The organism is Erwinia aeris (assembly GCF_041224955.1).
Lineage (GTDB): Bacteria > Pseudomonadota > Gammaproteobacteria > Enterobacterales > Enterobacteriaceae > Erwinia > Erwinia aeris.
Window position 1 is genome coordinate 1 of record NZ_JBGFFX010000005.1, and the last position, 115,343, is coordinate 115,343.

General features: G+C 57.2%; 108 protein-coding genes and 1 tRNA gene (1 of these 109 running past the window's edge). 49 read left to right on the top strand and 60 right to left on the bottom strand.

The features are described from left to right. Positions 1–237: flagellin N-terminal helical domain-containing protein (locus tag AB6T85_RS09855; RefSeq protein WP_440135766.1), on the bottom strand; the 237-nt coding region annotated here is incomplete at its 3' end. Positions 238–595: 358 nt separating this feature from the next. Here AB6T85_RS09855 and paoA point away from each other — a divergent pair. From paoA to AB6T85_RS09875, 4 genes are read left to right on the top strand one after another with little or no spacing between them, the layout of a single operon-like run. Next, the gene (gene paoA / locus AB6T85_RS09860; RefSeq protein WP_301251312.1) at positions 596–1,309 is read left to right on the top strand and encodes an aldehyde dehydrogenase iron-sulfur subunit PaoA; all 714 of its coding nucleotides are present in this window, start codon (positions 596–598) and stop codon (positions 1,307–1,309) included. Then, a complete protein-coding gene (locus tag AB6T85_RS09865; RefSeq protein ID WP_301251313.1) occupies positions 1,306–2,256 on the top strand; it encodes an FAD binding domain-containing protein in 951 nt (316 codons plus the stop codon). Before paoA ends, AB6T85_RS09865 begins: the two co-directional genes overlap by 4 nt. A 3-nt stretch (positions 2,257–2,259) precedes the next feature. After that, on the top strand, positions 2,260–4,458 hold the full coding sequence (paoC, locus tag AB6T85_RS09870; RefSeq protein WP_301730650.1) for an aldehyde oxidoreductase molybdenum-binding subunit PaoC: 2,199 nt from the start codon (positions 2,260–2,262) through the stop codon (positions 4,456–4,458). A 9-nt stretch (positions 4,459–4,467) separates the two neighbouring features. Beyond that, positions 4,468–5,415: an XdhC family protein gene (locus AB6T85_RS09875; protein WP_369895436.1), complete on the top strand. Its 948-nt coding sequence runs from the start codon at positions 4,468–4,470 to the stop codon at positions 5,413–5,415. 108 nt (positions 5,416–5,523) lie between these two features. Here the strand turns inward: AB6T85_RS09875 and AB6T85_RS09880 are convergent, their stop codons facing one another. Then, positions 5,524–5,877, bottom strand: coding sequence for a LysR substrate-binding domain-containing protein (locus AB6T85_RS09880; protein WP_369895592.1), 354 nt, complete (start codon positions 5,875–5,877; stop codon positions 5,524–5,526). Between the two features lie 31 nt (positions 5,878–5,908). Beyond that, positions 5,909–6,403 (bottom strand): LysR family transcriptional regulator, encoded by a 495-nt coding sequence (locus AB6T85_RS09885; protein ID WP_369895438.1) that lies wholly within the window; start codon positions 6,401–6,403, stop codon positions 5,909–5,911. Between the two features lie 138 nt (positions 6,404–6,541). On the opposite strand from AB6T85_RS09885, the gene AB6T85_RS09890 reads away from it, so the two are divergent. The 4 genes from AB6T85_RS09890 to AB6T85_RS09905 all read left to right on the top strand — a co-directional run bounded on the left by AB6T85_RS09890 (position 6,542) and on the right by AB6T85_RS09905 (position 10,213). Further along, positions 6,542–7,267 (top strand): SDR family oxidoreductase, encoded by a 726-nt coding sequence (locus AB6T85_RS09890; protein ID WP_369895440.1) that lies wholly within the window; start codon positions 6,542–6,544, stop codon positions 7,265–7,267. Positions 7,268–7,507: 240 nt separating this feature from the next. Then, positions 7,508–8,686 (top strand): alpha/beta hydrolase-fold protein, encoded by a 1,179-nt coding sequence (locus tag AB6T85_RS09895; RefSeq protein ID WP_369895442.1) that lies wholly within the window; start codon positions 7,508–7,510, stop codon positions 8,684–8,686. Positions 8,687–9,034: 348 nt separating this feature from the next. Continuing rightward, positions 9,035–9,583 (top strand): GNAT family N-acetyltransferase, encoded by a 549-nt coding sequence (locus AB6T85_RS09900; protein WP_369895444.1) that lies wholly within the window; start codon positions 9,035–9,037, stop codon positions 9,581–9,583. 426 nt (positions 9,584–10,009) lie between these two features. Then, positions 10,010–10,213, top strand: coding sequence for a hypothetical protein (locus tag AB6T85_RS09905; RefSeq protein WP_301251319.1), 204 nt, complete (start codon positions 10,010–10,012; stop codon positions 10,211–10,213). Positions 10,214–10,537: 324 nt separating this feature from the next. Here AB6T85_RS09905 and AB6T85_RS09910 read toward each other — a convergent pair whose 3' ends face one another. The 5 genes from AB6T85_RS09910 to proB all read right to left on the bottom strand — a co-directional run bounded on the left by AB6T85_RS09910 (position 10,538) and on the right by proB (position 14,263). Beyond that, complete coding sequence (locus tag AB6T85_RS09910; RefSeq protein WP_369895446.1) at positions 10,538–10,840, bottom strand: contact-dependent growth inhibition system immunity protein; 303 nt, start codon at positions 10,838–10,840, stop codon at positions 10,538–10,540. Between the two features lie 98 nt (positions 10,841–10,938). Then, positions 10,939–11,014, bottom strand: a tRNA-Thr gene (locus tag AB6T85_RS09915). 179 nt (positions 11,015–11,193) lie between these two features. After that, positions 11,194–11,823 carry a LysE family translocator gene (locus AB6T85_RS09920; RefSeq protein WP_253455156.1) on the bottom strand — a complete coding sequence of 210 codons (630 nt, stop codon included), beginning with the start codon at positions 11,821–11,823 and terminating at the stop codon, positions 11,194–11,196. 72 nt (positions 11,824–11,895) lie between these two features. Continuing rightward, entirely contained in the window at positions 11,896–13,149 is a 1,254-nt protein-coding gene (gene proA / locus AB6T85_RS09925; RefSeq protein ID WP_369895448.1) for a glutamate-5-semialdehyde dehydrogenase, read from the bottom strand. Between the two features lie 10 nt (positions 13,150–13,159). Next, positions 13,160–14,263 (bottom strand): glutamate 5-kinase, encoded by a 1,104-nt coding sequence (gene proB / locus AB6T85_RS09930; protein ID WP_253455158.1) that lies wholly within the window; start codon positions 14,261–14,263, stop codon positions 13,160–13,162. 243 nt (positions 14,264–14,506) lie between these two features. Between proB and AB6T85_RS09935 the strand changes: the two genes are divergently transcribed. Next, positions 14,507–15,607 carry a porin gene (locus AB6T85_RS09935; RefSeq protein WP_253455160.1) on the top strand — a complete coding sequence of 367 codons (1,101 nt, stop codon included), beginning with the start codon at positions 14,507–14,509 and terminating at the stop codon, positions 15,605–15,607. Between the two features lie 138 nt (positions 15,608–15,745). Here AB6T85_RS09935 and crl read toward each other — a convergent pair whose 3' ends face one another. The 3 genes from crl to gpt form a co-directional block, all read right to left on the bottom strand. Beyond that, on the bottom strand, positions 15,746–16,147 hold the full coding sequence (crl, locus tag AB6T85_RS09940; RefSeq protein WP_301730666.1) for a sigma factor-binding protein Crl: 402 nt from the start codon (positions 16,145–16,147) through the stop codon (positions 15,746–15,748). 57 nt (positions 16,148–16,204) lie between these two features. Continuing rightward, on the bottom strand, positions 16,205–17,455 hold the full coding sequence (frsA, locus tag AB6T85_RS09945) for an esterase FrsA (protein WP_253455162.1): 1,251 nt from the start codon (positions 17,453–17,455) through the stop codon (positions 16,205–16,207). A 113-nt stretch (positions 17,456–17,568) separates the two neighbouring features. Beyond that, positions 17,569–18,027 (bottom strand): xanthine phosphoribosyltransferase, encoded by a 459-nt coding sequence (gene gpt, locus AB6T85_RS09950; protein WP_125289117.1) that lies wholly within the window; start codon positions 18,025–18,027, stop codon positions 17,569–17,571. A gap of 250 nt (positions 18,028–18,277) precedes the next feature. Here gpt and pepD point away from each other — a divergent pair, with 250 nt between their 5' ends. Continuing rightward, positions 18,278–19,735, top strand: coding sequence for a beta-Ala-His dipeptidase (gene pepD, locus AB6T85_RS09955; protein ID WP_253455163.1), 1,458 nt, complete (start codon positions 18,278–18,280; stop codon positions 19,733–19,735). Positions 19,736–19,812: 77 nt separating this feature from the next. Here the strand turns inward: pepD and dinB are convergent, their stop codons facing one another. Beyond that, a complete protein-coding gene (dinB, locus tag AB6T85_RS09960; RefSeq protein WP_301251345.1) occupies positions 19,813–20,868 on the bottom strand; it encodes a DNA polymerase IV in 1,056 nt (351 codons plus the stop codon). Positions 20,869–21,107: 239 nt separating this feature from the next. Here dinB and dpaA point away from each other — a divergent pair, with 239 nt between their 5' ends. Next, the gene (dpaA, locus tag AB6T85_RS09965) at positions 21,108–21,842 is read left to right on the top strand and encodes a peptidoglycan meso-diaminopimelic acid protein amidase (protein WP_253455166.1); all 735 of its coding nucleotides are present in this window, start codon (positions 21,108–21,110) and stop codon (positions 21,840–21,842) included. Here the strand turns inward: dpaA and AB6T85_RS09970 are convergent. Together AB6T85_RS09970 and lpcA are read right to left on the bottom strand one after the other, a co-directional pair. Beyond that, a complete protein-coding gene (locus tag AB6T85_RS09970) occupies positions 21,813–22,580 on the bottom strand; it encodes a class II glutamine amidotransferase (RefSeq protein WP_253455167.1) in 768 nt (255 codons plus the stop codon). The two genes, dpaA and AB6T85_RS09970, sit on opposite strands and share 30 nt — an antisense overlap. Before the next feature lie 18 nt (positions 22,581–22,598). Next, the gene (gene lpcA, locus AB6T85_RS09975) at positions 22,599–23,177 is read right to left on the bottom strand and encodes a D-sedoheptulose 7-phosphate isomerase (protein WP_253455168.1); all 579 of its coding nucleotides are present in this window, start codon (positions 23,175–23,177) and stop codon (positions 22,599–22,601) included. 214 nt (positions 23,178–23,391) lie between these two features. Here lpcA and fadE point away from each other — a divergent pair, with 214 nt between their 5' ends. From fadE to AB6T85_RS09990, 3 genes are all read left to right on the top strand, one after another. Further along, entirely contained in the window at positions 23,392–25,884 is a 2,493-nt protein-coding gene (fadE, locus tag AB6T85_RS09980) for an acyl-CoA dehydrogenase FadE (RefSeq protein WP_301251347.1), read from the top strand. Between the two features lie 106 nt (positions 25,885–25,990). Continuing rightward, entirely contained in the window at positions 25,991–26,284 is a 294-nt protein-coding gene (locus AB6T85_RS09985; protein WP_369895452.1) for a serine hydrolase domain-containing protein, read from the top strand. 148 nt (positions 26,285–26,432) lie between these two features. Beyond that, on the top strand, positions 26,433–26,972 hold the full coding sequence (locus AB6T85_RS09990) for a DUF2058 domain-containing protein (protein ID WP_301251351.1): 540 nt from the start codon (positions 26,433–26,435) through the stop codon (positions 26,970–26,972). 71 nt (positions 26,973–27,043) lie between these two features. Here AB6T85_RS09990 and AB6T85_RS09995 read toward each other — a convergent pair whose 3' ends face one another. After that, positions 27,044–27,742: an RluA family pseudouridine synthase gene (locus AB6T85_RS09995; protein WP_369895454.1), complete on the bottom strand. Its 699-nt coding sequence runs from the start codon at positions 27,740–27,742 to the stop codon at positions 27,044–27,046. Positions 27,743–27,991: 249 nt separating this feature from the next. Between AB6T85_RS09995 and AB6T85_RS10000 the strand changes: the two genes are divergently transcribed. Beyond that, positions 27,992–28,474: a cold-shock protein gene (locus tag AB6T85_RS10000; protein ID WP_125289108.1), complete on the top strand. Its 483-nt coding sequence runs from the start codon at positions 27,992–27,994 to the stop codon at positions 28,472–28,474. Positions 28,475–28,599: 125 nt separating this feature from the next. Here the strand turns inward: AB6T85_RS10000 and mtnK are convergent, their stop codons facing one another. Then, a complete protein-coding gene (gene mtnK, locus AB6T85_RS10005; protein WP_369895455.1) occupies positions 28,600–29,799 on the bottom strand; it encodes an S-methyl-5-thioribose kinase in 1,200 nt (399 codons plus the stop codon). Positions 29,800–29,923: 124 nt separating this feature from the next. Here mtnK and mtnA point away from each other — a divergent pair, with 124 nt between their 5' ends. Then, positions 29,924–30,949, top strand: coding sequence for an S-methyl-5-thioribose-1-phosphate isomerase (gene mtnA, locus AB6T85_RS10010; RefSeq protein ID WP_253455178.1), 1,026 nt, complete (start codon positions 29,924–29,926; stop codon positions 30,947–30,949). A gap of 255 nt (positions 30,950–31,204) precedes the next feature. Here the strand turns inward: mtnA and AB6T85_RS10015 are convergent, their stop codons facing one another. From AB6T85_RS10015 to rpsB, 19 genes are all read right to left on the bottom strand, one after another. Then, positions 31,205–31,645, bottom strand: coding sequence for a hypothetical protein (locus AB6T85_RS10015; protein ID WP_253455179.1), 441 nt, complete (start codon positions 31,643–31,645; stop codon positions 31,205–31,207). Between the two features lie 31 nt (positions 31,646–31,676). Next, positions 31,677–31,853, bottom strand: coding sequence for a hypothetical protein (locus tag AB6T85_RS10020; protein ID WP_253455180.1), 177 nt, complete (start codon positions 31,851–31,853; stop codon positions 31,677–31,679). Positions 31,854–32,216: 363 nt separating this feature from the next. Further along, positions 32,217–33,176 carry an acetyl-CoA carboxylase carboxyl transferase subunit alpha gene (gene accA / locus AB6T85_RS10025; protein WP_369895457.1) on the bottom strand — a complete coding sequence of 320 codons (960 nt, stop codon included), beginning with the start codon at positions 33,174–33,176 and terminating at the stop codon, positions 32,217–32,219. Between the two features lie 12 nt (positions 33,177–33,188). Continuing rightward, entirely contained in the window at positions 33,189–36,671 is a 3,483-nt protein-coding gene (gene dnaE / locus AB6T85_RS10030) for a DNA polymerase III subunit alpha (RefSeq protein ID WP_369895458.1), read from the bottom strand. Positions 36,672–36,693: 22 nt separating this feature from the next. Then, positions 36,694–37,305, bottom strand: coding sequence for a ribonuclease HII (gene rnhB / locus AB6T85_RS10035; RefSeq protein ID WP_369895460.1), 612 nt, complete (start codon positions 37,303–37,305; stop codon positions 36,694–36,696). Further along, the gene (gene lpxB / locus AB6T85_RS10040) at positions 37,305–38,444 is read right to left on the bottom strand and encodes a lipid-A-disaccharide synthase (protein WP_253455183.1); all 1,140 of its coding nucleotides are present in this window, start codon (positions 38,442–38,444) and stop codon (positions 37,305–37,307) included. The genes rnhB and lpxB overlap by 1 nt, the downstream gene beginning before the upstream one ends. Positions 38,445–38,447: 3 nt before the next feature. After that, a complete protein-coding gene (gene lpxA, locus AB6T85_RS10045; RefSeq protein WP_253455184.1) occupies positions 38,448–39,236 on the bottom strand; it encodes an acyl-ACP--UDP-N-acetylglucosamine O-acyltransferase in 789 nt (262 codons plus the stop codon). 3 nt (positions 39,237–39,239) lie between these two features. Then, a complete protein-coding gene (fabZ, locus tag AB6T85_RS10050; RefSeq protein ID WP_024965665.1) occupies positions 39,240–39,695 on the bottom strand; it encodes a 3-hydroxyacyl-ACP dehydratase FabZ in 456 nt (151 codons plus the stop codon). A 171-nt stretch (positions 39,696–39,866) separates the two neighbouring features. Further along, positions 39,867–40,889 (bottom strand): UDP-3-O-(3-hydroxymyristoyl)glucosamine N-acyltransferase, encoded by a 1,023-nt coding sequence (gene lpxD / locus AB6T85_RS10055; protein WP_301251359.1) that lies wholly within the window; start codon positions 40,887–40,889, stop codon positions 39,867–39,869. Between the two features lie 3 nt (positions 40,890–40,892). After that, positions 40,893–41,390: a molecular chaperone Skp gene (skp, locus tag AB6T85_RS10060; protein ID WP_125289099.1), complete on the bottom strand. Its 498-nt coding sequence runs from the start codon at positions 41,388–41,390 to the stop codon at positions 40,893–40,895. A gap of 160 nt (positions 41,391–41,550) precedes the next feature. Then, on the bottom strand, positions 41,551–43,953 hold the full coding sequence (gene bamA, locus AB6T85_RS10065; protein ID WP_253455186.1) for an outer membrane protein assembly factor BamA: 2,403 nt from the start codon (positions 43,951–43,953) through the stop codon (positions 41,551–41,553). Positions 43,954–44,006: 53 nt separating this feature from the next. Then, entirely contained in the window at positions 44,007–45,356 is a 1,350-nt protein-coding gene (rseP, locus tag AB6T85_RS10070; protein ID WP_301251361.1) for a sigma E protease regulator RseP, read from the bottom strand. A gap of 8 nt (positions 45,357–45,364) precedes the next feature. Beyond that, a complete protein-coding gene (gene cdsA / locus AB6T85_RS10075; protein WP_253455188.1) occupies positions 45,365–46,219 on the bottom strand; it encodes a phosphatidate cytidylyltransferase in 855 nt (284 codons plus the stop codon). Positions 46,220–46,237: 18 nt separating this feature from the next. After that, positions 46,238–46,990 carry a (2E,6E)-farnesyl-diphosphate-specific ditrans,polycis-undecaprenyl-diphosphate synthase gene (gene ispU, locus AB6T85_RS10080; protein ID WP_253455189.1) on the bottom strand — a complete coding sequence of 251 codons (753 nt, stop codon included), beginning with the start codon at positions 46,988–46,990 and terminating at the stop codon, positions 46,238–46,240. Positions 46,991–47,160: 170 nt separating this feature from the next. Continuing rightward, the gene (ispC, locus tag AB6T85_RS10085) at positions 47,161–48,363 is read right to left on the bottom strand and encodes a 1-deoxy-D-xylulose-5-phosphate reductoisomerase (RefSeq protein ID WP_253455190.1); all 1,203 of its coding nucleotides are present in this window, start codon (positions 48,361–48,363) and stop codon (positions 47,161–47,163) included. 124 nt (positions 48,364–48,487) lie between these two features. Further along, positions 48,488–49,045 (bottom strand): ribosome recycling factor, encoded by a 558-nt coding sequence (gene frr, locus AB6T85_RS10090; protein WP_125289093.1) that lies wholly within the window; start codon positions 49,043–49,045, stop codon positions 48,488–48,490. A gap of 118 nt (positions 49,046–49,163) precedes the next feature. Continuing rightward, positions 49,164–49,889 carry a UMP kinase gene (gene pyrH, locus AB6T85_RS10095; protein ID WP_253455191.1) on the bottom strand — a complete coding sequence of 242 codons (726 nt, stop codon included), beginning with the start codon at positions 49,887–49,889 and terminating at the stop codon, positions 49,164–49,166. Positions 49,890–50,034: 145 nt separating this feature from the next. Continuing rightward, a complete protein-coding gene (gene tsf / locus AB6T85_RS10100; RefSeq protein ID WP_253455192.1) occupies positions 50,035–50,886 on the bottom strand; it encodes a translation elongation factor Ts in 852 nt (283 codons plus the stop codon). Positions 50,887–51,092: 206 nt separating this feature from the next. Then, on the bottom strand, positions 51,093–51,818 hold the full coding sequence (gene rpsB / locus AB6T85_RS10105) for a 30S ribosomal protein S2 (protein ID WP_253455193.1): 726 nt from the start codon (positions 51,816–51,818) through the stop codon (positions 51,093–51,095). Positions 51,819–52,148: 330 nt separating this feature from the next. Here rpsB and map point away from each other — a divergent pair, with 330 nt between their 5' ends. The 5 genes from map (at position 52,149) to AB6T85_RS10130 (ending at position 58,515) form a co-directional block, all read left to right on the top strand. After that, a complete protein-coding gene (gene map / locus AB6T85_RS10110; protein WP_253455194.1) occupies positions 52,149–52,943 on the top strand; it encodes a type I methionyl aminopeptidase in 795 nt (264 codons plus the stop codon). Between the two features lie 491 nt (positions 52,944–53,434). Further along, on the top strand, positions 53,435–54,049 hold the full coding sequence (locus AB6T85_RS10115; RefSeq protein WP_369895464.1) for a hypothetical protein: 615 nt from the start codon (positions 53,435–53,437) through the stop codon (positions 54,047–54,049). Between the two features lie 200 nt (positions 54,050–54,249). Continuing rightward, complete coding sequence (gene glnD / locus AB6T85_RS10120; RefSeq protein ID WP_253455196.1) at positions 54,250–56,895, top strand: bifunctional uridylyltransferase/uridylyl-removing protein GlnD; 2,646 nt, start codon at positions 54,250–54,252, stop codon at positions 56,893–56,895. Between the two features lie 91 nt (positions 56,896–56,986). After that, positions 56,987–57,811, top strand: coding sequence for a 2,3,4,5-tetrahydropyridine-2,6-dicarboxylate N-succinyltransferase (gene dapD / locus AB6T85_RS10125; RefSeq protein ID WP_369895465.1), 825 nt, complete (start codon positions 56,987–56,989; stop codon positions 57,809–57,811). A 311-nt stretch (positions 57,812–58,122) separates the two neighbouring features. Continuing rightward, positions 58,123–58,515 carry a DUF3461 family protein gene (locus tag AB6T85_RS10130; protein ID WP_253455197.1) on the top strand — a complete coding sequence of 131 codons (393 nt, stop codon included), beginning with the start codon at positions 58,123–58,125 and terminating at the stop codon, positions 58,513–58,515. A gap of 92 nt (positions 58,516–58,607) precedes the next feature. Here AB6T85_RS10130 and AB6T85_RS10135 read toward each other — a convergent pair whose 3' ends face one another. From AB6T85_RS10135 to dgt, 3 genes are all read right to left on the bottom strand, one after another. Then, on the bottom strand, positions 58,608–59,765 hold the full coding sequence (locus tag AB6T85_RS10135) for a CdaR family transcriptional regulator (protein WP_125289084.1): 1,158 nt from the start codon (positions 59,763–59,765) through the stop codon (positions 58,608–58,610). Positions 59,766–59,928: 163 nt separating this feature from the next. Next, positions 59,929–61,356, bottom strand: a complete 1,428-nt coding sequence (degP, locus tag AB6T85_RS10140) for a serine endoprotease DegP (RefSeq protein ID WP_253455198.1) — start codon at positions 61,354–61,356, stop codon at positions 59,929–59,931. Positions 61,357–61,501: 145 nt separating this feature from the next. Then, complete coding sequence (gene dgt, locus AB6T85_RS10145; protein ID WP_369895467.1) at positions 61,502–63,016, bottom strand: dGTPase; 1,515 nt, start codon at positions 63,014–63,016, stop codon at positions 61,502–61,504. A gap of 88 nt (positions 63,017–63,104) precedes the next feature. Here dgt and mtnN point away from each other — a divergent pair, with 88 nt between their 5' ends. The 3 genes from mtnN (at position 63,105) to AB6T85_RS10160 (ending at position 64,958) form a co-directional block, all read left to right on the top strand. Then, complete coding sequence (gene mtnN / locus AB6T85_RS10150) at positions 63,105–63,800, top strand: 5'-methylthioadenosine/S-adenosylhomocysteine nucleosidase (RefSeq protein ID WP_253455199.1); 696 nt, start codon at positions 63,105–63,107, stop codon at positions 63,798–63,800. Continuing rightward, entirely contained in the window at positions 63,793–64,566 is a 774-nt protein-coding gene (gene btuF / locus AB6T85_RS10155; RefSeq protein ID WP_369895469.1) for a vitamin B12 ABC transporter substrate-binding protein BtuF, read from the top strand. Before mtnN ends, btuF begins: the two co-directional genes overlap by 8 nt. A 137-nt stretch (positions 64,567–64,703) precedes the next feature. After that, positions 64,704–64,958 carry a hypothetical protein gene (locus AB6T85_RS10160; RefSeq protein WP_253455201.1) on the top strand — a complete coding sequence of 85 codons (255 nt, stop codon included), beginning with the start codon at positions 64,704–64,706 and terminating at the stop codon, positions 64,956–64,958. A 35-nt stretch (positions 64,959–64,993) separates the two neighbouring features. On the opposite strand, the gene erpA is transcribed toward AB6T85_RS10160, so the two are convergent. After that, positions 64,994–65,338, bottom strand: a complete 345-nt coding sequence (gene erpA / locus AB6T85_RS10165; protein ID WP_125289078.1) for an iron-sulfur cluster insertion protein ErpA — start codon at positions 65,336–65,338, stop codon at positions 64,994–64,996. A gap of 78 nt (positions 65,339–65,416) precedes the next feature. After that, the gene (gene clcA / locus AB6T85_RS10170; protein WP_301251374.1) at positions 65,417–66,850 is read right to left on the bottom strand and encodes a H(+)/Cl(-) exchange transporter ClcA; all 1,434 of its coding nucleotides are present in this window, start codon (positions 66,848–66,850) and stop codon (positions 65,417–65,419) included. 169 nt (positions 66,851–67,019) lie between these two features. Here clcA and hemL point away from each other — a divergent pair, with 169 nt between their 5' ends. Beyond that, positions 67,020–68,303 carry a glutamate-1-semialdehyde 2,1-aminomutase gene (gene hemL, locus AB6T85_RS10175; RefSeq protein ID WP_253455203.1) on the top strand — a complete coding sequence of 428 codons (1,284 nt, stop codon included), beginning with the start codon at positions 67,020–67,022 and terminating at the stop codon, positions 68,301–68,303. Positions 68,304–68,340: 37 nt separating this feature from the next. Here hemL and fhuB read toward each other — a convergent pair whose 3' ends face one another. The 7 genes from fhuB to hrpB form a co-directional block, all read right to left on the bottom strand. Continuing rightward, positions 68,341–70,314: a Fe(3+)-hydroxamate ABC transporter permease FhuB gene (gene fhuB, locus AB6T85_RS10180; RefSeq protein WP_369895472.1), complete on the bottom strand. Its 1,974-nt coding sequence runs from the start codon at positions 70,312–70,314 to the stop codon at positions 68,341–68,343. Then, positions 70,311–71,192 carry a Fe(3+)-hydroxamate ABC transporter substrate-binding protein FhuD gene (gene fhuD, locus AB6T85_RS10185; RefSeq protein ID WP_253455205.1) on the bottom strand — a complete coding sequence of 294 codons (882 nt, stop codon included), beginning with the start codon at positions 71,190–71,192 and terminating at the stop codon, positions 70,311–70,313. The genes fhuB and fhuD overlap by 4 nt, the downstream gene beginning before the upstream one ends. Positions 71,193–71,202: 10 nt before the next feature. Continuing rightward, positions 71,203–71,997 carry a Fe3+-hydroxamate ABC transporter ATP-binding protein FhuC gene (gene fhuC / locus AB6T85_RS10190; protein ID WP_301251378.1) on the bottom strand — a complete coding sequence of 265 codons (795 nt, stop codon included), beginning with the start codon at positions 71,995–71,997 and terminating at the stop codon, positions 71,203–71,205. A 45-nt stretch (positions 71,998–72,042) separates the two neighbouring features. Beyond that, positions 72,043–74,226, bottom strand: coding sequence for a ferrichrome porin FhuA (gene fhuA / locus AB6T85_RS10195; RefSeq protein WP_301730682.1), 2,184 nt, complete (start codon positions 74,224–74,226; stop codon positions 72,043–72,045). 69 nt (positions 74,227–74,295) lie between these two features. Then, complete coding sequence (locus AB6T85_RS10200) at positions 74,296–74,490, bottom strand: hypothetical protein (protein WP_369895475.1); 195 nt, start codon at positions 74,488–74,490, stop codon at positions 74,296–74,298. 10 nt (positions 74,491–74,500) lie between these two features. Beyond that, on the bottom strand, positions 74,501–77,008 hold the full coding sequence (mrcB, locus tag AB6T85_RS10205; protein WP_369895476.1) for a bifunctional glycosyl transferase/transpeptidase: 2,508 nt from the start codon (positions 77,006–77,008) through the stop codon (positions 74,501–74,503). An 86-nt stretch (positions 77,009–77,094) separates the two neighbouring features. Beyond that, positions 77,095–79,530 (bottom strand): ATP-dependent helicase HrpB, encoded by a 2,436-nt coding sequence (gene hrpB / locus AB6T85_RS10210; protein ID WP_369895478.1) that lies wholly within the window; start codon positions 79,528–79,530, stop codon positions 77,095–77,097. 68 nt (positions 79,531–79,598) lie between these two features. Here hrpB and thpR point away from each other — a divergent pair, with 68 nt between their 5' ends. The 9 genes from thpR to panD all read left to right on the top strand — a co-directional run bounded on the left by thpR (position 79,599) and on the right by panD (position 86,571). Then, entirely contained in the window at positions 79,599–80,138 is a 540-nt protein-coding gene (gene thpR / locus AB6T85_RS10215; RefSeq protein WP_253455210.1) for an RNA 2',3'-cyclic phosphodiesterase, read from the top strand. Further along, complete coding sequence (gene sfsA, locus AB6T85_RS10220) at positions 80,135–80,839, top strand: DNA/RNA nuclease SfsA (RefSeq protein ID WP_253455211.1); 705 nt, start codon at positions 80,135–80,137, stop codon at positions 80,837–80,839. Before thpR ends, sfsA begins: the two co-directional genes overlap by 4 nt. 179 nt (positions 80,840–81,018) lie before the next feature. Continuing rightward, positions 81,019–81,474 carry an RNA polymerase-binding protein DksA gene (gene dksA / locus AB6T85_RS10225; RefSeq protein ID WP_125289067.1) on the top strand — a complete coding sequence of 152 codons (456 nt, stop codon included), beginning with the start codon at positions 81,019–81,021 and terminating at the stop codon, positions 81,472–81,474. A gap of 53 nt (positions 81,475–81,527) precedes the next feature. Then, positions 81,528–82,403: a tRNA glutamyl-Q(34) synthetase GluQRS gene (gene gluQRS / locus AB6T85_RS10230; protein ID WP_369895594.1), complete on the top strand. Its 876-nt coding sequence runs from the start codon at positions 81,528–81,530 to the stop codon at positions 82,401–82,403. 138 nt (positions 82,404–82,541) lie between these two features. After that, positions 82,542–83,960: a polynucleotide adenylyltransferase PcnB gene (gene pcnB / locus AB6T85_RS10235; RefSeq protein WP_253461107.1), complete on the top strand. Its 1,419-nt coding sequence runs from the start codon at positions 82,542–82,544 to the stop codon at positions 83,958–83,960. Then, positions 83,957–84,433: a 2-amino-4-hydroxy-6-hydroxymethyldihydropteridine diphosphokinase gene (gene folK / locus AB6T85_RS10240; RefSeq protein ID WP_301730684.1), complete on the top strand. Its 477-nt coding sequence runs from the start codon at positions 83,957–83,959 to the stop codon at positions 84,431–84,433. Before pcnB ends, folK begins: the two co-directional genes overlap by 4 nt. A 58-nt stretch (positions 84,434–84,491) precedes the next feature. Beyond that, positions 84,492–85,286 (top strand): 3-methyl-2-oxobutanoate hydroxymethyltransferase, encoded by a 795-nt coding sequence (gene panB / locus AB6T85_RS10245; protein ID WP_369895480.1) that lies wholly within the window; start codon positions 84,492–84,494, stop codon positions 85,284–85,286. A gap of 14 nt (positions 85,287–85,300) precedes the next feature. Further along, positions 85,301–86,155 (top strand): pantoate--beta-alanine ligase, encoded by an 855-nt coding sequence (panC, locus tag AB6T85_RS10250; protein ID WP_301251383.1) that lies wholly within the window; start codon positions 85,301–85,303, stop codon positions 86,153–86,155. Positions 86,156–86,190: 35 nt separating this feature from the next. Next, positions 86,191–86,571 (top strand): aspartate 1-decarboxylase, encoded by a 381-nt coding sequence (panD, locus tag AB6T85_RS10255; RefSeq protein WP_253461109.1) that lies wholly within the window; start codon positions 86,191–86,193, stop codon positions 86,569–86,571. A gap of 220 nt (positions 86,572–86,791) precedes the next feature. On the opposite strand, the gene AB6T85_RS10260 is transcribed toward panD, so the two are convergent. The 3 genes from AB6T85_RS10260 to AB6T85_RS10270 form a co-directional block, all read right to left on the bottom strand. Beyond that, positions 86,792–88,639 (bottom strand): hypothetical protein, encoded by a 1,848-nt coding sequence (locus AB6T85_RS10260; RefSeq protein ID WP_369895481.1) that lies wholly within the window; start codon positions 88,637–88,639, stop codon positions 86,792–86,794. Positions 88,640–88,937: 298 nt separating this feature from the next. Next, on the bottom strand, positions 88,938–89,708 hold the full coding sequence (locus AB6T85_RS10265) for an ABC transporter permease (RefSeq protein WP_125289061.1): 771 nt from the start codon (positions 89,706–89,708) through the stop codon (positions 88,938–88,940). After that, positions 89,705–90,631: an ABC transporter ATP-binding protein gene (locus tag AB6T85_RS10270; protein WP_253455216.1), complete on the bottom strand. Its 927-nt coding sequence runs from the start codon at positions 90,629–90,631 to the stop codon at positions 89,705–89,707. Before AB6T85_RS10270 ends, AB6T85_RS10265 begins: the two co-directional genes overlap by 4 nt. Positions 90,632–90,737: 106 nt before the next feature. Here AB6T85_RS10270 and can point away from each other — a divergent pair, with 106 nt between their 5' ends. Then, a complete protein-coding gene (gene can / locus AB6T85_RS10275) occupies positions 90,738–91,403 on the top strand; it encodes a carbonate dehydratase (RefSeq protein ID WP_253455217.1) in 666 nt (221 codons plus the stop codon). A 61-nt stretch (positions 91,404–91,464) separates the two neighbouring features. Here can and hpt read toward each other — a convergent pair whose 3' ends face one another. From hpt to AB6T85_RS10290, 3 genes are all read right to left on the bottom strand, one after another. Further along, positions 91,465–92,001: a hypoxanthine phosphoribosyltransferase gene (hpt, locus tag AB6T85_RS10280; RefSeq protein ID WP_301251385.1), complete on the bottom strand. Its 537-nt coding sequence runs from the start codon at positions 91,999–92,001 to the stop codon at positions 91,465–91,467. A gap of 410 nt (positions 92,002–92,411) precedes the next feature. Further along, positions 92,412–92,876 carry a DUF943 family protein gene (locus tag AB6T85_RS10285; protein WP_253455218.1) on the bottom strand — a complete coding sequence of 155 codons (465 nt, stop codon included), beginning with the start codon at positions 92,874–92,876 and terminating at the stop codon, positions 92,412–92,414. Beyond that, positions 92,866–93,708 carry a YPO3983 family protein gene (locus tag AB6T85_RS10290; protein ID WP_369895482.1) on the bottom strand — a complete coding sequence of 281 codons (843 nt, stop codon included), beginning with the start codon at positions 93,706–93,708 and terminating at the stop codon, positions 92,866–92,868. The genes AB6T85_RS10285 and AB6T85_RS10290 overlap by 11 nt, the downstream gene beginning before the upstream one ends. A gap of 564 nt (positions 93,709–94,272) precedes the next feature. Between AB6T85_RS10290 and AB6T85_RS10295 the strand changes: the two genes are divergently transcribed. Then, on the top strand, positions 94,273–95,556 hold the full coding sequence (locus AB6T85_RS10295) for a cystathionine gamma-synthase family protein (protein ID WP_369895483.1): 1,284 nt from the start codon (positions 94,273–94,275) through the stop codon (positions 95,554–95,556). A gap of 70 nt (positions 95,557–95,626) precedes the next feature. Here the strand turns inward: AB6T85_RS10295 and AB6T85_RS10300 are convergent, their stop codons facing one another. Next, complete coding sequence (locus tag AB6T85_RS10300) at positions 95,627–95,968, bottom strand: hypothetical protein (protein ID WP_253455220.1); 342 nt, start codon at positions 95,966–95,968, stop codon at positions 95,627–95,629. 223 nt (positions 95,969–96,191) lie between these two features. Between AB6T85_RS10300 and AB6T85_RS10305 the strand changes: the two genes are divergently transcribed. Beyond that, entirely contained in the window at positions 96,192–97,040 is an 849-nt protein-coding gene (locus tag AB6T85_RS10305) for an MBL fold metallo-hydrolase (RefSeq protein WP_369895484.1), read from the top strand. Between the two features lie 70 nt (positions 97,041–97,110). Here AB6T85_RS10305 and flhA read toward each other — a convergent pair whose 3' ends face one another. From flhA to hypA, 6 genes are all read right to left on the bottom strand, one after another. After that, entirely contained in the window at positions 97,111–99,201 is a 2,091-nt protein-coding gene (flhA, locus tag AB6T85_RS10310; RefSeq protein ID WP_369895485.1) for a formate hydrogenlyase transcriptional activator FlhA, read from the bottom strand. A 76-nt stretch (positions 99,202–99,277) separates the two neighbouring features. Next, entirely contained in the window at positions 99,278–100,294 is a 1,017-nt protein-coding gene (gene hypE, locus AB6T85_RS10315; protein WP_369895486.1) for a hydrogenase expression/formation protein HypE, read from the bottom strand. Next, the gene (hypD, locus tag AB6T85_RS10320; protein WP_301251395.1) at positions 100,291–101,448 is read right to left on the bottom strand and encodes a hydrogenase formation protein HypD; all 1,158 of its coding nucleotides are present in this window, start codon (positions 101,446–101,448) and stop codon (positions 100,291–100,293) included. The genes hypE and hypD overlap by 4 nt, the downstream gene beginning before the upstream one ends. 3 nt (positions 101,449–101,451) lie before the next feature. Continuing rightward, entirely contained in the window at positions 101,452–101,724 is a 273-nt protein-coding gene (gene hypC, locus AB6T85_RS10325) for a HypC/HybG/HupF family hydrogenase formation chaperone (protein ID WP_369895487.1), read from the bottom strand. Then, positions 101,715–102,521: a hydrogenase nickel incorporation protein HypB gene (gene hypB / locus AB6T85_RS10330; protein WP_369895489.1), complete on the bottom strand. Its 807-nt coding sequence runs from the start codon at positions 102,519–102,521 to the stop codon at positions 101,715–101,717. The genes hypC and hypB overlap by 10 nt, the downstream gene beginning before the upstream one ends. A 25-nt stretch (positions 102,522–102,546) precedes the next feature. Continuing rightward, positions 102,547–102,891, bottom strand: a complete 345-nt coding sequence (gene hypA, locus AB6T85_RS10335; RefSeq protein ID WP_253455227.1) for a hydrogenase maturation nickel metallochaperone HypA — start codon at positions 102,889–102,891, stop codon at positions 102,547–102,549. Positions 102,892–103,232: 341 nt separating this feature from the next. Here hypA and AB6T85_RS10340 point away from each other — a divergent pair, with 341 nt between their 5' ends. From AB6T85_RS10340 to hypF, 12 genes are all read left to right on the top strand, one after another. Next, positions 103,233–103,700 carry a formate hydrogenlyase regulator HycA gene (locus AB6T85_RS10340; RefSeq protein WP_369895491.1) on the top strand — a complete coding sequence of 156 codons (468 nt, stop codon included), beginning with the start codon at positions 103,233–103,235 and terminating at the stop codon, positions 103,698–103,700. Positions 103,701–103,845: 145 nt separating this feature from the next. Beyond that, on the top strand, positions 103,846–104,448 hold the full coding sequence (locus AB6T85_RS10345; RefSeq protein ID WP_253461111.1) for a 4Fe-4S dicluster domain-containing protein: 603 nt from the start codon (positions 103,846–103,848) through the stop codon (positions 104,446–104,448). After that, entirely contained in the window at positions 104,445–106,337 is a 1,893-nt protein-coding gene (locus AB6T85_RS10350) for a proton-conducting transporter transmembrane domain-containing protein (protein WP_369895492.1), read from the top strand. Before AB6T85_RS10345 ends, AB6T85_RS10350 begins: the two co-directional genes overlap by 4 nt. A 10-nt stretch (positions 106,338–106,347) precedes the next feature. Further along, positions 106,348–107,301 carry a respiratory chain complex I subunit 1 family protein gene (locus AB6T85_RS10355; protein ID WP_369895494.1) on the top strand — a complete coding sequence of 318 codons (954 nt, stop codon included), beginning with the start codon at positions 106,348–106,350 and terminating at the stop codon, positions 107,299–107,301. A 39-nt stretch (positions 107,302–107,340) separates the two neighbouring features. Further along, positions 107,341–109,065 carry a hydrogenase large subunit gene (locus AB6T85_RS10360; protein WP_369895495.1) on the top strand — a complete coding sequence of 575 codons (1,725 nt, stop codon included), beginning with the start codon at positions 107,341–107,343 and terminating at the stop codon, positions 109,063–109,065. 11 nt (positions 109,066–109,076) lie between these two features. Beyond that, positions 109,077–109,634, top strand: coding sequence for a formate hydrogenlyase complex iron-sulfur subunit (locus AB6T85_RS10365; protein ID WP_253455232.1), 558 nt, complete (start codon positions 109,077–109,079; stop codon positions 109,632–109,634). Continuing rightward, positions 109,631–110,425: an NADH-quinone oxidoreductase subunit B family protein gene (locus tag AB6T85_RS10370; protein ID WP_369895496.1), complete on the top strand. Its 795-nt coding sequence runs from the start codon at positions 109,631–109,633 to the stop codon at positions 110,423–110,425. Before AB6T85_RS10365 ends, AB6T85_RS10370 begins: the two co-directional genes overlap by 4 nt. A 53-nt stretch (positions 110,426–110,478) precedes the next feature. Further along, positions 110,479–110,898: a formate hydrogenlyase maturation HycH family protein gene (locus AB6T85_RS10375; protein WP_253461112.1), complete on the top strand. Its 420-nt coding sequence runs from the start codon at positions 110,479–110,481 to the stop codon at positions 110,896–110,898. Then, positions 110,891–111,376 carry a hydrogenase maturation peptidase HycI gene (gene hycI / locus AB6T85_RS10380; RefSeq protein WP_253455234.1) on the top strand — a complete coding sequence of 162 codons (486 nt, stop codon included), beginning with the start codon at positions 110,891–110,893 and terminating at the stop codon, positions 111,374–111,376. Before AB6T85_RS10375 ends, hycI begins: the two co-directional genes overlap by 8 nt. Before the next feature lie 181 nt (positions 111,377–111,557). Continuing rightward, positions 111,558–112,103 (top strand): electron transport protein HydN, encoded by a 546-nt coding sequence (gene hydN, locus AB6T85_RS10385; protein ID WP_369895497.1) that lies wholly within the window; start codon positions 111,558–111,560, stop codon positions 112,101–112,103. A gap of 22 nt (positions 112,104–112,125) precedes the next feature. Next, positions 112,126–114,300, top strand: a complete 2,175-nt coding sequence (fdhF, locus tag AB6T85_RS10390) for a formate dehydrogenase subunit alpha (protein WP_253455236.1) — start codon at positions 112,126–112,128, stop codon at positions 114,298–114,300. A gap of 115 nt (positions 114,301–114,415) precedes the next feature. Next, positions 114,416–115,343: the 5' portion of a carbamoyltransferase HypF gene (hypF, locus tag AB6T85_RS10395; RefSeq protein ID WP_369895499.1), read on the top strand. The gene runs 1,376 nt beyond the window's last position; the window shows 928 of its 2,304 coding nt (coding positions 1–928); the start codon lies at positions 114,416–114,418; its stop codon lies beyond the right edge, outside the window.

Below are 115,343 nucleotides of genomic sequence, written 5' to 3' on the forward strand. Positions count from 1 at the left end.
ACCTTCAGCCGTCTGAGTCAGAGAGATACCGTCGTTGGCGTTACGTGCCGCCTGAGTCAGACCTTTGATCTGAGAGTTCATGCGGTTAGCAATCGCTTCGCCTGCTGCGTCGTCTTTTGCGCTGTTGATACGCAGACCAGAAGAAAGACGCTCGATAGCGGTGCTCAGAGAAGCCTGTGATTTGTTCAGGTTGTTCTGAGTGGTCAGGGACATAATGTTAGTATTGATAACGGACATAGTCGTTTCCTTAAAATTTTTACCAGAGTTCGGATACGGCGCCAGGATGCCCGTCACCGTCTGTATTCTTTATCGTCACGCCCTGGCAAAACTTTAAAGCGACTTGCATAAAAATCTGCAAAAACTGCCGTTTAGGATAAGTCTTAACTTGTGCGAACCAACAAAAGAACCAGCCCTGAAATAGTCGACCGCCGCCGCTAAAACTTTATCCTTTTTCATTAATTAATTTCCCTCACAACAGCATTGCGGAATCAAAGGCTATCCCCCGGCCAGTAGCGTCTATGCTTAATGCTCTAAAAACAGAAATAGTCCCTACCTACTTTGTCGTTCCTTTCTCTTTGCATACCGGAGGCCTGGCATGAGCAACCAAGGCAATAACAGTAAGAACCAGCCGTTTCGCCGCACCACGGGCGAAGCCAGTAACCAATATGAAAATATCCCTTTTCACCTGACGCGCCGCACGCTGCTGAAAGTAAGCGCGGCAACAGCGGCTACGGCGGCAGTTGCGCCCGGCGCGGCGCTGGGCGACAGCGAACGTCCAACCGCCCGCGCGCCGGAAATGCTGCCCCTGACGCTAAAAGTGAATGGTGAGAGCAAACAGCTTAACGTTGACACTCGTACCACGCTGCTGGATGCGCTGCGCGAGCACCTGCACCTTACCGGCACGAAAAAAGGCTGCGATCACGGTCAGTGCGGCGCCTGTACCGTGCTTGTGGATGGCCGCAGGCTGAACGCCTGCCTGACGCTGGCCGTGATGCATCAGGACGCCGAGGTCACCACGATCGAAGGTCTGGGCACGCCCGACAACCTGCATCCGATGCAGGCCGCCTTTGTGAAACATGACGGCTACCAGTGCGGCTACTGCACGCCAGGCCAGATTTGCTCGTCCGTGGCGGTGCTGAAAGAGATCGAAGCGGGCATTCCCAGCCACGTCACGCTCGATCTGGTGTCATCCCCGGAAGCGACGGCGGATGAGCTGCGGGAGCGAATGAGCGGCAATATCTGCCGCTGCGGCGCTTACTCCAATATTCTTGCCGCGATCGAAGATGTCGCCGGGAGCCAGAAAGCATGAAGGCCTTTACCTATGAGCGTGTGAAAACGCCCGCCGAGGCGGCAGCCAGCGCGCAGCGCACCCCCGGCGCTAAATTTATTGCGGGCGGCACCAACCTGCTCGACCTGATGAAACTGGAAATTGAAACGCCTTCCCATCTGATAGATGTCAATCATCTGGCGCTGGATAAAATTGAACCCACGACCGACGGCGGTTTGCGTATCGGCGCGCTGGTGCGCAATACCGATTTGGCCGCCGACGAGCGCGTCCGCCGCGATTACGCCGTGCTTTCCAGGGCGCTACTTGCCGGCGCGTCGGGCCAGCTGCGTAATCAGGCCACCACGGCCGGCAATCTTCTTCAGCGCACGCGCTGCCCCTATTTTTACGACACCAACCAGCCCTGCAATAAGCGTCTGCCCGGCAGCGGCTGCGCCGCACTGGAAGGCTTCAGCCGTCAACACGCGGTGATTGGCGCCAGCAAAGCCTGTATCGCCACCCATCCCAGCGATATGGCCGTTGCCATGCGGCTGCTGGATGCGGTGGTGGAAACGGTCAGCCCGGACGGTAGCGAACGCCGTATTCCCCTCAGCGATTTCTATCTGGCGCCGGGCGACACGCCTCACCGTGAAACCGCGCTGAAGCCGGGCGAGCTGATTGTCGCCGTTACCCTGCCCCGCCCGCTCGGCGGCACGCATATCTATCGCAAGGTGCGCGATCGCGCTTCTTACGCTTTTGCGCTGGTGTCGATTGCTGCTGTCGTGCAGCCTGATGGCACGGGGCGCGTTGCGGCTGGCGGTGTGGCGCATAAGCCCTGGCGGCAGGAAGAGGCGGATGCACAGCTGCCGCATGGCGTGCAGGCGGTTTACGATCGGCTGTTCGCCGACGCGCACCCCACCCATGAAAATGAATACAAGCTGCTCCTGGCGAAGCGCACGCTCGCCTCGGTACTGACGGAAGCGAGGGCATAAAATATGAAATTCGATAAGCCCGCAGGCGATAACCCTATCGATCAGCTGAAAGTTGTAGGGCGTCCTCACGATCGTATCGACGGCCCGATGAAAACCACGGGAACCGCGACTTACGCCTATGAATGGCACGATAAAGCGTCCAACGTGGCCTATGGCTATGTTGTCGGTGCCGCCATCGCTAAGGGGCGTATCACCTCGATGGACCTTCAGGCCGCGCAGAGCGCGCCGGGCGTGCTGGCCGTGGTCACGGCGAAAAACGCCGGCAGCCTCGGCAAGGGCGAAAAAAATACCGCCACGCTGCTGGGCGGGCCGGAGGTTGAGCACTATCACCAGGCCGTGGCGCTGGTAGTGGCGGAAACCTTTGAGCAGGCACGCGCGGCCGCCCAGTTGGTTGACGTGCAGTATCGCCGTGAACGAGGTAGCTGGGATCTCGCTGCGGAAAAACCTGGCGTCACCGAAGCGCCGGAAGACCAGCCGGATACCCACGTCGGTGATTTCAACCAGGCCTTTTCCTCGGCGGCGCTGAAGCTTGACGCTTCCTACACCACGCCGGATCAAAGCCATATGGCGATGGAGCCGCACGCTTCTATGGCGGTCTGGGAGGGCGAAAAGCTGACCGTCTGGACCTCTAACCAGATGATTAACTGGTGCCGAACAGACTTAGCGAAAACGCTGAAGCTGCCGGAAGAGAACGTGCGCGTGATCTCGCCCTATATCGGCGGCGGCTTCGGCGGCAAACTGTTCTTACGCAGCGATGCGGTGCTGGCCGCGCTGGGCGCTCGCGCCGCAAAAAGGCCGGTAAAGGTGATGCTGCCGAGGCCGGTTATCCCTAATAACACCACGCACCGCCCGGCCACCATCCAGCATATTCGTATTGGCACCGACCAGTCTGGTCATATCACCGCTATCGCCCATGAAAGCTGGTCGGGCAACCTGCCCGGCGGCACGCCGGAGACAGCGGTGCAGCAGACCGAACTGCTTTATGCCGGCGCGAACCGTTTCACCGGCCTGCGGCTGGCGAAGCTCGATCTGCCCGAAGGCAACGCCATGCGCGCGCCGGGCGAAGCGCCAGGTCTGATGGCGCTGGAGATCGCCATTGATGAGATGGCGGAGAAAGCGGGTATCGATCCGGTGGCCTTCCGCATCCTTAACGATACCCAGGTCGATCCTGCCAATCCTGACCGCCCTTTCTCGCGTCGTCAGCTGGTTGAATGCTTGCGCACCGGCGCGGAGCGCTTCGGCTGGGACCGCCGCAACGCTACGCCCGCACAGGTAAAAGAAGGTCGCTGGCTGGTTGGAATGGGCATGGCGGCAGGCTTTCGTAATAACATGGTGATGACGTCCGGCGCGCGAGTGCATCTGGATGCCAACGGCATTGTTACCGTGGAAACGGATATGACCGATATCGGCACCGGCAGCTATACCATTATTGCCCAGACGGCGGCCGAGATGGCGGGCGTGCCGCTGGAAAAAGTGGTGGTGCGGCTGGGCGACTCCAGCTTCCCGGTTTCCGCCGGTTCCGGCGGCCAGTGGGGCGCAAACAGTTCTACCGCGGGTGTTTATGCCGCCTGCGTCAAGCTGCGCGAGGCGATAGCCAACAAGCTTGGCTTCGATCCGAACACAGCGACCTTTGCCGATGAACAGGTACGCGACGGAGAGCGCAGCGCTCGTCTTGCCGATGCGGCAGCGGACGGTACGCTAACGGCGGAAGACAGCATCGAGTTTGGCGATCTGGAAAAGCAGTATCAGCAATCCACCTTCGCCGGCCACTTTGTCGAAGTGGGCGTGGACAGGGCGACCGGTGAAGTCCGGGTGCGTCGAATGCTGGCCGTGTGTGCTGCGGGCCGTATCCTTAACCCTAAAACCGCCCGTAGCCAGGTAATTGGCGCGATGACGATGGGCCTGGGCGGCGCGCTGATGGAAGAGCTGGCAGTCGATAAGCGGCTGGGCTACTTCGTCAATCACGATCTGGCGGGCTACGAAGTGCCGGTTCACGCCGACGTGCCGGAACAGGAAGTCATTTTCCTGGATGACACCGACCCCGTTTCCTCACCGATGAAGGCGAAAGGCGTGGGCGAGCTGGGCCTGTGCGGCGTCAGCGCGGCTATCGTCAACGCGGTGTATAACGCGACCGGCGTGCGGGTGCGGGATTATCCCGTTACGCTCGATAAGCTGCTCGCTTCGCTGCCGGATGTCGTTTAAGGAGGCGCTATGCTGCAACAGGCTTTCCTTAGCGACCAGGCTGCGCCAGCGAACCCGGTGCCGCAGCAGGCGCTGCTGACCGACGACAGCGCCGCTATCCTGCGCTTCGCGGTAGAAGCGTTAAAAGCGGGCGTCTCGGCGGCGCTGGTCACGCTGGTGGCGATCCGCGGCGGCGCGGCGCGGGCGCTGGGCGCGCAGATGGTGGTGCGCGAAGACGGTTTGTACTGCGGTTTTGTCTCCGGCGGCTGCGTGGAGGCCGCCGTCGCTCACGAAGCGATGGCGGTTATCGCCTGCGGCCGCGACCGTCAGGTGATGTATGGCGAAGGCTCGCCCTGGTTCGATATTGTGCTTCCCTGCGGCGGCGGTATTACGCTCAGCATCCATAAACTGCGCGGCGCGCGGCCCCTGCTGGACGTGCTGAACCTGCTGGCGCAGCGCCAGCCTGCGGGGCTGCGCTACTTTCCGCAAAGCCAGCGGTTACAGAGCGACGCCTCGCTTATCCGGACGGGCTGGCACAACGATTTTTTCGCCACCGGCTATCACCCCTGTACGCGGACCATTGTGTTTGGCCGTTCGATAGAGGCGCAGGTCACGGCCAGCCTCGCTCAGGCGGCGGGCTATGATGTGCACCTCTGCGAAGCGCTCGATCCCCAGGCTGCCGGACAGATAGATGCGCATACCGCCGTGCTGCTGCTCTGGCACGATCTGAACCGCGAGCTGCCGGTATTGCAGGCCGCCCTGACGGCCAGACCGTTTTACATTGGCGCGCTGGGCAGCCAGCGCACCCATGCCAGACGCGTGCAAAAACTCAGCGAGCTGGGCTGGCGCGATACGGATATCGCCCGCATCAAAGCGCCCATTGGGCTGTTCCCCAAAGCTCGCGATGCCAGCTCGCTGGCGCTTTCCGTTCTGGCTGATGTCGCGGCGGCCCGCCTTAGCCTGGCGGAGGATGGCTAGCCGGATTGGGCGGCTTTAAGGTACCGACAGGGCAGCCCTGTTCGGCTGCCTTAAAGTTGTTGCCAGGGTAATCCTGCCCGGCTGCCTTAAAGTGCCGATACAGTTGTTTCACCGATCCTGAAGCCCCTCGCGTTCCCCGGCGAGAAAGTCCACAAACGCGCGTAGCGGCGCGGACATAAAGCGGCTGGGGAAGTAAAGCCAGGGGCCTTCAAACGCGGTCCACCATGCCGGGAGCACCGGCAGCAGCTCGCCCGTAGCGAAATGGGGTTGCAGCCAGTTTTCAAAAGTAGCGATCACGCCTTTGCCGCTGCGTGCCAGATCGATAGCCGCGGCAGCGCCGTTAACGCCGATAGTCAAACGCCCGGCGGGATTGACGCTGACGGTTTCTCCCTCGCGTTCAAATTCCCATGGGATCAGGGCGCCGCTTGAATATTTCAGGCGAATGCAGTCATGGTCAACCAGCTCTCCAGGATGCGAAGGAGCGCTTTGTGAATCAAGGTAAGAAGGTGCGCGTTCGCGGCCCTATGGGGACAGCGATAATATCTTTTGCCAGATGCTCGCCATAACGGATACCGGCATCGCAGCCTTCAGCCGTTGCTTCAATAAGACGGTCATCCACCATGATTTCTACGTGTAAGCCCGGATGACGACTAAGAAAACGGTCCAGCAAGGGCGGTAAGATATCAACCATGACCGCGCCGGTAACGTTCAATTTAAGCGTGCCGCGCACCTCTTGCTGAGAGCTGGCAACGTCGTTAAGCACCAATCGCATTTCATCAAGCAGCGGCGTCATTCGTTCAGCCAGCGTCCGGCCTGCTTCGGTTGGCATAACGCTACGCGTGGTACGAATAAAAAGCGGCACGCCAAGCCTCACCTCCAGCGCCGTGATCCTTTCACTGACCGTGGAAGGCGACAGGCCCAGCTTTTTTGCCGCTACCCGAAAGCCCTTATCTTTAAAAACAGCGAGAAAAACCGCTAACTCATCCATTGCCCTTTCCCGTGATTGTTCGCTGTTGCGATCACCTTATTCGTATTGCACCCGATTATCAAACAGCGCCGCACAGGTTATAAATCAGACAACGCACTGCTTTCCGTAACGGAAAATCAAACTGACTGGAGCCCGCATATGAAAAACAAAAGTGTTCTTATTACCGGCGCGAACAAAAGCATCGGATTCGAAACGGCCAGACAGCTGGGCCTGCTGGGTTACAAAATTTGGCTGGGCAGCCGCGACAAAGAGCGTGGGCAAGCTGCCGTAGACAAACTTACCGGATGGGGCATCAACGCCCATTTGGTTATTATTGACGTCACCAAAACAGAAAGTATTGAGGAAGCTGTTCAGCAGGTGCTAAAGGAAGACGGGAAGCTGGATATTCTTATCAACAATGCCGGCATTTCGGGCGCGCAGCCGGTAGCCCCGAGCGCGCAAAGCATCAGCGATATTATGGCGGTATACGACACCAATGTTTTTGGCGTTATCAGGGTCACGCAGGCTTTTATTCCGCTACTTAAAGCCGCGCAGGAGGCCAGGGTTATTATGATCGGTAGCGGGCTGGGCTCGCTGACATGGGTCGCCGATCCCAGTCATCCTTATTCCCAAGTACAGGCAATGGGCTACACCAGTTCAAAAACGGCCGTTAATGCGATAACGGTCGCCTTCGCTAAAGAGCTTACCGCTTACGGTATCAGCGTGAACGCGGTCGATCCGGGCTATACCGCCACGGATTTCAACGGCCATTCCGGCCCCAGAACGGTTACCGAGGCTGCCGCCGGTATTGTCTGGCTGGCGGATCAGGCGCCTGGAGAGACCACCGCTGGCTTCTATTTCGATCAAAATCGCGCGCCGTGGTAATGCTTTAAAGCGTGTAATTATCTGAGCAGAGGTGATGCCCTCGCCTTTGCGATCGTGCCCCGCCTGACAGTATCAGCACCCCTTTCCCCGATAACAGATGCAAACCCGCCTGGACAAAAAGCGTTCTGTTGATACGCTGGATAACGACCAGGCCAACCGCCTCGTTTACAGCAGGCGCTCTGATTGACCTGCCAGTCGTACCCGTTCAAAGGTTGTGTATAAAAAAATAAGGGACTTAAAATGAAAAACAACATCGCCTGCCTGACCCTGGCCGCCACCGCCCTGCTGGGCTGTGCGGCTATGCCTGCCGCCGCCGCGCCTTTTCCGGCCACGCCTGATTTATCGGTGCCGGTTAGCCGTTACGTGACGCAGGTAAACGCAGATAAAAGCGTGACCTTCCGTCTTTTCGCGCCGGATGCAAAGCGGGTATCAGTCATTACCGGCTCCTCCCCGGATAGCTTTGTCTCTCACGATATGAGCAAGGATAAAAGCGGCGTGTGGTCGTGGAAAAGCGGCTCGCTGACCCCGGATTTGTACGAATACTACTTTGATGTAGACGGCTTTCGTTCTGTCGATACCGGCAGCCGTTTTCAGAAGCCGCAGCGCCAGGTCAATACCAGCCTGATCCTGGTGCCGGGTAGTATTCTGGACGATCGCTCCGTGCCGCATGGCGATCTGCTAACGGTGACTTACCACTCAAAAGAGCTGCATTCAGAGCGCAGGATGTTTGTCTGGACGCCGCCGGGCTATAGCGGCAAAAGCGAACCGCTGCCGGTGCTCTATTTCTATCATGGCTTTGGCGATACCGGACTTTCCGCTATTGACCAGGGACGCCTGCCGCAAATCATGGATAACCTGCTGGCCGAAGGCAAAATCAAACCGATGCTGGTCGTTGTCCCGGATACAGAAACGGATATCGCTCAGGCGATCCCGGAAAATTTCCCGCCGAAAGATCGCCGCAAAACCTTTTACCTTCTTAATGCCAAAGCCGCAGACCGCGAACTCATGCACGATATTATTCCGCTGGTCGACGCCCGATTTAACGTACGCCAGGATGCGAACGGCCGCGCGCTGGCCGGCTTATCGCAAGGCGGTTTTCAGGCTCTCTTTTCCGGCATGAACCATCTGGACAGCTTTGGCTGGCTGGCGACGCTGAGCGGCGTAACCAGCGCAACGGTGCCGGATACAGGCATTGCTCGTCAGCTCGACAGGCCCGAGGAGATTAACAGGCAGCTGCATAACTTTACCGTGGTGGTGGGCGAAAAAGATTCCGTTACCGGCCAGGATATTGCCGGGCTGAAAAACGAGCTGGAGAAAAAGCACATCAGGTTCGACTATAAAATGTATCCTGGCTTAAACCATGAGATGGATGTCTGGCGTCCGGCCTATGCCGAGTTCGTGCAGAAACTGTTTAAATAATGCTTTGCGCCTCCTTCAGGACTGGAGGGGGCGTTGGAATGATTTTGCGCCCGGTCTGTCGGCTAACGGCACCTTCATCATGTCGGGATGCAGCACTGCGCTGAGAATTTCTTTTCGTTTTCGGACAGGAATGACCGCAGATGGAAGACATTAAGAATAAGTTCACCCAGCTGTACTGACGTGGGTAGCGTCGTAGCGTTAGCGACAGTAGAAGACCCGGCATGTGACGAACCTTCAGTTTGTAAACCGGACTTCTGGTGTGACCGGGAGCCATTCTTAATGATAAGAACCCGCAGCCGCTGACGTCACTGTTCGAAAACGTCGAAATACACAAAAGGAAATTGACTGATGCAGATACCTACGCTCATAACGGAACGTCTGTGGCTTAAACCGCTGGTTGCAGAAGATGCGCCTCAGATTCAAAAGCTCTACCCGCATTGGGAGATTGTCCGCTATATGGTCGCCTCAGTACCATGGCCTTATCCTGATAACGGCGCTGAGAATTACGTTAATAACGTTGCACTGCCCGATATGGCAAAAGGAATCGCCTGGTTCTGGACTATCAGACGTCGTGAGGCACCTGATGACCTTATGGGTTTAATTTGTCTTTATGACGTTGAGGATAATAATCGTGGATTTTGGCTGGCGCCGGAGTATCAGAGGCAGGGCTATATGCGTGAGGCCAGTACTGTGGTTACAGATTATTGGTTTAATACATTAAATAAGCCGCTACTGCGAGCTCCGAAGGCTGCACTCAATAGCCGATCACAGCTTATTTCAGCCAGTAGCGGTATGCGGCTTATCAGGACGGGGAAGCAAGAATATGTCAGCGGCCTGCTTGATTCCGAACTCTGGGAAATTACCCGCAACGAGTGGAATGCCCGTCAGGTTAACTGATATTTTTTATAAATACCCGCTTTCCGCTCTAAGACGAAGAGCGCCTTTTTATCCTTGCCGGGCTGCTAAACGCCAGAAGCGGATATCGGCTGTACAGCGAGATACAATCGGGCAGCATGTCCCTCAACCGCGTGTTGCAGGGATCTGTCCTTTTTGTTTTCTGCCGATGGTTCTTCCCTGAGTGACGAGACAGCTTTGCTGGCCAAATTTGACCCTCTACGAAAATTTCCCATAGCGCTTCTACGGCCCGGGGCATCTTGCTGCAGCCCGGAAAAGCCTCATCTCAACGAAGATCCAGAGGGCGCGGTCTTTACCTGCAATCCGCTGAGCTCAGGGGAGCTTTTCAGGATAGGCTAAAATTCTATAAGGAAGGGTCAGTAAAACACCCCAGAGTTACCACGCGGTTTATCAGAAAGAGGACGGGAAATGAAAATTACTGTGATTTTTGAGGATACAGGCATTGAAGAGGAGCATGATTTTGACACTAAACCTCGCGCCGGAGAGTTAGTAACTTTAGTACGCGATGGTAAGGATGCAGATTATATCGTTATAATTGAGCCTGATCCCGACCATACTCATGATAATGGGCGTGACGGATATCCTACAAAGGCCAGGGTCCGGCCGGCTTAATAAGCAATGATTTAACCGACCGCCCACCAAGGCGGTTTTTTGCATGGCCGGGAGCTAACCATCCTGACTGGCTTCGTACTGCTCACCTTAACCCTCCACGCAATGCCGGTATCAGACAGCATTTATCCTGCTAAAGCCGTCAAGGAGTAGATAATAGTATGGTCACTGAAGTGCCAGCTATTTGTTCAACTTAAGTATGGGTAAGTAAGTAATAAACTTCCTGCTGACGATTTAAAGAAAGTAATATTTGTACGAGCGAGGAAGTAATGTGAGCGATATGGTATAGCCGTAAAGTTCAATCATTAACTACGCGTAAGACGCCAGTCAAGAAAGTTGTAGTTTGCTATCAAAATGGCTTTTAACTTTCTCTAAGAAAGATCGTATCGTTTCCCCCCAAGGTCCGGGGCAGAACTCTCCCTGACTGATAGCGCCAAATGCCTCTGTAAGCGCACCATCGTTTAACGACAGTAAATCATCAGTTTCCTGATAAACTTTCATAGCTGTTTTGGGGTTTTCGGTTTCTAAGTAGCTGTCCAGTATTTCTTCTATCGTTTCGCCAAACAGATCGTAATCCTGACCAAAAAAAACCCGTACAAGCGTCCCGACATTTTTATAATTTTTAGCCATTGCCAGCCTCAAAAAGAAGGATATGAAGTAATAAACATGCGAAAAAGCACGCTGCCATTTAGCAAGACGCTGAAGAAACGCTGATTTTATTAAGAAAGTGGTGCCGATAATAGGAGTCGAACCTACGACCTTCGCATTACGAATGCGCTGCTCTACCAACTGAGCTATATCGGCTTTCAGGAGGGATACTGCGGTCACTACGTTAAAAAAAACCTGACGCGGAGTCAAGCGCCTGCGGACTAAATGATGACTTTATAATCAACAGGTAACGCTCGCCCCGTTTTTTGCCTGCTCTGCTTTTCTTACTCTCTTCTGGCCTGTCTGGCGGTTCGCGGTCTGCTCGTCCTTCCGCGTTACTTCCGCCCTTCCAACAGCATGCGCATCGCCAGGCCGGTTAACACCGTGCCCATCAGCCAGCGCTGAAGCTTTTGCCACGTTGGGCGCCGTGCCAGAAAGCCAGCAATACTGCCAGCGGCAAAGATAAGTGAGCCATTAACCAGCATACTGATTGCGATTTGGGTAAAGCCAAGCTGCAAAGACTGGGACAATACGTCGCCCTGCTCCGGCCGGATAAACTGCGGCAACAGCGTGAGGTAAATAACTGCCGCTTTAGGATTTAACAGGTTGGTCAGCAAGCCCATAGTAAACAGCTTACGGGTGCTGTCGGGCGGCAGGTCGCGCAGCGCAAAAGGTGATTTACCGCCGAAAACAGCCTGCCAGGCCATATAAAGCAGATAGCAGGCGCCCGCAATGCGCAGCGCCTCATAAGCCAGCGGCACCGCCATAACCAGCGCGGTGATCCCCAGCGCGGCGCAAACCATATAGAAAATAAAACCGAGCGCCACGCCGCTCAGCGAGACAAAGCCCGCGCGGCGGCCCTGGCACAGGGAACGGGAAAGCAGATAGATCATATTCGGGCCTGGCGTCAGCACCAGCCCAAAAGCGATAGCCGCGAAGGGAAGCAGTTGGGAAAACGTAATCATCAGAACCTTCCTTTTCAGTTCAGTTACTTATCTCCCTGTGGAATGTAAGCCACTTCCCTGTGGCCCACGCAATCAGCTGCGCACGGTGTCGTTGCCGAAAACTACCCATTTGTAGGTGGTCAGCGCCTCCAGCCCCATCGGGCCGCGCGCGTGCAGCTTCTGGGTGCTGACCGCCACTTCCGCGCCCAGGCCAAACTGCCCGCCATCGGTAAAGCGCGTGCTGGCGTTAACGTATACCGCTGAAGAATCAACCTCGTTAACAAAACGCTCTGCGTTCACAATGCTGCGCGTGAGGATCGCGTCGGAGTGCTGCGTGCCATATTCACGAATATGCGCGACAGCCTCGTCCAGTCCGTCCACCAGCTTCACGTTGAGATCCAATGCCAGCCATTCATCGCGATACTGTTCTTCCGTCACCGCGCTGACCACCGCCGGGCCTTGTTGCAGCAGCGGCAGCGAGCGCGGATCGGCGTGCAGATTAATACCTTCATCCTGCATACGCGCGCTTAGCGCAGGCAGGAACGCCTCGGCTATCGCCGTATGCACCAGCAGCGTCTCTACGGAATTACAGGCGCTGGGACGCTGTTTTTTGGCGTTAACGATCACGTTTAACGCCGCCGCAGCGTCCGCGTTACTATCGACAAAAATATGGCAAACGCCGATCCCGCCGGTGATCACCGGAATGGTCGACTGCTCGCGGCACAGCTTGTGCAGGCCAGCGCCGCCGCGCGGGATCAGCATATCGACATAGCGATCCAGCTTCAGCAGCTGGTTGACCAGCTCGCGATCCGGGCTTTCAATCGCCTGTACCGCGCCCGCCGGTAAGCCGTGCTCCTTCAGCGCGTCCTGGATCACGCGCACGGTCGCGCCATTGGTGCGATAAGTCTCTTTACCGCCGCGCAGGATCGCCGCATTGCCCGTTTTCAGGCACAGCGAGGCGACATCCACCGTCACGTTCGGACGCGCTTCATAAATCACGCCCACCACGCCCAGCGGCACGCGCCGACGTTCAATACGCAGCCCGCTGTCCAGCACGCCACCGTCCATCACTACGCCGACCGGATCGGCCAGATGGCACACCTGACGCACGTCGTTCGCAATCCCTTGCAGCCTGGCAGGATTAAGCATCAGGCGATCCAACAGCGCCTCGCTCAGGCCGTTTTTGCGGGCGTCCGCCAGGTCAAGTTCGTTAGCGGCCAGGATATCCGCACTCTGCGCTTCCAGACGATCCGCAATGGTCATCAGGACCTGGTTTTTTTGTGCGGCGGAGAGCACCGCCAGCTGGTAAGAAGCGGCTTTCGCGGCTTTACCCATTTCTTCAAGCATCTGCTGCTCCTTAACTGACGATCATATCGTCACGGTGAACCGCGACCGGGCCATATTCGTAGCCTAAAATTTCGCTGATTTGCTGGGAATGGTGCCCGGCTATCATCCGCATCGCATCGCTGTTATAGCGGCAGACGCCGTGCGCCACATCGCGCCCTTGCAGGCTGCGAATGCGGATCACCTCGCCGCGCGAGAAGTTGCCGCTGATTTCACGGATACCTTTTGGCAGCAGCGAGCTGCCGCGTTCCAGCATGGCGGCCAGCGCGCCGTCGTCGATGGTGATTTCGCCCGCCGGCGGCGCGCCGAAGATCCAGCGCTTGCGGTTCTCCAGCGGCGTTTGCAGCGCGTGGAAGCGGGTGCCGACCGGCTTGCCGTCGATCGTATCGCCAATCACGCCCGCGCGGCTGCCGGCGGCGATAATGGTATCGATACCGGCGCGGCAGGCCACGTCGGCAGCCTGAAGCTTGGTCGCCATACCGCCGGTTCCCAGGCCGGAGACGCTGCCGCCCGCCAGCTCGCGCAGCGCATCGTCAATACCGTGCACGTCGCGGATCAGCTCCGCCTGCGGATTATTGCGCGGATCGGCGGTAAACAGGCCGGCCTGATCGGTCAGCAGCAGCAGCTTGTCGGCCCCGGCCAGCATCGCAGCAAGCGCGGACAGGTTATCGTTGTCGCCGACTTTAATTTCTGCCGTCGCCACCGCGTCGTTTTCATTGATAACCGGCACGATATGGTTATCCAGTAAGGCCCGCAGCGTATCGCGCGCGTTCAGAAAGCGCTCGCGATCTTCCAGGTCGGCACGCGTCAGCAGCATCTGGCCGATATGAATGCCGTAGATGGAAAAGAGCTGCTCCCACAGCTGGATCAACCGGCTCTGCCCCACCGCAGCCAGCAGCTGCTTTGAGGCGATGGTCGGCGGCAGTTCCGGGTAGCCCAGGTGCTCACGTCCGGCGGCCATTGCGCCTGAGGTAACGATCACAATCCGGTGGCCTGCCGCGTGCTGCTGCGCGCACTGACGCACCAGTTCGACAATATGTGCCCGGTTCAGCCGACGCGATCCGCCGGTTAATACGCTGGTCCCCAGTTTAACGACCAGGGTCTGGCTGCTGCTCATTGTTTCCTGCCATAGCTTTAAAAAGGTGAAGAAGACGTTTTATCAGGTGTGGTGCCGGAAGCCAACAGCCGCCGCCCGAAAAGGCGTAAAAACACGGTGCAAGCCGCTAGTCCAGAAACGGGGAATTAACAAGAAGTGAGAATAAATGTAATAAAAGTTTCATCTCCTCAGGGTAAAACGTTCGTGCCCCGAACAACGTCATCGGGCCATTTAAAATTTTACTCATTTGGGAATAACAACAAAATGAAGAAAAGCGCACTGGCAATCCTGACCGCCGCTCTGGCTATGACCACGGCAGCCCAGGCCGCAGAAATTTATAATAAAGACGGTAATAAACTCGATTTCTACGGCAAGCTGAAAGCCATGCATTATTTAAGCGACGCGGACAGCAATGACGGCGACAAATCTTACGTACGTATTGGGTTTAAAGGCCAGACGCAGATTAACGACCTGATGTCAGGCTACGGCCAGTGGGAATATCACGTGCCGCTGAACAATGCGGAAAGCGACGGCACCACCGGCACCAAAACGCGTTTAGGCTTCGCCGGTCTGAAATTCGGCGACTACGGATCCATCGACTATGGCCGTAACTACGGCCTGATTTACGACGTGGAAGCCTATACCGATATGATGCCGGAATTTGGCGCCACCGCGTATACCAAAGCTGATAACTATATGCTGACCCGTACCAACGGCGTGGCGACTTACCGCAACACCAACTTTTTTGGTCTGGTCGACGGCCTGAAGTTCGCCTTGCAGTATCAGGGCAAAAATGAGAGCAGCAGCCGCTCTAACGCCACGTCCAACGGCGACGGCATGGCGGCGTCGGTAGCCTATACGCTGATGCAGGGCCTGACGATTAATGGCGCTATCTCTTCTTCCGACCGCACCAACGGTCAGCAGGCCAGCGTTTACGGTCGCGGCGACAAGGCGGATGCCTGGGCGACCGGCCTGAAGTATGACAACAACAGCGTTTACCTGGCTGCCACCTACGCCGAAACGCGCAATATGTCGCCCATCAGCGGCACGGCACGCATTAATGACGCCAACGTTGCCGTTAACGGTTACGCTAACTATCTGCAAAATATCGAGCTGGTGGCGCAGTATCAGTTTGATAACGGCTTCCGCCCTTCTCTGGCCTATGTGCAAACCAAAGCGAAAGATATTGAGAACGGCGTGGGCGATGCGGATATTTATAAATTTGCGGACGTGGGCGCGACTTACTACTTCAATAAAAATATGTCCGCGTTTGTGGATTATAAAATCAACCTGCTGGATGACGATAATAAGCTGGCGCAGAATACCGACGATATCGTTGCGGTAGGCGTAACTTACCAGTTCTGATTTAAATGTGAGCCGCACGGATGCGGTTGTTGTGCCCCTCGTTATGTGTCTGTAAGCAAAGGCTGGCAATCGCCAGCCTTTTTTTATGGGTGCGCAGACAAAAGCGCAGGGAGCAATTAAGCGCCGCCCTGCGTTTTTTTATGCGGTCAGCTTTACCGGCTCGTCAGCGAAATCCGCAGCGGGTTTCAGACCCAGCTCCAGCTCTTCCAGCATCGCTTTCAGGCGCACGTGGAAATTACGCAGCGTCTCTTCCAGGCGTTCGTTGTTTTCCTTTCCTTTAATTGCCGAAGGCTTCCAGTTGCCCTCTTTATCGAACAGGCCGAAGTGATACTCATAGGTGAAGTGATCTTCCTGTGCTTCCAGCTCCATCCACCAGCCCCAGAACTCACGCAGTTCCGGCGCAGGTTTCACATTGACGCAAACGGCCAGACAGTCGAAGAAGAAGCGCTCATCCACACATTTGGCCTCGCGGATATAAGGTCCTAATGTGCCGAAACGCTTCATTAAGCGGCTTTTGGGATGCCCACTCGGTAACGCCATTGTTAAAACTCCTTTGTTGAGCCCGTTAGTTTTCGCTAAGCGTTAATATTTAGCCACTCAGCGTGTTAATCGTTTAGCTAACCAGTCAACAATATCACGTAATGCTTTATCAAAGTTGCTCAATACAGGCGAAAGTGCGATTGGCATCAGCTTACCGTCGAGCGAGGAATTCACGATCAGCTTTGATTCCTCCGCCGGGCTGAAAGGATCGTTCGGCCAGTAAGCGGACAGCATCGGCGTTGGGCAGCGGCGGCCCAGCAGCCCCTGGGTTTTCAGCGAGTAGCGGCTCAGCTCGACCCGCAGCGCGGAATCGGCGGCCGATGCCATGCCCAGCCGGCTGGCCAACACGTCCATATACATTTCGGGAATGCTGTCCTGCAACGCGCTATCGCACAGCAGGCTGTGTACCACCGGCCCCAGACAGGCCACGGCGCGCAGTCGAGGCGCTTCCAGCCAGGCCAGCCGCACGGCAATGTTGCCGCCAAAGCGATAGCCGAAAGCGGCCACGCGGGTATGATCGACCCAGGCAACGTTTTCCAGCTGTTTTAACACCTGCTGGTGCAGAAAACTGGAATCCTGCGTCAGCTTCCATTTTGCAGAGAAGCCGACCGAAGGCATGTCGATGGTCAGCATTGCGATGCCACGCGGCGCAAGGTAGTCGTGGAAAAGGCGATAGTGATCGGTTTGCAGTGAATCCAGGCTGCTGCACAGCAGCACCGTAGGATAAGGCGCGCGGGCTTTTTCCGGCATATGCAAAAAGCCAAAAATGGAACTGCCGCCGGGAATGGTGAACTCCAGCTCTTTCAGCTCGCCCGGCAGTCTTGAGGTGGCCTCTTCATAGGCACGATTCGCCAGCTGCTGCGCCTGATCGGCCAGCTCATCGCCTTTCAGATGCGGATAGCCCGCTACGCCGTACAGGTTAGCAGCGTGCAGCCAGCACTGGCCCGCTTCGGCATCGGTAGCCGCCGAGGCGGCTTTATCCTGCCAGCGCGCGGCCTGCTGCGACCATTCGTAGATCCAGTTGCCGCCGCGATAGCCAATCACCGTATCCAGCAGCTGTTCATCAGTGTGGTCGGCGCGGCTGCTGGCTATCCTGGCCAGCACTTCGCCAATCTCCAGCGGCGACAGTCCCCGCCACGTCCAGAGCAGACGATTAACCATCCGATACCAGCCTGCATGGCTGTCGCCTTCCAGCGCGGAATGCAGCGGCAGCGGCTTGTGATGATGCAGGCGCCGGATCAGGGAGGAGGTTTCAGGATGCTTAAAGCGGGGTTTAAAGAGTTCTTCGCTGAGATTTTTAGGCGACATAGTACGATCCTTCGACATACGGAGAATCGTCTTAGTCTATAGCAGCCTGGCGGCTGACGCGAACCGTAAAACGCGCAACGCCCGGCGGAACCGGGCGTTTTGATTGAGCTAAATCAACCTTTTACGATTGGCGGGATATACACCACGCCCATATCCCACGGCTGTTCAATCCAGGTATTCTGTGGAATATCCACGACATAGTCGTCCACCAGCGGACGACCGGCCGGTTTGGCGAAAATAGTCACGAAACGCGCTTTTGGATACATATCGCGGATCGCCTGAGCGGTGCCGCCGGTATCGACCAGATCGTCAATTACGATAAAGCCTTCGCCGTCGCCTTCCGCGCGCTTCAGCACGTGCATTTCACGCTGGTTGTCGTGATCGTAGCTGGAGATGCACACGGTATCGACATAGCGGATGCAGAGTTCGCGAGCCAGCAGCGAAGCGGGCACCAGGCCACCGCGGCTGACCGCAATAATGCCTTTCCACTGTTCGACAGGAAGCAGGCGCTGGGCCAGTTTACGGGCATGGATTTGCAGCATGTCCCAGGTGACGACGTATTTTTCACTCATAAAAGGAGTCCCGGCCGATAATAACGGCTTAAAAATGTACAATGGGATGGGTTGCGCGGAATTATAGAGATCTGAGCCGCTAAAAACCAGCACAGGATAGCCCGGAAGGTGCTTTTTTGCCGAAGCGAACTAAGCATGCCTCTGGAAACAATGATATTCTTTGGGTTTGCTGCGTCAGATACTGACCAACCCTATCACAAATGCTCACTCCCGCGCCGCTGGCCGGGGATGTCGACACAGGAGATTTAACGTGTCCGAACTTTCTCAACTGTCACCACAGCCGCTGTGGGATATCTTCGCCAAAATCTGTTCAATCCCGCATCCTTCTTATCATGAGGAAGAGTTGGCTAACTATGTGCTGAGCTGGGCTGGCGAGCAGGGTTTTGTCACCTTTCGCGACGAAGTGGGCAATATTCTGATCCGCAAGCCGGCCACCAAAGGGCTGGAGCACCTCAAGCCGGTCGCGCTGCAGGCGCATCTGGATATGGTGCCGCAGAAAAACAACGACACCACCCACGATTTCACCAAAGATCCAATTCAGCCATGGGTTGATGGCGAATGGGTCAAGGCGCGCGGTACCACGCTGGGCGCCGATAACGGCATCGGCATGGCGTCCGCGCTGGCGGTGCTGGCGGATAAAACCGTCGAGCACGGCCCGCTGGAAGTGCTGCTGACCATGACCGAAGAGACCGGCATGGTCGGCGCTTTCGGTCTGCAACCGGGCTGGCTGCAGGCGGATATCCTGATCAATACCGACTCGGAAGAGGAAGGCGAGATCTATATGGGCTGCGCGGGCGGTATCGACTTTACCACCACGCTGCCGCTGAGCCGCGAAGCGGTGCCGGCCGGTTACGAGCATATCCAGCTGATCCTGAAAGGCCTGAAGGGCGGCCACTCCGGTGCGGATATTCATCTGGGCCTGGGCAACGCCAACAAACTGCTGGCCCGTTTCCTGTTCGCACACGCCAAAGCGCTGGATCTGCGCCTGGTGGATTTCACCGGCGGCACGCTGCGTAACGCTATCCCGCGTGAGGCGATGGCGACGCTGGCCGTTCCGGCCGATAAGCTCGACCAGCTAAAAGGCATGGCGCTGCATTATCTGGAAACCCTGCGCAACGAGCTGGGTCTGAAAGAGAAAAACATCAACATCGTGGTGGAAAATATCGCCGCTAACGACCAGGCGCTCTCCACCATCAGCCGCGACGCCTTTATTGCGCTGCTGAACAGCACGCCAAACGGCGTGATCCGCAACTCCGACGTGATGAAAGGCGTGGTGGAAACCTCGCTGAACGTCGGCGTGGTGTCGATTAAGGATGACGAAGCGCGTATCAACTGCCTGGTGCGCTCGCTGATCGACAGCGGCAAAGATTACCTGGTGGAAACGCTGACGGCGCTGGGCGATCTGGCGGGTGCGAAAACCGTGGCGAAAGGCAGCTATCCAGGGTGGCAGCCCGATGCCTCTTCGCCGGTGATGGCGCTGGTGGAAGAAACCTACAAAAAGCTGTTTAACAAAGCGCCGAATATCCAGGTGATCCATGCGGGTCTGGAATGCGGCCTGTTTAAAAAGCCGTACCCGGATATGGATATGGTTTCTATTGGCCCCACCATCACCGGCCCACACTCGCCGGATGAGCAGGTGCATATCGGCAGCGTCGGCCTTTACTGGCAGCTGCTGACCGCGCTGTTGAAGGCGATCCCGGCTAAGTAAAACAGGACGGGCGAAGCACCACGCTTCGCCCGTTTTCTCTCCCGCTCGCAATCTCGCTCAGGGCAACGTACGCGGCATTAAATCCCCAGCAGTAATTGCCTTTCCAATTGCGGATTTAGCAACGTCACGTGCAGCCCGACCAGACGCACGCCGCGCCCTGCCCGCCGCTCTTCCCAGGTTTTTTTCGCCACGTCGATCAGGTCTTCTTTATTCAGCACTGGCCAGACGTGCTCCTGAGTCGTCTGCTGGAAATCGTCAAACTTCAGCTTTACGCCCTGCCTGGCGATCAGCAGATCGGGCTTAATCACCTTTAGCCGCCGTTCCAGCTCCGCATAGAGAAAATCGATGATTTCCAGGCACGCTTCCCATTCATGAATATCCGCCGACAGCGTGCGCTCCACGCCCAGCGATTTACGCAGGCGATCCGTTACCACCTCGCGCTCGTCGATGCCGTTACAGCGCTCCCACAGCACGCGGCCAAACTTGCCGAAGCGCTTTAGCAGCGCGGCCAGATCCGTTTTCTGCACGTCGGCGCAGGTGTGCAGCCCCAGCTCCTCCAGCTTTTTCGCGGTGACCTTGCCGACGCCGGGTATTTTTGCCAGCGGCAGCGTCAGCAGAAACTGCGGGAGTTCCTGCGGCGTGATCACAAACTGGCCGTCCGGCTTATTCATATCCGAAGCGATTTTTGCGACGAATTTAATCGGCGCCACCCCGGCCGACGCGGTGAGATCCAGTTCGCGGGCGATGGTCTGCCGGATCTCCCGCGCCATCAGCGTGGCGGATCCGTGGCAGTGCGGGCTGTCGGTAACGTCCAGGTAGGCCTCGTCCAGCGACAGCGGTTCGATAAGCGAGGTATAGCGCGAGAAAATATCCCGAATATGCGCGCTGGCTTCTTTATAAGCGTCAAAACGGCCGGGGATCACTTTCAGATGCGGGCAAAGCTTAAGGGCCGTCGCGGTCGCCATCGCGCTGTGCACGCCAAACTTCCTGGCGGGATAGTTAGCGGTGCTGATCACGCCGCGCTTGTGCTGGCTGCCGCCAATAGCGATAGGGATATTGCGCAGGCTGGGATCGTCGCGCATCTCCACCGCCGCATAAAAGCAGTCCATATCTACATGTATAATCTTGCGCATTCGCCCCTCCGCCAGCACTGGATAAGTATACAGGCAGCGAGCGCGTTTTCAACAGGTTAACGGGCGGCCGAAGCGCAGCGGCAGCGGCCTGGCGCAACTTTTCTCGGTTTTTTCTACGCGGCTCTCTTGATAAAAAAATAGACAATGCTAATGTGACGCAGCTTTTACGGATATTTCCGAAACTGCGAGTCAACCACGTCTTCGGACGGCGTATCAACCCTACTATCAAGGGAACCAGAATGGGCAAAATCGCACTGCTGTTTGCGATGTTTTTTCTGCCAGCCGTTGTTTTCGCCAGCGCGCCGGTCGCACCGATCGCTCCTCTGGCGCCGGTAAGCAAAGAGTTAAAGAAGCAGTTACTCGGCACACCTGTTTATATTCAGATCTTTAAAGAAGAACGCACGCTTGAGCTGTATGGCAAAATCGGCACCGAATATCGGCTGCTCGACAGCTACCGTATCTGTAATTTCTCCGGCGGGTTAGGCCCTAAACGTCGCCAGGGCGATTTTAAAAGTCCGGAAGGGTTTTATAGCGTGGGGCTTTCCCAGCTGAAGCCGGACAGCCGCTTTTATCGCGCTATTAATACGGGTTTTCCGAACGAATATGACCGCCAGCAGGGTTATGAAGGGAAATACCTGATGATCCACGGGAACTGCGTTTCCGTGGGCTGCTATGCCATGACGGATGCCAATATCGACGATATCTATCGCTATGTGGAAGCGGCGCTGCGCAACGGCCAGCCGCGCGTGGCCGTCAGCATTTATCCATTCCGCATGACCGACAGCAACCTGCAGCGCCATCGCTATTCGGTTTATTTCAGCTTCTGGCAGCAGCTCCAGCCCGGCTACGCCGAGTTTGTGAAAAACCGCCAGCCGCCGGCAATGGGCGTCAGCGGCGGCAAGTACGTGCTGAACAGCCCGTTGCTGAACGATGCCACCAGCCAGTCAGCGCTGGCGCTCTCCGAGGCAAAATAACGCCCAGTCGCCTGGCGCAATTTTGTGCCAGGTTTCGTTGCCCGTTAAGGGCTGAGTGGCGATCACCGTGACCACGTCATCCGGCGTGGTCTGCTTCTGAAAATCTATCTCCACGTCCTGATCCAGCAGCGTCGCTTTACCGAACGGCGCGCGACGCGTGATCCAGAACAGATTGGTCGAGCAGAACGCCATCAGATAGCGGCCATCCGACAGCAGCATATTAAATACGCCCTTTTCCCGCAGTTCCGTCGCCAGCTCCGCAATATAGCGAAACACCGCCGGCCAGTTGCCCGGCGTGCGCGGGTAGCGCGTGGTCAGCTTATGCAGCAGCCAGCAGAACGCCTGCTCGCTGTCCGTCTCGCCTATCGGGCGAAAAGGGCCGGTTTCCAGCCCGCGATAGCCTTTCAGCTGGCCGTTATGCGCGTAGGTCCAGTTGCGTCCCCACAGCTCGCGGGTAAAAGGATGGGTGTTTTCCAGCGACACCTCGCCACGGTTCGCCTGACGAATATGCGCCACCACCGAGCAGGATTTTATCGGATAATCCTGCACCAGGCGCGCTATCGGCGAATTAAAGCTGGGCTGCGGATCTTTAAACGTCCGGCAGCCTTTCCCTTCGTAAAAGGTGATGCCCCAACCATCCTTATGCGGGCCGGTTTTTCCGCCGCGCTGCACAAGCCCGGTAAAGCTGAAACAGATGTCCGTAGGGACATTCGCGCTCATCCCGAGCAGTTCGCACATAGCCGTTCCTCGCGTCAGTTACTTCGCCATCTCTTTTTCAATCAGCAGGATCAGGATATGAATAACTTTGATATGAATTTCCTGAATGCGATCGGCGTAGCCAAAGTGCGGCACGCGGATTTCCACATCGGCCGTTCCGGCCATTTTGCCGCCGTCCTTGCCGGTCAGGGTAATCACTTTCATTCCCTGCGCGCGCGCCGCCTCTACCGCTTTAATCACATTAGCAGAGTTGCCGGAAGTCGAAATGCCCAGCAGCACGTCGCCCGCGCGGCCCACGGCCTCGACATAGCGTGAGAAGATATGATCGTAACCAAAATCGTTGCCCACGCAGGAGATATGGCTGACGTCGGAGATAGCGATTGCCGGATAGCCGGGACGGTTGTCGCGATAGCGGCCGGTCAGCTCCTCGGCGAAGTGCATGGCGTCGCAGTGTGAACCGCCGTTGCCGCAGGAAAGCACCTTGCCGCCGGCTTTGAATGAATCCGCCAGCAGTACCGCAGCACGCTGAATAGCATGGATATTGGCGTCATCGCTGAGGAAATTATTGAGCGTGTCCTGTGCTTCACTCAGCTCGGCGCGAATGATGTCCTGATACATAGGGAGAGTCCTTTTAGGTGAGGTCTGCGGCAGTTTAGCAAGTTGCCACGCGGGCGAAAAGCGCCCTGCCCGTTCACGCGGCGCTTTGCCCTGTGCCGGTCGCGCTTTGTGAGCCAGGTTGTAATTATCATGTAAATAGATTGATAAAGAAAATCATCTCTATTACATCTGTAGCTAACAGGTCAGACCTCTTACAACTTACGGAGCGATGGTTATGATGGTTTTCAGTTGCGTGGCGACAATTTTGCTCATTGGCGCGCTGTTTTATCACCGTGTTAACCTGCGGCTGGCGAGCCTGCTCGTGCTGCTCTGGACGGCAGCCTGGGCAATGGCTGGCGTCTGGACGCCGTGGCTGCTGGTACCGTTAGCGATTATTCTGCTGCCCTTCAACGTGCTGCCGCTGCGGCAGGCGCTTTTTTCCAGACCGATGTTGAAGACCTTCCAGAAAGTGATGCCGCCGATGTCGCGCACGGAAAAAGAAGCGATCGACGCCGGCACTACCTGGTGGGAAGGCGATCTGTTTCGCGGACGGCCGGACTGGAACAAACTGCATGACTATCCGCAGCCAAGGCTGACGCCGGAAGAGCAGGCTTTTCTGGATGGCCCGGTAGAAGAAGCGTGCCGACTGGCTAATGATTTTCAGATAACCCATGAGATGGCCGACCTGCCGCCGGAGCTGTGGGCTTATCTGAAAGAGCAGCGTTTCTTCGCGATGATCATCAAAAAAGAGTACGGCGGCCTTGAGTTCTCCGCCTATGCCCAGGCGCGCGTGCTGCAAAAGCTGGCGGGCGTTTCCGGTATCCTGGCGATTACCGTTGGCGTGCCTAACTCGCTTGGCCCAGGCGAGCTGTTGCAGCATTACGGCACCGACGAGCAGAAAGATTACTATCTGCCCCGGCTGGCTAGCGGCCTGGAAATCCCTTGTTTTGCGCTGACCAGCCCGGAAGCGGGTTCCGACGCGGGCGCTATCCCGGACGTGGGCGTGGTGTGCCGGGGCGAGTGGCAGGGCCAGCAGGTGCTGGGAATGCGGCTGACCTGGAACAAGCGCTATATCACGCTGGCACCGGTCGCCACGGTGCTGGGCCTGGCGTTTAAGCTTTCCGATCCCGACCATCTGCTGGGCGAAAAAGAAGAGCTGGGCATTACCTGCGCGCTGATCCCTACCCAGACGCCGGGCGTGGAAATCGGCAAGCGCCACTTCCCGCTCAACGTACCTTTCCAGAACGGCCCGACGCGCGGCGACGCTATTTTCGTGCCGATTGACTATATTATCGGCGGGCCGGCGATGGCCGGTCAGGGCTGGCGGATGCTGGTGGAATGCCTCTCGGTCGGACGCGGCATCACGCTGCCGTCCAACTCCACCGGCAGCCTGAAAAGCATCGCGCTGGCTATTGGTGCCTATGCCCATATCCGTCGCCAGTTCCGTCTGCCTATCGGCAAGATGGAAGGGATCGAAGAGCCGCTGGCGCGCATCGCCGGAAACGCTTATGTGATGGACGCGGCCGCCTCGCTGATCACCAGCGGCATTATGCTGGGCGAGAAACCGGCGGTGCTCTCCGCTATCGTAAAATATCACTGCACCCATCGCGGCCAGCGCGCCATTATGGATGCGATGGATATCGCCGGCGGTAAAGGCATTATGCTGGGTAAAAGCAATTTCCTGGCCCGAGCCTATCAGGGCGCACCGATCGCCATTACCGTTGAGGGCGCGAACATTCTGACCCGCAGCATGATCATCTTCGGTCAGGGTGCTATTCGTTGTCATCCCTATATCCTTGCGGAAATGGCGGCGGCCCAGGATCATAATCTGCACGCGTTTGATAAAGCGTTGTTTCACCATGTCGGCCACGTCGCCAGCAATAATCTGCGTAGCCTGTGGCTGGGCCTGACCGCTGGCCGCACCAGTAAAACGCCGACCCGCGATGCAACCCGCCGTTACTATCAGCATCTGAACCGCTTAAGCGCCAACCTGGCCCTGCTTTCTGATATTTCGATGTCGGTACTGGGCGGCAGCCTGAAACGCCGCGAACGCATCTCTGCACGCCTCGGCGACGTGCTCAGCCAGCTTTATCTCGCCTCCGCCACGCTGAAGCGTTATGAAGACGAAGGCCGCAACGAGGCCGATCTGCCGCTGGTGCACTGGGGCGTGCAGGATGCGCTGAACCAGGCCGAAACCGCTATTGAGGATCTGCTGCGCAACTTCCCGAACCGGCTGGTCGCGGGTTTGTTGCAGGTTGTCGTCTTCCCGCTGGGCCGCCACTGCCGCGCGCCTTCCGACCGGCTTGACCATCAGCTGGCGCGTATTCTGCAAGTGCCTTCGGCCACACGCTCTCGCTTAGGGCGCGGCCAGTATCTGACGCCGGGCGAAAATAACCCGGCAGGCCAGCTGGAAGAAGCATTAACGGACGTCATAGCGGCGGAAGCTATCCATGACAGGCTGAATAAGAAAGCGCAAAAGCCGCTCTCCTTTACTCGTCTGGACAAGCTGGCGCAAAAAGGCCTGGTGGAAAAATGGCTGACGGAAGAAGAGGCCGCCGTACTGACGCGTGCCGAAGCCAGTCGCCTGCGCTCCATTAACGTGGACGAGTTTGAGGCGGATGCACTGGCAACGCAGCCGGTAAAGCAGCAGGATGATCCTCTGCATAAGGATCGGACGGAGAAAAGCCAGCCGCAGGCAGAAACCGAACGCAAAACGGAAGCCGCCTGAGTTGTCCGGCAGTCGTCGTGAAAGGTAGCGGCCTCGGCAATGGAATAAGGGAACCGGAAACGGTTCCCTTTTTGCTTCGTTCGTACTGGCGCTGAAAAATGGAAAATTGCTCAACCCTGAAAGCATGGCGGCAATGCAGCGCTGGCTGCCGGCCGATAGCGGAGAAATGGGGTTAAGCTTATTCAGAATAAATACCGATGGCGGGCCGGCTACAGGACATGGCGGCAACGTGCTCGGCGCCAGCGCCTGCGTATGGTGGTATGAAAAAGCCAACTGTGCGGTCGCCCTTCTCACCAATGTAGGTTCAATGCATGCGGCCCCTGAGGCTGACTGCGCAAGCGCACTTTTTAAAAACTCTGCGGCAGGTAGCCTGGCCCGACAAATCGCCGCGCATTATTAACCCCTTAAAGTCTGGCGCGGTGCGGCGTTCGGCCCGCCAGGCCGATGCCAGCGCCCTCCGGCAATGCCATACCGCACGGTGAAACGCGGTACAGCCTTAAAAATTACAGGTATAATCCCTGAATTATTCAACAGCCTCAGAAACGAAAATGACAAAACTTACCTTACAAGAGCAGATGCTGAAAGCTGGATTAGTGACCAGCAAAAAAATGGATAAGGTCCAGAGAACGGCTAAAAAATCACGGGTTCAGGCTCGCGAGGCAAGAGCGGCCGTGGAAGAAAATAAAAAAGCCCAGCTTGAGCGCGATAAGCAGCTAAACGAGCAGCAGAAACAGGCGGCTTTATCCAAAGAGTATAAGGCTCAGGTGAAGCAGCTGATTGAAATGAACAGGATCGTTGTTGCAAGAGGCAATATTGATTTTAACTTCACGGATAACAATCTTATTAAGAAAATTACCGTGGATAAGCTTACTCAGGCGCAGCTGACAAGCGGTCGCCTCGCCATCGCTCGTCTCACGAGTGATAACGGCGGCGAGCACCAGTACGCTATTATCCCCGCGAGCGTAGCCGATAAAATTGCGCAGCGGGATGCGAGCAGCATCGTATTAAACAGCACCCTGAGTCAGGAAGAGCAGGATGAAGAAGATCCGTATGCCGACTTTAAAGTGCCTGACGATCTGATGTGGTAATAAACGCCTGCGGCCTGGGGTTATCTGACCTCATCCAGCCGCTCTTGCGTTAGTTCCGGACGGGGTCGCTTTCAGAACGGGCTGGCATGACGGGTTTCTATCCGCTGCTGGCTAACGGGATGAACGAAATGCAGTTCGCTGGCGTGCAGCATCATGCGCGGCGTCCGTTCGGTGCCTGGCAGCAGGCGTCCGCCATAAAGATCGCATCCCCAGATAGGGTGGCCCAGCAGCTGGCAGTGAATGCGGAGTTGATGGGTGCGCCCGGTTTCCGGCGTCAGCTGTACTCGCGTCAGCGGCAGCGACGTTCCGTTTTCCAGCTCATGATAAAAACGCTCAACGACCCGATAGCCGGAGCGAGCGGGCTTGCCGTGGGTGGCGCAAATTGACATCAGCGGGAACAGCGCCGGATCTTTGGCAATCGCGGCGTCTATCACCCCTTCGTCATCATCGGCATGTCCACAAAGCAGCGCGCTGTACACCTTGGTTACGGCGCGCTGGCTGAACTGCTGGCAGAGAGCGGCATTGATCGCCTTAGTGCGCGCAACCACCATCAGCCCGGAAGTGCCGAAATCCAGACGGTGAACCAGGGTGCAGCCGGGAAATAGCTTTACCAGCCGATGATGCACCGAATCCAGATTCTGCGGTTTTTTCCCCGAGAGGCTCAGCAACCCGGCGGGTTTAGCGATCAGCAGCAGATACTCGTCCTGATAAAGGATAGCTATTTCGTCATGGCACGGCGGAGCAATAAAGGTGTCGGGGATCACAGGCATCGGGTTACCGCACGGAGAGTGGCTGCGGATGATAACGAATTTTCAGCCCGCTGACGAATCTGTCTGCGCCCCGTGCTTAGCTTTCTCTCCGTCACGCCAATACTTCCCTCACCCTCGCCGCGCTTTTGTCGGCCTCGCATAGCCGAAAATTATCGTCCAGACTTAAAGTAAAGGCGTAGTCTGCGCGGGCATTGTGCTTTACACTGCGCGCTGCAAAAACTGAGTAGATAATCGATTAAGTAGGCGGTAATGGCGATGAACGGAACGATCACAACCTGGTTTAAAGATAAAGGCTTCGGATTTATCAAAGATGAAAACGGCGATAACCGTTATTTTCATGTGATTAAGGTCGCCAACCCAGACCTGATTAAAAAAGATGCGGCGGTAACTTTCGAGCCTACCACCAACAGCAAAGGGCTGTCAGCCTATGCGGTGAAAGTCGTCCCGGAAAGCAAATACATCTATATTGCAGGCGAGCGCCTGAAGCTCACCGCCATTAAAAATTACGTGGTGTTCAGCGAAGAAGTGCCGGTCGATGCCCGTATTGATAAAGAAAATCCGGTGCTTTCCGTGGGCGTATTGATGAGCAGCATCCGGCCGAAATCATCGGTTAAGCCAGGAGAAATGCGTACGCTGAAAAAACTGGCGATCACCACCTTCCAGGGCACCACGCTGATCTTCTCGGAAGATGAAATTGATATTGATGCGACGGTGAAACTGCTCAAGATGTAAATTAAGCCAAAATCCCGCAGCGTTAGCGGGATCCCCGCCCCGCTGGCCGGCCCGAATGTTCAGTACAGGGCGCGGCTGGCGGGTTGGCACCATTTTATCGGGCCGAAACCGCCTTGCGTAACGCCTCAGCCGTTCTGGCGCACTCGCGCTATCAGCGCATCAATGTTTTCGACATGGTCGGCGGCCAGAATGAGCGTTCTGCCCAGCGTTATCGCCTGACGGACGCATTCCGCTTTCATCACTTCATCCTGAATCGTTTTGATATCGGCAACCTGCGACATGCCCACGGTACGACGGATCAGCTCTGTGCCGCAGTAGCCTAGCGTATCGCGCCAGACTTTTGCCAAAAATTCGGCGGCATACCCCGGATAAGCCAGCGCGCGATCCCGCGTTTTTTCGGCAGCCAGCGCCAGGAAACCTTCGGCAAAGCTCTGCCAGGTTGTACGCACGTCGTCCAGGCGCTTTTCCCGCGCGTCGGCCGCTTCACGCGGCGCCAGCAGGCCGGGCAGCGCGCAGTAGTTGATTAGTAAATTACCTAATGCGCTGCCAACGTCAAAACCCATCGGGCCGTAAAAGCCAAATTCCGCATCGATCACTTTCAGGCTGTTTTCCGCGACGAAGATCGACCCGCTGTGCACATCGCCGTGCAGCAGCGCTTCCGCATTCGACAGAAAACGATGCTTCAGCCCGGCAACCTTCTGGCGCAGCTCGTCATCGGTACGCAGCTGAGCGACCAGCGACTCCAGCGCGCGCGGATAGCCGTTGCGCTCATGCACTTCATACGGCTCGTTAAAGAAGAGCTCTTCGGTGATATCGCACAGCTCCGGGTTGGTAAAACGGATAACATCCGCTTTTTTCTGATACGGATGCTGATAAAAGTCGGAGGTATGGAACAGCGTCTGCGCCAGATATTCGCCCAGCTGCGCGGCGGCCTGCGGATAATCAATGCCTTTCACCTGCTCACCGCGCCAGATAGCGTGGCTGGAAAGATCTTCCATCACCATTACCGCCAGCGCCGGATCGTAATGCAGAATTTTTACCGTATGCGCCGGACAAAACTGGCCGTGGATTTGCAGCACTTCTGCCTCAATGCGCGCGCGATCGAGCGTCAACGGCCAGGATTCCCCCACGCAACGGACATAGGGGAGCGCCTGCTTAACGACGATGCGGCTGACGTCGTCACGATCGAAGATTTTAAAAACAAGGTTAAGATTACCGTCGCCAATTTCCTGCGAACTGACCAGGCTTTGTGGGTCGGCAATGCCGCCAAATTCACGGGCATATTCCACCGCATCAGCTGCGGTGAACGTACGGTATTGCGACATTAACTCCCCCTCCACGTTTTAACTTGTCTGCTGCCTTCTTTACCTCAAGCCGTTCAGACGTCTATACATCCGTCAGGCATGTTGGCACAATATGGCCTGACTACGCAACCAGGATTTAACCTTCATGCAGACACTAAGCACAACCAGCTTACAAGTTCGTGACAACCAGCTGTGGATCCTTGACCAGCAGGCGCTGCCGCAAAAGAAGATTTGGTGTCCAACGCCCGATGTGGCGGCGCTGGTCGAACATATTAAAACGCTGCGTGTACGCGGCGCGCCGCTGATTGGCCTTTCCGCCAGCCTGCTGCTGGCCCTGCTGGCGGAAAACGGTATGCCTAAACCGGCGCTGAGTGATGCGCTGGAAGTGCTGCGCGCCTCCCGCCCTACCGCCGTTAACCTGATGAACAATCTGGATCGGATGAAACTGGCACTGGCTCAGGAGCACTTTGTCACCGCGCTGACTTTTGAGGCGCTGCGGCTGGTAGCAGAAGATAAAGCGCTGTGTGACAGCATTGCGGCGGCAGGCGTGAAGCTAATCAAGCCCGGCAGCCGCCTGCTGACCCACTGTAACACCGGCGGTCTGGCGACGGCCGGCGTCGGCACCGCACTGGGCGTGATTGCGCGCGGCTGGCAGGAAGGCCGGGTGGAAAAGGTCTGGGTAGATGAGACGCGCCCACTGTTGCAGGGCGGCCGCCTGACGGCCTGGGAGCTGGGCGAACTGGGCGTGCCCTATCGGCTGATCTGCGACAGCATGGCGGCCAGCCTGATGGCGAAAAAACAGGTCGATGCCATCTGGGTTGGCGCGGATCGTATTGCCGCCAACGGCGACGTGGCGAACAAGATTGGCACCTACAGCCTGGCGGTGCTGGCGCACTACCATAATGTTCCATTCTACGTGGCTGCACCGCACACCACGCTTGATGCGCACTGCCCGAATGGGGACGCCATCCCGATTGAACAGCGAGCCGCCAGCGAAGTCACGGGCGTGGCGGGCAGTTTCGGCCAGGTGCAGTGGGCGCCGGAAGATGCGCAGGTCTATAATCCGGCCTTTGACGTCACGCCAGCGGCGCTGATAAGCGGCTGGGTGCTGGATACGGGCGTAGTCACGCCAGCCCAGGTTGAGGCAGGGGTTTTTCAGGCGGTGGATTGAGAGGCATAAACAAGAGCCTGTACGATGAAAAGTGGCTGGATTGCAAAATCTGTCGTTTCCAGGTTGTGCAACTCAAAGCGCTTTTATTAAAGCGAGGCTCTTTTCTTTTACGAACCTTGCCCTTAACACAAAGGGCTTTATTACCCAAATACAGCCCCAGCTTCACATACAGGAAAATAATACAACATTGAAGCCGTTAATCGCTCAGCGCTGAAGCTTTTCAACCTGTACCGTTAACTTTTAATTATCTGCGGCTTACTCCTCGCAGGAAAAAAACGGATTTTCGCCCCAATCTGAAGCGAGGAAAGGTATGTGCCTCCTTGAATAGCCAATAATAGTTATTTGTGTATCGCTTTTTTTTATATAGTGAATGCATTCATCGGAAGCCATGCCGTTTGGATTAAATCTTAAATCGACAGTCAGCCCTTTGAAGGTTTCTTCATACCACGTTGGGCCACAGTGATAGTGCCAATAATTTTGCTCTTCATAGCCATCTGAACCAGCGATTTTTTCATAATTATCGTTGACCCATGATGGTTTATTCTTTCCTTTCAGAGCGCGGCCTTCACCAATATCTATTGCAAACCTGGCGATTGTCCTTTGTTCGTCAGGAGTCAGATATATCCAGTCAGTTGAAAAAGGCTCATCTAAACTGCCAGGATTGAACTCATCGGAAAGAGTGGCCTGGATTTTCACAAGTCGTCCTTACTTGTTATCGATATAGTGACTACCGCTGCTTGCGATTAGCCGCAGACAGAAAATCCTCTACCGTCATGCCTGGTTTATAGCTGACGCTCTTGCCAGGCGTAGTTTTACCACGGTTAAGAATGGCCTTACCTATTTTATCCCAACACTGATGCGCTTCTTCCTCACGCGCCATACGCTTTAGTTCCTGAACATGCATACTATGCTCCACTCCACCAGATTGCTTTGCGATGGTGTTTTTTAACGACATCGCCAGTGTACGTCTTTTAACCACTTCCGGGCAAAGAGAAACTGTCAGCAATAATGCTAGGCGCCTTCCAAAACTTTAACGTTTTCCCGAGCCAGGTTAATCAGTCCAGATTACGAGCGTTCGGGGGATGAGCTCAATTCGTACGGCCCTGAACCAGTTTTGTACCCGCTGTTACGGCAATGCCATCCCGTAATCTGTTAATCTCGCTGGCCCTTTGCTGCGTCCAATAAAAAAGCGGGCCCTGAACGCTCCGCTGCCTTAACTCAGACAACGCATTGTTCAGAACCCGCTCTTTCCGCGATCGGACAGCTATCAGGCGTAGCCGTAGCTCATCAGACGCTGATAGCGACGATCCAGCAGCTCTTCTTTGCTTAGCTCGTCCAGCTCGGCCAAATCGGCCAGCAGCTGTGCCTTCATCGAAGCGCCAATCGCCAGCGGATCGCGGTGCGCGCCGCCCAGCGGCTCCGGGATCACCGAATCGATCAGCTTCAGCTCTTTCAAACGCGGAGCGATAATGCCCATCGCTTCTGCGGCCAGCGGCGCTTTATCCGCGCTTTTCCACAGAATTGACGCACAGCCTTCCGGCGAAATCACCGAGTAGGTGCTGTACTGCAGCATATTCACTTTGTCGCCGACGCCAATCGCCAGCGCGCCGCCGGAGCCGCCCTCACCGATAACGGTACAGATAACCGGAACGGTCAGGCCAGACATCTCACGCAGGTTACGTGCGATAGCCTCAGACTGCCCGCGCTCTTCCGCGCCCACGCCCGGATAAGCGCCCGGCGTATCGATAAAGGTCACGATCGGCATATTAAAACGCTCGGCCATTTCCATCAGGCGCAGCGCCTTACGGTAACCTTCCGGCGCTGGCATGCCAAAGTTACGACGGATCTTCTCTTTGGTCTCGCGGCCTTTCTGATGACCGATGATCATCACCGGACGGCCGTCCAGGCGAGCAATGCCGCCGACGATAGCTTTGTCGTCCGCGTAAGCGCGATCGCCAGCCAGCTCGTCGAAATCGGTAAAGACATTACGGACATAGTCCAGCGTATAAGGACGCAAAGGATGACGCGCCAGCTGCGCGATCTGCCATGCACCTAAATCGGAGAAGATTTTCCGGGTCAGCTCGACGCTTTTTTCGCGCAGACGCTGGATCTCTTCATCCAGGTTAATATCCAGTTTTTCATCCTGACGGCCAACCGACTTCAGCGAGTCAATTTTCGCTTCAAGTTCTGCGATTGGCTGTTCGAAATCCAGGTAATTAAGACTCATAATATTCCTGTTTTAGTCAAACTCCAGTTCCACCTGCTCCGACCCGATCAGCGATCGCAGGTCGTTTAATAAACGATCGCTGGGCGATACGCGCCACGCTGCACCGAAGCGCAGCTTCGCCCGCGCATCCTCTCTCTGATAGTAGAGATGAACCGGAATAGTCCCCGAACGATAAGGTTCCAGGGATTGGCGGAGACGGTTTAAAAGCTGGTCATCAATTTGCCTGTCCGTCAGCGAGATAGCAAGCCCGCGAGCATATTTTTCACGGGCTTCATCAATGTCCATCACATCGCGAGCGGTCATTTTAAGCCCGCCGCTGAAGTCATCGAAGCTGACCTGTCCGCTGACGATCAGGATACGGTCTTTTTCCAGCAAATGCTGGAACTTATCAAGTGCATCGGTGAATAACATCACTTCCAGACGACCGGATCGGTCGTCCAGCGTACAAATACCGATACGGTTTCCGCGTTTTGTTACCATTACGCGAGCCGCCACCACCAGACCGACGGCCATGGTCATTTTGCCACGTTCGGTCGGGTGCATGTCTTTCAGGCGCATTCCTCCCACGTAGCGCTCGATCTCTTTCAGATACTGATTAATCGGGTGCCCGGTTAAGTAAAGCCCTAAGGTTTCTCTTTCGCCATCCAGCCTGACCTGTTCTGGCCACGGCGTCACGTCGGCGTAGGATTTTTCAATCTGTTCCGGCTCATCGGCCAGCACGCCGAACATATCCGCCTGGCCAATGGCCTCGGCTTTGGCGTGTTGATCCGCCGCTTTCAGCGCATCGTTCAGCGCGCTCATCAGGGCCGCACGGTGTGGCCCAAGCCGGTCGAACGCGCCGGACATAATCAGCTTTTCCAGCACGCGCCGGTTAAGCTTTTTGGTATCGGTACGCGCGCAAAGATCGAACAGTTCCCGGAAGTAGCCGTCTTTATTACGCGCTTCCAGGATCGCTTCGATCGGGCCTTCGCCCACGCCTTTGATTGCGCCGATACCATAAACGATTTCGCCGTCGTCATTCACGTGGAACGGATACAGCCCGGCGTTGATATCCGGCGGCAGGACTTTCAGCCCCATCCGCCAGCATTCGTCCACCAGGCCAACCACCTTCTCGGTGTTATCCATATCGGCCGTCATTACCGCCGCCATAAACTCGGCCGGATAGTGCGCCTTCAGCCACAGCGTCTGGTAGGAAACCAGCGCGTAAGCGGCGGAGTGCGACTTGTTAAAGCCGTAACCGGCGAATTTTTCCACCAGGTCGAAGATTTTTATCGCCAGCTCGCCGTCGATGCCGCGCGCTTTCGCGCCGTCTTCAAAGCCGCCGCGCTGTTTGGCCATTTCGACCGGGTTCTTTTTACCCATCGCACGACGCAGCATATCCGCGCCGCCGAGGCTGTAGCCCGCCAGCACCTGCGCAATCTGCATCACCTGTTCCTGATACAGGATAATGCCATAGGTCGGTTCCAGCACCGGCTTCAGCGACTCATGCTGCCACTGAATGTCAGGATAGGAAATCGCTTCGCGCCCGTGCTTACGGTCGATAAAGTTATCTACCATGCCCGACTGAAGGGGGCCAGGGCGGAACAGCGCCACCAGTGCGATCATATCTTCAAAGCAGTCCGGCTTCAGACGCTTGATCAGATCCTTCATGCCGCGCGATTCAAGCTGGAACACCGCCGTGGTTTCCGAGCGCTGTAGCATATCGAAACTTTTCTTGTCATCAAGCGGAATCGCCGCGATATCGACAGGCGGCTCGCCGTGCTTCTTGCGACGGGCGTTAATCATCGCCAGCGCCCAGTCGATAATGGTCAGCGTACGCAGCCCCAGGAAGTCAAACTTCACCAGACCGGCGTATTCCACGTCGTTCTTGTCGAACTGGGTAACCGGATGGTTGCCGTTTTCGTCGCAGTAGAGCGGCGCAAAGTCGGTGATTTGCGTAGGCGCAATCACCACGCCACCCGCATGTTTACCGGCGTTACGCGTGACGCCTTCCAGCTTGCGCGCCATATCGATCAGCGCTTTGACTTCCTCGTCCGCCTCGTAAATTTCCGGCAGCTGCGGCTCGGCCGCAAAAGCTTTTTCCAGCGTCATGCCCGGATCGGGCGGCACCAGTTTAGAGATACGATCGACGAAGCCGTAAGGATGCCCCAGCACGCGGCCCACGTCGCGGATCACCGCTTTCGCCGCCATCGTACCAAAGGTGATAATCTGCGAAACCGCCTTGCGGCCGTACATTTCGGCCACGTGCTCAATGACCAGATCGCGTTTTTCCATGCAGAAGTCGACGTCAAAGTCGGGCATGGAAACACGTTCCGGGTTAAGGAAGCGCTCGAACAGCAGGTCGAATTCCAGCGGATCGAGGTCGGTGATTTTCAGCGCATAGGCCACCAGCGAACCGGCGCCGGAACCACGGCCCGGCCCGACCGGCACGTTGTTATCCTTCGACCACTGGATAAACTCCATCACGATCAGGAAGTAGCCGGGGAAACCCATCTGGTTGATAACGTTCAGCTCGATTTCGAGGCGCTCGTCATATGCCGGCCTTTTTTGCGCGCGCACTTCCGCGTCCGGGAACAGAAACTCCAGCCGCTCTTCCAGCCCCTCTTTCGATTTCATCACCAGGAAATCTTCGGTGGACATATCGCCGGTCGGGAACTGCGGCAGGAAGTATTCGCCCAGGCGAATAGTCACGTTACAACGCTTAGCAATTTCCACGCTGTTCGCCAGCGCTTCCGGGATGTCCGAGAACAGCTCGCACATCTCATCAACGCTGCGCAGATATTGCTGAGGACTGTAGAGGCGTGGCCGTTTAGGATCGTCCAGCGTGAAGCCGTCGTGGATGGCTACGCGGATTTCATGCGCGTCGAAATCGTCCTCTTCCAGGAAGCAGACTTCATTGGTCGCCACAACCGGAATACCTTCGGCCGTGGCCAGCTCAACGGCGGCGTGCAGCCAGGATTCTTCGTCAGGTCGACCGGTGCGGATCAGCTCCAGATAGTAACGATTGGGGAAATATTGCTTGTAGAACGCCAGGCATTCGGCCACCTGCGTCTGGTTGCCGCGCAGCTGCATTTTGCCAACGTCGCCCCGACGACCGCCGGAAAGCAGGATCAGGCCTTCGTTCAGCTCAATCAGCCAGTCGCGATCGATGGTCGGGCCGGCCGCGCCATAGCCGCGCTGATAGGCGCGTGAAATCAGCAGGGTAAGATTCTGGTAGCCGGTATTGGTCGCGGCCAGCACGGTCAGCTGCGACAGCTCTTCGCCCATCGCCTCGCTGGCAACGTTAAAGTCCGCGCCGATAATCGGCTTCATGCCCTGACCGTGTGCCGTGCCATAAAACTTCACCAGCCCGCAAAGGTTGGTGAAGTCCGTAATGGCTATGGCGGGCATACCCATCGCCGCCGCTTTTTTCACCAGCGGGGCAGTCTTGGCTAATCCATCCACCATGGAGTAGTCGCTGTGTACGCGTAAATGAACAAAACGAGGTTCGGCCATCTTTAATCCTGCTGAAAACTTGTTATCGGGCCGCAGCGAGCACTTCGGCATCCAGCAGCGCATTGCGCACCGGCGCGAAGCTGCGGCGATGATGTGGCGTAGCGCCGTGCAGCGCCAGCCGCTCCATATGCAGCGCCGTTGGGTAGCCCTTATGCTGGGCGAAGCCATACTGCGGGAACAGGAGATCCAGCTCTGCCATTTCTTTATCGCGCGTCACTTTGGCGATAATCGACGCGGCGCTGATTTCCGCCACCAGGCTGTCGCCTTTGACCACCGCCTGCGCGGGCATCGGCAGCGCCGGACAGCGGTTGCCGTCGATCAGCACAAAATTCGGCACGATCGCCAGGCCCGCCACGGCGCGCTGCATCGCCAGCATGGTGGCGTGCAGAATATTCAGCTGGTCGATTTCTTCCGGCTCCGCGCGGCCCAGGCTCCAGCTTAACGCCTTCTCTTTGATCTCATCGAACAGCGCCAGACGGCGTTTTTCCGAGAGCTTCTTCGAGTCGGCCAGGCCAACGATCGGTTTTGCCGGGTCAAGGATAACCGCAGCGGTCACGACCGCGCCGACTAACGGGCCGCGGCCTACTTCATCCACGCCAGCAATCAGGCTGGCCTGGGGATAGATAAAACTCATTAACACAGCTCCAGTACGGCGGCGGCGGCCTGTTCGTCGGCATTCCAGCGAATTTGGTGATGCAGTTCGGTAAAGGTCGCCAGCAGGCGATCGCGGGTTTCGCCCTGCGCCAGCAGCGGTTCCAGCGCGGCCGCCAGCTGGGCCGGCTGGCACTCATCCTGCAACAGCTCTTTCACCAGCTCGCGGCCGGCTAACAGATTTGGCAGCGAGACGTAGTCGGTTTTCACCAGGCGCTTCGCCAGCCAGAAGGTAAAAGGCTTCATGCGGTAGCCTACCACCATCGGGCATTTCGCCAGCATACACTCCAGCGCGGCCGTGCCGGAAGCGAGCAGCGCCGCATCGCTGGCGATCATCGCCTGACGGCCTTTGCCATCCAGCAGATGCATTGGCAAATCGGGCGCGACTTCCGCTTTTATCTTTTCGAACTGCTCGCGACGCCGTGGATTCACCAGCGGCACCACGATTTCAAGATTGGGCCATTTGGCGCGCAGCAGCTCTGCAGTGCGCAAAAAATCGGCGCTGAGCATTTCTACTTCCGCATTGCGGCTGCCCGGCAGCAGCGCCAGGCAGGGCACCCCTTCCGCAATACCCAGCTCCAGCCGCGCGGCGCGCTTGTCCGGCTCGATCGGCATCGCATCGGCCATTGTATGACCAATAAAGCGACAGGGAACGTTATAGCGATCGTAAAAGGCTTTTTCAAACGGTAAAAACGCCAGCACCAGATCGGTCGAGCGACCAATTTTGAAGACGCGCTTCTGTCGCCACGCCCATACGGACGGACTAACGTAGTGGATGGTGCGGATCCCGCGCTGCTTCAGGCGCCCTTCCAGCGTAATGTTAAAGTCCGGCGCATCGATGCCGACAAAAACGTCTGGTTTAAGCTCGCTGAAGCGCTGCGTCAGATCGCGGCGGATCTTCAGCAGGCGCGGCAGGCGTTCCAGCACTTCCACGACGCCCATCACCGCCAGCTCTTCCATCTCGTACCAGGCTTCGCAGCCTTCAGCCTGCATCAGCGGCCCGGCTACGCCGACAAAGCGCGTATCCGGGTGCTTGCTCTTCAGGGCACGGATCAGACCGGCACCAAGAATATCGCCGGAGGTTTCTCCGGCGACGAGGGCTATCGTTAATGGCTGAGGCATGGCTTAACGGATCAAACCCCGGGTAGAACGGGCGAAGAAATCGAAGAACGGCTGCACTTCAGGATGCTCGCGAGCGATGTCGGCGATTTCCGGCTTCGCTTCGTCCAGCGTTTTACCGCTGCGGTAAAGTACCTTATAGGCGTTGCGGATCGCGTGCAGTGCTTCTTTACTGAAGCCGCGACGCTGCAGGCCTACCAGGTTGATGCCGAACGGCGTGGCGTGGTTGCCCTGCGCGATCACGAAAGGCGGAACGTCCTGGGCAACGCCGGAACAGCCGCCGACCATCACGTGCGCGCCGATGATGCAGAATTGATGAACGGCTGTCATCCCGCCAATAATGGCAAAGTCATCCACGGTGACGTGACCGCCAAGCGTAGCGTTATTGGCGAGAATGCAGCGATCGCCAATTACGCAGTCGTGCGCAACGTGCACGTTAACCATCAGCAGGTTATCGCTGCCGACTTTGGTCAGGCCGTCCGCCTGCGAGGTGCCGCGATGGATGGTGACGCTTTCGCGGATGCTGTTGCGATCGCCAACTTCCACGCGGGTCGGTTCGCCAGCATACTTCAGATCCTGGTTGACCTCGCCGATGGACGCAAACTGGTAAATCGTGTTGTCTTTACCAATCTTCGTATGCCCATTGACCACCACGTGCGATTTCAGCACGGTGCCTTCGCCAATCTCAACGTTAGCGCCGATAAAGCAAAACGGGCCAATATGCACGCGAGCGCCAATGACGGCGCCCTCTTCAATCACTGAACTGGGGTGGATAACAGCAGTTTCATCAATCACGAATTACGCCTCCCGGCTGCGCGCACACATCATGGTTGCTTCGCAGACAATTTTACCGTCAACGGTCGCCACGCCTTTAAAGCGGGTCAGACCACGGCGGGTTTTCTCGAAGGTGACTTCCATAATCATCTGATCGCCTGGTACGACCGGACGCTTGAAGCGAGCTTCATCGATGCCGGCAAAATAGTACAGCTCGCCCGGCTCAAGTTTGCCCACGCTTTTAAACGCCAGAATACCGGTCGCCTGCGCCATGGCTTCTAAAATCAGCACGCCTGGAAAAATCGGTTTACCAGGGAAATGGCCCTGGAAAAACGGTTCGTTGACCGATACGTTTTTTACCGCACGCAGAAACTTATGTTCCTCAAATTCCAATACGCGATCGACCAGCAGAAACGGATAGCGGTGCGGCAGCAGTTCAATAATCTCTTCAATTTTCAGAGTATGAGTTTCAGTAGTCAAAATACTCTTCCTGTCCTAAAAATTCTGATGGCATCAATAACACGGCCTGCAACGAGAGCATCGTCCGCAGGCCGCAAATCAGTTTCCGTGCACCAGCCTTCCATGCTTAGCATTCTTTTTATATTCCACAAGGTGCAGCGGAATAGTGAAGGCGGTTCAACAACCAGACGCTCATTCCGCGCTGACTTTACGCTCAACAGCTTTTAAGCGCTTGCTCATCTCATCGATGTTCATGACCAGCGCGGCGGTTTTACGCCAGTTTTTATTCGGTTGCAGCGGGATCCCGGACGAGTATACCCCAGGTTGGGTGATTGGTCGCATAACCATTCCCATCCCCGTGACCGTCACTTTGTCACAAATTTCCATGTGGCCGTTGATCACGCTGGCGCCGCCAATCATGCAGTAGCGGCCGATTTTCAGGCTGCCCGCCATGATTACGCCGCCTGCTACCGCGGTATTGTCGCCAATCACCACGTTGTGTGCAATCTGGCACTGGTTGTCAATGATAACACCATTCCCAATCTGAGTGTTATCCAACGCGCCGCGATCGATAGTGGTACAGGCGCCGATTTCAACGCGATCGCCAATAATGACCGTACCCAGCTGCGGTATTTTCACCCAGTTGCCGCGATCGTTCGCGTAACCAAAGCCGTCCGCGCCAATAACGGTGCCGGACTGGATCAGGCAATTTTCGCCGATCTGTACTTCGTGATAGACGGAAACGTTGGCCCACAGGCGCGTACCCGCGCCAATACGGGTGTTTTTACCGATAAAGCAGCCGGCGCCAATCACCACGTTATCGCCCAGCTCTACGCCGGATTCGATAACGGCGTTCGCGCCGACGGAAACATTTTTACCCAGCTTCGCCGTAGCGTCGATAACTGCGCCTGGCGCAATATTCGTCGCTGGCTGCGGCGTGGTGTCCAGAATCTGCGCCATACGCGCATAGGTCAGGTAGGGGTCTTTCACCACCAGAGCGGCGCTCTGGCAAAATTCTACGTCCGCCGCCTGCAGCACCACGGCGGAAGCCTTACAGGCTGCCAGCTGTTCGCGATAGCGGCTGTTGGAAAGAAAGGTGATTTGACCGGATTGGGCGGATTGCATAGAAGCAATGCCGGAGATGACGATATCGCCATCTCCGTGCAAATCTGCATCCAACTGCTGGGCTAAATCAGCCAGTCGAATTGAAGACATTGATTATTTAACCTGTTTCAGAACATCAGCAGTGATGTCTTTGGATGAGCTGGCGTAAGCCACGGCGTTGGCATCGACCACGACGTCGTAACCTTCGTCAGCCGCGACTTTTTTCACTGCATCCTGAATACGGCTCAGGATTTTGTTACGCTCTTCTGCCTGACGGCGACGGTTATCCTGCTCGAAAGCCTGGGCTTTGCTGGAGAAGGTTTCACGCTGCGCCATCACGTCTTTTTCCAGACGGCTGCGCTCGCTTGCTTTCATGGTAGAACCGTCACGCTGCAGACGCTGCATTTTGGTTTGCAGATCGCGTTCCATTCCCTGCAGTTCAGTCGCACGGCCTTTAAACTCATTTTCAAGCTGTTTCGCAACTGTCGCACGCGCCGGTAACTGTTGGAAAATGCTGGAAACGTTTACCACTGCAATCTTGTCAGCGGCCTGAGCGCCGGCGGAAACCGCCAGAGCGAGAGAGAGGCCTGCGGCACACAACAACTTTTTCACTATAAACTCCTTACCATCAACGTTTGTGTCCAGGACACATGTGTTGCGCGTTAAGGCAGCGCGAGGCTGCCAGTGAACGGCGCGATACTCGCGGTATGACACCGCGAGCGTTGAGAAAAGTCAGACAGCGCTTTTCTCAAAGTTTGCAAAGCGTAGCAGCTTACCAGGTTTTACCGATATTAAACTGGAACTGTTCGGCTTTATCACCATCATATTTCTTGAACGGCTGAGCGTATGAGAACACCAGCGGCCCCAGTGGTGACATCCACTGCAGCGCCAGACCGGCCGACATACGAATATTGCTCGGCTCGCTGTAGTCCGGAATGCCTGCCGCGCGCGTTTCTGCGGTGTTTTCCCATGCGGTATCCCACACGGTACCGGCATCGACGAACAGCGAGGTACGCACGGAATTCGCATATTTCTCGCTAAGGAACGGCGTTGGCGTGATCAGCTCGGCGCTGGCTGTTGCCATCGCATTACCGCCGACCGCATCGTTGGAATCACACAGCGTTCCCGTTGAGCAGGTGCTGGAGTTGTTATTGTAGTAAGCCGCCTTCGGACCAATGGTGTTGGAGCGGAAACCACGTACGGTGCTTGAGCCACCCGCATAGAAGTTTTCGTAGAACGGCAGTTCTTTGCCGCTCAGTCCATCACCATAGCCTACACGACCACGACCCAACAGCACCCAGGTACGATCCTGATTCAGCGGCAGATACTGCTGCGTATCCAGCGTTGCTTTATAGAAGGCGTTGTCCGAGCCTGGAATGGTGATTTTACCATTCAGGTTGGTACGGTTACCCGAGGTTGGGAAGAAGCCGCGGTCCAGCGTGTTGTACGTCCAGCCGTAGTTGAACGTGAAGTCGTCTGCGGAATAGTCAGCGTCTTTGTTCAGATCCGGGTTCTGATCCACGGAGCGCAGATAACGGAACATGGCGATCTGCGGCTGCATGTTGGACAGGTCGTTATGGACATAGCCCAGACCCACGCGCAGCGTGTTGTTCTCGTTAACCGGGAAGCCCAGCGTGCCGTCCAGACCATAGCTTCTGTTGGTATAGTCAGACAGATCCGCGTCATCCGCTTTAAAGTCGTTATAGAAGACACGACCGCCCAGGCTGACGCCGTCGACCGTAAAGTACGGATCGGTCAGCGAGAATTCAGCATAGGTCTGATAATCGTTTTTGGTGCCGCTGATGCCGACGGTATTACCCGTGCCCAGCCAGTTTTCCTGCGTAACGCCGACCTGGAAGCTGACGCCGCTTTCCGTACCGTAACCCACGCCGAAGTTAAAGGTACCGGTGTTGCGCTCTTTGACCTTGTAGACCACGTCTACCTGATCGGGTGCGCCAGGCACGCGCTGCGTATCGGTTTCCACCGTTTCAAAGTAGCCGGTACGATTCAGACGCTCTTTGCCCTGCTCGACCAGATCGCTACCCAGCCACGCGCCTTCCATCTGACGCATTTCGCGACGCAGTACGGAATCTTTCGAGGTATCGTTGCCTTCAAAACGCACTTTACGCACGTAGTAACGGTTGCCCGCATCCACGTTGACGTGCAGCTTCACGGTTTTATCCGCGTCGTTGATTTCCGGCTGCGTCATCACGCGCGGATAGGCATAGCCGTAGCGACCGAACATCTTCTTGATGTCGTCTTCCATTTTGGTGACTTTGGCACCGTTATAGAGTTCGCCCGGCTGAATTTTGGACAGGGATTCAACTTCCGCCGAGTGTCCCGCCATGCTGCCGTTCACCACTACGCCGGAAAGCTTGTACTGATCGCCTTCGTTAATGTTGATGGTGATATAAATGCCTTTTTTATCCGGCGTCAGGCTGACCTGGGTAGAATCGATATTAAAGCGCGCATAGCCGCGATCCAGATAGAAGCTGCGCAGGGTTTCCAGGTCGCCCGCCAGTTTCTGCTTCTGATATTTACGGTCGCCGACCAGGTTCCACCATGGCACTTCATCACGCAGCTGGAAGCGCGAGATCAGCTCGTCCGAGCTGAAGGCTTTATTGCCGACCACGTTGATCTGCTGAATTTTCGCAGACACGCCTTCGGTAAAGACCAGCTTCAGATCGACGCGGTTACGCGGCAGCGGCGTAACAACGGCCTTAACGCTGGCGCTGTATTTACCGACGCTGTAGTAGAAATCCTCCAGCCCTTTCTCGATAGTCGAGATAGTGGTGCGGTCCAGGGCTTCGCCCACGCGCACGCCGGACGCTTCCAGGTTCTGCTTGAGCATGTCATCCTTCACCGCTTTGTTACCGGAGAAGGTGATGCTGGCAATGGTCGGACGCTCTTTCACCTGAACGATCAGCGTATTGCCGTCGCGCAGAACCTGAACATCTTCGAAGTTCCCGGTCGCAAAAAGGGCGCGGATGGTATTACTGAGATCATCATCGGAGACGGTATCTCCTACGCGGACAGGCATACTGAGCAATGCCGCCCCGACGGCGACTCGCTGCAGGCCTTCGAAATGGATATCCTTCACCACGAAGCCGTCTGCCGCGTATACGGTGGCGCTGCTAAACAGCAGCGACGCTATGAGCAACTTTTTCATCGCCATCGTTGTTATGCATTCTTCCTAACTGGTTCTCGCATCAGGCAGGTTTGACCCTGTCAGAGACGCGAGAAATCATTGAATAGTGCAAGCCCCATTAACAGCACCAGCAAAACCGAGCCAATGCGATAACTGAAGTCCTGAACTCGCTCAGACACCGGCCCACCTTTGATCTTTTCGATCGCCAGAAACAGCAAATGTCCACCATCTAATACCGGCAAGGGGAACAGATTGATAATCCCGAGATTCACGCTGATTAGCGCAAGAAACATCAGGTAATAAATCAAGCCATATTCCGCCGACATCCCAGCACCCTGGGCGATAGAAATCGGCCCGCTGAGATTGTTCAACTTCACTTCGCCAACTATCAGCTTGCCCAGCATCGTCACCGTCAGCTTCATCAGCTGCCAGGTTTTGACGCTGGCCTCGCCAACGGCCGCAAACGGCCCATACTGGCGAACCGTTTTGTATTCGTCCGGCAGCGGAACGATGCGTGGGATCACGCCCGCAAACCCTTCCGCTTTGTTGCCCGGCTTAACATCCGGCGTCAGCGTCAGGGCCACTGATGCACCCTGTCGCTCAACTTCAACCGCCAGCGGCCTGCCGGGATTATCGCGAACCTCGGCGACAAACTGCTGCCACTGCGCCAACGGCTGACCCCCGACTTTAACGATCCTGTCGCCTGCTTGCAAACCTGCTCTGGCCGCAGCGGAGCCGGACTGGATTTCTGCCAGCACGGTTTCAACCTGCGGACCGCGAGGATGAATGCCCAGCGACGCGACCGGATCCTCCCTGTCAGGCGCGAAATGCCAGTTACGCAAATCAAGCCGGACATCCTGAACCTGGCTGGTGCCGAAAGGCGCCACGCTGAGCGTAGTCTGCTGGTCGCCAATTTTCGCTACCAGCGCCATCCGCACAGCTTCCCAGTCAGGCGTTTCGATACCGTCAACGGCCTTAAGTTCCATTCCAGGCGCAATTTGCGCCTCGGCAGCCTGCGAACCGCTCACTATTTCACCAATCACAGGCCGTACGCCAGGCACGCCGATGATAAAAACCAGCCAGTAAGCAAAGATGGCAAACAGGAAATTAGCCAGCGGGCCGGCGCTGATAATAGCGGCGCGCTGCGCGACGGTTTTATTATTAAAGGAGAGATGGCGAAGCTCCGGCGGCACGCTTTCGACGCGTTCGTCGAGCATTTTAACATAGCCGCCCAGCGGGATCAGCGCGATAACATACTCGGTGCCCTGGCTGTCGCGACGTCGCCACAGCGCCTTGCCAAAGCCGACAGAAAAGCGTTCGACTTTGACACCGCAGCGGCGCGCCACCCAGAAATGGCCAAATTCATGCACGGTGATCAGAATGCCCAGCGCAACGATAAAGGCCCCAAGGCTCCAGAGTATACTCAACATAACGTCCCTTATAGCGTGCCGAAAGCCAGCAACAGCAGGCAGGCGAATACCGGCACCGCCGCCGTCAGGCTATCGATACGATCCAGAATACCACCATGACCTGGAATAAGCTGTCCGCTGTCTTTAATGCCCGCTTCGCGCTTGAACATGCTCTCGGTCAAATCGCCCAATACGGAAGCCAGCGTGGCGACAATGGAGCAGGTCAGCAGCGTCACAGGCGATACGCTCAGCGGCGCCCACAGCCCGAACAGCCAGGCGATAATGCCCGTAGTGACCAGGCCGCCAAAAAACCCTTCCCAGGTTTTCCCCGGCGAAACTTTTGGCGCCAGCTTGTGTTTGCCGAACAGACGACCAAACATGTAGGCCCCGGAATCCGCGCCCCATACCAGAAACAGCACGTAGAGCAGCCACCAGGCGCCGGCAAAATGGTCGCTGTCGTAATGATACTGGCGCAGCGCCACCATGCCCCAGAAGAAGGGCACAATGGTCAGAATACCAAACAACAGGCGTAAAGCACGAGACGAGCGCCACAGCGCGGCGGATACGGGATAGGTCAACACCAGCAGCAGCGCAACTATCCACCAGCCCAGCGCCGCCCAAAGCGAGCCCGCAATAAGGGGAAGATGCACAGGATGGTAAGCAGGCAGCGTAAACGTCATGAACGCCAGCAGCAGCCCGCACAGAACCGCGAGCCAGACGCGCTGGGAGCTGGAGGCCAGGCCAGCGAACTGACCCCACTCCCACGCCGCCAGCATACAGATAGCCAGCGTGACGATAGCAAAACCGGCAGGCGGCAGCAGAAACAGCGCCGCAATCACAATCGGGATAAGTATCAATGCGGTAATCAGGCGTGACTTCAGCAAGGATTACCCCCAGTGCGCTCAGGCGCCGCCGGGTGCTGCGCCGCCAAAGCGACGCTCTCGTTGTGCAAACGCATTCAGTGCACCTTCAAAAACTTGTTCATCAAAATCAGGCCAAAGAACATCGGTAAAAAAGAACTCCGCATAGGCAACCTGCCACAGCAAGAAATTACTGATTCGATGCTCTCCCCCTGTCCTTATTACCAGATCCACAGGTGCCAGATCGTTGAGACAAAGATGCTGTGCGAGGGTTTCTTCCTCGATCTGATCCGGACGAACCAGACCTTCCTGCACCTGTTCTGCAATTTTCCTGACGCTATGAATAATATCCCAACGTCCGCCATAATTCGCGGCAATGTTCAGGGTAAGTCCATTATTTTGCTGAGTCAGTTCCTCGGCGCGCCGGATACGCTCCTGCAAACGAGCGTTAAATCGGCCCGTATCGCCAATAATTCGCAGGCGTACGTTATGTTTATGGAGGCTTTTCACCTCGCTGTCCAGAGCCCAGACAAACAGCTCCATCAGCGCCATCACTTCCTGCGGAGGACGGTTCCAGTTTTCGCTGCTGAAGGCATACAGGGTCAGCGCATCCAGCTTATTGCTGACGGCAAAGCTTACCGCGCGGCGCACGGACTTTACGCCCGCCTTATGGCCGGTAATGCGCATTTTCCCCTGGTTTTTGGCCCAGCGGCCATTGCCATCCATAATGATGGCCACGTGGCGGGGATTTTCTCCCGACTGGTCATCGGTTTTTATTTGATTTTCGGACGACATAACGCGTAATTATTTCCTTTAATCAGAAATACGACGGTTTCTGAAATAGTTTGCCCGCTTGACGTAAAAAAGCCGTGTCGGCCACGGCAGCTGTCGCTGTATCGCTACGTCGCTTTAAGGACGGGCGCAGATTGTAACACCTCCACCCCTGCCCCACAAACGCACGCTGGTTAGCGTGCGGTTGGAAAACGCGACAAACAGGTTTTCGCCGTAGCGCGCGCGCGCCTGTCGATATCCAGTACCGCCTCCACGCTCTCCGGCTCGCGGCAGGAAAGCGTTTCCAGAACGCTCATATTCACTCGCGCAATATCGGTAAATCGGATTTGCGCATCCAGAAAAGCGGCAACGGCAATCTCATTAGCGGCGTTCAGCGCGGTAGTCGCGGCCTGCCCGGTTTTACAGGCGTCGATAGCCAGCTTGAGGCAGGGATAACGCGCGTAGTCCGGCTCGGCGAACGTCAGGGCGCTCATGCGGGCAAAATCCAACGGTTTTGCGCCGGACTGCACTCGCTGCGGCCAGGCCATTACGTGAGCGATAGGCGTACGCATATCCGGCGACCCCATTTGCGCCAGCACGCTGCCGTCACGGTAGCGCACCATGGAATGGATCACCGATTGCGGATGCAGCACCACTTCCATCTGCGCGTCGGTCGCGTTAAAAAGCCAGCGGGCTTCAATATATTCCAAACCTTTATTCATCATGGTGGCCGAATCAACGGAGATTTTTCGCCCCATTGTCCAGTTCGGATGCGCGCAGGCCTGATCCGGCGTCATCTGCGCCAGGTCCGCCAGCGGCGTTTCACGGAAAGGGCCACCCGACCCCGTAAGAATAATGCTGTCAATGCCATTATCTTGTAGAGAAGCGTATCCTAACTGGCGCTGGAGGGAAGCGGGCAAACTCTGAAAAATGGCATTATGCTCGCTATCGACCGGCAGCAGCTGCGCTTTAAATTCGCTTACCGCCTCCAGAAACAGCTGGCCGCAGGTGACCAGCGACTCTTTATTGGCCAACAGCACGGCCTTACCGGCGCGTATGGCCGCCAGCGTCGGCAGCAGGCCTGCCGCGCCAACGATCGCCGCCATAACCTGATCCACGTCGTCCAGCGCGGCCAGATCGCAGGCAGCCTGTTCGCCGCTCAGCACCTCGGTCGCCACGTTCAGCTCTTTCAACCGCAGCCGTAACGCGCTGGCGGACTTCTCGTCGGCCATGGCCGCATAAGCCGGCCGGAAAGCGAGACACTGTTCCGCCATCAGCCCGACGTTATGCCCGGCCACCAGCGCCTTAACGGCGAACAGATCGGGATTCGCTTTAATGACGGCCAGCGTGCTGGTACCGATTGAACCGGTGGAACCGAGAATGGTCAGTTGCTTCATGAAGGTGCTCTGTGTAGTGACCTGCGACGATAAGTCGCCAGCCAGGGGATTAAATGCAAAACGCCGTAAGACTACCCTCCGAAAAAGGCACCCTGTACGGCGTTAAGTCACGGCGCGGATCGACTCAGAAGTCCATCAGCTCCGCTTCTTTTTCTGCCAGCGCGGCATCGACTTTCTTGATGAACACGTCGGTCATTTTCTGGATATCATCCTGAGAACGACGCTCTTCATCTTCGCTGATTTCTTTATCTTTCAGCAGCGCTTTAACCTTATCGTTGGCATCGCGACGCACGTTACGTACGGAAACGCGACCCTGCTCGGCTTCGCCGCGCACGATTTTAATCAGGTCTTTACGACGCTCTTCCGTCAGCGCCGGAAGCGGCACGCGAATGTCGCTGCCCGCTGAGCTTGGGTTCAGGCCCAGGTCAGAAGCCATGATCGCTTTTTCAACGGCCGCGCTGATCGAGCGGTCAAATACGTTGATTTTCAGCGTACGGGAATCCTCCACGGTTACGCTGGCCAGCTGACGCAGCGGCGTGGCGGAGCCGTAATAATCGACCATGATGCCGTCAAGAATGCTTGGCGACGCGCGGCCGGTGCGGATTTTGCTGATGTGGTTTTTAAATGCTTCCAGGCACTTGTCCATGCGCGTTTCAGCATCTTTTCTGATTTCGTTAATCACGTTGTAACCCTTGAATTCTGGTTAACCTGACAGGCTCAGAAGAGCCTGTTAGCTATCTGTTAGCGTGCGTAACGCACTACAAAGGCAGAATATACCTTATTTTATGTGCTAACGGACATTATTGCGTAATCAGGGTGCCTTCTTTTTCACCCATCACTACGCGGCGCAGCGCGCCCGGCTTGTTCATATTGAAGACGCGGATCGGTAGTTTATGGTCACGGGCCAGCGTAAAGGCGGCCAGATCCATCACTTTCAATTCACGTTCCAACACTTCGGTGTAGCTCAGCTGATCGTACATCGTGGCGTCCGGATTTTTTACCGGGTCGTCAGAGTAAACGCCGTCAACCTTGGTCGCTTTCAGCACGACGTCCGCTTCGATTTCGATACCGCGCAGGCAGGCCGCCGAATCCGTAGTAAAGAACGGGTTGCCGGTGCCGGCGGAGAAGATCACCACGCGGTTGTTGCGCAGCAGGCTGATCGCTTCTGCCCAGCTGTAGTTGTCACAAACGCCGTTCAGCGGAATAGCCGACATCAGACGAGCATTAACGTAGGCGCGGTGCAGCGCGTCACGCATCGCCAGACCGTTCATTACGGTTGCCAGCATACCCATGTGGTCGCCCACAACGCGATTCATGCCGGCCTGTGCCAGGCCCGCACCGCGGAACAGGTTGCCGCCACCGATAACCACACCTACCTGAATACCCAGCTCAACCAGTTCCTTCACTTCCTGAGCCATACGATCCAGCACGCTGGCGTCGATACCGAAGCCTTCCGCGCCTTGCAGAGCTTCGCCGCTCAGTTTCAGCAGGATACGTTGATAAACAGGTTTTGCATTGGTCGCCATGGTTTTTTTCCTGGAAGCAGTATTGAGGAGTTAAATCTGCGCTATCATCCCGCGAGTAGTGAGAAAATGCTATTGGGATGAGACTGAAAATTGCCGGATACGGCAGATAAAAAAGAACCGCCGGATGGCGGTTCTGGTCAAACGATTAAGACTGCTTAGACATCGCCGCAACTTCTGCTGCGAAATCGGTTTCTGCTTTCTCAATCCCTTCGCCCACTTCAAAGCGGATGAAGTTAACCACGTCAGCGTTCTGCTCTTTCAGCAGCTGGCCAACGGTTTTAGACGGGTCGATCACGAAAGGCTGACCAGTCAGAGAAACTTCGCCGGTGAATTTCTTCATGCGGCCTTCAACCATTTTCTCTGCGATTTCTTTCGGCTTACCGGACTGCATCGCGATATCCAGCTGAACCTGGTATTCTTTCTCTACCACGTCTGCAGACACGTCTTCTGGCTTAACGAATTCTGGCTTGCTTGCCGCAACGTGCATGGCCAGCTGCTTAACCAGCTCTTCGTCAGCGTTGGTTGCAGAGATCAGTACGCCGATACGTGCGCCGTGCAGGTAGCTGCCCAGCACGTCGCCTTCCAGGGTCGCGACGCGACGAATGTTGATGTTTTCGCCGATTTTAGCAACCAGCGCAACGCGCTCTTCTTCGAACTGCGCTTTCAGCACTTCAACATCGGTGATTTTGCCGGCAACAGCCGCATCCAGCACCTTGTCAGCGAACGCCTGGAAACCGCCGTCTTTAGCAACGAAGTCGGTCTGGCAGTTAACTTCCAGGATCACGCCGTAGTTGCCGTCGATTTTGGTTTTGATCACGCCGTCAGCAGCCACGTTGCCTGCTTTTTTCGCCGCTTTGATCGCGCCAGATTTACGCATGTTCTCGATCGCCAGCTCGATGTCGCCGCTAGCTTCGGTCAGCGCTTTTTTACAATCCATCATGCCAGCGCCAGTGCGCTCGCGCAGTTCTTTTACCAGAGCAGCAGTAATTTCAGCCATTCTCGAATCCTCGGTTAGCTCAGCACCTGCCCGGTTCGCCTGATGGCGCCACAACAGATGCCTGTTTCTCGGGAGAAATATTGCCCCGCCGATGGGTCACCAGCGGCAAAGCGAATTCAAAATAAAGGGGCCAATTAAGGCCCCTTACAGATTAACATCTGATTTTACCCTGACGGGTATAAGGGCTCTCTGTGGAGCAAACCTTATTACTCAGCTTCAGCGAAGCTTTCTTCTGCCTGCTGAGCCAGGTCCTGAGAGCGACCTTCACGTACGGTGGTAGCCACAGCGGTCAGGTACAGGCTTACAGCACGGATTGCATCGTCGTTGCCTGGGATGATGTAGTCAACGCCGTCTGGATCAGAGTTGGTATCAACGATAGCGAAAACCGGGATGCCCAGGTTGTTTGCTTCTTTGATAGCGATGTGTTCGTGGTCAGCATCGACAACGAACAGCGCGTCTGGCAGGCCGCCCATGTCTTTGATCCCGCCCAGGCTGTTTTCCAGCTTGGCCAGTTCACGAGCACGCATCAGCGCTTCTTTTTTGGTCAGTTTGTCAAAGGTGCCATCCTGAGACTGAGTTTCCAGATCTTTCAGACGCTTGATGGACTGACGAACGGTTTTCCAGTTGGTCAGCATACCGCCTAACCAGCGATGGTTTACGAAGAACTGGTCGCAGCTCAGCGCAGACTCTTTTACCGCTTCGCTTGCAGCGCGCTTGGTACCAACGATCAGAATCTTGCCTTTACGGGCAGCGATCTTGTTCAGTTCAGCCAGCGCTTCGTTGAACATTGGTACAGTTTTTTCAAGGTTGATGATGTGAACTTTGTTACGAGCGCCGAAAATGAATGGCTTCATTTTTGGGTTCCAGTAACGGGTCTGGTGACCGAAGTGTACACCAGCCTTGAGCATGTCGCGCATGGAAACAGTTGCCATGATTACCTCTGTAAATTGATTGGGGTTAAGCCTCCATGTATCCCATACGACCGACCTCTCGGGCCGCTTGCGCAGCGCTTTAAGGCACCCCGGCGTACGTGTCGATACATGTGTGTTATTTACACATAGTGAGAGTTATGCGTTTCTCTGCAATCTTGCCCACAGAGAATCGTCGGCGCGCTTTATACCATAAAGACGCAGGTGAAGCCAATGATTGTTCGCTTTACCTGCCGCGCCGTAAACGGGAATTGGCAGCGGCCAGGTGGGCTGCTAACATTGCTGCACTTCCTTTATTATTGTCGAAAATAGCGACAGCTGCGGACTAAATTAATGGCAATTACAATCAAAACCCCTGAAGAAATCGCGAAAATGCGCGTAGCCGGTCGCCTGGCGGCAGAAGTGCTGGAAATGATCGAAGAGCACGTCAAGCCCGGCGTCAGCACCGGCGAACTCGATCGCCTGTGCCATGACTATATCGTTAACACCCAGCAAGCCGTTTCGGCCAGCCTGGGCTATCACGGCTTCCCTAAATCCGTTTGCATCTCGGTCAACGAAGTGGTGTGCCACGGTATTCCAAGCGATGATAAAATCCTGAAGGATGGCGATATCGTCAATATCGACGTAACCGTCATTAAAGACGAATATCACGGCGATACCTCTAAAATGTATATCGTCGGCAAACCGACGATTCAGGGCGAACGCCTTTGCCGCGTAACTCAGGAGAGCCTCTATCTGGCGCTGCGTATGGTGAAGCCAGGGATTCGCCTGCGCACTATCGGTCGCGAAATCCAGAAATTTGTTGAAGCACAGGATTTTTCCGTAGTACGCGAATATTGCGGTCACGGCATCGGCAAAGGCTTTCATGAAGAACCGCAGGTGCTGCACTATGACGCGGACGACGGCGGCGTGGTGCTGCAGGCCGGTATGGCCTTTACCATCGAGCCGATGGTTAACGCAGGCGATTATCGCATTCGCAGCATGAAAGACGGCTGGACGGTGAAAACCAAAGACCGCAGTCTTTCCGCCCAGTATGAACACACCATCGTGGTGACGGAAACAGGCTGCGAGATTATGACGCTGCGTAAAGACGATACCATCCCGGCAATCCTGACCGCCGACGCGTAATCTTTGTCAAATAACCCGGCAGGCAGCTTTGCTGCCGGGTCAAAAGCATTGCTCTCTCACCCCGGATCTTTCTTTACCGCTCTCGCTGCCTGCCTTCCATCCAGCCTGACGGGCTTTCTATTCAGCCCAGGGTTTACGAACACTTTTTTTCATTGGACCTGATTAACCTTGTGGTTGTAAATTGCTCAAGGCATGAAAAGTGTAGGGGCATTACCCCGTAGCCTTTCTGCAGGAAGCAGCTAATTTACACAGGGAGATCAAGCAAATGGAAAAGCCATTCCTTTTAGCGCAAACAATTAATAACGAGTTGGGACGCCGTGCCGATTGTGGAGGCCTGTGCCTCTGCTCTGTGGCCGCACGCTGGCCAGAGGAGGAAACGAATCAAGGAGGCAGCTATGGGTTACGCGCTCAGGGATGCACCTTTGAATGACGCCGATCATAAACCCGGACTGCCTGCGCTGCGCTCTTCAGGCGGCGATGGAGGAGGAGGCATGACAGAGAATATCGAACCGCGAGTAAGGAAGCTTGAAAACGATGTCGCCGTAATCAGCCACAATCTGGCTGTGCTTACCGTGCGCTCCGAGAGTTTCGCCACCCACGCCGATGTCGCGAATGTTCGCACTGAAATGGCGACAATGCGCGGCGAGCTTACAGAGCGAATGACATTTATGGGCGGCGAATTTAAAGGCGAAATCATTTCGTTACGAGGCGAGATGGCGCTTATGCGCGGCGAGCTCAAGGAGGAAATGGCCTCGTTAAGGGGCGAGCTGAAAGAGGATATGGCCTCGTTAAGAGGCGAGCTGAAAGATAATATGTCCTCATTAAGAGGCGAGCTGAAAGAAGAAATAGCCTCTTTAAGAGGCGAGCTGAAAGGCGACATCGTTTCGTTGCAAGGCGAGCTGAAAGAGGATATGGCCGCTTCAAAAGGCGAGCTGAAAGAAGATATGGCCTCCTCAAAAGGCGAATTGAAAGGCGACATCGTTTCGTTGCGAGGCGAAATTCATGAGACGTTACAGAAAGCTATCAACAAGCAAACCGTTCTGTTGCTGACGATTATTCCCGCCACGCTTGCCGCTATTGCCGCCGTCGCGGCCTGGTTTAAATAGCGCTCTGTTCGTTCTCTGACCGCCGACAGTGAGGCAGGCCACTCCCCCATTTAGCCCTCACTCTTTTTATTACCGCTCTGCCAGCCAGCACGGCGGTAAAAATCCCATCTGCTATCTGCCAGTTTCTTTTGATCTCTGGTGCCGGTAAACGCTATTGTCACTGCTTGTCTTTGTGCGGCAGAGAATGCGGGAGCGCTGGCGTGAACACGATAATTAGAGATTACGGGCAGGCATATTCTCCTGCTGAATGGACAGATGCGGAGCTGACGCGCGATACGCTGAAGCAGCACCTTGATGACTTCCAGCAGCGGCTGGGCCAGGCCTTTGACGCCGGAGAAGCCGTTGAGCAGCTTATCGCCGCCCGCACGCTGTTTATCGATCGCCTGCTGCGCCGCCTGTGGCGCTTTTACGGTTTCCCGGAGCAGGAGGATATTGCGCTGGTTGCCGTGGGCGGCTACGGGCGGGCCGAGCTGCATCCTCTTTCCGATATTGATGTGTTGATCCTGAGCCGACGGCCGCTTTCCGAAGAGGATGCACAGCGCACCAGCGAGCTGCTGACGCTGATGTGGGATTTGAAGCTGGAAGTCGGCCACAGCGTGAGAACGCTGGAAGAGTGCCTGTTGGAAGGCCTGTCAGATCTTACCGTCGCGACCAACCTGATTGAATCACGCCTGCTGGTCGGCGACGTCGCGCTGTTTCTCGAACTGCAGAAAAACGTTTTCAGCGAAGGTTTCTGGCCTTCCGATCGCTTTTTCGCCGCCAAAATTGCCGAGCAGCAGGAGCGCCACCAGCGCTATCACGGTACCAGTTATAACCTGGAGCCGGATATCAAAAGCAGTCCCGGCGGCCTGCGCGATATCCATACGCTGCTGTGGGTGGCGCGCCGCCACTTTGGCGCCACGTCTCTGGATGAAATGGTCGGTTTTGGCTTTCTGACGCAGGCCGAGCGCAACGAGCTGAACGAGTGTCAGTCCCTGCTGTGGCGTATACGTTTCGCCCTGCATCTGACGCTCAGCCGCTACGATAACCGGCTGCTGTTCGATCGCCAGCTGAACGTGGCGCAGCGTCTGAACTATCAGGGCGAAGGCAACGAGCCGGTCGAGCGCATGATGAAAGATTTTTATCGCGTTACCGGCCGTATCGGCGAGCTGAACCAGATGCTGCTACAGCTGTTCGACGAGGCTATCCTGGCGCTGGGCGAGGATGAAAAACCGCGCGCCATTGACGATGAATTTCAGCTGCGCGGCACCTTAATCGATCTGATTGACGAAACGCTGTTCGCTCGCGACCCGGTTGCTATCATGCGCATGTTTTACACGATGGTGCGCACGCCGAATATTACCGGCATCTATTCCACCACGCTGCGCCAGCTGCGCTTTGCCCGTCGTCAGCTTCAGCAGCCGCTGTGCACGCTTCCCAAAGCGCGGGAGCTGTTTCTGTCCATCCTGCGGCATCCGGGCGCGGTAAGCCGGGCGCTGGTACCTATGCATCGTCACAGCGTGCTGTGGGCCTATATGCCGCAGTGGGGCAATATTGTCGGCCAGATGCAGTTTGACCTGTTTCACGCCTATACCGTGGATGAGCATACTATTCGCGTCCTGCAAAAGCTGGAAAGCTTCGCCAATGAAGCGACTCGTCCACGCCATCCGCTCTGCGTAGAGATTTGGCCGCGTCTGCCGCAGCCGGAGCTGCTGCTGATGGCCGGACTATTTCACGATATCGCCAAAGGCCGCGGCGGCGATCACTCCGTGCTGGGCGCGCAGGACGCGCTGGAATTTGCCGAGCTGCATGGGCTGAACTCGCGGGAAACGCAGCTGGTCGCCTGGCTGGTACGTCACCATCTGCTGATGTCGGTGACGGCGCAGCGGCGCGATATTCAGGATCCCACCGAGATCCAGCATTTCGCGGAGGTGATGCAGAACGAAAACCGGCTGCGCTATCTGGTTTGTCTGACCGTAGCGGATATCTGCGCCACCAACGAAACACTGTGGAATAGCTGGAAGCAGAGCCTGCTGCGCGAGCTGTTTTTCGCTACCGAGAAACAGCTGCGGCGCGGAATGGAACACAGCCCTGATCTGCGAGAACGCGTCCGCCATCACCGTTTGCAGGCGTTGGCGCTGCTGCGTATGGACAATCTGGATGAGCAGGCGCTGCGCGATATCTGGGCGCGTTGCAGAGCGGACTATTTCCTGCGCCACACGCCAAACCAGCTGGCCTGGCACGCTCGTCATTTGATGGAACACGATCTGTCGAAGCCGCTGGTGCTGCTCAGCCCTCAGGCGACACGCGGCGGCACGGAAATTTTTATCTGGAGCCCGGACCGTCCTTATCTGTTCGCCACCGTGGCGGGCGAACTGGACAGACGCAACCTTAGCGTGCACGACGCACAGATCTTTACCAGCCGCGACGGTATGGCGATGGATACCTTTATCGTGCTGGAGCCGGACGGCAGCCCGCTGGCGCCGGATCGACACGAGGCCATCCGCCAGGCGCTGGATCAGGCTATCGGGCAAACCAGCTTCCAGCCAGCGAGAGTCCGCCGCCAGTCGGCCAGGCTAAAACATTTTAGCGTGGATACCGAAGTGAAATTCTTACCGAGCCATACCGACAGACGCACCTATATGGAACTGATCGCCCTGGATCAGCCGGGTCTGCTGGCGCGCGTTGGGGAGATCTTCGCCGATCTGAACGTATCGCTGCACGGCGCGCGCATCAGCACCATCGGCGAGCGCGTCGAGGATCTGTTTATCCTGGCCAACAGCGATCGCCGCGCGCTCAGCCGCGAATTACGCCACGAGTTGCGACAACGGTTGACAGAGGCCCTTAATCCAAACGATAAAGTGTGACCAGGATTTACTTTTACCCCGCTTTCGGGCGCGCGGCCGATTAGCTGCAGGCGCGTCCCGAAACATGATTTGACACAGGAAAGCTTAATTAATGCAACAGTTACAGAGTGTTATTGAGAGCGCCTTTGAGCGCCGCGCCGAGATTACCCCAGCCAATGCCGATACCGCTACGCGAGAAGCGGTTAACCAGGTTATCGCGCTGCTGGACAGCGGCGCGCTGCGCGTGGCTGAGAAAATCGACGGCCAGTGGGTGACGCATCAGTGGCTTAAAAAGGCCGTGCTGCTCTCTTTCCGCATCAATGACAATCAGGTGATTGATGGCGCAGAAAGCCGTTATTACGACAAAGTTCCGATGAAATTTGCCGATTACGACGACGCTCGCTTCAAGAAAGAAGGTTTCCGCGTGGTGCCGCCGGCTGCCGTTCGTCAGGGCGCTTTTATCGCACGCAATACCGTGCTGATGCCTTCTTATGTCAATATTGGCGCTTATGTTGATGAAGGCTCAATGGTGGACACCTGGGCGACCGTTGGCTCCTGTGCGCAGATTGGTAAAAACGTGCACCTGTCCGGCGGCGTCGGTATCGGCGGCGTGCTGGAACCGCTGCAGGCTAACCCGACCATCATCGAAGACAATTGCTTTATCGGCGCGCGCTCTGAAATCGTGGAAGGCGTGATCGTTGAAGAAGGCGCGGTGATTTCTATGGGCGTCTACATTGGCCAGAGCACCAAAATCTACGACCGCGAAACCGGCGAAGTGCACTACGGCCGCGTGCCTGCCGGCTCCGTAGTGGTTTCCGGCAACCTGCCTTCCAAAGACGGCAGCTACAGCCTGTACTGCGCGGTTATCGTGAAAAAAGTAGATGCGAAAACCCGTGGCAAAGTCGGTATCAACGAACTGCTGCGCACCATCGACTAATTCTCCTCCGGGCCGCGCTTTGCGGCCCGTCAGTTTTTCTTTACACGCCCGCCTTAAAAAGATGTTTTCCATCAAAAAATAAGTAATGCTATTGCGCAATAACCAGGCGATAATCCGCGCCAACGAGCGTACAGGTTACCCGCCCCTTTTCAGATTTTCACATATACTCAGCTGAGCACGGGACGAGCAGGCCTGGCAAAAACAGGGAGCAACGTGCCGCCGCAGCGCGGCCGGTAAAAACCGCACCTTGCACCACAGAATATTTGTAAAGCGCAGCCGAATGACTATTCTCCCGCACAGGAAAAAATCTTATGTATGACAATCTGAAAGGTTTAGGTATCGCCAATCCCGACGACATCGATCGCTACAGCCTGCGTCAGGAAGCCAGCAACGACATTCTGAAAATCTACTTTCGCAAAGACAAGGGTGAGTTTTTCGCTAAAAGCGTGAAGTTTAAATATCCGCGCCAGCGCAAAACCGTGGTGGCCGATAACGTCAGCCAGGGATTCAAAGAGATCCAGGAGATCAGCCCTAACCTGCGTTACGTGATTGACGAGCTGGATCAGATCTGCCAGCGCGATCAGGTGGAAGTCGATCTGAAACGCAAAATCCTGGACGATCTGCGTCATCTGGAAGGCGTGGTAACCAACAAGATCGCCGAAATTGAGGCCGATCTGGAAAAACTGACGCGCAACAGCCGCTAAGCACGCCGTTACTCCCTGCTCTGTTTCCGTTCTTCAATGCGTCAGGGCCTGGCGCATTGGTCACTCTTTTCCAGGTTTCTGCGGCCAACGCTTTAAGGCTCATCATCCAGCTGCAACGCCACGTAAAGCAGCAGCCTGTCGTCAAAACTACTCAGATTCAGCCCTGTCAGCTCGGAAATGCGGTTAAGCCGGTATTCAAGCGTATTACGATGAATATAAAGCGCTTTCGCGGTAGCTGAAGGCTGCACGTTGTGGCTGAACCAGGCGATTAGCGTTCTTCTCAGCAGGCCATTATTGTCCATGGCCTTCAGCTTTGCCAGCGGTCGGGACAGCTCTCCGGCCTGCCAGCCGCCGCGCAGGCTGTCCAGCAGCACGGGCAACACCAGATCCTGATAGAAATAGCTGCGTTCTTCCGGCATGCGCTGTTTGCCTACCAGCATGGTAGTGCGCGCGGTGCGATAAGAGCGGGCGATGCTGCCCGGCCCGGTAAAAAAGTTGCCCAAGGCAATACGCATTCGCAGATGGCCGTTTTCTTTCATTCTGGACTGCAAAAGCGCCACCCGTTTACGGTGGTCTTCCGCGTCAAAGCGACCATGTGAGTTAAAAGCAGGTTTCAATACCACCATCTCGGTCAGCGACACGATGGCGATTAAATTATCCCGCTCCGGCGTGGTAAGCAGCGTTTGCAGCTGCTGCAGTTCCGACATGGCGCTGTCCACGCCAAGCTGGCCGCTGTCGACCTCGACCACTGCTACCACGCGCGGCTGGTTAAGATCGATGCGTAACCGCTGCGCCCATTCGTTCAGCGCCGGAGAAAGCGTGTCGCTGCGAATAAGATTCAGCACCAGCTCTTCGCGCAGACGGCTGTCCTGCGCCAGCATATGTAGCAGTCGCGCCTGTTCCAGCATCATTTCTGCCGTCATGCAAACCAGCTCGCCATAGTGCCGCAGCGATTCCGGCTCTCCGGTCAGGCCGATAACGCCGACGATCTCGCCATCGATACGCATAGGCAGATTGATGCCGGGCCGCACGCCGTGCAGATGTCTTGCTACCGCTTCATCAATATCCACGATCCGTGCCTGAGACAGCGCTAACAGCGCGCCTTCGTGCATTTCTCCAATACGTTCCCGGTCGCCGCTGCCGATGATCCGGCCACGTGCGTCCATCACGTTGACATTGCTGTCAATTATTTTCATGGTGCGGGCAACGATTTCCTGCGCAAGGCGGGCATCAAGATGATAGGTGGCCATCCGTCACTCCTGAAATGTCTCGTCAGGCCAGCATACCTGCAGGCTGGCGTCGCGACATCATGCAAATGCACCAGGCGTGATCCAGAGTGTAAAAATAAGCGGAAAGATGAAAAGGCGTTGTTAAGGGGGATGCTGGCCTTATGGGCCAGCATCCGGCAGGAAGTTACTGCATTAACAAATAGATAGAGGCGTCGCCGCGCAGAATGTTCAGCGCCAGCACGGAAGGTTTGCCGTCGAGGATTTTGCGCAGCTCGCCCAGGTTAGCGACCGCCTGCTGGTTAACGCCCAAAATCACGTCGTCTTTCTTCAGGCCAATACGCGCCGCGGCGGAGCCCGCCTTAACGTCATCGACCTTCACGCCCTTCATGCCTTTTGCATCGTAGTTGCTGAGATCGGCGCCCTCAATACCGACATAGATATTGCCGGAATCGACTTTCGCCTGCGAGCTTTGCTGCAGCTCAACGTTGACCGTCATCGGTTTGCCGTCGCGGATCAGCCCCAACGCCATTTTAGTGCCGACCGGCAGCGATCCGACCTGCGCGCGCAGCGCTGCAAAGCTGGAAATCTGCTTGCCGTTGATGGAAATCACCACGTCGCCCGCTTTTACGCCCGCCTTCGCCGCCGAAGAATTCGGCAGTACCTGGCTGACAAAAGCGCCGCGCTGCGCGTCCACCTTCATTGCTTTCGCCAGCTCGGAGTTCAGCTCGGTGCCCATGATCCCCAGCTCGCCGCGTTTCACCTGGCCATATTCCACCATTTGTGCCGTCAGGTTTTTCACCATATCGCTTGGGATGGCGAAGCCGATGCCGATATTGCCGCCGTCCGGTGCCAGAATGGCGGTGTTAATGCCGATCAGCTCGCCGTTGAGGTTCACCAGCGCGCCGCCGGAGTTGCCCCGGTTGATAGCCGCATCCGTCTGAATAAAGTTTTCATAGTTTTCCACGTTCAGGCCGCTGCGGCCCAGCGCGGAAACAATGCCGGAGGTAACCGTTTCGCCCAGCCCATAGGGGTTGCCAATCGCCACGGTGTAGTCGCCGACGCGAAGGTTATCGGAATCCGCAATCTTAATCGCCGTAAGGTTCTTCGCATCTTTAAGCTGGATCAGCGCAATATCGGAGCGCGGATCTTTGCCGATCACCTTAGCTTCGTATTTGCGGCCATCGCTCAGCTGCACCTGAATTTTCGTCGCGTTATCGACTACGTGATTATTGGTAACGACATAGCCTTTCTCTGCGTTGATGACTACGCCTGAACCCAGCGCGCGGAATTTCTCCTGTTGGGTATCGGCTCCGCCCTGCGGCCCGCCGCCCTGACACATTGGCGAGCCCTGGAAAGGCGAACCATCCTGACAGAAAGGCGAGTTGCCGCCAAAGAACTGCTGGAACTGCTGAGGTAAACGCGGCGTGCGTACCGTTGTGCTTCCTTCAACGTTGATACTCACTACTGAAGGCATCACTTTTTCTAACATTGGCGCCAGGCTTGGCAGCTGCTGGCTGGAAGAGGAAGCCGTTTCTGCGGCCGTAGCGGTCAGCGGGCCCATGGCCATTCCCAGGCTCAGGGCCAGCGCGCTGGCTAAAAGTGTTTTTTTCATGCGTCTGATTCTCTTCTGTTCTGATAGGCGAAACGTGCAGCGGACGTGCTGGTAAGAGTCATTTTTTAACGCTAAGTTCATGTATAAGTTTCAGCGAAAAGTAAAAAAATATTCTCTGCCTTTACAAACCCGCCGGAAAAAACGCTTATTCCACTGCCATCAAACGACGATATTCGTCCCAGGCATAAAGATCGGTCATGCCGCTGACATAATCCTGCAGCAAACGCGCCCGATAATAACGCTCCCAGAGCAGACGTTCAAATCGCTGTTCGATCTTCAGGTTTTTCATATGCACCGAATAAGCCTTCCGGTGCTTGCCGGATAATTTATGAAACAGACGTGTTTCAATTGGGTAGTCCGGATGGAAATCCTCATTTATCAGCATGTTAAAATCCTGATAAGAAAGCTGTAATAATGGCTTATAAATATCCAGCAGGCCTTTTATAACCCGATAACCCTGCAGCTCCAGCTGTTCGACTTCCGGATGATTAAATACGTGCTTTCTGGCGACTTTTTTAAACAGATTCAGCAGCTGGTTTTCATCGCCGTCATCTTCAAGCAGCGAATGATTAAAACTTCCCTGCCAGATTGGCCCGATATTATCGACAAAGCGTTTAACGGCGTGCTCGACCAATGCGGACTGTACTTTAACGCGAAGCTTCATAAAAAAGGTATCGCTCCGGCTGCGATAACGCTCTTTACTTTGCGCCTCGGTGTAAGCAAAGCCGACAATCTTTACAAAGAGTTCGTCAGAGGTGACCTTTTTGTTTTTTCGCAGCAGCGTCCACTCATCTTCTAAAAACTGATAAAGCTGGTCGACGCTGAAAATCGCTTTTTCTACGGCGTCGTCCAGGTCGGCAATACAATAAGAGATATCGTCGGCGGCTTCCATAATATAGGTCAGCGGAAAACGATGATATTGCTGTGTGTTGGTTGCCCTGAGCAGATCGGCCACGTACTTCTCTTCGGAAAGATAATAGCCTGGCTTTTTCATCAGCGTACTAAACTGCGGCGGTTTTTCGCCCTGAAACCAGGCCGGCGCCGTGTATTTTAAAATGCAGGCAACCTGTACATAGGAAAGATTAAGCTGAAGCAGCGTATGCACCAGGCGAATAGCCTGCGCGTTGCCCTCAAAATGGCAAAGATCCTGACGAAGACGGGCATTCATGGCGAGAAATTTTTCATTCTGCTCGGTGTCATCAACCCCGGCCTCCTGCGGCTCGGTCAGCAGCCCGGGCAAATTCACGCGGAACCAGTCGTTGATCGCCGCCTCGCCAAAATGGCCGAACGGCGGATTACCGACGTCATGCAGCAGGCAGGCCATTTCCACCAGGCTTTCAAAGGCGCCGGTTAAATCGGCCAGGCCGTACTTTTCCAGCCCGCCAGGCTGCTTTCGCAATGCCTGAAGCACCTCTTTCACGATATAGCGGCCGGTCTGTTGCACCTCCAGCGAATGCGTCAGCCGCGAGCGCACGGCGGCGTTTCGCTCCAGAGGAAAGACCTGCGTTTTTTGCTGAAGTCGCCGAATAGCCGCCGAATTAATAATACGTCCGCGATCGCTTTCAAAATGGCGGGTAATATAATATTCGCCTTCGGGCTTTTCGCGGTTATTAAAGGGCCGCTCGAAACTGAATTTCGTCCTGAAATCTGTCGCTGTCATACTAGCCCACCCTGATGAGTTAAACCTGCTAATCATGATAAACTATGCACTACATTGAACAACTTCCACAACAATAGCGAGCATTCCTATGAAAGCAGGCATTATTGGCGCGATGGAGCAGGAAGTAACCCTGCTGCGCGATAAAATTGAAAACCGTCAGACTATCGCGCTGGCCGGTTGCGAGATCTATACCGGCACGCTGAACGGCGTTGAGGTTGCCTTGCTGAAATCGGGTATCGGCAAAGTTTCTGCGGCGATGGGCACCACGCTGCTGCTGGAGCTGTGCAAACCGGATTTTGTGATTAATACCGGTTCCGCAGGCGGTTTGGCCTCCACGCTGAAGGTCGGCGATATCGTGGTATCCGACGAGGTGCGCTATCACGATGCCGACGTCACCGCTTTCGGCTACGAGCCAGGCCAGATGGCAGGCTGTCCGGCAGCCTTTACGGCCGATGATAAACTGATTGCCGCGGCGGAAAGCTGCATCGCTAAGCTTGGCCTGAACGCCGTACGCGGCCTGGTCGTGAGCGGCGATGCCTTTATTAACGGTGCCGAACCGCTGGCGCGCATTCGTACGACTTTCCCGCAGGCCGTAGGCGTAGAGATGGAAGCGACCGCTATCGCTCACGTTTGCCACCAGTTCGGCACGCCGTTCGTAGTGGTGCGAGCCATTTCCGACGTGGCCGACCAGGAGTCGCATCTGAGCTTTGACGAGTTCCTGACCGTTGCCGCTAAGCAGTCCTCACTGCTGGTGGAAACGCTGCTGACCCACCTTCGTGGCTAAGCTTTTCGCCCTGTTGCTGCTGCTCTGTTACGGAGCGGCAGCCGCCACGCCCCGCGTTATCACCCTTGCGCCAAACCTGACCGAACTGGCTTTTGCCGCAGGCATCACGCCTGTCGCCGTCAGCGCTTATTCCGACTATCCCCCCGCTGCCGCCGCTATCGAACAGGTGGCGAACTGGCAGGGAATTAACGTTGAACGCATCATCAACCTGAAACCGGACGTGGTGCTTGCCTGGCGCGAGGGAAATCCGCAGCGACAGGTCGATCAGCTGGCAGCCTTCGGCATTAAGGTGGTGTGGCTGGCACCAGTCACGATTGGCGAGATGATTGCCGCCGTGCGCGATCTTAAAGCCTTCAGTCCGCACCCGGAACAGGCTGACAGGCAGGCGACGGCGCTACAGCAGCAGTGGGATGATCTGCAGAGGCGCTATCAGCACGCACGCAAAGTGTCGGTGTTTTTACAGTTTGGTCAGCGGCCGCTTTTCACCGCCTCGCGTAATACGCTGCAAAACGAAATCGTACAGCTGTGCGGCGGCGAAAACATCTTTGCCGACAGCCGCGTCGCCTGGCCTCAGGTCAGCCGCGAGCAGGTTTTAATGCGGCATCCGCAGGCCATCGTGACGGGAGGTGACGCCGCCGCCGTCAGCGCCTTCTGGCGGCCACAGCTCAACGCGCAGGTAATTGTAATAAATGATGACTGGCTCAGCCGGCCCGGCCCGCGCATTCTTCAGGCAGCACGGGCATTGTGCAGTCAGTTGCAGCCCTGAGACGGCAGACCCTGTACTAAAGTCGGTTAAAGTTTCAACGAAGATGGTCGTTAACCTAATTACGAGGCGGCAAGGCTATTATAAGCGCCGCCCGGCATTTCAGGGCTTTTGCCCTTTTACACCAGGAAACTACAGCAATGAAAGCCGTTTATATGGCCTTAGGCCTGATGATGGCAGGTCAGGCGGCTGCTGCTTCCATTACCGGCAGCATTGGCGTCAGGCTGACCATTTACTCCCAATGTCACATTGACGGGCAGAGTACTATCACAGCAAGAACACCTGCAGTGGACTGCGGCCAACAAAGAGCCGCACAGCCGAAAGTCACGCAGACGGCGATTTCGTCTAACCGCGAAACGCGCCAGACGTCGAAACTGGTCACTGTAGAATGGTAAGCGAAAACCCCGGCGGCAACGTCGGGGTTTTTTATTCAGATACTGAAAGAAGAACCGCAGCCGCAGGTGGTTTTGGCGTTCGGGTTAGTCACGATAAAACGCGAGCCTTCCAGCCCTTCGGTATAGTCCACCGAGCCGCCAACCAGATACTGCAGGCTCATAGGATCCACCACCAGCGCCACGCCCGATTTTTCAATCGTCATATCGCCATCGTTGACCTTATCGTCAAAGGTGAAGCCGTACTGGAAACCGCTGCAACCGCCGCCGGTAATATAGACACGCAGTTTCAGATCGGGATTCTCTTCATCTGAGATCAGGTTTTTAACTTTACTGGCCGCTGCTTCGGTAAACTGCAGGGGCAGAGCTACATCTTCACTCATTTCATACTCCATCAGGCACTCGGGCCGGTCAGAATTCGACCATTAATCGCACCATTATCTTACACACCAGTATAGCAATCAAGTATGCGCCTGTTTGTCGGTTGTGGTGTTAGCAGCCGCTGCTACCGCGTCATCGGCCTGCTGCTGTTTTTCCAGCGTGCGCGCCAGCAGCGAGGAGTAAAGCGGTTTGCCGCCGAGAAACTGCGCCAGTAAGGTTGCCCCAAGACAGGTGATAATCATCGGCAGAATAAGCTGATAATTATCGGTCATTTCCAGTACCAGCACGATGCCGGTGAGCGGCGCCCTGACCGAAGCGGCGAACAGCGCGCCCATGCCCGCAATGGCAAAAGTACCGACTTCCAGCTGATAAGCAGGAAACAGCGAGGCGCTGGCCATGCCGAACGCGGTGCCCAGCAGCGTGCCCAGCGCCAGCATCGGCGCGAAAATACCGCCCGGCGCGCCGGAGCCAAAACAGAGCAGCGTTGTCGCCATGCGGGCGATAAAAATAAACAGCAGCGTGCCCACGGTATAATGACCGGCCGCCGCAATGGGGATCAGCTCAAAGCCGCCGCCTGCAGCCTCCGGCTCGATGACGCCCAGCACGCCGCAAACGCCACCCAGCACGGCGCCGATAATCAGAATTTTTTTCAGGTTGCCGCCGTGGAGGCGCTGAAACATATCCTGCGTTTTAAAAATCAGCGCGTTAAACGCTACGCCAACGATGCCGAAAATCATGCCCAGCAGCAGATAGAGCCAGAGCGTGTTGACCGGCGAGTTGGAAAGTTTACCGACGGCGATCACCGCGTGTTCGCCGTTGAAAATGCGGAACACGATGCTGGACATAATGACGCCGATAAACACGGCCTTGATAGAGATAACGCTGTAGCGAAACTGCAAACGCATCTCTTCGATGATAAACAGAATGCCCGCCAGCGGCGCGTTAAACGCGGCTGAAAGCCCGGCAGCCGCACCGGTAGCCAGCAAAGAGTGGCGGGCCTCGGCGCTTTTCAGGCGGAAAATATCCAGCACCATGCGGCCGATGTTGCCGCCCAGCTGCACCGTCGGCCCTTCGCGTCCCAGCACCATGCCCGCGCCCAGCGTTCCCATGCCGCCGATAAATTTAACGGGGATTACCCGCCACCAGCGCACCGGCCGCAGCTCTTCCAGCGCGCCTTCGATTTCCGGAATACCGGAGCCTGAGGCTTCCGGCGCAAAGCGGCGCACCAGATAGTACCCCACGACGGCCAGCAGTGCGGAAAGGATAAACGCCAGCGGAAACAGCAGGATCCAGTGTTGTTCAACGTCTGCCAGCATTGCCAACCGCCAGTGGCTGACGCTATGCACCGCTTTTTCGAAGGCGACGCCTACCAGTCCGGCCAGCAGGCCGACAATGCCTGCCATAATTAACACCACGACCGGCGTTTTATCGCGTCTTAATAGCAGGCGGAGAAAGTCGCCGCGTCGGGCTGGCACCACGTGTAACTGGTCGGACGAAGAGGTTGTCTGCTGCATAGTCCATTCGTATCAGTTCAGGCGAAGCTGATATTTTACTCATCCCGTCGCGGCTGTCGCCAGGAAAAGCTGATCCTTTCGTGTCAAAAGCGCCAGCGGCCTTTCAACCCGACCGTCTGTTCCCTTAGAATGGCGGGGTTTTTCTTAATGCATCCTCAGGAGCGGAACCATGAGTAAGTCTGAAAATCTGTATGCTCAGGCACAGCAAGTTATTCCCGGCGGCGTCAACTCGCCGGTACGCGCCTTCACCGGCGTTGGCGGCGTACCGCTCTTTATTGAACGCGCTAACGGCGCTTATCTTTACGACGCCGACGGCAAAGCCTATATCGATTACGTCGGCTCCTGGGGACCGATGGTGTTGGGCCATAACCATCCTGCCATCCGTAACGCGGTTATCGAAGCCGTAGAGCGCGGCCTGAGCTTTGGCGCGCCGACCGAGATGGAAGTCAAAATGGCCGAGCTGGTGACCGAACTGGTACCGACGATGGACATGGTGCGGATGGTGAACTCCGGCACCGAAGCAACAATGAGCGCCATTCGCCTGGCTCGCGGTTTTACCCATCGCGACAAAATTATCAAATTTGAAGGCTGCTACCATGGCCACGCCGATCACCTGCTGGTGAAAGCCGGTTCAGGCGCGCTGACCCTCGGCCAGCCGAATTCACCGGGCGTTCCGGCCGATTTTGCTAAGCACACGCTGACCTGCACCTATAACGATCTGGATTCCGTGCGCGCCGCTTTTGAGCAGTATCCGCATGAAATCGCGTGCATCATCGTCGAGCCGGTCGCGGGCAATATGAACTGCATCCCGCCGCTGCCGGAATTTTTGCCAGGCCTGCGCGCGCTCTGCGACGAATTTGGCGCGCTGCTGATTATCGATGAAGTGATGACCGGCTTCCGCGTGGCGCTGGCTGGCGCGCAGGCGCATTACGGCGTGGTGCCGGATTTAACCTGCCTGGGCAAAATCATCGGCGGTGGAATGCCGGTCGGCGCGTTTGGCGGCCGTCGCGAAGTAATGGAAGCGCTGGCGCCGACGGGGCCGGTTTATCAGGCGGGTACCCTTTCCGGCAACCCGATTGCGATGGCAGCCGGTTTTGCCTGCCTGAGCGAGATTGCGAAGCCCGGCACGCACGCCACGCTGACCGACCTCACCACCCGCCTGGCGGAAGGCCTGCTGCAGGCGGCAGAAGAAACCAACATTCCGCTGGTGGTTAACCACGTTGGCGGCATGTTCGGGCTGTTCTTTACCGCAGCCGACCAGGTCACCAGCTATCAGGACGTGACCCAGTGCGACGTGGAGCGCTTTAAGAAGTTCTTCCACCTGATGCTGGAAGAAGGCGTTTACCTCGCCCCTTCCGCTTTTGAAGCGGGCTTTATGTCGCTGGCGCACAGCCAGGAAGATATTCAGCGCACGGTGGACGCCGCACGCCGCAGCTTCGCTAAGCTGGCGTAACGGTAGTCGGGCAGCGCACCAGGCGCTGCCCTTTCCTTCACACCTTCCGCAGCAGATAAACGAAGTAAGGCGCGCCGATAAAGGTCGCCAGCAGTCCCGCCGGCACCTGCGCCGGAAAGGCCACCATCCGTCCGCACCAGTCCGCTATCATCATCAGACCGCCGCCAAGCAGACTGGCGATAAGCAGCTGCGGCAGCGCCCGCCGGAAACCCAGCATCCTTGCGATATGCGGCGCCATCAGCCCGACAAAGCTCAGCGGCCCGATGGTCAGCGTGGCCGCCGCCGTCAGCGCGGCCGCCAGCAGCAGCAGCGCCATCCGCGAGGTTTTCAGCGCCACGCCCAGCGAGCGGGCCGTTTCGCCGCCTAACGGCAACAGCGTCAGCCAGCGACGGCACAGCGGCGTCAGCGCCAGCAGCACGGCCGCCACGATTATCGTCCTGATCGCCTGCTCGCCGCTCACGCTATAGGTCGAGCCGGAAATCCACGTCATCAGCCCGGCCATACGCGGATCGCCGCTGGCCATCAGCAGCAGCAGCAGGGTGGCAAAGGCGGTACTCAGCGCCATGCCCGCCAGCAGCATACGTTCGGGCGAAAAGCCGCCGCGCCCGCCCACAAAGGTAATAATCAGCAGCGTGATTGCCGCGCCCAGGCTGCCCGCAGGCAGCAGCCAGCCGAAGGCGTCGCCGGGCACCAGAAACAACATAATCACCACGCCAAAGGCGGCGCCGGAGCTGATGCCCAGCACTTCCGGGCTGGCCATCGGATTGCCGGTCAGGCGCTGCACCAGGCAGCCAGCCGCGCCCAGCATCATGCCCGTCGCCAGCGCCGCCGCCAGTCTTGGCATTCGCCAGGGCAACAATTGCTGCCACAGTTCGCCGCTTGCCCACGTCCAGCCGTCAGCGCCGCGCCCGAAGCTGAGCGCCACGGCGCCCAGCGCCAACAGCAGCGCCACGCCGCCCAGACACCACAACAGCAGGCCGTGGCGCTCGACCGGCACGCGATCGCCCCGATCCAGCGCGGGCGGCGCGGAAGCGGTACGCAGGCGCGGCAGTAACCACAGCAGCAGCGGTGCGCCAATAATCGCGGTTGCCGTACCGGTCGAAATTTCCTGCCAGCGATCGGTCAGCCAGATCACGCTCTGATCGGCCAGCCACAGCAGCAACATGCCGATAAACGGCGCCAGCAGCATCCGGCTGAGCAGCCGTCTTGCACCCAGCATTTTTGCCAGCAGCGGCGCAAAAAGGCCGATAAAGCCGATCACGCCCGCCGCGTTTACCAGCTGCGCGCTGAGCACGATAGCCAGCGCCAGCACGCTTAAGCGGGCCAGCGACAGCCCCAGCCCCAGATTCTTCGCCACGCCGTCGTCCAGCCCCATCAGCGTCATCGGCCTGCGCAACAGCAGCGCCAGCACAAAGCCCGTCAGCAGCTTCGGCCACAGGAATTCGACGTTGCCCCAGTCCATCTGGTTCAGCGAGCCGGTTCCCCATAAAAAGATATTCTGCAGCCTGTCGTGATTAAACAGGCCGATAAGCTGATTGACCGCGCCACAATAGAGCGACATCACCAGGCCGGCCAGGATCAGCGTCACCGGAGAAAGCCGCTTCCCCCAGGCGATGCCAAACACAATCAGCCCGATGGCCAGCGCGCCGAGCATAGCGGCAAACTGCTGGCCAAATAGCGGCAGGCTCCAGAGCGCAGCAATGGTCAGGCCAAGCTGCGCGCCGGTGGCGACCCCAAGCGTGGTTGGCTCTGCTAATGGATTGCGCAGCACCTGCTGGAAGAGCAGGCCCACCAGCCCCAGCCCGGCGCCCACCAGCAGCGACAGCGCCAGCCTCGGCAGCAGGCTGTAGTGAAACACCATCTGGCTGACGCTTTCGGGACTGGCGGCTTTTATCGCGCTGAACCACAGCGACGGCGCAAGATGCTGGCTGAAGTTATAGCCGGTCAGGCCCAGCGCCAGCGCGAACAGCAGCGTTAATAAGAACACGGGAAAACGCGCGGCATTTTTCATAGCGGCTCCAGCGCCCGATCCAGCGACTGGCAAAAACGCATCGCAGAAAGCGTTGCGCCATAGAACCAGACCTGCGGCACGCGGCGAAAGCGCTGCTGCCGGACAAAATCCATCGCCTGCCAGAGCGGCGTCGCGCTGACCTGCTGCATTAAATTATCGTCGCCATGCGCAAAACAGATCGCCTCGACGTCTTTTAGCGTCGCCAGTCTTTCCAGCCCGATCACCGCGCTTCCCCAGAAATTGGTTTCGCCCTGCCAGGCGTTTTCCAGCCCCAGCTCGTTCATCACTTCCAGAAACAGGCTGCCCTTGCCGAAAACCAGCGCATGACGCGCATCCAGCAGCGACATCAGCAGCACCGGACGCCGCTTTCGACCGGCAACGCGCTTTCTGGCGGCGGCGATAAAGGCGTCGAACTGTGCCAGATGACGCTGCGCCTGCGGCACGCGATCGAGACGGTCGGCCAGCTGCATCAGCGACTGCCGCGCCACGGTCAGCGGTTTGCCGCTGGCGTCGTTGAAGGCGAAGCCCATCGCGGGCGCGATTTTCTCAAATTTGTCGTTGGATGGCCCATAGCCGGAAGAGTAAAGAATGAGCGAAGGCCGCATCTGCATCATCAGCTCAAGATTGGGTTCGGTGCGCAGGCCCAGATCCACCGTTGAGGCAGGCAGCTTTGGCTCGCCGACCCAAAGCTGGTAGTTATACATTTCGGCTACGCCCATCGGCGCGACGCCAAGCGCCAGCAGCAGTTCCGTCGGCAGCCACTCCAGCGACACAATGCGCGCTGCGTCAATGCCCGACGCGGCACGGCTGCCGAAGGCGGGCAGCAAAGGCGCAAGCGCCATCGCCATCAGCAGGCGGCGGCGATAAAAATCCGGCATGGAGATTCCTTTAGTAAACAAAACTTACCGGCGTGCCGCCGTCCGGGTGCGGCAGAATGCCCATTGGGATACCGTAAATGGCCTGGAGCACCTCCGGCTGCATAATCGCGTCGGCATCACCCTGCGCAATCATCCCGCCGTTGCGCAAGGCGACCAGGTGGTCACAGTAGCGGGCGGCCATATTGATATCGTGCAGCACGGCGATCACGGTCAGCCCCCGCTCATGGCTGAGCCGCTGGATAAGCGCCAGCACCTCGACCTGATGAGCGATATCCAGCGCGGAAGTCGGTTCATCCAGCAGCAGGCAGCGGCTGTTCTGCGCCACCAGCATCGCAATCCAGGCGCGCTGCCGCTCGCCGCCGGAGAGGCTGTCCACCAGACGCGAGGCGAAAGGTTTCAGGCCCACCAGCGCAATGGCTTCATCGACGCGATCGCGATCTTCGCTGCCGAAGCGGCCCAGCGCGCCGTGCCAGGGATAGCGCCCCATCGAGACCAGCTCCCGCACCGTCATGCCCTCGGCGGCGGGAAGCTGCTGCGGCAGATAGGCGACCTCACGGGCAAAGCGCTTAGCGGGCCACTGCGCCAGCGCTTTATCATTGAGCCGCACTTCGCCGCCGGTCGCGGCGTGATGGCGCCCCAACAGCTTTAACAGCGTGGATTTGCCGGAGCCATTATGCCCAATCAGCCCGCAGACTTTTCCGGCGGGAAAGGTCAGCGACAGCGGCTGGAGCAGGATGCGGCCCGGAACGGCAAATGAAGTTTGATGCAGCGAGAAGGTGCTGTCGGTCAGGTGCGGAGAATGCATAACAATTTTCTGCCTGACGGGCGCGGCGAACCGCGCCCGGTTTGGTTAGAAACGGAAAGTGGCGGTGCCGACGATCTGACGTTCGGCGCCCCAGTAGCAGGCGTAGTCGCGATAGCAGCTGGCGACATAATCCCGATCGAAGAGGTTGTTGACGTTGACGCCAATCGACGAGCCTGGCAGACCAAAACGCCCCAGATCGTACTTCACCACGGCATCGACGGTGGTGTACGCCGCCACGTTGAAGTTCTGATTAGTATCAGGGCCGGTGCTGTACAGGCCTTTGCTCTCACCGACATAGCGTACGCCGCTTCCCACGGTCAGGCCGGAAAGCGCCGTTTCGTGGAAGGTATAATCGGCCCACAGCGACGCCATATGTTTCGGCACCTGCACCGGCGTTCTGCCTTTCAGCTGCGTATCGTGCGTATATTCCGCGTCGGTATAGGTGTAAGAGGCGATAACGTTAACGTTGGCATTGACCGCCGCCTTCGCTTCCAGCTCGACGCCGCGCGAACGGATTTCGCCGCTTTGCACGCTGAAATTGGCGAACTCAGAATCGGGATTCGCCGTCAGGTTTTTCGTTTTAGTCAGCTGATAGAGCGCGCCGGTGATGACGATCGGACGGTCCTTCGGCACGTATTTTACGCCGGCCTCGTACTGCTTAGCGCGTGACGGATCGAACGGCTGCCCTTCAGCGGAGGTTCCGGCAGTCGGAATAAAGGATTCGCTGTAGCTGAAATAAGGCGCCACGCCGTTATCAAAGACATAGTTCAGGCCGCCGCGCCAGGTGAAGGCCTGGTCGTGGTTTTTCGCCAGCGCATTAGCGTCGCGGTTAAACGCCGAGGTCATCGCGTAATCGTAGCGCGCGCCCAGCGTCATGACCCAGCGGTCCCACTCCATCTGATCCTGCGCGTACAGGCCGGTCTGCTCCTGCTTGTTCAGATAGTGATACGGGAAGGTGATCGTGGTGCTGTCGTTGCCGTACTGCGGATCCAGCGCGCTCAGCGGGGAAGCGGTACCGAATCCGGCGTTGATATCGTTGCGGGTACGTTGATAGTCGACGCCCAGCAGCAGCGTATGATCCAGCGCGCCCGTAGCGAATTTCGCCTGCGCCTGGCTATCGACGGCAAACTGGTTCAGCTCTTCTTCAGAACCGGCGTAAGCGCGGGTAATGGCACTGCTGGCGCTGTCGAAACCGTTGCCGTAAATGCTGCGATAGTCGGTGCGCAGATCGGCGTAGCGCAGGTTTTGCCGCACGGTCCAGGTATCGTTAAAGCTGTGCGAGAAGTTATAGCCCACCATTTTGGTGTTGCGGGAGATCTTGTTGCTCGCCTCGCCTTCGTCAAAATCGGTGCCCAACTTGTGCTGCCGGCCGTTGGCATCGACGATCGGCACCACGGTACCCTGACGCGGCAGCCAGCCGTAGTAGCCCGTTTCCGGCTCGTTCTGGAAATAGGTTAACAGCGTGAAGTTGGTGTTGGCGTCGGGCTGCCAGCTGAAAGAAGGCGCCACGGTATAGCGCTTCTCTTTCTGCATATCCTGCTGCGCGTCCTGACTGCGCGCCAGGCCGGTCAGGCGCCAGGAGTAAACGCCGCCGTCATCCAGCGCGCCGCCGAAATCAAAGCCGGTGGAAAACAGGTTATCCGAGCCCATCTGGAACTGCACTTCGCGCAGCGTTTCCGTGGTCGGACGCTTGCTGACCAGCGCAACTACGCCGCCCGGGTTGCTCTTGCCGTAAAGCACGGATGCCGGCCCGCGCAGCAGCTCCGCGCGCTCCAGAAAATAAGGATCGATAGCGAATTCGGAGTAGTTATCGCCCTGGAGCTTCAGGCCGTCCAGATACTGATTGGTGTTGGTTTCGCTGAAGCCGCGGATGGACAGCGCGTCGATAACCTGCGAGCTGCCGCGGTTGCCGGTCATTACGCCGGGCGCATAGTTAAAGGCTTCCTTAACCGTGCTGACGTTGCGCATCTCGATTTCGTCGCTGGTCACCACCGAAACGGACTGCGGATTTTTTTCAATCGGCGTATCGGTTTTGGTACCGGTGGCGCTGCGTTTAGCGGCGATGGTCGGTGCCGGGCCCCAGGCATTTTCGCTGGCGGCATCGGCGTTGGCGCTGACGGTAATAGTCTGTTCGCTGGCGGCGAAAGCAGAGGAGGAAAGCGCGACGGCAACAAGGCAGGCCAGTCGGCTTACCGGCAAAGCGGATGATTTCAAAGATGAAATAGCCATTTAGCGTTCTCTGATGAAAAGTAGAATGTAAACGAGAATTATTATTATAACGACAGGATAATAGGCGAATTACCGGCGCTTTCGCAAGAAAAAATCGGGCGCTTTTAGCGCGAATCCGGCGGAGTTCAGGCCAGCATAAAGCAGGGAAAATAAAGCCGTTGTCATGCCGTCGCGCTGAAAAGCCTCTTTTTGCCGGTTTACTTTTTCTGCCGCCGCCGCCAAAAAGGCAAAAAAAAGCCGGCTCGTTAAGAACCGGCTTTCCACCTGTTTTCAGTTATTTACCGAACATATCCTTGATCCAACCCGCCACGCCGTCCGCATCCTTCTGCTCGTTTTGCGGCTGTTGAGCAGGCTGCTGCTCCTGCTGCTGTTGCATTTGCTGCTGCTGGATTTGCTGCTGCTGCTGACAGAGCGCGTCGGCATCGGTGGTCCAGACCGGCAGCGTCCGCCAGCTGCTGCTGCCCGTGCCGCAGACAAAGTTACCGGCTGAATCCACGTTCATCGGCGCGATATCTTCCGGCGGCGTCGGCATCAGCGGCATCGGCGCCTGGTTGTCCAGATAGCGACGGTAGATCTGCATCGCGCCGCTGGCGCCGTACAGTTTGGTGCTCTGGTTATTGTCGCGGCCAATCCAGGTGATCGCCACTTCTTTGCCGTCCACGCCCGCGAACCAGCTGTCGATCAGGTTGTTGGTGGTGCCGGTTTTCGCCGCCAGGTGCGCCTTCGGATAGCGCGAGCCTAACGCACGGGCCGTGCCCTCTTGCGCGACCTGCTGCATCGCGTAAAGCGTCAGGTAGGCGGCCTGGGCCGGAATGGTGCGCTCCGCCTGCGGGAAGCTCTGATAAAGCACGGTGCCGTCTTCGGCAATGACCGAACGCAGCGCGGAAAGCTGCGCGCGATCGCCGCCGCTGGCGATAGTCTGGAACGCCTGCGCCACTTCGACCGGCGTCAGGTTCAGCGCGCCCAGCAGCATAGCCGGCACCGGCTGGAGTTCAGCCTTCGGCACGCCGAGTTTGCTCCAGGTATCCACCACCTGCGGCAGGCCCAGCGTCATGCCCAGGTTCACCGTTGGCACGTTCATGGAGTGCGCCAGCGCATCTACCAGCATCACCTGACCGCTGAAGCGGCGGTCATCATTCTGCGGCTTCCAGACCTGACCGTTTGGTTGCTTCAGCGCGATCGGATTATCGGCAATCCAGGTATTCAGGCGATAGCTATCCGGCTGGCTCAGCGCGGTCAGATAGGTGGCTGGCTTAGCCAGAGAACCAATCGACCGGCGCGCCTGTAGCGCACGGTTATAGCCCGCAAACTGCGGATCGGCGCCGCCAACCATGGCGCGAACTTCGCCGCTGAAGCGATCGACGATCACCATCGCGGTTTCCAGATCCTTCAGGTTGCGCTGTTTACGCAGCGTCGGCATCCCTTCTTCCACAGCTTTTTCTGCCGCATCCTGCGAAACAGAATCCAGCGTGGTGAAAATTTTCACGCCGGAAAGATCTTTGATCTTATCGCCCAGCTTCGCCTGTAGCTCGTTGCGCACCATCTGCATAAACGCAGGCTGTGGCGTGATCACGCCGCCTTTCGGCTGTACGCCAAGCGGACGGGCGCTGAGCATGTCGTACAACTCCTGGTCGATCACTTTCTGCTGCTGCAGCAGACGCAGCACCAGGTTGCGGCGCTCCAGCGCCAGCTTCGGATTGCGCCACGGGTTATAGAGCGACGCGCCCTTCACCATGCCCACCAGCAGCGCCTGCTGATCCAGACTCAGCTCGTCCACCGGACGGCCAAAGTAGTAGAGGCTCGCCAGCGGGAAGCCGCGGATCTGATCGTTGCCCGCCTGGCCCAGATAAACCTCATTCAGGTAAAGCTCCAGAATGCGATCTTTGCTGTAGCGCGCGTCCATAATCAGCGCCATATAGGCTTCGTTAGCCTTGCGCCACAGCGAACGTTTGTTGGTCAGGAAGAGGTTTTTCACCAGCTGCTGGGTCAGCGTACTGCCGCCCTGCACCGCTTTTCCTGCCGTGATATTCGCCAGGAAGGCGCGGCCGATAGAGTACAGGCTGATGCCGTCGTGCTCGTAGAAATGGCGGTCTTCGGTAGCCACCAGCGTATCGACCAGCAGATCCGGGAAGCCCGCACGCGGCACAAACAGGCGCTGCTCGCCGTTTGGTGATTGCAGCATAGTGATCAAACGAGGGTCGAGACGGAAGAAGCCGAAGTCGCGGCCGCTGTCGAGGTTTTTGATCTCGGTCAGCGAGTCGTTGTCAAAGCTCAGCCGCGCGCGGATTTGCCCTTCCTTGCTGTCCGGGAAGTCAAACGGGCGGCGAATCATCTCAATGCTGTTGCCCTGCACGGTAAACTCGCCAGGCCGCGTCATGCGCGTCACCTCGCGGTACTGCGTGCCTTCGAGCAGCGCGATCATCTCTTTTTTATTGTAGGCCATGCCCGGCTCAAGATTGACCATGCGGCCATACACCGTGGCGGGCAGCTGCCAGACTTTGCCGTCGATACGGCTGCGGATCTGCGAATCCAGGTACACCCCGTAGACCGCCATCAGTACAATAAATACCAGCAGCAGCTTAATCATTAAGCTCAGCCAGCCTCTTTTACGCGGCGGCCGTCCTTTTCCTTTACGTGGCACGGGTACTATCTCCTCGTTATTATGGTCATCATCCTGAAAATCAATATTATCGACTTCCCTGCGGCGACCCCGGCCCGCCTTTTTGCGCGGGGGGTTGGGCTGTTTACCTTTACGCCCAATAGGTTCGCGATCGTCTGACATTCGTTTCTTTTCTCCAGAGCCGCCGTCGGCGGGCCGACTATGCACTGACATCAACTACGGTGGAACGGGAACCTTCTGAAACCCGATCAGGAAGGTGCGGAATACTTTTTGGTGCGCCGCGTCGGCAGCGCGCTGGCCGGATCGTTGGGCCAGAGATGTTTGGGATAGCGCCCTTTCATCTCTTTTTGCACCTCACGCCAGGCTCCCTGCCAGAAGCCCGCCAGATCGCGCGTGATCTGCAGCGGCCTTTGCGCAGGCGAGAGCAGCTCCAGCACCAGCGGAATGCGCCCTTCGGCCACGCAGGGATTTTGCGCTTCGCCGAACATCTCCTGTAGCCGCACGGCCAGCGCGGGCGGCTTCTCTTCATCGTAGCGGATCGGCAGCCGGCTTCCGGTGGGCACAGTGTAATGAGTTGGCAGCACAGTATCCAGCTGCTGGCGCTGTGACCATGTGAGCAATTGTAATAGCGCGTTGACGCAGTCGATCTGTTTTAACCCTTTTGCATCGCGCACGCCGCTCATCATCGGCAGCAGCCACTTTTCCAGCGTGGCGAGCAGATCGGCCTCGCTGGCGGCGGGCCATGCCTGTTCCGGCAGCCACTGCGCGGCGCAGACCAGCCGCACACGCAGCTGCTCGGCGGCGGGCGTCCAGTTCAGCACCGACAGCCCTTTGCTGCGGATCCAGCGCAGCATCGCCGGGTGCAGCACCGCTTCGTCAGGCTTGCTCAGCGGCTGGGATTTCAGCACCAGCTCGCCAATCTGTTCGCGACGCCAGGCGGAAAGCGTGCCGCGCTCGTCGTGCCATTCAACCTCTACCCGCTGCCCGACAAGCTGCGGCCGCTCGGCGATCAGCGTTTCTATCGTCAGCGGCAGCGCCTGGAGAATGCGCGCGTCCGGCTGCGCGCTGCCCTGTAATAGCGCGGGCGCAAGCAGCCATTCATAGCGGATTAACGCCTCTTCGCGATCGAGCATCGCGCCCATGCCGTTAGCCAGCTGATAGCGCCCTTCCATGCCGCGACGGCGAGCGATACGATCGGGAAAAGCGCTCGCCAGCAGCGGCGCGGCCAACGCCGCATCGATCGCGCCGCCGGTCAGGCGCAGCCGCTGCTGCAGCTGTTTCGCTCGTTTCTGCCAGTGGGGCTGGGGACGATGCAGCGCGTCCCGCAGATCGAGGCTGCCGCGCGGCGGCTCCTCCAGGATCGCCGCCAGCATCGCCGCCGTGGCGGCGCTGTCCGCATCGTTGCCCGCCTCGACCAGCATCGCGGCCAGGCGCGGCTCGCTGCCGAAAGCGGCCATGCGTCGACCTTTGGCCGTCAGCTGTCCGGCATCGGTGGTGGCACCAAGCTGCGACAGCAGCCGCTGCGCCTGGGCCAGGCTGGCGGCGGGCGGTTTATCCAGCCAGGTGAGCTGCGCTGCGTCGTGGCAGCCCCACTGCAGCAGATCCAGCCACAGCGAGCTTAAATCGCTTTGCAGTATTTCCGCGTCGCTGTGGGCCGCCGCCCGTTCCGCCTGCTCTTTAGGGATCAGATGCAGGCAGATCCCCGGCGCCAGACGACCCGCGCGTCCGGCGCGCTGGATCATCGAAGCCTGGCTGACGCGCTGCGTTTGCAGGCGAGTCAGGCCGGTGCGCGTATCGAACAGCGCCGTCCGCTCCAGCGCGCTGTCCACCACCAGCCGAATGCCTTCGATAGTCAGGCTGGTTTCCGCGATATTGGTCGCCAGCACCACTTTTCGGCGGCCGACAGGCGCAGGAAGGATAGCTTTACGCTGCTCCGCCAGCGGCAGCGCGCCATATAAAGGACAAAGATCGACATCGCTGGCGACCAGTGGCGCCAGCTGCGTCTGCACCCGCTGGATTTCGCCCACGCCGGGCAGAAACAGCAGCAGCGAGCCAGGCTCGTCGCGCAGCAGCTCGCTGACCTGCCGCGCCACCGCCTCTTCAAACCGCTGGCTGGTGGACAGGGATGCGTAGCGCCGCTCAACGGGAAAAGAGCGGCCTTCGGAGCGGACAGATGGCGCATCCGGCAGCAGCGCCTGCAGGCGAGCGTTGTCCAGCGTGGCCGACATCAGCAGAATTTTCAGATCTTCACGCAGCCCCTGCTGCACGTCCAGCAGCAGCGCCAGCGCCAGATCGGCCTGCAGGCTGCGCTCGTGAAACTCATCCAGGATCACCAGCGAAACGCCTTCCAGCATCGGATCCTGCTGTAGCATCCGCGTCAGGATGCCTTCCGTAATCACCTCCAGCCGCGTGGACGGCCCGCTGCGGCTTTCCGCCCGCATCCGGTAGCCCACGGTCTGTCCTGGCGCTTCGCCAAGCTGCTCCGCCAGCCGCTGCGCCACGTTGCGCGCCGCCAGCCTGCGCGGCTCCAGCAGCAAAATACGCCCGCTGACCTGCTGCAAAAGCTGCAGCGGCAGCCATGTCGATTTTCCCGCGCCGGTCGGCGCCGCCAGCAGCACCTGCGGCGCATCCCGCAGGGCCGCCAACAGCTCGGGTAATACAGCGCTGACTGGTAATGAACTCACGTCTCTGCTCCTGGCCTTAAGTTGCCGGGCATTGTAGCATTCCTGCTTCTGGAATACCGGAGGGCACCATGAACGAGCAAAAAAGACTGTTTTTCGGTATCGCGCTACCGGCCAGCAGCAGTCAGGAGGTTATTGCGTGGCGCGCCGCCACCTTTGCCGAAGAGACCGGCCGTCCGATAGCGGCGGCTAACCTGCATCTTACGCTGGCCTTTTTAGGCGATGTCGGCGCGGAAAAGCAGCGTGCGCTCCAACAAATGGCCGGACGTATCAGGCAGTCGCCGTTTACCCTGACGCTGGACGACGCCGGTCACTGGCCGCGTTCCGGCGTGGTCTGGCTGGGGCCGAAGCAGGCGCCGCGCGGACTGCTGCAGCTGGCCGGACTGTTACGCTCGCAGGCCGCGCGCAGCGGCTGTTATCAAAGTCCGCTGCCCTTTCATCCGCATGTCACATTATTCCGCAATGCTCTCCAGCCGGTCGCGCTGCCGCCGCGTAATTTCAGCTGGCAGTTTCGCGTGGAGCGTTTTGCGCTCTTCGAGTCGCTGTTCAGCCAGGGCCGCACGCGCTATCGGGCGCTGGCAAGCTGGGAACTGCAACAGGAAAGTTTATGAATTTTACGCCGCCGCTGCGCCAGGCCACGCTGGTCAAACGTTATAAGCGCTTTCTGGCCGATGTCATCACGCCAGACGGCACCGAACTGACGCTGCATTGCGCCAATACCGGCGCGATGACCGGCTGTGCGACGCCAGGTGATACGGTGTGGTACTCCACGTCGGACAGCCTGACCAGAAAGTATCCGCACAGCTGGGAACTGACACAAACCCAGCAGGGACACTGGATCTGCGTAAATACGCTGCGCGCCAATATGCTGGTAAAAGAAGCGCTGCTGGCCGGGCAGATTCCGGAATTATCCGGTTATGCGGATTTACAAAGTGAAGTGAAATATGGCGCTGAAAAAAGCCGTATTGATTTCCTGTTAAAGGCAGAGGATCGCGTCAACTGCTATATTGAAGTCAAATCCGTGACGCTCTTACAACAGGGTAAGGGTTACTTTCCGGATGCGGTTACCGAGCGTGGCCAGAAGCATCTGCGCGAACTGGCGAAGATTGCGGAAAACGGCGAGCGCGCGGTGCTTTTATTTGCCGTTCTGCATTCGGGGATTGAGGACGTCACCCCGGCGCGTCACATTGATGCACGCTACGCAGAACTCATGGTTCAGGCGCGCGCAAGCGGGGTCGAGGTGCTTGCCTGTAAAGCGAGCCTCTCGCCTGAAGGTCTGGTCGTAGAGAGGAAACTGATTGTGAATGCGTAATTCAGACGCAATTAACTGTTATATGAAGGGTCTTATGTCGCGTCAGATACGCTTTTCCTCACAGCCTTGTCAAGGGATGTTCAGGAATAATTGCCAACCTTGATCGCTTCTGCTATTTATAGCGACCTGTTTTTATCCCCTCTGGGGATCGATAGTGCGTGTTATCCAGGAGAAACAACATGCAAGAAGGGCAAACCCGTAAAACCTCGTCCCTGAGTATTCTCGCCATCGCTGGTGTGGAACCCTATCAGGAGAAGCCGGGCGAAGAGTACATGAATGAAGCCCAGCTGGCGCATTTCAAGAAGATCCTTGAAGCCTGGCGTAACCAGCTTCGGGATGAAGTTGATCGCACCGTCACGCATATGCAAGATGAAGCCGCCAACTTCCCCGATCCGGTTGACCGGGCAGCACAGGAAGAAGAATTCAGTCTTGAACTGCGTAACCGTGACCGCGAGCGCAAACTGATCAAAAAGATCGAGAAGACGCTGAAGAAAGTAGAAGATGACGATTTCGGCTACTGCGATTCCTGCGGCGTTGAAATCGGTATCCGTCGCCTTGAAGCACGTCCTACCGCCGATCTTTGCATCGACTGTAAAACGCTGGCGGAAATCCGCGAAAAACAAATGGCCGGTTAATGGCTAATGGATTGTGCAGTGAGGCATCTGCTTCACTGCCTGTCTCTTCTCCGATGTCATCCTGTATCGGGCGCTTCGCCCCATCCCCTTCCGGTGAACTCCACTTCGGCTCGCTGATAGCCGCGCTTGGCAGCTATTTGCAGGCACGCGCGCAGCAGGGCAAATGGCTGGTGCGCATTGAGGATATCGATCCGCCTCGTGAAGTGCCCGGCGCGGCGCGGCGCATTCTTCAGCAGCTGGAGCAGTATGGCCTGCACTGGGATGGCGAGGTGCTCTGGCAGTCGCAGCGCCATGAAGCTTATCGGGAAGCGCTGGCCTGGCTGAACCAGCAGGGCCACAGCTATTACTGTACCTGCACGCGCAGCCGCATTCGGCAAATCGGCGGCCTTTACGACGGCTACTGCCGCACGCGACAACGCGGCCCGGATAATGCGGCACTGCGTCTGCGCGTCGATCGCCCCGTAGCGCAGTTTACCGATACGCTGCGCGGCGAGGTGATGGCCGACGCCGCGCTGGCGCAGGAAGATTTTATTATTCACCGCCGCGACGGGCTGTTTGCCTATAATCTTGCGGTAGTGGTGGACGATCATTTTCAGGGCGTGACGGAAGTGGTCAGAGGCGCCGACCTGATCGAGCCGACGGTACGGCAGATAACGCTGTACCAGCGCTTTGGCTGGCCGGTGCCGGGCTACCTGCATTTGCCGCTGGCGGTCAACGCCGATGGCAACAAGCTTTCCAAGCAGAATCATGCGCCGCCGCTGCCGGCAGGCGATCCGCGGCCCGTGCTGGTGCAGGCGCTGCGTTTTTTAGGCCAGCCGGTCAGCGAAGGATGGCGCGACGAAATGCCGTCTGTTTTACTGGAAAAAGCGGTCGCCGCATGGGATCTGACCCGCGTGCCGCGCCAGAATATACTGTTGCAGAATGGTTAGTAGAAAGTGAATACGCGCGCCCGCTCTGGCCTGAAAACGAGAGCGAAGCGAGATGAGCATTCTCAAACGCGCCACACTGAGCTATGATTAGCCGCTGTTTTTTATCGCCCAGCTTTAACGTCACTATCGAGGTGTCCCATTTTTACCCGAGTTGCTAATTTTTGCCGAAAAGTTTTGAACCGCGAAGGCGAGGCGCCAGCCGAGGTGCAGGTTGCGCCTAAGATAACCGTGATCCCGCGTGACGGGCACGCTATCTCGCGTAAAGACATCAGTGAAAATGCCCTCAAGGTATTGTACCGACTGAATAAAGCGGGCTATGAGGCTTACCTTGTCGGTGGCGGCGTCCGCGATTTACTGCTGGGCAAAAAACCGAAAGATTTCGACGTGACTACCAACGCCACGCCGGAGCAGATGCGTAAGCTGTTCCGCAACTGCCGTCTGGTCGGCCGCCGTTTTCGCCTCGCTCACGTCATGTTCGGGCCGGAAATCATTGAGGTCGCCACCTTCCGTGGCCATCACGAAGCGGAACAGCCGGAGTCCGATCGCAACAGCTCGCAGCGCGGCCAGAACGGTATGCTGCTGCGCGACAACATTTTCGGCACCATTGAAGATGACGCCCAGCGCCGCGATCTGACTATCAACAGCCTGTATTACAGCGTGGCCGACTTCAGCGTACGCGACTATGTCGGCGGCCTGAACGACCTGCATCAGGGCATTATCCGCCTGATTGGCGATCCGGAAACGCGCTACCGTGAAGATCCCGTGCGAATGCTGCGCGTAATCCGCTTCGCCGCCAAACTGGATATGAGCATCGCCGCCGAAACGGCAGAGCCGATCCCTCGACTGGCAACGCTGCTGCACGATATCCCGCCCGCGCGCCTGTTTGAAGAGACGCTGAAGCTGTTGCAGGCCGGTTATGGCTACACGACCTATTTGCAGCTGCGTGAATATCAGCTGTTCCAGCCGCTTTTCCCGCTGATCACCCGCTACTTTACGGATCAGGGCGACAGCAATATGGAACGCATGGTGGTGCAGGTGCTGAAAAACACCGATAACCGCATTCATAACGATATGCGCGTTAACCCGGCGTTCCTGTTCTCGGCGATGTTCTGGTATCCGCAGCTGGAAGCGGCGCAGAAAATCGCGCAGGAAAGCGGCCTGGCCTACTATGACGCTTTCGCGCTGGCGATGAACGACGTGCTGGATGAAGCGTGCCGCTCGCTGGCTATTCCGAAACGCATTACCACGCTGGTGCGCGATATCTGGCAGCTGCAGCTGCGCCTTTCCCGCCGCCACGGCAAGCGCGCCTGGAAGCTGATGGAGCATCCTAAGTTCCGCGCCGCTTACGACCTGCTGGCGCTGCGCGCCGAAGTAGAGAATAACCAGGAGCTGCTGCGCCTCTCCGCCTGGTGGGGCGAGTTCCAGGTTGCCGCGCCGCCGCAGCAGAAAACGATGCTGAATACGCTTGGCGACGATCCGGTGCCGCGTCGCCGCACCCGCCGTCCGCGCAAGCGCGTGCCTGGCCCTCGTCGCGACGGTAACAGCAGCAACGTATGAGGGCGTATCTCGCCTTAGGCAGCAATCTGACCGATCCTTTGCATCAGGTGCAGTCCGCGCTTGATGCACTGGCCGGGCTGCCGCAAACCACCCTGCTGGCCACCTCCCCCTTCTACCGCACGCCGCCTTACGGCCCGCCGGATCAGCCAGACTATCTTAATGCCGCCGTGCTGCTGGAAACGGCGCTGCCGCCAGAAACGTTGCTTGACCATACCCAGCGTATTGAGCTGGAACAGGGACGCGTACGTAAGGATGAACGCTGGGGCCCGCGCACGCTGGATCTGGACATCATGCTGTTCGGCGATCTGACGATTAACACGCCGCGTCTGACCGTACCGCACTACGATATGCACAACCGCGCGTTTATGCTGGTGCCGCTGCTCGCCATCGCGCCGGAACTGATTTTGCCGGACGGCACGCCGCTTAAAAAGCTGGTCGCCACGCTGGACTGCCGGGCCATTAAGTCCTGGTAGCCAGGCTACCGCCCTTCCATTAAGATACGCCCACCAGAACACTTTCTCAGAGGTTGTGATGAAACCGACAACGGTCTCCACCCTTCGCCAATGGAAAAAAAGCGGCCGCAAATTCGCTTCTGTTACCGCTTATGACTACAGCTTCGCTCGCCTGTTTGCCGACGAAGGCATTCAGGTCATGCTGGTCGGCGATTCGCTTGGTATGGTCGTTCAGGGCCATGATTCCACGCTGCCCGTCACGCTGGCGGATATCGCCTATCATACCCGTGCGGTGCGCCGCGGCGCGCCTGCCGCGCTGCTGATGGCCGATCTGCCTTTTATGACCTTCGCCACGCCGGAACAGGCTTTTGCCAGCTCGGCGGAGCTGATGCGCGCGGGCGCGAACATGGTGAAAATCGAAGGCGGCGCCTGGCTAAGCGACACCGTGCGCCAGCTGGCCGAACGCGCCGTGCCGGTCTGTGGGCATCTGGGCTTAACGCCGCAGTCGGTCAATATTTTCGGCGGTTATAAAGTGCAGGGTCGCGATAGCGAGGCGGCGGAGACGCTGCTGGCCGACGCGCTGGCGCTGGAAGCGGCCGGCGCGCAAATGCTGGTGCTGGAGTGCGTGCCCGTCGCGCTGGCGCAGCGCGTAACCGAGGCGCTGGCTATTCCGGTGATCGGCATCGGCGCGGGCAACGTGACCGACGGTCAGATCCTGGTGATGCACGACGCCTTCGGCATCACCGGCGGGCATACTCCTAAATTCGTCAAAAATTTCCTGTTGGAAACAGGCGAGATGCGCGCTGCCGTCAGGCAGTATGTAGCGGAAGTCGAAGCGGGAACGTATCCTGCTGAAGAACACAGTTTTTACTGAGACGGGAGCGGCAAGTGCTGATTATTGAAACCTTACCCATGCTGCGGCGTGAGATCCGCCGCTGGCGGCAAGAAGGCAAGCGTATCGCGCTGGTGCCCACGATGGGCAATCTGCACGACGGCCATATGACGCTGGTCGACGAAGCCCGCGCGCGCGCCGATATTGTGGTTACCACTATTTTCGTTAACCCGATGCAGTTTGAGCGCGCTGACGACCTGGCGCGCTATCCGCGCACGCTCCAGGAAGACTGTGAGAAGCTGAACCGCCGCAAGGTGGATCTGGTTTTTGCGCCCGCGCCCGATGATATCTATCCAAAAGGGCTTGGCGAGCAGACGTTTGTCGAGGTGCCGGGCCTCTCTTCGCTGCTGGAAGGCGCCAGCCGTCCGGGCCACTTTCGCGGCGTATCGACCATCGTCAGCAAACTGTTTAACCTCGTGCAGCCCGATTTGGCCTGCTTTGGCGAGAAGGATTTCCAGCAGCTGGCGCTGATCCGCAAGATGGTCGCGGACATGGGCTACGATATCGAGATTGTCGGCGTGCCGACGGTGCGCGCGAAAGACGGCCTGGCGCTCAGCTCGCGTAACGGTTATCTGACGCCCGACGAGCGAAAAATCGCGCCCGCGCTGAGCCGCGTCATGAACAGCATGGCGGAAAGGTTGTCCAATGGAGAGCGTCATGTCGATGTGATTATTGCCGATGCGGAAGCCGCGCTGGCCATCCACGGCCTGCGCGCCGACGGACTGGCGATAGTCGATGCTGAAACGCTGTTGCCGCTAACGGTAGAAAGCAAAAGCGCGGTCATCTTGATGGCGGCCTGGCTGGGCAAGGCGCGTCTGATTGATAATCAGCAGGTCGATTTAACGGCATAGCGTGCCGATTATTGCTTATTCACCAGAGGTAAATGATGAACCGTACCATGCTGCAGGGCAAACTCCACCGCGTCAAAGTCACGCAGGCAGATCTGAACTATGAAGGCTCCTGCGCCATTGACCAGGACTTTCTGGATGCTTCCGGCATCCTGCAATATGAAGCGATCGATATCTATAACGTGACTAACGGTCAGCGCTTCTCTACCTATGCTATCGCGGCCGAACGCGGCTCGAAAATTATCTCCGTCAACGGCGCGGCCGCCCGCTGCGCTTGCGAAGGCGATATTCTGATCATTTGCTCTTACGTGACGATGTCGGATGCCGAAGCCCGCGAATGGCAGCCGAAAGTCGCCTACTTTGAAGGCGATAATGTAATGAAGCGTTTGGCGAAAGCGGTGCCGGTGCAGGTCGCTTAATCTACTGGCGGGGGATGACTCCCCCGCTCTTCTTACCGCCATCGTTCAGACCCCGCCCTTTCCTTTTACTCCCGTTTTCCGGCCCGGCCCTGCTTACTGTTACCCGGCGGCGGCATCTCTGCCTCCCCGGCTGCGGGGCTAGAGGAGGCTGGCGCAGCTGGAGACACCGCCGTTTACCTGGCAGGGTTTGACGCTTCCAGCCCCAGGCACCCCCCTCAGGCTACGCCTGCTTACTTTTGCCCAACGGCTGCATCTCAATTTCTTCGCTCGCTGGCTGCGCGACGGGCCGGGATCCGCCAGGCGCGGCTGAAGGCGGCGTCGTCTGAGCGGCAGGCTTTGAGGTCGAAGCTTGTGGCGCCGTTTGCGCGGCAGGTCGGGTCGGTGCCGTAGTTTGTGACGTCGAGACCTGCGGTGCCGTCGGAGCGACAGGTCGTGCCGGTGGCGGCGCAGTTTGTGGCGCGGTGGTCTGTCCTGACGTCTGCGCGGCGGGCCGTGACGACGAAGCCTGAGGGGCTGACGACGGCATCGCCTGCGCGGCTGGCTGTGGCGGAGAAGCAAACTGCTTTTTGATTTGTTCGCCCGCCCACTGATGGGCATTGCTCATGGCGTCAGAAACGTTATTTTTCGCCGTTTTCAGACCGCTGCCAACCGCGTTGCCCGTTTTGACCGCTCCATCGGCTAATGAGATGGCGCCTTCCTTGACCGAGTTTTTGGTTTTCACCGCGGCATCGACGGTCATCTGTCCCACATCTCTTGCCCCTTGCTGTACCACCTCAATAGCCTTATCCCGCACTTCACCGGTTTTCTCCCCAATTACGCTGTTCACGACTTTATCCGCCAGAAAATCTACGGCTTCGTCATTGCGGGTTGGCGCCGGCCCGGCTAACGCGCCTGCGACGCCCTGAAAAGCATAGGCCAGCGCGGCGCCGACAAGGTTAATCGCCTGATCTTTAGCAATCTCTGATGGCGAGGTCAGCTGGCCTGCGCCGAGGCGTCCAAGCGCGTCATCAATCGCGGCGGAGGGGGCAGAACTCACGGCTTCGCTCACGCCTTTATTACGCACAACATTGCGTAAGGCATTGTTTCCGGCCAGCGCCACGGCTAAGGCGCCAATTTCCGACACCATATTTCCTGAAGTAATATTCAGCGTTCCCTTAGCATAATTACGGGGCGTTAGTAAGCTAAGCAGCAGCGTTTTCAGCCTTTCCGCGCCTCCGGACGCCATCTGCTGCTTGACGCTGGTAGACTTCAACGCGGTGTATTGCGCTTTCCAGTCGGTGCGTCCCAGCAGGAATTCAGGGCCGTGGGAAGCGCTGAACTTGTTGGTGAGGACGCCGCCCGCCGCGCCTGCTGCCAGACTCAGCACATTGCTGGTATGCGACACCGCCTGAGGATTATTATGCGTCGCCGCGGCTACAGCGCCGACCACGGCATTACGGCCATTGAATCCCTGGCCGCCCAGCGGAGCCAGCTTCAGGCTTTCTCCCAGGCCCTGGCGCTTTTTCAGCACCTCCTGCATTTCCGGCTCCAGCTTTGCGGAATCGGCTGCCAGCCACAGCGTATCCTTTACCGTATCAGCAAATACCTTATCGCCTACGGATTTCATCACCATCGCCGTGGCCCCATCAATCGCCCCCGCCAGCGCTTCCGAACCCGGCGTGGAACCGGCCACGCCTGCGCCTAATTTGAGGGCGCCTGAGGCGTAGCCCGAGATGGCAAAAGGAAACGCTTTTACCGCGTTGCCTGCGGCCTCGCTGATGTAATCCATTTTCTGCGCTTTGGCCATATTTTCGGCAACGCTTTGAGGCGTCTCTCCCATATCATGAAGCTCAGCGGCACGATCCTGTACCAGCGTGTGCAATGCGGTACTGCCGGGAAAATAGTGATTGAGCTGGGTAACTATGTTGTTAATGGCCCGATCGCGCGCAGCGTCTGCCGGTGTGGTAACCGCCGTAGAAGGGCCTGCTCCCCCGGTGCCCCGGGCGCGAGCCTCCTGACTGGAGGTTGCCTGGCCTGAAGAGTGAGTGGCGGTAGTTAAGGTAGAAGGTAATGCATTTACGCCTGCCATAAGTTTGATCCAGAGTTGAGTCAAAGATAACAGGCTTGTGGCCTGCTGATTTATCGTGACAACACCGGCCATACTCAATACCAGTACAACGTGCTCGCGATAGGACTGAGTGGCAACAGGGAGGAAAAAGTTTGCAGCTAAATAAGGTTTTCTTATATTGAGTGATGGACGTCAAATAATGCGGGGATGGAGATCGTGCTATTTGCGGTTACGCTTTCTTCGTTCAGCAACCTTCTCCATGCAGAGAGAAGGCGGTTCAGCCTCCCTTCCCCTTGCGGGAAGAGAGGCTTTTAAGCATTTAGGTACGCAGCCCTCTTCCGCGCTGGATCAGCCACCAGACCAGAATGTAAAACACCGCGATAAAGCCTACCAGCACCGCCAGCGTAAACACCAGCGGCACGTCGGAGATGCCCAAAAAGCCGAAGCGGAAACCGCTGATCATATAGACGATCGGGTTCAGCTTCGACACCATCTGCCAGAACGGCGGCAGCAGCGTCAGCGAATAGAACACGCCGCCCAGGTAGGTTAACGGCGTCAGCACAAAGGTCGGGATCAGGCTGATGTCGTCAAAGGTTTTAGCGAAGACCGCGTTCAGCAGGCCCGCCAGCGAAAACAGGATCGCCGTCAGCAGCAGCGTTACCGCCACCATCAGCCAGGAGTGCACGTGAAACGGCACAAAGAACAGCGACACCGCGGTCACCAGGATCCCGACGCAGACGCCGCGCGCCACGCCGCCGCCGACATAGCCAGCGATAATGACGTGCGTCGGCACCGGCGCCACCAGCAGCTCTTCAATGTTGCGCTGGAATTTAGAGCTGAAAAAAGAGGACGCTACGTTGGCATAGGCATTGGTGATCACCGCCATCATAATCAGCCCCGGCACGATAAACTGCATATAGCTGAAGCCATGCATATCGCCAATGCGGGAGCCAATCAGGTTGCCGAAGATAATAAAATAGAGCGTCATGGTGATAACCGGCGGCACCAGCGTCTGGATCCAGATGCGGGCAAAACGGTTAATCTCTTTTCCCCAGAGACTTTTCAGGGCAACCCAGTACAGATGTGTCATGCTTTCTCTCCTTTGCGACCGTTTACCAGGTCTACAAACAGCTCCTCAAGGCGGTTAGCCTTGTTGCGCATACTTAATACCTTGACGCCCTGCTGGCTGAGCTGGCTGAAGACGCTGTTCAGCCCCTGCTCGCGCATGACTTCCACCTCCAGCGTTGAGGTATCCACCAGCCGGTACTGGAAGCCTTCCAGCGCCGGCAGTGGGCTTTTTGCCGCCAGATCGAAAATAAAGGTTTCCGATTTCAGCTTCGCCAGCAGCCCTTTCATGGTGGTGTTTTCCACCAGTCGGCCGTGCTGAATAATGCCGATATTGCGGCAAAGCATCTCGGCTTCTTCCAGATAGTGGGTGGTCAGGATGATGGTGGTGCCTTTGGCGTTCAGATCCTGCAAAAAGCTCCACATCGAGCGGCGCAGCTCAATATCCACGCCTGCGGTCGGCTCATCCAGGATCAGCAGCTTTGGCTCGTGCATCAGCGCGCGGGCGATCATCAAGCGGCGTTTCATGCCGCCGGAAAGCATCCGCGCCCGCTCGTTGCGCTTGTCCCACAGATCGAGCTGCTTTAAGTATTTTTCCGCCCTTTGCAGCGCTTCTTTTTTCTCTACGCCGTAAAGGCCCGCCTGGCTGACCACGATTTGCAGCACGGTTTCAAACTGGTTGAAGTTAAACTCCTGCGGCACCAGGCCCAGCTGGCGCTTGGCGTTGACCACATCCTGCTGCAGGTCATAGCCAAACACCCGCACCTTGCCGGCAGTTTTATTCACCAGCGAGCTGATAATACCGATAGTGGTGGATTTGCCCGCGCCGTTGGGGCCAAGCAGCGCATAAAAGTCGCCCGCTTCCACGTTAAGATCGATTCCTTTCAAGGCCTGAACGCCACCCGCATAGGTTTTGGTCAGCTTTTCGAGTTCCAGTGCATAAGTCATAGGTAAAGGATTGCCCTGTTTTGTATGGTTTTCTTGTTTAGCGTTTTCAATCACAGTTTGATGGCCTATATTACTGCCACGCATATCAAGTTATGGCGCTATAAAAATGAAAGATATTGATACTCTCATTAGTAACAACCGCGAGTGGTCTCGCCTGCTGAAAGAAGAGAACCCGGCTTTTTTTGAACGCCTGTCGCTGGCGCAGAAGCCTCGTTTTCTCTGGATTGGCTGTTCCGACAGCCGTGTACCAGCCGAACGTCTGACCGGCCTGGAGCCGGGCGAACTGTTCGTTCATCGCAACGTAGCTAACCTGGTTATTCACACCGATCTGAACTGCCTTTCCGTTGTGCAGTACGCGGTGGAGGTTCTGCAGGTGGAGCACATCATTATCTGCGGCCACTACGGCTGCGGCGGCGTGCAGGCGGCGGTCGAGAACCCGGAACTGGGTCTGATCAACAACTGGCTGCTGCACATCCGCGATCTGTGGTACAAGCATAGTTCGTCATTGAAACAGCTGCCGACGCCGGAGCAGCGTTTTAACAAACTTTGTGAAATCAACGTGATCGAGCAGGTTTATAACCTGGGCCACTCCACCATCATGCAGTCGGCATGGAAACGCGGTCAGAATGTCAAAATTCACGGCTGGGTTTACGGTATTCAGGATGGCCACCTGCACGACCTGGAAGTCGGCGCTTCCAGCATGGACGTGCTTGAAGAGCGTCACCATAAAGGTATCGCTAACGCGCTGAAAGGCTTGCAAAACCCGAGCTGATCTCCGGCCGGATCATATATCAGGCCGGGAAATCCGGCCTTAGTCGATCGTGCGGTGAGCGTTACTCTTCCAGCATTACCACGTGGCCTACGTAAGGCAGATGGCGATAGCGCTGGGCGTAGTCGATGCCGTAGCCCACCACGAATTTATCAGGAATAGTGAAGCCCACGTATTCCACCGGCACTTCCACTTCCCGCCGTTCAGGCTTATCCAGCAGCGTACAGATTGCCAGCGACTTTGGCTCGCGCAGGCGCAGGATTTCCCGCACTTTGCTCAGCGTATTGCCGGAGTCGATAATGTCTTCCACGATCAGCACATCCTTGCCACGGATATCTTCATCCAGATCCTTAAGGATTTTCACATCGCGCGTGGTGGACGTACCGCTGCCGTAGCTGGAAGCCGTCATAAAATCGACCTCGTGCGATACCTCAATCCTGCGGCAGAGATCCGCCATAAACATAAAGGAACCGCGCAGCAGGCCGACCAGCACCATTTCGCTACCGCTGTCGCGGTAGTTTTCGGTGATCTGCTGGCCCAGTTCAGCGATGCGTTTGGCGATCTCTTGCTCGGAGATCATGACTTCTACAGTGTGTTTCATAAATTAGCTTATCTCACTGATTTTATTCAGTTAAACATCATGTAAAGCGTGTATGAAAAGTCGATATTGACACACCGATTGCTGTACGGAGTACCACACAATCCAATACAACGGCGATAGCATGAGAACCTCTTAAGGAGGGGGATTATATCAGGGATGGTTGCCGGATGAACTGAAAGCATGCGAACAAATCGCCGCTTTTGGCCGGCGGCAAAAGCTCAGGGGTTAGATTACCCCTTGTCTTGCATTGCCGATCTCCGAAAAAGGGGGCAATAACTTCCCTGAAGGCCGGTGATGAATGTTTTTAGCTGTGTCCGTTATCAGCGTATCTCAGTACCCGGCTGAAACATGATAAGAAATCAGCAGGGGAAGGAAGATTTTCCCCTGGGCACTACGCAATAAATAAAGCTTTAATTATGGTCAATTTTTATTACTTCCCCATTTTCTTCCAGTCGGTAGTCATCGCCATCATACACAACGAAAATAGTCCCCTTATTCTTGCTCTTATCTATTGAAAACACTCTGTTTTTATCAATGCAGTTCTTATCAGTTTGCATATCCTTAAAACATAACCTGTCATACTTGCCCTCTTCTTTATAGCCATCACCAAATAACCAAAAGCTAATGGTGTAATTTCCATATAATGCTGGTTTAGGGATGCCGTAACGGTTTTTTAGCTTATCTTTATTTTTAAGCCACCAGGCTATTTTACCCCGTTCGGTAAACGGAACATTTTTTACTATGACATCACTGAAGTTCCCGTCCTCGTGAACGGCAACTATTACCACAGGGCGAAAAAACAACCAAAAAACATAGACCAGTGACGCGCTACCAACCAGTAACAACGTACTCAATAATTTTTTATTAGTTTTCATCACGTCTCCCGGTAATTTCCACAGTGGTTTCCATATCGGTCATAAAGGGTTTAAAGCCAAACAGGTTGTATCGTTGAAGCAAAAACCAGATGCGAAAAAAACGGAACTGATTAAATTTTAACGCTGAAATATCTTCACTATCCAGGCCAAAATGATCCTGTATTTTGTAATTCACAAGCGCGCGGTACCGCTCATTTTCAATATGCAGTGATTTTATAGCGATATGTGTAGCCCATACATCATGTACTGTAATCCCCATTCCGTTAAAACTATCCTGCAACCGATCAAACTTAGGTAACTTCCCTCTAAGGATCGCTTTTGTTAACTCTTTTTTTTGCGCTAAAGGAAAGTAACCCTTTCCCCAGTCTATGTTTTTACCAACGACTTTAGTTAACAAAAGACGCGTATTGTTTTTAGAATTATCATTTAGAATATGCTTTTTTAACGCACTATCCAAAGATGTATCCTGAAAAGGCATGCCGTTGCCTTTCTGCATATGGGTTATCATTTTTTCAATCAGATGGCTGTAAGGTCCGTAAATGGAAAATGTCCGCGAAAGGTGTCGGAATTCATCAAAGAGGATTTTGGCACATTCTTGCCGGGAAATTTTCTCACCTTCGCTACGGGAGCCATAGAATCTCGATTGAGGTTGATTAAATGGGGTGATTTTGGTCAATGTGTAAGGATTGACTCTGGTGGATACATCGACCAGATGAAACGCTCTTTTCAGCTGAAATTCTGATAAATCGCCACAATGCATATCACTGGCGCTGTAATCTTCCATCTTTTTTTGTGTTTTGAAAATTGTACAGGGGAATTGTAATGCAGACATGGTATCGCTTCCTTGTGGGTTACTCCTGAAAATTTTCAGCTAGATGTAAATCTAGCGCCGCTCAAATCGCCTGTAAACGCCCGACATTTAAATGAAAAAAAATTAAGAATTTTGCCCGCTTGAGCGGAGTGTATCCGTTTCATACCTTTCCAGCCCGCAAAATCGGAAAAGCAAGATAGCCAAAGATCTGGGGAATATAGCGCTAATGGAAAGGTCAGCGGCATAGCCAACAGCGTTCCGTTAATTAAAACCAATGAATAGCTTTTCCATTGCTTAATGGACGCTGTCAAAAAAAATTTTTTTGTAAAACCTTTTGCTGGAAAAAATCCTGTCGTCGTTATATTTCATCCCGATCAATCCGTTCATCACGCCGCTTTTTTTGCTGCTTTTCCTTCAGCGAAGAATAACAGCAACTGAATTTCATGCTAACAGACATATAGCCTTCCGGAAGGCCTGAATATTTTCAGTAAAAGCTTAACGATAGTCCAATAAATTATTTAATAACGTTAAGGCGGTAAGGCTAAGATGCGATCGCTTATTTACCCTCGCTGGTCAGGAGAACCCATGGCGACGCAACACGCAAAAAGAACGCATCTCGGCAATCGTGAACTACAGCCTGAAACGCAAATGCTTAACTACGGTTACGATCCTGCGCTGTCCGAAGGCGCAGTGAAACCGCCCGTGTTCCTGACTTCGACCTTTATTTTTACCAGCGCCGAAGAAGGCCGTGACTTTTTCGATTACGTTTCCGGTCGTCGCGAGCCGCCGGAAGGCGAAGGCAACGGCCTGGTTTACTCACGCTTTAATCATCCCAACAGCGAAATCGTCGAGGATCGGCTGGCGATTTATGAGCGCACCGAAAGCGCGGCGCTGTTCTCTTCGGGCATGTCGGCTATTTCTACCGCCCTGCTGGCCTTTGTCGAGCCAGGCGACGCCATTCTGCATTCGCAGCCTTTATATGGCGGCACCGAAACCCTGCTGACCAAAACTTTTCGTCGGCTGGGCGTGGCGTCGGTCGGGTTTGCCGACGGCGTGGATGAGGCCTCCGTACGGGCAGCGGCAAAAGAGGCAATGAAACAGGGACGCGTATCGATGATCCTCATTGAATCGCCCGCTAACCCTACCAACAGCCTGGTGGATATCGCGCTGATTAAACGCGTGGCTGATGAAATAGCACAGCAGCAGCAGCATCGTCCGATTATTGCCTGTGATAACACGCTGCTCGGGCCGGTCTTTCAGCGTCCAACCGAACACGGCGCGGATCTGTCGCTGTATTCGCTGACTAAATATGTCGGCGGCCATTCCGATTTGATTGCCGGTGCGGTGATGGGCAGCAAGGCGCTGATTAAACAGATTAAAGCGCTGCGCAGCGCGATTGGTACCCAGCTCGATCCGCACTCCTGCTGGATGATCGGCCGCTCGCTGGAAACGCTGTCGCTGCGTATGGAGCGCGCCAATGACAATGCCGCCGCCGTCGCCGCGTTTCTGCAATCGCATCAAAAAATTGAAAAACTGCACTATCTGCCATTTCTGGAAGCCGGTTCGCCAGCCGCAGAGGTTTATCAACAACAGTGTAGCGGCGCGGGATCGACGTTCTCGTTCGACGTGGTCGGCGGCCAGGCGGCTGCCTTTAAGCTGCTGAATGCGCTCCAGCTGTTTAAGCTGGCGGTAAGTCTTGGCGGCACCGAATCACTCGCCAGCCATCCTGCCAGCACCACGCATTCCGGCGTCCCGGCGGAGGTGCGCACGCGTATCGGCATCAATGAGGCTACCGTTCGCGTCTCTATCGGCATCGAAAACAAAGACGATCTGATTGAGGATCTACGCCTGGCGCTGGAAAAGGTGTGACCGTTTTCTTGTAGCAGGTTGTACGCGGCCCCGGCAAAACCGTCAGCCGGGGCCATATATCAGACTGGACTCAGCACTTATGTGCGGCTTTCAGCAATGCGTTGCACGAGGCAGAACCCGCTGCCGTTGGCAGAGAAGAGCCATCCGTCGGAGAGCAAATAGCATCGCTGCTGATGCCAGCCGTAGAGTAATAGCACTGGAAGACTTTGCCCTGAGTAGAGGCATGGAATCTGACCGAGTCGATATCGCTGGTACGTTGCGTGATGATGACTTTATCCGCCGTAGTGCCCAGCGCAAAAGCTGCTTTTTCTTTAATGCTTTCGTCGGTGCGTACCGCATTATCAACCATACCACAGCCGCTGAGCAGCAGGCTTCCCGCCAATACCGCGCCTAATAATGCTTTCATTTTCATCTTTTTATCCTGGCTTTTTTTAAGAGCGGGGATTGTAACAGGAAATGTTTTTACGTCCAGACCGGGCACCACGCCGTCCGCTCCAATAAAATTTTCTGAAGGAATAACGGACAAATCGCGAGGCAACGACATCTTCCGGCTGGTTTTACCTGCGGTCAGGAGTCCAGGAAAACGCCTACACTTATTGATTCCGCTATGAACCGATCCTGCTGGAGGAGAATCCGTGAAGGTTATTCATCTTAACTGTGGCTGTATGTGTCCCGTTGGCGGCGCGCTTTATGACGGTTTCAGCAAAGGCATCCGGGCGCATCTTGCCTGCCATTGCCTGCTTATCGAAACGGAAAACAGCGGGCTGGTGCTGGTTGATACCGGATTCGGTACGGAAGATATGCGCGCGCCCGGCAGCCGCTTAGCCACTTTTTTCCGCGTGATGAACAATATTCAGCGCAAACCCTCTCTGACAGCGCTGTCGCAAATCCTGGCGCTGGGCTACCAGGCCTCGGACGTTCGCCATATCGTGCTGACCCATCTGGACTTTGACCATGCCGGTGGGCTGACCGATTTTCCGCAGGCGCAAATTCATCTGATGCAGCGGGAAATCGATACTTCCCGGCAGCGCGACAGCTGGCTGGCCCGTTCCCGTTATCGGCCTGGCCAGTGGAGCGGCGTCTCAGGCTGGACGGGTTATCACGTATCCGGTGAAAAGTGGTTTGGCTTTGATGCCGTCACCGGTTTAAAAGGCCTGCCGCCGGAAATATTGCTGATCCCTTTGCCTGGTCATACGCAAGGCCATGCGGGAATAGCGGTGCAGACCGATACCGGCTGGCTGCTGCACGGCGGCGATGCGTGGTTTTATCAGCGCGAGCTTGAGCATCCGCGCCACTGTACGCCGGGATTGCGGTTTTATCAGTGGTTTATGGCCGCCGATAATGACGTCAGGCGCGTTAATCAGCAGCGCCTGCGCGAGCTGGCCCGCCATCACTCTGCGGAAATCAGTTTGTTTTGCAGCCATGATTTCCGCGAGCTGGAGCGGATGATCGCCGGAGGCTCGCCGCCTGACCAAAACCGATAAGCTTTCCGGGCTTCCCCTTGCAAGGGGCTACCTTATGCACTTTTCACCAGGCCAGCGCTGATGGAAGCCGTTATTTTCCTGTAATCCCCATTTTTTTCATTCTGGAAAGCAAGGTAGTCCGTTTCAGCCCCAGACGAACCGCCGCACCGCGCGGCCCGGCGACGACGCCGTTGGTTTCTTTTAATACCTGAATAATGCGCTCGCGTTCATCCTCCCCGCTTAGCGGTGGGGCCGAGGCTTCCGCCGCCAGGCTGGGCACATCGGCGATCGGCAGCGGATAATTCAGCTCAGGAAGCTGTAAATCCAGCACGCTGCCGCGCGTCAGCAGCACCGCACGCTCAATCACGTTTTCCAGCTCACGCACGTTGCCCGGCCACGGCATACGGCTGAGCAACCTCAAGGTTTCTGCCGGAATGCTGTCGATAGTCCGCTTCATACGGCGGGAGATTTTATAGGTCAGGAACTTCACCAGCTGCGGGATATCCTCCGGCCGTTCGCGCAGCGGCGGGATAACAATGGGGAAGACGTTTAACCGATAATAGAGATCGCTACGGAAAGCCTTGTCGGCCACCATCTGGCTCAGATCGCGGTTAGTCGCCGCGATTATCCGCACGTTTACGGAAATTTGCTTGCTTCCGCCGACCCGTTCAAATTCCTGCTCCTGAAGGATCCGCAACAGCTTGGGCTGCAGTTCTAAAGGAATTTCACCCACCTCGTCCAGAAACAGCGTCCCCTGGTCGGCCAGCTCAAAACGGCCCATACGCTGAGCCGTCGCGCCGGTGAACGCGCCTTTCTCATGGCCAAACAGCTCGCTTTCCATCAGGCCGGCGGGCATTGCCGCACAGTTCATCTTTACCATGCGTTTATCACGCCGATCGCCCAGGTTATGTATCGCCCTGGCAATCAGCTCTTTGCCCGTGCCGGTTTCACCAAGGATCAATACCGAACAGTCACTTTTCGCCACGATTTCAACCTGTTTCAGCACTTTTGACATACTGGCGCTTCGCCCAACGATATCGCTGAAATCGGGATTGTGGCTGTTGATCTGCTCGGTCAGATAAAGATTTTCATGCTGTAGCTTCTCCTTCAGGCTCTTGATCTCCTGATAGGCCAGCGCGTTATCTACCGCGATGCCGATGCGCTCGGCAATCTGCTGCAACACCCTCAGGTTGGCGGGCGTAAAGTTGTCGGGCTGCGTCTTGCCCAGTTTCAGCACGCCCAGCGTTTTGTCTTTAAAACGCAGCGGCAGAATACATAACGTTTTGACCTGATTAGGCCACAGCTGCTGAAACAGGGCGTTTTGCACCTTCTCCTGCCCTTTGGCGGGCGGCACGTTGACGAGCAGGCTTTCACCGCTTTTCATCACCTGCTCTTCCAGCGTGCCGACCAGCGTGATGCGGGACTGTTCACGCTCCGCGACGTGCGCCTCTATATAGTGAGTGGTGTAAACATTTGCCTGCTCGCTCGTTTTATCCACGTCGCACAGTACGATGCTGATGGCGTTGATATGAAAAAAGTGGTGGATCGTTTTGGCAATTTCACCGGTCAGTTCATCCAGATCCAGGCGGGAAATGACTGCGTTAGTAATATCGACCAAAAGACGAAAATCATCCCGTTCATGACGCAACAGCGACTGCTGTAGCTGGGCATTCTCATGCAGCTGGATCTGTTCAACCGCCACGGCAGCCAGCAGGCACAGCTCATTCAGCGCCTTTTTATCTTCAGCAGTAAACGCCTGGCCGTTCTGACGCATAAATTCGCAGCCGCCCAGCACGCCGGACGGCCCTGTTAGCGGCACCAGGCAGTAGTCGGTAAACGGCGGATAAAGATCCAGCGCGGCCAGCTGCGGATAATGCCGATGCAGCGCTTCACCACGCCAGACCTGCGTGCTTGCCGTTTTACGCAGTGAATGCACCGGGCCGCTTGCCAGCAGTGTCTCATCCTCATACACAATCGGCTGATGCATCGCATCGGTGCCGTAAAAATGGACGCGGGCGTTATTGCCGAACAGCAGCAGCGTGACGGCTTCTGCCATATTCACACGCTGCACCACCTGCGTCAGGGCTTGCAACAGCGAGCTCATGGTTTGCTGCCGCAGCAGGGTTCGCGTCAGCGTCAACAATCCTTCTTGTTTGGTGTTGCTTAGAGTGGCAGTTTGCATAGCTTTACCCTGGATAACCTCTGATAAGAAAGAGAATTGCGCAAAGAAAGTCAGATCCGATACGCTTTTATTAAGGTCAACAAATGCGCGGCAAAGGCTCTGCATGGGGTAACATCAGCTGGCGCGAAACCCCCAGCGCGCCGCGTAAGCAGACCTGCGGATTTGCCGTCATCTCGCCGATAGTGACCGCATCCGCGCCCAGTGGATGATTGCGCAACACGCTCAGCACCTGCTGCTCTGCCCGGGCGGAAACCGCCAGCACCAGCTTGCCTTCGTTAGCGAAATTCAGCGCCTCCAGCCCCAGCAGCTCACAAATCCCTCTTACCGCAGGCTTTACCGGCAGGGCATTTTCCTCTATTGAGACACCCAGCCCGCTGGCCCCGGCGAACTCATGCAGGACTGCATTGACGCCGCCGCGCGTGGCGTCGCGCAGCGCGTGCACGCCGGGCAGCAAACGCAGCGGCGCAATCAGGGGAGCTAACACCGCACAGTCGCTCTGCACGTCCAAATCCATTCCCAACTGCTCGCGCAGATTCAGAATAGTTGCGCCGTGGTCGCCAAGCGTACCGCTAACCAGGATCTTGTCGCCAGGCTGAATGGCGCTGGCCGCCCATTTCACCGCCGTCGGGATCGCGCCGATCCCTGCCGTGTTAATAAAGATCTTATCGGCTGCCCCACGCTGAACCACCTTGGTATCACCGGTGACGATAGCGATGCCTCCCTGCTGCGCCGTCTGCGCCATGGCGTTGACGATGCTCTGCAAATCGTCAAGCGGCAGGCCCTCTTCCAGGATAAAACCACAGGAGAGGTAAGTGGGTATGGCGCCGCAGACCGCCAGATCGTTCGCTGTACCGCAGACCGCCAGCTTGCCGATATTGCCGCCAGGAAAGAAAATGGGATCGATAACATAGCTGTCGGTGGAAAAAGCCAGCCGGTCGCCCTGACGGGTAAAATCGGCCAGCGACAGCCGGGCGCCGTCTTCCCGCTCGTTAAGCCAGGGATTATCAAACGCCTGCAGAAACATCCGTTCAATCATCTGCTGCATGGCGCGGCCGCCGCTGCCGTGCGCCATCGTTACGGTTTGTGCCGTCATTCGGTTACCCTCGTAGCTGCCCCTGGCGGAACTTCCGCCGGGGTTTCCTGGTGCCGATACTGGTACCAGGCGGCGCAGGCGCCTTCGGAAGAAACCATCAGCGCACCAAAGGCGTTATGCGGCGTGCAGGCGGTACCGAACAGCGGGCACTGGTGCGGTTTACAACGTCCTGTGAGCACATCGCCACAGCGCGCCTGGGGATGATCGGCGACGGCGTATGTGCCCGGTGTAAAGCGCCGTTCGGCGTCAAAACCGGCATAGGCTTCGGTCAGCGAAATAGCGGATGCCTCAATCAGCCCCAGTCCGCGCCACTCGCTGCTGCCGGCAAGCTGAAAGACTTCCCGTATCGCCCGCTGCGCCAGCAGGTTCCCCTCTTCCGGCACCACGCGTCGATATTGGTTTTCTGTTTTACAGCCTGACTCGCACACCTGCTCCACCAGCATCAGGACGCTTTGCAGTATATCCAGCGGCTCAAACCCACTGACCACCAGCGGCTTGCCAAATTGCTGATGGATAAACCGGTATGGTGCGGTTCCGGTGATCATGGTGACGTGGCCGGGCGCCAGAAACGCGTCAATTCGAACATCGTCCTGCTGCAGCAGGCTGCGTAAGGTGGGCATCAGGCTGATATGCTGACAAAACACGCTGAAATTGCCGAGCCGCTGTCGCTTTGCCTGTTGCAGCGTAACGGCAGTAACCGGCATGGTGGTTTCAAAGCCCAGCGCAAAAAAGACCACCTGCCGCCGGGGATTTTCCCGCGCCAGCTTAAGCGCATCGAGCGGCGAGTAAACCACGCGGACGTCCGCGCCGCGCTCGCGGGCCTGTAACAGCGAGCCTTGCTTGCCCGGAACGCGCAGCGCATCGCCAAAGGTACAAAAAATGACGTCTGGTCGGGCGGCAATCTCACAGCAGGCATCGATTCTGCCCATAGGCAGCACGCAGACCGGACAGCCCGGCCCGTGGATAAACTCCAGCGGTGGCGGCAGCAGCTTATCCAGGCCGAATTTAAAAATGGCATGGGTATGCCCGCCGCACACCTCCATTATCCGCATCGGTTTTTCTGCGGTAAAAGGCAGCCGCGTCGCCTGCTGGTTAAGCCGTTCAAGCAGCTTCTTCGCCAGCGCCGGATCGCGAAACTCATCAACAAAACGCATATTTTACCTCTCACCCGCCAGGAACAGCGCCACGTCGGCTTCCAGCTCTTCCATGGCATGAAGGGCGGCCAGCGTCTCCTGCGCTTCCTGCTCGTTCAGCCGGGCCAGCGCAAAACCCACGTGGATCAGCACCCAGCTTCCGAGCAAGGCCTCGCGGCTATCGCCACAGACCAGAGCGATATTGACTTCGCGACGCAGGCCGCAGACCTCAGCCCAGGCATGATCGCTGTGCTGTTCATGCAGCGCGACAATCTGCCCCGGAATGCCTATGCACATTGCTGTTGCTCCAGCCATGCCAGCCAGCGCGCCATGCCTTCTCCGGTGGTGGCCGACAGCTGAATGACGTCAATCTGTGGATTGACCAGCCGCGCGTTATCGATACAGGCTTCGACGTCAAAATTCAGGTAAGGCAGCAGGTCGATTTTATTCAGGATCATCAGGCGCGACGCCGCGAACATATGGGGATATTTCAGCGGCTTGTCTTCCCCTTCCGTGACCGACAGTACCGCCACTTTGCAATGCTCCCCAAGATCGAAACTGGCCGGGCACACCAGATTGCCGACGTTTTCGATAAACAGCAGGCTGTGGTTTTCAGGAGCCAGCTGATGTACCGCCTGATGCACCATTTGCGCATCCAGGTGACAGCCTTTGCCGGTGTTGACCTGAATCGCGGGGACGCCGGTCGCGCGGATGCGCTCGGCATCGTTAGCGGTTTGCTGATCGCCCTCGATAACGGCGCACGCTTGCCGCGGCGCAAGGCGCAGCAGAGTGTTCGTCAGCAGGGTTGTTTTACCCGAACCGGGGCTGGAAACCAGATTCAGCGCCAGAATGGACGCGGCGGCAAAATGCTCGCGATTATGCGCGGCGATGTGGTTATTTTTTGCCAGGACTTCGGTTTCTATATCGACCAGACGGCGCGGCGCATAAGGCAGCCCATGGGCGCGCTCCTGATGGCTGTGAGCATGGCCGCCGTGGTGATGGCAATGGCCGCCGCCATCGTGAGAATGCAAGGCGTCGCCGCTCACGCCTTCAATACGAAGCTCGCCGCTGGCACAGCCGCAGGTACTGCACATAATTTTCTCCCCGGGCGCTGGCCCGCTATTCAATTTCGATACGTTTAATTTTCATGCCGTCATCCGCAATCACCCGCAGACGACGTCCGCCACAGTCCGGGCAGAGCAGCACGCCCGCCATCAATAAGGTGATATCGCGCTGGCAGTCGTGACACCAGCTGACCGCCGCTGGCGTATCAAGATGCAGATCGCAGCCTTCCGCCAGCGTTTGCCGACAGGCCAGGTCGAAACAGAAGCGCAGCGCTTCGGGCTCGACACAGGAAAACGCGCCGACTTCCAACCATACGGAGGTAATGCGTCGGGCATGATGACGCAGGGCAAACTGCTGCATTATTTCTACGGCGTTTTGACACAAAGTAATTTCGTGCATTGCCTTTCTCCTCGGATGCTGAGGAGTAATTTGCAATATCAATGCCAGCTTTTTTCGACACGGCGTTTATGCCTTATCGATATGGCCAGAGCCGGAAAGAAACGCGTATTTAACTGACCGTCAGATATGACGAAATGACATGTCTTTGACATCGACAGCGCTAAATAATCGGGCAAAGAGATTACCGCCAATCGCCTTTAAATTGATGAACTACAAAGTGTTTTAGAATATTTTCATGACCTGGCACACTTTATGCCATTAGGTTCTCAGCAATCCTGTTTCGTTGGCGTAATAGCAATGTCGAAACGGTATCCTGTTCACCTTAACCCGTGGTAATGCTTATGAGCTCCCTTAGCGAACCGGCCGACCAGGCTGAGTATATCGCCAGTAAAAACAACCAGTTGAAAGCGCACTGGCGTACCTATCAGAACGCGCTGACGCAGGCCGTAGCCCTTTCCAGTCACAACATTAATCATGAATTCACCTGCAGCAACGAGCGCGGCATCCATTTTGTCTTATTTAACCATTTTATTATCAGCATCCATTTGCAGGCTGACTTTTACAGTCAGCAAATCGTCTACAGCCTTAATATGGCGCAGCCAGGTGAGCCGGAAGATTTTAAGGCCTTTTCCCGGGCGACATTAACCGAAGACGGCCGTATTGATAACGCTGTTGATATTCACGACAGGCAGGCCGTGCTTGATCACTACCTGAATAAAATAGCCGCTATTTATCAGTGTATTTATGACGCTATTCATAGCAGCACCCCAATCCATCCGCAGTTGGAAAAGTTAATTAAAGCCTTTTAACAGGCCAGCCATTATCCCCTGGAATAGATCTGATGGCCTGCACAGGGGCAGTAATGACGACATAAATGACGAAACTCTGTTTTCAACGTCAATTTCGTCACTTTTGACGAAATCCCAAGGAGATTTCATGAGCCGCCCGACCGCCATGAATCATTATGTGATAGCCGATGCCAGACGCTGTATCGGTTGTAATACCTGTGTAGCCAGCTGCTCACAGGAACATCAGCGTTATGGTCTGCAGTCCGCGCCGCGCCTGGAGGTAATGCGCAACCTTCAGGATTCCGCGCCGGTCATGTGTCGCCAGTGCGAGGATGCGCCCTGCGCCAAAGTTTGTCCGGTTAATGCTATTACCTTGCGGGATCGCGCTGTTCAGCTGAATGAGAATCTGTGCGTCAGCTGCAAGCTATGCGGCATCGCCTGCCCGTTTGGCGCCATCACTTTTTCCGGCAGCACGCCGGTAGCAACACCCCGTGACTGCAATACGCCGAAAGCCTTGCCCGCCCCGCTGCCGCCGCGTCCGCTCAGCCCTTTCCTTGATTGCGTGCCGGGCGTGCGGGCGGTGGCCGTGAAATGTGATTTGTGCAGTTTCAGCGAGGATGGCCCCGCCTGCATCAGAACCTGTCCGACCCAGGCCATCAAGCTGGTTACCGTCGATTTGTCCCTGCACGCCAGTCAACGGAAGCGCCTGAATGCGGCCAGCTCGCTCCCTGTCGATCTGTTTATCTCTGGCAAGGAGAACCCATCATGACCTCCCTTTTTTCGCCCGCGCCGCTGTTGACGTTTGCGCTGCTGCTCCTGCTGCTGAGCGGCGGCATCGGCTGGCTGCTCGCCGGGGCTGCCCGTGTCAGCGCGGCTGTTTTTAGCAGCGGCGGCCTGGTGGCTTCTCTGGCGACGATAGCGGCAGCGATGCAAATCCTGCCCGGTGACGCGCTGACCGTCGCCCTGCCGCCGTTCTCTTTTCAGGCAGGCTTCAGCCCGCTGAACGCGCTGCTGCTGCTGGCTATTTGGCTACCCGCGCTATTTTGCAACCTGTACGCCTGGGTCTGGCTGCGCAGCGTCGGTGGGCCTGTTCGCGCGCGGGCTGGCCTGCTGTGCCATTTGCTGATGGCGACGCTGACGACAGCCGTGCTGGCCGTCAACGCGGTGCAACTGATCCTGTCGATGGAGCTGGCCGCGCTCTGCGCCGGACTGCTGATTGTGCAGAATGACGACGTGAAAAGCCGTCGCACCGGCTTAAATCAGTTTTTGTCCGCGCGGCTTGGCACGCTCTGCCTGGCGCTGGCTTTTGGCCTGCTTTATCACACCAGCGGCAGCCTGAACTTTGACGTGCTGCGGCACAGCGAGCTTTCTGCGGGCGTCAGGTCGACGGCCTTTCTGCTGTCGCTGACCGGCTTCGGGCTTTACGCCGGGATTATTCCTCTGCATGGCTGGGTGCCGCAGTCGCACACCAGCGCCCCCGCTCATGCCGCCGCGCTGTTCTCTTCGGCGTTAATGAAAGTCGGCATTTTAGGGGTAATCAAAGTCGGGCTGGATCTACTGGGCGCACCGCCGCTGTGGTGGGGCGTGCTGGTCATCCTGCTGGCGATGCTAACCGCCTTTATCGGTGGGCTTTACGCGCTAATGGAACATGATATCCGCCGCCTGCTGGCTTACCACACGCTGGAAAATGTCGGGATCGTTCTGCTGGGCGTGGGCGGCGCGATGATTGGCGTCACGCTGCGTTTGCCGCTGCTGGCAGCGCTGGCGCTGCTGGCCGGTCTGTTCCATCTCTTTAACCACGGCCTGTTTAAAACCACGCTGTTTTTAGGCGCGGGCGAAATAGAGAGGCAGACCGGAACGAAAGATATTGAGCGGCTCGGCGGGCTGGCGCGTCTGATGCCGTGGACGGCGGGCGCAATGCTGATTGCGCTGATGGCGATGGCCGCTCTGCCGCCGCTAAACGGCTTTGCCAGCGAATGGCTGCTTTACCAGTCTTTTTTCCAGCTTGGCAGCAGCCCGTTCTGGCTGACTCGCCTGCTCGGCCCGCTGCTTGCCGTCGGGCTGGCGCTGACTGGCGCGCTGGCGCTGATGTGTATCGCCAAAGTTTTTGGCGTTGCCTTTCTGGGCAGCCCACGCGGCGGCACCGCCGGGGCCAGCCCTGCTCCTCTGGCGGTCACGCTCAGCGTGGTTATCCCGGCGCTGCTGTGCGTGGTGTCTGGCGTCGCGTCTCCCTGGATCGTTCCCCTGTTTTCCCTCGTTGCCGCCGACGTGCTGCATATGACCGCGCCTGTCGTTACGCAGCATGGCGCCGTCTTCTCGGCTACGTCGGCGGTTTCCGCTCCGATGGTGGCGATTTTACTGCTGGCGATGCCGCTGCTGCCCTGGCTTATTGCCGTTGCGCTGCGCGGCAGCCGCCTGCCGAACCGGCGACGCGGCGACGCCTGGGCCTGTGGCTACGCTCATTCCGCCGGGATGGTGGTAACCGCCACCGGTTTCGCTCAGCCGCTGCGCGTGATGTTTGCGCCGCTGTATCGTCTGCGCCAGCGTCTGCTGCCTGCCGCCCTGACGACGGCCCTGCATCAGGGCGGGCTGGCTGCGCTGTGCCGCCGTCTGGCATTTATTGAACTGGCCGTGCTGCTGGTCGCGGCGCTGGCCTGAGGAACTGACGATGACCTTTCCCTTTGTTCTTACCGGTTCGCTGTGGCCGCTGGCGCTTATCCAGGCGGCAGGGCTGCTGGCCGTCGCGCCGCTGTTTACCGGCATCAACCGCGTGCTGCGCGCCCGTATGCATAATCGCCAGGGGCCTGGCGTACTGCAGGAGTATCGCGATATCGCCAAACTGTTACAGCGGCAGAGCGTGGCGCCGGCGGCTTCTGGCCCGGCTTTTCGCACTATGCCCTGGCTCCTCACCGGCATCTTGCTGGTCATTGCCAGCGCGCTGCCCGTGGTAACGCTTGCTTCGCCAGCGGCTGGCGCAGGCGATCTCATCGCCCTTATTTATCTGTTCGCCCTGGCGCGCTTTGTCTTTGTTATCGCCGGGTTGGATACCGGCAGCCCTTTTACCGGCATCGGAGCCAGCCGGGAAGCCGTGCTGGGCGTGTTGGTCGAACCCATCCTGCTGCTGGGCCTGTGGATAGCCGCGCTGGTGGCCGGTTCGACCGCGCTTAGCGCCATTAGCGCGCAGGTGCTGCACTGGCCGCTTTCGTCCTCGCTGACCCTGCTGCTGGCCGGGCTGGCCTGCGCCTTCGCCACCTATATCGAAATGGGCAAGCTGCCGTTCGATATGGCCGAAGCCGAGCAGGAGCTGCAGGAAGGCCCGTTGACCGAATATTCCGGCGCGACGCTGGGCGTGCTGAAACTCGGCCTCAGCCTGAAGCAGCTGGTGGTGCTTCAGCTGTTTCTCGGCCTGTTTCTCCCCTTTGGCCTGGCGGCGGAGCCAACGCCGTTCGGCCTGCTGATCGCCACCGCGCTCTGTCTGGCAAAACTGCTGGTTGCCGTGCTGCTGGTGGCGCTCATTGAAAACAGCGTGGCGCGTTTGCGCTTTTTAAACACTTCCCGCACCACCTGGGCGGGATTCGGCCTGGCGTTTCTGGCGCTGGTTTCCTGGCTGATAGCGGGCTGACATTTTTCTTGTCCCGCCACGGCGGGAAGAGGTTTGATAATGAGTGAAGTCACAACGGCATTAAATCAACATCCGGTCGGCCTGCACTATCTGGCGACGCTGGAAAAACAGTTTCCTGCGGCGCTGCTCTACAGCGAATGGCAGACCGATACGCAGGCCACCGTCACCGTCAGGCTGAACGCGCTGCCGGAGGTCGTGGAGTGGCTCTACTATCAGCAGGGCGGCTGGCTTTCCGTGCTGTTTGGCAATGATGAGCGCACGCTGTGCGGCAACTACGCGCTGTATTATGTGCTGTCAATGGAGCAAGGCGTAAAGTGCTGGATCACCGTGCGCACCGAAGTGGATCCCGTCTCGCTGGAGTTCCCGTCGGTCACGCCGCGCGTCCCGGCGGCCGTCTGGGGCGAGCGCGAAGTGCGGGATATGTATGGCCTGCGCCCGGTCGGCCTGCCGGATGAACGCCGCCTGGTGCTGCCGGATGACTGGCCAGACGATTTGTATCCGCTGCGTAAAGACGCGATGGATTACCGCCAACGCCCGGCCCCAACGACCGATAACGAAACCTATCCCTTTATCTCTGAAACAAAGGAAGCGAGCACGATTGTGCCAATCGGCCCGCTTCACGTCACTTCTGACGAACCCGGACACTTTCGCCTTTTCGTCGACGGCGAAGACATTATTGACGCCGACTACCGGCTGTTTTACGTGCATCGCGGCATGGAAAAACTGGCCGAAACCCGCATGGGCTACAACGAAGTCACCTTTCTTTCCGATCGCGTCTGCGGCATCTGTGGCTTTACCCACAGCGTGGCGTATACCACCTCGGTTGAAAACGCGATGGGCATTGTGGTGCCGGCGCGCGCCCAGACTATCCGTTCCATTTTGCTGGAGGTTGAACGTCTGCACAGCCATCTGCTGAATCTGGGCCTGGCCTGCCACTTCGTCGGCTTCGATTCTGGCTTTATGCAGTTTTTCCGCGTGCGCGAGCAGTCGATGAAAATGGCGGAAATTCTGACCGGCGCCCGTAAAACCTACGGGATGAACCTGATTGGCGGCCTGCGTCGCGACATTCTGAAAGAGGACATGATCCAGACTATCGCGCTGTCAGCAGGGATGCGCGGCGAGCTGAACGACCTGGTGGATATTCTGCTCAGTACGCCGAATACCGAACAGCGCAGCGTCGGCGTCGGCCTGTTAGACCCGCAGATAGCGCGCGATTTCAGTAACGTCGGCCCGATGATACGCGGCAGCGGCCACCGCCGCGATATGCGGGCGGATCATCCCTATGCCGGCTATGCCAGCCTGCCGTTTACGCTTCACAGCGAAACCGGCAACGACGTCTATTCCCGCCTGAAGGTGCGCATCCACGAAGTGTTTAACTCGCTGAATATGATCGAGTTCGGCCTGCAAAATCTGCCGCAGGGGCCGCTGATGAGCGAAGGCTTTACCTATATTCCCCACCGTTTCGCGCTGGGCTTTGCCGAAGCGCCGCGCGGCGATGACGTGCACTGGAGCATGACCGGCGACAACCAGAAGCTGTTTCGCTGGCGCTGCCGCGCGGCGACCTACGCCAACTGGCCAACGCTGCGCTACATGCTGCGGGGCAATACCGTTTCGGACGCGCCGCTGATTATCGGCAGCCTTGACCCCTGCTATTCCTGCACCGACAGGATGACGGTGGTCGACGTACGTAAGAAAACCACCGTCGTCGTGCCTTACAAAGAGATCGAACGTTACGGCATTGAACGCAAAAACTCGCCGCTTTAGGGAGGGACAACATGTTAAAGCTGATTAAAAAAGTGCTGAAAACCGGTACCGCAACGGTGGCCTATCCGGCAAAACCGCTGGAGATGGCGGCCAACTTTCGCGGCAAACCTCAGTACAACGCGCAGCAGTGTATCGGCTGCGGTGCCTGCGCCAATGCCTGTCCGTCCAACGCGCTGACCATGACGCCGCCAGAAGAAGGCGAGGCGATCCGCTGGTCGCTGTTTCTGGGCCGCTGTATTTTCTGCGCGCGCTGCGAGGAAGTCTGCCCGACGGCCGCCATCAGGCTGTCGCAAGAATTTGAACTGGCGGTATGGCGTAAAGAGGATCTGTTTGAAACCGCTGATTTCCCGGTTTGCCGCTGCCGGGAATGCGGCCATCCCTATGCCGTGCAGAAAGAGATCGACTTCGCGCTTTCTCTGTTACAGGAAAGCGCAGCGCTGAGTGAACGGCAGATTGCTGAACGTCGCGAGCAGTATGAAACCTGTCCGTCCTGCAAGAAAAAGCATCAGCTGCCCGCATCCAGCCGGATAGATATTGGCCGCCATCTGACCCCCGAGGCACAGCTATGAGCCAGATCCTGCACGGGCCACGCGACGAAAACGGGTTGCCGGTGCCCGTTACGCTCGACGAGAGCATCGCCAGCCTGAAAAGCACGCTGTTGAACAACATTCGCCGTTCCGCCTACGTTTATCGGGTTGACTGCGGCGGCTGCAACGGCTGCGAAATAGAGATTTTTGCCGCCATTTCACCGCTGTTCGACGCCGAACGCTTTGGCATCAAGGTAGTTCCTTCCCCGCGTCATGCCGATATTCTGCTGTTTACCGGTGCCGTCACCCGCGCCATGCGCGTGCCTGCGCTGCGGGCCTGGGACGCGGCGCCAGACCCGAAAATCTGTATCTCTTATGGCGCCTGCGGCAACAGCGGCGGCATTTTTCACGACCTTTATTGCGTCTGGGGCGGCACGGACAAGATTGTGCCGGTGGATGTTTATATTCCCGGCTGCCCGCCCACGCCCGCCGCCACTATTTATGGTTTTGCCATGGCGCTTGGCCTGCTCGATCAAAAAATTAAAGGTCAGCAGCACCCTGAGGCGGCTGAACCGGCGGCGTTGCTGCACCCTGCGCTGCCGCAGCCGCTGCGGGTATTGCTGGATCGCGAAGCGCGACGCATGGCCGGCTATCGCTATGGTCGCCAGATTGCCGATCGCTTTATGCAGGCGCTGGCCGCGCCCGGCGTGCAGTCCGTAGAACAGCGCGTGGCGGACTGGCTGGATGAGCAGGGCGATCTCCGCCTGGCGGAGATCGTGGGGCATTTACAGCAAATTTATCAGCAGGTTCTGCGCGGGGAGGTTCGCCTGTGAGCACCGAGGTTAACCAACAGCGTTACGCCCGGCATCAGCCGTCGGCCCGCGTCCTGCACGACAAAGTGGTGTTTTACGCTTTGGGCAGCAAATTCGTCGATGAAAAATGCGCGCAGCAGCGTAGCTCGAAGAAAGCCCAAGAGGTGGTTTACTACAGCCTGGCGATTGGTCACCACGTTGGCGTTATCGACTGTCTGCAACCGCAGCTCACCTGCCCGCTTCAAGGCTATCTGCAATGGATTGCCTGCCTGGCGGAAAACAGCGAAGCCCAGCGGAAAATGGCAGGCGTGCGCCGCTTTGGCGAAATCACTATCGACAGCAGTCACACCCATCTGCTGGCCCTGGCGCTGCGCGACGCCCGTGAGCGGATGAGTGCAGAGCAGCAAGCGTGGAGCGATCGCCTGATCGCCCTGCTCCAGCAAATTGAAAACGACCCCGCCATGTACCTGATGGTCAGGAGATACGATGCTTAATTCCTCTTCCCGCTACGCGCTGTTATGCGTGGGCAACAGCATGATGGGCGACGACGGCGCCGGGCCACGCCTGGCCGAACTTTGCGCCGCCGCCCCTTTGCCCGGCTGGACGGTGGTGGATGGCGGAGCCGCGCCGGAAAACGATATTGGCTACCTGCGCGAGCAGCGGCCCGATCGCCTGGTGATTGTGGACGCCACCGACATGGGGCTGGCTCCCGGCGAAATGCGCCTTATCGACGAAAGCGATATCGCCGAAATGTTCGTGATGACCACCCACACGCTGCCGCTCAGCTTTTTAATTCAGCAGCTACGGGAAGCTATTCCGCAGATTACCTTTGTCGGCATCCAGCCCGATGTGGTGGCTTTTTACTATCCCCTTAGCCCAGCGGTCGAGCGGGCGGTTGGCGAGCTTTATCAGCGGCTTCCTCTGCTGGAGACGGGCCTGGGCATCGCGCCTTTTCGCCCGAGGCCAACATGACATAAGTGTCGGGAAAATGACGATACGGCCGACAGACCACAGTCACTCCCCACGAACCCTTATTAACCCATTGAAAATAAATAAGAAAAAATAAACCCTCTGGCTGGAACGCTTTATGCATTACCTCCGCCATAAGGCCGGGATCCGTCGGCCGCTTATTTAATGGAATCAGGAGATTCAGATGAACCGGTTCATCATTGCCGATCCCCAAAAATGTATCGGCTGCCGTACCTGTGAAATCGCCTGCGTGATGGCTCACAGCTTGTCGCAGGATATCTCGCAGCTCAATACCACCACCTTCACGCCGCGTTTGCATGTGATCAAAAGCGTCAACCTCAGTACGCCGGTGCTGTGCCGCCAGTGTGAAGATGCCCCCTGCGCCAACGCCTGTCCGAACGGCGCAATCGTGCGCAGCGGCGACGCAATCCAGGTAATGCAGGAGCACTGCATTGGCTGCAAAACCTGCGTCGTCGCCTGCCCTTATGGCGCGATGGAGGTCGTGGTCAAACCCCTTTTTCGTCAGAACGCGGCGGCGATGACCGCTGTCGCAGATAAAGCCGAAGCGCATAAATGCGATCTGTGTCAGGGCCGTGCAGAAGGCCCAGCCTGTCAGGAAGTCTGTCCGACCAAGGCCTTGCTGACCGTTGACCGCGATCGGCTCAAGGAAATGAACGTAGAAAAACGCCGCCGTGCGGCGCTTGCCAGCACTTCCGGCCTGCTGTTTTAACCCCGGAAAGAGGAAAAATAAGATGAAAAAAGTCACCACCGTCTGTCCTTACTGTGGGGCCGGATGCAAGCTGAACCTGGTCGTGGAAAACAATAAAATTCTCCGTGCCGAAGCCGCCGATGGCGTAACCAATCAGGGCGAGCTGTGCCTGAAAGGCTACTATGGCTGGGATTTTCTCAACGACACTAAACTGCTGACGCCGCGCCTGACGCAGCCGATGATCCGCCGCCAGAAGGGCGGGAAATTCGAAGTAGTCAGCTGGGATGAAGCTATCCGCTATACCGCTAAGCGCCTGAAAGAAATCAAAGAGAAGCACGGCCCGCGCGCGATTATGCATACCGGCTCTTCTCGCGGTACCGGCAACGAAACCAACTATGTCATGCAGAAGTTTGCCCGCGCGGTGATCGGCACCAATAATGTCGACTGCTGCGCCCGCGTTTGTCATGGCCCGTCGGTGGCCGGTTTACAGGCCACGCTCGGCAACGGCGCGATGAGCAATTCCATCAACGATATTGAAAATTCCAAATGCCTGCTGGTGATCGGCTATAACTGTGCGGATTCCCACCCTATCGTGGCTCGCCGCGTAATAAAAGCCAAAGAAAAAGGCGCGCAGATCATTGTCTGCGATCCCCGCCGCATCGAAACCGCCCGTATCGCCGACCAGCATCTGCAAATCAAAAACGGCTGCAATATGGCGCTGGTTAACGCCTTTGCCTACGTGCTGATCGAAGAAGATCTCTACGATCGTGACTACGTGGCGAAATATACGGAAGGATTTGACGAGTACCGTCGCCAGCTGGCCGACTATTCGCCGGAAGCGGTTGCCGAACAGACCGGCGTGTCCGCTCAGCAAATCCGTCAGGCTATGCGCACCTTTGCTGCTGCGCCCTCCGCGACCATTATGTGGGGGATGGGCGTGACGCAGTTTGGTCAGGCTGTCGACGTGGTGAAAGGCCTCGCTGGCCTGGCGCTGCTGACCGGCAATCTGGGCCGTCCGGGCGTGGGCGTCGGCCCGGTGCGCGGGCAAAACAACGTGCAGGGCGCCTGCGATATGGGCGTGCTGCCGAATGAGTTCCCTGGCTATCAGTCGGTGACCGATCCGCAGGTCCGGGCAAAATTTGCCGCAGCCTGGGGTATTGACGTCGAGCGGATGGATGCGGAAATCGGCCATCGCATTACCGAGATCCCGCACCTGGCGCTGGAAGGGCAAGTCAAAGCCTACTACATCATGGGGGAAGATCCGCTACAGACCGAAGCCGATTTAAGCCTGGTGCGCAAGGGGTTTGAGGCGCTGGATTTTGTGGTGGTGCAGGATATCTTTATGACCAAAACCGCCGAGCAGGCTGACGTCATTTTACCCGCCACCTCCTGGGGCGAACACGGCGGCGTATTCTCCTGCGCCGATCGCGGCTTTCAGCGCTTTGAAAAAGCTATCGAACCCAAAGATAACGTTAAGCGTGACTGGGAAATTATCAGCCTGCTGGCAACGGAACTCGGCTATCCGATGCATTACAACGATAACCAGCAAATCTGGGATGAAATGCGCGAACTCTGTCCGCTGTTCTACGGCGCTACCTATGAAAAAATGGGCACGCTGGGACACGTGCAGTGGCCCTGCACCACGCTGGACAGCCCCGGTACGCCTTATCTCTATCAGGACAATCGTTTCACCACGCCAACCGGCAAAGGCCAGCTTTTTGCCGCGCCGTGGCGCGCGCCGGCCGAGGTGCCGGACGCAGATTATCCGCTGGTGCTCTGTACCGTGCGCGAGGTCGGCCACTACTCCTGCCGCTCAATGACCGGCAACTGTTCCGCGCTGCAAACGCTGGCGGATGAGCCGGGTTTTGTGCAGATCAATCCGCAGGATGCGCAGGCGCTGGGCATCCGCGATGGGCAACTGGTTTGGGTCGCCTCGCGCCGCGGTAAAGTCATTTCACGCGCTAATCACAACGAGCGTATTAACGTTGGCGCAGTGTATATGACCTATCAATGGTGGATTGGTGCCTGCAACGAACTGACTCAGGAAAACCTTGACCCCATTTCTAAAACGCCGGAAACCAAATACTGCGCGGTAAAGGTGGAGCGGATTGCCGATCAGTCGTGGGCGGAGAACTACGCGCGTCAAACCTACAGCGAGATGAAAGCGCGCCTGCGCAGCGCCGTGGACGATGCGATCCCGATTGCCGTAACCGCTTAAGTTCTGCGCCAACGCGGAACGGGGGCCAGGTGGATATGACATCCCGTATTCCTTCCGCAAGGGTTCAGGCTAATCCGATCCAGGACCGGGCAGCCCGGTCCTTCAGGAGCTGACTATGTCCGATTCAGGAGTGTCCGTGCGCGTCAGCGGCAAAGTGCAGGGCGTCGGCTTTCGGCCTTTTGTCTGGCAGTTAGCCAGGCGGCTACGGCTACGCGGCGAAGTCTGCAACGACAGCGCGGGCGTGGAAATACGCCTGCTTCAGTCTGCCGCCATTCCGCTCTTTATCGAACGGCTACGGCACGAGCCGCCGCCGCTGGCGCGTATCGACAGCCTCAGCGTCCAGCCTTATGCCTGGCCGTCTCCGCCGCAGGATTTTATCATTGCGGAAACCCGTCAGGGCCGGATGATGACCCAGGTTGCCCCCGATGCGGCAACCTGCCCCGATTGTCTGGAGGAGGTGCTGCACGCGGGCAACCGTCGTTCAGGCTATGCCTTTACTAACTGTACCCACTGCGGCCCGCGCTTTACGCTCATCCGCACCATGCCCTATGACCGGTCAGGCACCAGCATGGCGGCATTTCGCCTTTGTCCCGCCTGTCGCCGGGAGTATCAGGATCCGGCCGACCGCCGCTTTCATGCCCAGCCAGTCGCCTGCCCGCACTGTGGGCCGCAGCTCTTTGCCACCGGGCAGGATGGCACCACGCTGGCACGGGAAAGCGCCGCGATTGACTATGCCGCAGCAGCGCTACTTGCGGGCAAAATTGTGGCGATCAAAGGGCTGGGTGGCTTTCATCTTGCCTGCGATGCTACCCAGCAGCAGGCCGTTATGCGTCTGCGCCAGCGCAAACGGCGACCGGCCAAACCGCTGGCGGTGATGCTGCCGGACATCAGCTGGCTGGCCCGCTGCGGCAGGCGCGATCGGGCGTTGCAGGCGCTGATGCTGTCTGCCGCCGCGCCCATTGTGCTCACGGAAAAAAACGCGACGTCGCCGCTGTGCGCAGCCGTTGCGCCGGGGCTGGATGAAACGGGGTTGATGCTGCCGT

Coding starts and splice junctions, on each gene's coding strand:
- hypC (WP_369895487.1), bottom strand. CDS start 101,724: ATGTGCATAGGCATTCCGGGGCAGATTGTCGCGCTGCATGAACAGCAC.
- lpxB (WP_253455183.1), bottom strand. CDS start 38,444: ATGCCTCAGCCATTAACGATAGCCCTCGTCGCCGGAGAAACCTCCGGC.
- hydN (WP_369895497.1), top strand. CDS start 111,558: ATGAACCGGTTCATCATTGCCGATCCCCAAAAATGTATCGGCTGCCGT.
- mtnN (WP_253455199.1), top strand. CDS start 63,105: ATGAAAGCAGGCATTATTGGCGCGATGGAGCAGGAAGTAACCCTGCTG.
- AB6T85_RS09865 (WP_301251313.1), top strand. CDS start 1,306: ATGAAGGCCTTTACCTATGAGCGTGTGAAAACGCCCGCCGAGGCGGCA.
- AB6T85_RS10345 (WP_253461111.1), top strand. CDS start 103,846: ATGAATCATTATGTGATAGCCGATGCCAGACGCTGTATCGGTTGTAAT.
- map (WP_253455194.1), top strand. CDS start 52,149: ATGGCAATTACAATCAAAACCCCTGAAGAAATCGCGAAAATGCGCGTA.
- gpt (WP_125289117.1), bottom strand. CDS start 18,027: ATGAGTGAAAAATACGTCGTCACCTGGGACATGCTGCAAATCCATGCC.
- flhA (WP_369895485.1), bottom strand. CDS start 99,201: ATGCAAACTGCCACTCTAAGCAACACCAAACAAGAAGGATTGTTGACG.
- ispC (WP_253455190.1), bottom strand. CDS start 48,363: ATGAAGCAACTGACCATTCTCGGTTCCACCGGTTCAATCGGTACCAGC.
- AB6T85_RS10295 (WP_369895483.1), top strand. CDS start 94,273: ATGGCGACGCAACACGCAAAAAGAACGCATCTCGGCAATCGTGAACTA.
- rseP (WP_301251361.1), bottom strand. CDS start 45,356: ATGTTGAGTATACTCTGGAGCCTTGGGGCCTTTATCGTTGCGCTGGGC.
- AB6T85_RS10285 (WP_253455218.1), bottom strand. CDS start 92,876: ATGAAAACTAATAAAAAATTATTGAGTACGTTGTTACTGGTTGGTAGC.
- AB6T85_RS09900 (WP_369895444.1), top strand. CDS start 9,035: ATGCAGATACCTACGCTCATAACGGAACGTCTGTGGCTTAAACCGCTG.
- AB6T85_RS09920 (WP_253455156.1), bottom strand. CDS start 11,823: ATGATTACGTTTTCCCAACTGCTTCCCTTCGCGGCTATCGCTTTTGGG.
- sfsA (WP_253455211.1), top strand. CDS start 80,135: ATGAATTTTACGCCGCCGCTGCGCCAGGCCACGCTGGTCAAACGTTAT.
- hpt (WP_301251385.1), bottom strand. CDS start 92,001: ATGAAACACACTGTAGAAGTCATGATCTCCGAGCAAGAGATCGCCAAA.
- lpcA (WP_253455168.1), bottom strand. CDS start 23,177: ATGTATCAGGACATCATTCGCGCCGAGCTGAGTGAAGCACAGGACACG.
- degP (WP_253455198.1), bottom strand. CDS start 61,356: ATGAAAAAAACACTTTTAGCCAGCGCGCTGGCCCTGAGCCTGGGAATG.
- erpA (WP_125289078.1), bottom strand. CDS start 65,338: ATGAGTGAAGATGTAGCTCTGCCCCTGCAGTTTACCGAAGCAGCGGCC.
- clcA (WP_301251374.1), bottom strand. CDS start 66,850: ATGCAGCAGACAACCTCTTCGTCCGACCAGTTACACGTGGTGCCAGCC.
- AB6T85_RS09875 (WP_369895436.1), top strand. CDS start 4,468: ATGCTGCAACAGGCTTTCCTTAGCGACCAGGCTGCGCCAGCGAACCCG.
- dksA (WP_125289067.1), top strand. CDS start 81,019: ATGCAAGAAGGGCAAACCCGTAAAACCTCGTCCCTGAGTATTCTCGCC.
- can (WP_253455217.1), top strand. CDS start 90,738: ATGAAAGATATTGATACTCTCATTAGTAACAACCGCGAGTGGTCTCGC.
- paoA (WP_301251312.1), top strand. CDS start 596: ATGAGCAACCAAGGCAATAACAGTAAGAACCAGCCGTTTCGCCGCACC.
- fdhF (WP_253455236.1), top strand. CDS start 112,126: ATGAAAAAAGTCACCACCGTCTGTCCTTACTGTGGGGCCGGATGCAAG.
- AB6T85_RS10270 (WP_253455216.1), bottom strand. CDS start 90,631: ATGACTTATGCACTGGAACTCGAAAAGCTGACCAAAACCTATGCGGGT.
- AB6T85_RS09995 (WP_369895454.1), bottom strand. CDS start 27,742: ATGCCTGTGATCCCCGACACCTTTATTGCTCCGCCGTGCCATGACGAA.
- lpxD (WP_301251359.1), bottom strand. CDS start 40,889: ATGTCTTCAATTCGACTGGCTGATTTAGCCCAGCAGTTGGATGCAGAT.
- AB6T85_RS10350 (WP_369895492.1), top strand. CDS start 104,445: ATGACCTCCCTTTTTTCGCCCGCGCCGCTGTTGACGTTTGCGCTGCTG.
- rnhB (WP_369895460.1), bottom strand. CDS start 37,305: ATGAGTTTTATCTATCCCCAGGCCAGCCTGATTGCTGGCGTGGATGAA.
- fhuC (WP_301251378.1), bottom strand. CDS start 71,997: ATGCATTCTCCGCACCTGACCGACAGCACCTTCTCGCTGCATCAAACT.
- AB6T85_RS09885 (WP_369895438.1), bottom strand. CDS start 6,403: ATGGATGAGTTAGCGGTTTTTCTCGCTGTTTTTAAAGATAAGGGCTTT.
- hypE (WP_369895486.1), bottom strand. CDS start 100,294: ATGACGGCACAAACCGTAACGATGGCGCACGGCAGCGGCGGCCGCGCC.
- AB6T85_RS10160 (WP_253455201.1), top strand. CDS start 64,704: ATGAAAGCCGTTTATATGGCCTTAGGCCTGATGATGGCAGGTCAGGCG.
- rpsB (WP_253455193.1), bottom strand. CDS start 51,818: ATGGCAACTGTTTCCATGCGCGACATGCTCAAGGCTGGTGTACACTTC.
- bamA (WP_253455186.1), bottom strand. CDS start 43,953: ATGGCGATGAAAAAGTTGCTCATAGCGTCGCTGCTGTTTAGCAGCGCC.
- hypD (WP_301251395.1), bottom strand. CDS start 101,448: ATGCGTTTTGTTGATGAGTTTCGCGATCCGGCGCTGGCGAAGAAGCTG.
- AB6T85_RS10115 (WP_369895464.1), top strand. CDS start 53,435: ATGACAGAGAATATCGAACCGCGAGTAAGGAAGCTTGAAAACGATGTC.
- AB6T85_RS09990 (WP_301251351.1), top strand. CDS start 26,433: ATGACAAAACTTACCTTACAAGAGCAGATGCTGAAAGCTGGATTAGTG.
- AB6T85_RS10265 (WP_125289061.1), bottom strand. CDS start 89,708: ATGACACATCTGTACTGGGTTGCCCTGAAAAGTCTCTGGGGAAAAGAG.
- dgt (WP_369895467.1), bottom strand. CDS start 63,016: ATGACAGCGACAGATTTCAGGACGAAATTCAGTTTCGAGCGGCCCTTT.
- fhuA (WP_301730682.1), bottom strand. CDS start 74,226: ATGGCTATTTCATCTTTGAAATCATCCGCTTTGCCGGTAAGCCGACTG.
- dpaA (WP_253455166.1), top strand. CDS start 21,108: ATGGGCAAAATCGCACTGCTGTTTGCGATGTTTTTTCTGCCAGCCGTT.
- gluQRS (WP_369895594.1), top strand. CDS start 81,528: ATGTCATCCTGTATCGGGCGCTTCGCCCCATCCCCTTCCGGTGAACTC.
- AB6T85_RS09895 (WP_369895442.1), top strand. CDS start 7,508: ATGAAAAACAACATCGCCTGCCTGACCCTGGCCGCCACCGCCCTGCTG.
- AB6T85_RS09910 (WP_369895446.1), bottom strand. CDS start 10,840: ATGGCTAAAAATTATAAAAATGTCGGGACGCTTGTACGGGTTTTTTTT.
- folK (WP_301730684.1), top strand. CDS start 83,957: ATGAGGGCGTATCTCGCCTTAGGCAGCAATCTGACCGATCCTTTGCAT.
- AB6T85_RS09890 (WP_369895440.1), top strand. CDS start 6,542: ATGAAAAACAAAAGTGTTCTTATTACCGGCGCGAACAAAAGCATCGGA.
- mtnA (WP_253455178.1), top strand. CDS start 29,924: ATGCAGACACTAAGCACAACCAGCTTACAAGTTCGTGACAACCAGCTG.
- mrcB (WP_369895476.1), bottom strand. CDS start 77,008: ATGTCAGACGATCGCGAACCTATTGGGCGTAAAGGTAAACAGCCCAAC.
- AB6T85_RS10260 (WP_369895481.1), bottom strand. CDS start 88,639: ATGGCAGGCGTAAATGCATTACCTTCTACCTTAACTACCGCCACTCAC.
- AB6T85_RS10130 (WP_253455197.1), top strand. CDS start 58,123: ATGTATGACAATCTGAAAGGTTTAGGTATCGCCAATCCCGACGACATC.
- proA (WP_369895448.1), bottom strand. CDS start 13,149: ATGCTTGAAGAAATGGGTAAAGCCGCGAAAGCCGCTTCTTACCAGCTG.
- dapD (WP_369895465.1), top strand. CDS start 56,987: ATGCAACAGTTACAGAGTGTTATTGAGAGCGCCTTTGAGCGCCGCGCC.
- hypA (WP_253455227.1), bottom strand. CDS start 102,891: ATGCACGAAATTACTTTGTGTCAAAACGCCGTAGAAATAATGCAGCAG.
- accA (WP_369895457.1), bottom strand. CDS start 33,176: ATGAGTCTTAATTACCTGGATTTCGAACAGCCAATCGCAGAACTTGAA.
- fhuD (WP_253455205.1), bottom strand. CDS start 71,192: ATGCCGGATTTTTATCGCCGCCGCCTGCTGATGGCGATGGCGCTTGCG.
- dinB (WP_301251345.1), bottom strand. CDS start 20,868: ATGCGCAAGATTATACATGTAGATATGGACTGCTTTTATGCGGCGGTG.
- AB6T85_RS10370 (WP_369895496.1), top strand. CDS start 109,631: ATGAGCCAGATCCTGCACGGGCCACGCGACGAAAACGGGTTGCCGGTG.
- fhuB (WP_369895472.1), bottom strand. CDS start 70,314: ATGAAAAATGCCGCGCGTTTTCCCGTGTTCTTATTAACGCTGCTGTTC.
- AB6T85_RS10360 (WP_369895495.1), top strand. CDS start 107,341: ATGAGTGAAGTCACAACGGCATTAAATCAACATCCGGTCGGCCTGCAC.
- AB6T85_RS10020 (WP_253455180.1), bottom strand. CDS start 31,853: ATGCATGTTCAGGAACTAAAGCGTATGGCGCGTGAGGAAGAAGCGCAT.
- crl (WP_301730666.1), bottom strand. CDS start 16,147: ATGGCGTTACCGAGTGGGCATCCCAAAAGCCGCTTAATGAAGCGTTTC.
- hemL (WP_253455203.1), top strand. CDS start 67,020: ATGAGTAAGTCTGAAAATCTGTATGCTCAGGCACAGCAAGTTATTCCC.
- mtnK (WP_369895455.1), bottom strand. CDS start 29,799: ATGTCGCAATACCGTACGTTCACCGCAGCTGATGCGGTGGAATATGCC.
- thpR (WP_253455210.1), top strand. CDS start 79,599: ATGAACGAGCAAAAAAGACTGTTTTTCGGTATCGCGCTACCGGCCAGC.
- hypB (WP_369895489.1), bottom strand. CDS start 102,521: ATGTGCAGTACCTGCGGCTGTGCCAGCGGCGAGCTTCGTATTGAAGGC.
- dnaE (WP_369895458.1), bottom strand. CDS start 36,671: ATGGCCGAACCTCGTTTTGTTCATTTACGCGTACACAGCGACTACTCC.
- fadE (WP_301251347.1), top strand. CDS start 23,392: ATGATGGTTTTCAGTTGCGTGGCGACAATTTTGCTCATTGGCGCGCTG.
- AB6T85_RS09935 (WP_253455160.1), top strand. CDS start 14,507: ATGAAGAAAAGCGCACTGGCAATCCTGACCGCCGCTCTGGCTATGACC.
- hycI (WP_253455234.1), top strand. CDS start 110,891: ATGCTTAATTCCTCTTCCCGCTACGCGCTGTTATGCGTGGGCAACAGC.
- AB6T85_RS10300 (WP_253455220.1), bottom strand. CDS start 95,968: ATGAAAATGAAAGCATTATTAGGCGCGGTATTGGCGGGAAGCCTGCTG.
- AB6T85_RS10135 (WP_125289084.1), bottom strand. CDS start 59,765: ATGGCCACCTATCATCTTGATGCCCGCCTTGCGCAGGAAATCGTTGCC.
- AB6T85_RS10355 (WP_369895494.1), top strand. CDS start 106,348: ATGACCTTTCCCTTTGTTCTTACCGGTTCGCTGTGGCCGCTGGCGCTT.
- paoC (WP_301730650.1), top strand. CDS start 2,260: ATGAAATTCGATAAGCCCGCAGGCGATAACCCTATCGATCAGCTGAAA.
- tsf (WP_253455192.1), bottom strand. CDS start 50,886: ATGGCTGAAATTACTGCTGCTCTGGTAAAAGAACTGCGCGAGCGCACT.
- AB6T85_RS10365 (WP_253455232.1), top strand. CDS start 109,077: ATGTTAAAGCTGATTAAAAAAGTGCTGAAAACCGGTACCGCAACGGTG.
- panB (WP_369895480.1), top strand. CDS start 84,492: ATGAAACCGACAACGGTCTCCACCCTTCGCCAATGGAAAAAAAGCGGC.
- panD (WP_253461109.1), top strand. CDS start 86,191: ATGAACCGTACCATGCTGCAGGGCAAACTCCACCGCGTCAAAGTCACG.
- AB6T85_RS09905 (WP_301251319.1), top strand. CDS start 10,010: ATGAAAATTACTGTGATTTTTGAGGATACAGGCATTGAAGAGGAGCAT.
- AB6T85_RS09970 (WP_253455167.1), bottom strand. CDS start 22,580: ATGTGCGAACTGCTCGGGATGAGCGCGAATGTCCCTACGGACATCTGT.
- AB6T85_RS10290 (WP_369895482.1), bottom strand. CDS start 93,708: ATGTCTGCATTACAATTCCCCTGTACAATTTTCAAAACACAAAAAAAG.
- pyrH (WP_253455191.1), bottom strand. CDS start 49,889: ATGGCGACCAATGCAAAACCTGTTTATCAACGTATCCTGCTGAAACTG.
- proB (WP_253455158.1), bottom strand. CDS start 14,263: ATGAGCAGCAGCCAGACCCTGGTCGTTAAACTGGGGACCAGCGTATTA.
- frsA (WP_253455162.1), bottom strand. CDS start 17,455: ATGTCGCCTAAAAATCTCAGCGAAGAACTCTTTAAACCCCGCTTTAAG.
- AB6T85_RS10000 (WP_125289108.1), top strand. CDS start 27,992: ATGGCGATGAACGGAACGATCACAACCTGGTTTAAAGATAAAGGCTTC.
- ispU (WP_253455189.1), bottom strand. CDS start 46,990: ATGTCGTCCGAAAATCAAATAAAAACCGATGACCAGTCGGGAGAAAAT.
- AB6T85_RS10340 (WP_369895491.1), top strand. CDS start 103,233: ATGAGCTCCCTTAGCGAACCGGCCGACCAGGCTGAGTATATCGCCAGT.